Genomic DNA, 112,517 nt, shown 5'->3' with positions numbered 1-112,517 from the left:
TACCCGCGAGCCCCCCTTGTGCCGGCCGCCATTGCAGAAAATGGCTCGGCACGATCGGGGCAACACGACAATCGAGGACCAAGAGCTCGATTTCGCCGATGCTGAATCTCCAAGCGCGCGCATCAATGGCTAGAAGGTCCTGGTCCGCAGCATCAGCGGAGAAGAACTGTTCTCGATCCGGCTGGATGGAGAGCTTGCAGATGCAGGCTTCGGAGTACCACATGATTTGCGGTTCAACCTCCCTTCGCAAGGCAATCGCTTTATTGGCGAAGTCCGACCTTAGCCTTTTCCGCAGGATGATCGCGCTTTCCCCCGGGGTCAGGTACCGGGTAAAGCTTTGGCGATTGTGTCTTTTACAAACCCACGGCTAAGGCGCTGTAAAACAGCGATTTGTCAAGCGCTTACGAGGTAGAAGAATAACCGCATGACCAGCCAGCAGAAAGTCACGGCCCACGCGAAAAGCAGGATGCCAGCTTCGAGTTCTGTTGCTGATGGGTGACGCATGGTGTGGTTTAACCGGATTGGTGAGGGGTGGGAGGCCGCCTTAGGACTTGACGCAGGAATCCGACTCTGATTCAAGAGACAAAGGCCGCCGAGGTTTCCCCCGACGGCCCCCATTCAAGGCTCGAAGGTTAGAACCTTAGTTCTTCGGACCCTTCTTGCCCGTCTTGTAGGCCTCAACGACCGTCGTGGACGGACGGCGCTGAGCCTCGCGAACGGTGATGATGCGACCAGTACGCGCATCACGACCCCGTTCATGGGTGTTCTTGCTCATGGGATTTCTCCTGGTGAGCGCGAACGGTTGGTCCGTTCTCCCGAAGGCACCGTGTGCGCCTCCCGCCGTCAAAGGCTCGACAGCGCCTAGGGTTCTCTTTCCAACAAACCTATGATTCCCGCCTAACCGCTTGAAGGCGAGTCTCTTTGTGGCGTTATCCACGATTAGCCGTATGCAGATTTGGCGGGGAACGAGGTTAGAAAAGCAAAAGGCCCCGCGTTTTGCGGGGCCTTAATGTAACTTCTGATTGGGTTATGCGTATTGACGGCGGCCGCGGGGCTTCTTTTCCCTGCTGGCGGTGACGACGGTGTAGCCATCGTCGGTGGGCTTCACGAATATCTCACGGTCACGCACAAGGCGCTGCAAACCAAGCACAGCCTTGCCGGAGACATGCGTGTAGATGCGTTTATCTGTCATCGCTGCTCTCCTTTCACTAGTTCCTCATATGCCCTTCTGCGGGTGTCTGCCAAGGACTTTTCGTACAAGAAGGCCTCTGCATCCTGATCGGCTCCGAGTTGAGCGTCTATCCAAGCGCGCAAATTCGCAAACTTCTCAAACGTGTCGCCAGCATACTCAAGCAAGCTTTCTACAACCTTAGCGTCATCCTCGTCGGGCGTACCTGGCTCTTCGGTCACAGCACCCTCTTTCAGGGTGCTGAGAGGCACCCCGCCCGTGACCTTAAGAAAGCCCGGCAACTCGATATCGTCGTTGCGGAAGCGCTCTGCTAGGTTCTGAGCTGCTGTAGAAATTGGGGCGCGAAGCATATAGACGATAGTCAGCGCCGCCGTAGGCCACGCCCATGCGGCGATGATAGTTGCCCAATGTTCCGTAGGGCCGGGGATGGCCCTTAGAAAAGCGCCGAACGCTTCAGCAGTCTTCAGCAATCTTTTTGCTCTTGGCTTGCCGCTGGGTCCTTTTTCACCAACTTACCAAGCCGATCTTTGAAGCGCTGCTCGTCGTCGTCGCACTCAAGTTCGCGTGCGGCTTGCTTGAACTTTTCAAGTTGCTGTTTATCAGCATCCATATGGATAGATTCCTTTTTTCCGATGAAGCTGGCGACTTTACGTTCAATCGCAACAACAACGTGAGCAGATATTTCATTATCTGCACCGTGACGACAGATACACTAGATTTGGCCGAAGCGCTAACGCGCCTCCGCCATGATCTTTTAAGGGAACGCGCTCCGCTGGGCGACTGCTTTCACGCCACTACCGACGCGCAGAATGTGCGCGATAGGGTGTTCGCAACCATGATGCAGCACGACTTCCGCTTTCAGTTTACGGCCTGCGAAAAATCCAAGGCTGAACCCCAAGTCACCGCAAGCAAAGAGCGCTTCTATAAGATCCCTTGGTTTTACCATTTTCGCCACGGCATCGCGCCCCATCTCCAGCCCGGAGACAGGCTAATAGTCACGGCGGCGTCGATTGGGTCGAAGAAAGAACGGGCGAGTTATACATCGGCGCTGCGTGACGTAGTGAACCAATCAGCACCTACAGTGGACTGGGCAATCGATTTCCGCCCCGCTCTTGCTGACCCAATCTTGCAGGCCGCTGATTACTGCGCTTGGGCTGTCCAAAGAGCTTGGGAAAGGCGCGACACTCGATCAATTGATCTAATTCACAGCCGCCTCACGTACAGCTACGATCTCTGGCAACGAGGCAAGAAGCACTACTATTGAAAAATGTGCAGCCCGCCATATCGGCGATCTTGGCTATCTCATGAAAGGCCCAGGGGCCTTTATCACCAAGCAAGGGCTGCGAAGCATAACTTAAAGTTATTCTCTGATTTGTCAATAGAATCAGGACATTAAATTTCTTAATGTATCGAGTCACTTAGCGCCAGCGGCTACGTTTGCGCGGTTCAAAGCCGGGCAACCAAAGCTGTAAAGGTTTCTTAGGCGTTCGAACGAGGCCCTTCATAGGTGAGGCGCTTGCCAACGATGCCCTGCACAGCGTTCACGGCGCGCTGGCGGTCGTCAACGCCGTTTGCGATGCGGTTGTTGTAGCGGAACTCAAACTCCGCAAGGTAGCGGTGCAGGTGATGCTCGGCGCAATGCTGGTACACGCCGCGCATACCGCGCTTGAAGATCGAGAACGCACCTTCAACGGTGTTGGTGTGAATGGTGCGGTCGTTCAGATCGACGTAGTTGAAAGCGGCGTGAACCGTGGTGCCATGCTCGGCAAACTCACGGCCAATCTTACGGTACATCTTGGCTTCGTCAGTCATGAGGCGGGCTTCGCGGGCAATGTTGGTGCGGACAATCGGGTGAATGTCCTTGGCGCGGGCATTGTCGATATGGAACCAACGGCTTTGGCCGCTGTCGCGGTCAACCAGTGCGAGTACGGCCATCTTGTGACCAGTGCCCTTCTGTACGCCGCGACCCTTGCGGAAGCCGATGTAGGTTTCGTCGACTTCAACCGCGCCGCCGGTTGAGCCGAACGGGGTCGCCAGATCGCCCGAACGCATGGCTTCGCGGATACGGTGCGCAAGGAACCAAGCGCTCTTGTACTGCACTTCGAGAACGCGGCTAAGCTGGTGGGCACTGATGCCCTTCTTGCTGGAAACGATCAGGTGAACGGCCTGCAGCATTTTGGTGAGGGGAAGGCGCGCATGTTCAAACACGGTGCCAACCTTGGCCGTGAACTGCTTTCGGCACTCGCCACACTTCTTGAGGCCGTGACGTACCTTGCCCTCGGGGTTCTTCTTGCTGGCCTTCGAGCGAACGCCTGACAGGTCGTACACGCGACCGCCAACCACGCCGCAATGCGGGCAGACAACTCCGTCCACCCACACGATGCTTTCAAGGTACTCGAAAGCCTTGGCTTCGTCGTGGAAGTGGGGGGAAGAAAGTACCGACATGGTTCAACGCTCCTTACCCCATTCTTCTAGGGCAAGCCGTTGGGTTTGTAAAGTACATAATCGCCAAAGCTTTCCCCTCTGCCTGACTGTCTGGTCTAACCTGGATCCGGCGACCGCGATATTGACTGCTTGCACGCGGAAGAAGCGGATGCATGTCCTGTGATGCAGATCCGAAGTTTCTCTGGAGCGTTGTTCGCAGTTTGCGGACTTCGCTGTGCTCCCGGCTGCAGCGCAGCAGCGCGCGCTGCTTGATCACTGGGCGGGCTAAAAAGCACCGTCCGCAACCTCGCATCTCAGGACCCATCCCATGCGAACGGGAGCGCATGGGCGCCAAGGCCTTCATCCGAACGATATCGTTCGGGGTGCAGACCCATCATTTACATTCCTGTACACCTGAATTCTAGAACGAGTAAAAGTTTATCGCTTCTGATGTGAATAAACTGTGACGCACAAGACATCAGTGAAATGTCCTCTGCAATCTCAGTAGAAACCTTGTTGCATCCGGATCCGCTTCACTCATGATCGTCACATCGCAGTTCGTGTGAGCTTCAGGGGGCCCAGCGGAAACTATCAAGATCGATTCACCAAAACTATATCCGGGCACCAACACCAACCCCTCAAATTTGAAGCTGTGATCTGACGCACGCGGTGCGTCGGACGAAGAGTTTTGGCGAAAGTAGAGGAAGAAACGAATGAGAAAAATATCCAGACTTAAGTTCGGTGCCGCCAGTATGGCGCTGGGCATCGCGATGGCGGCTTCGCCTGCTATGGGTCAAGATCAGGCCGCCGGTGAGACCGTCGAACAAGAAGCCTCCGCTCGCGGCATCGTCGTGACCGGCTCGCGCCTCGCTTCGAAAGAAGTCACTTCGCCTGCGCCGCTCCAAATCGTCGACGAACAGCTGATCGAAGACGCCGGCGTCATCAACATCCAGGAACTGCTGCTCGAAAATCCGGTTTTCGGCACGCCCGCCCTCAGCCGTACCAACGCCGCCTTCCTTACTTCGGGAACCGGCATTGCTACCATCGATCTTCGCGATCTTGAATCGGATCGTACGCTGGTCCTCATCAACGGTCGCCGAGTCGTCTCCAGCCTCGCCGGCTCTTCGACGGTCGACCTTAACGTCATCCCGACCCAATTCTTGCAGCAGGTCGACATCCTGACCGGCGGCGCTTCGTCGCTCTACGGCTCGGACGCTGTCGCCGGCGTGGTGAACTTCGTCTACAAGACCGATTTTGAAGGTGTCGACGCAAACGCGCAGTATAACATTACCGAGCGGGGTGACGATGCGCGTTACCAGGCCAACGTGACCGTCGGCACGAACATCGACGACGGCCGTGGCAATATCATGGTCCATTTCGGCTACTCGAACGAAGAAGGCTTGCTATCGCGTCAGCGTGCCAACACCCGTGTGGACGATCTCGACTCCGTCTACTTCGACGGCGAATTCGGCGTCCCGACCGAGCCGTTCTTTTCCTCGTTTACTCCGCAGGGCAGCTTCACTACCGCTAACGGGCAGTTCACTTATGATCCCGCCGGCAACCTGCAGAACTGCGTGACTGTCAATGGTCCGACCTGTACCGCAACCATCGGTTCAGGCACCGGCCCGAACGGCTTCAACCGTCAGAACTTCCGCACCCTCGCGGTGCCAGTCGAACGTTACATCTTCGCTGCGCGCGGTACGTACGAAATCGCGAACGATGTAAACTTTTTCTTCGAAGGTACGTTTAACAACACCTCCTCGTCGCGCATTATCGAGCCGTTTCCACTCGAGTCCGGCGGTGCTAATGGGATATTCCCGACCGATGGCGGTTTCAACGTCGAAAACTATCTGCCAGGCACCGATACCATTGTGGCTAACCCGTTCGTTCCGCAGGAGATTTTGAATGCCGCGGAAGACAGCAATGGTGACGGCCTGCGGGATATCGGCTTCGTCCGCCGCCTTTCGGAGTTCGGCAACCGGACCGGTTCGACCGAGCGTAACTTCTACCGCTTCGTCGTCGGCTTCGACGGTTCGCTGTTCGATGATCGCTTCCGCTGGGACTTCAGCTATAACTACGGCCGCGTGAACGAAAACCAGGTCTCCTCGGGTCAGGTCAACGTCGTGAACTTCCGTGATGCGCTCGCGGTCCGTGCCGAAGTCGGTGACGAGAACGGAAACGGTATCGCCGGTGAAGCGATCTGTATCGATGCAGAAGCTCGCGCTAACGGCTGTGCTCCCGCCAACATCTTTGGTGCAGGCTCACTTTCGCAGGCTGCCGTGAACTATATCGCCGCGCAAGGCACGTTCCAGACCGGGATTACCCAGCAGGTCCTGCAGGGCAACATCGGCGGCGACCTGTTCGACCTCCCCGGCGGAGCCGTCGGCATCGCCGCAGGCTTCGAATATCGTAAGGAATCCTCCTTCGCGGATAACGACGCGCTGACCAACGCCGGCCTCAACGCCGGGAACGTACTGCCCGATACCCGAGGTTCGTTCGACGTGAAGGAAGCTTACGCCGAATTGCGCGTACCGTTGCTGGCAGACAGGCCGTTCTTCAAGCTGCTCGAAATCGGCGGTGCGGTGCGTATCTCTGACTACTCGACGGTCGGTTCGGTGATCAGCTGGAACGGCACCGCTACCTGGCAGCCGATCGAAGACGTTCGTCTGCGTGGTACCATCGCCGAAGCGGTGCGTGCGCCGAACGTGGGTGAACTGTTCTCGGGTCTGTCGCAGACCTTCCCGAGCGGTCTGGTCGATCCCTGCGCAGGGATCGGTGCAACCGGTGGCGGTGCCCTTGGCGACAACTGCCGCGCCGCTCCGGGTGTGGCAGCCAACATCGCCGCCAACGGCGTGTTCACCTTGAGCCAGCCTGACATTCAGGGCATTTCCGGCTTCAACGGCGGCAATCCGAACTTGGGTGAGGAAACCGCCCGGTCGTATACGGCCGGTATCGTGATTAACCCGCGCTCGTTCGACGCGCTTCGCAACCTCACGATCACGGGCGACTACTACAACTACGAAATCGAAGACGTGATCTCCGGCTTCCCCCGGCAGTTCACCCTAGATCAGTGCTATGCTGAGGGCAACCAGACCTTCTGTGACCTGGTCACCCGTCGTCCGGCGGCCACTGCGAACAACAGCGCGGGTTCGATCGATCTGATCAACGCCCTGTCGGTGAACGCAGCTGTCCTCAAGACGTCGGGCTTCGACATCACGGCCCAGTGGTTCACCGAACTTGGCCTCATGGAGAACGACCGTCTGACACTGCGGGGTGCCTATACCCACGTGCTCGAATACGACTTCTTCTCGCTGCCGGACGAGGATCCCGATCGCTTTGACGGCGAAATCGGCACGGCGAAGGATCGGTTCACGGCCAACGCTGCTTACCAAACCGATGATTTTCGGGTGACGTTCAACGGAACCTTCATTGGGTCTTCGTTTGTCGACGACCAGTTCGACGGGCCGCGCGTGTATGAGATCCCTGCCGAGTTCTACCTCGATGCGCAGGCGACCTTCTTCGCGGGCGACGAGTTCGAAGTGTACCTCGGTGTGGACAACCTGCTCGACAACGATGCTCCGAATATCCTTAACGGTATTCCTGGCAACGTGACTGGTTCGGACACCGCCGCAGACGTCTACGACGTGTTCGGTCGCCGCTACTACGCGGGCGTTCGCATCCGCCTCTGATCAAGGGGCAGATATGAACTCGAGAACGGCGGGGCGTTTGCCCCGCCGTTTTTGCGCGGCTGGGTCGACTTTACCAGACCCTTAAGACATTAGCGACGCACAAGACTGACCGCAACGATGCCCGCGGGCTGGCGCAACTGGCGAGGTCTGGCTTCTGTAAGTCCGTGCACGTAAAGTCGCTTCCGGCACATGCGGTGCGAGCGCTGATCATCGCTCGTAAAAAGTTGGCCGGTCAGCAGGTCACGCTCGAGAACCAGATCCGCGGGCTGGCAGTGGTGCTCGGGGTCCGGCTACCGCGTGGGTTAAGTTCCGCGTTTGTAGACCAAGTGATCGCCATGAGCGACGGGATCGCCGGCCTGTCTGGCGCCGTGCGCGGGCTCGTTGCCGCCCGAGACGCAGTGCTCGGGGCGATTGCGGCGATCGACGCAGATATGAAGAAGCTCGTCCGTGCCTCCGATGCCTGCCGCCGGAAAGGGCGAATTGAAGCTGAAGGACTGGGCGTTCGCAATCGCCACGCGCTCGACCATGCGCAAGGCGCAGATCGCGCTCGCCCGCCGCCTCGCGATCATCATGCACGCCATGCTGCACGATGGCACCGAGTTCCAGCCGGCCTGACTTTCGGCCAATACAAGACAGGAGGCCGCACCGAGCTTCCGAGCGGAAGCGAACGCCCGAGGGAGGGAACAGATGATGGCGCCGATGCTGTAGCATGCGGCCGACCCGTCGACCGACTGCGGTTTCAACCAAGCCACGCTCGCAACCAGCTGACCCCATCAAGTGCCGAAAATGAGCACGCAGAGACCACAGGCACCCAAAGGTATCATCCGCTCAGGACCGAGCAGCCAGATCTTGACCCATTAGAGGACATAATCGGGCGGATAGTGGGCGAAGAAGTGGGATCGTTTCACTCAAAAAATTCCACGCATATGCGTGGAGAGAACAGGAACATCAGGGGCACTAGAGGGGGCATATATTGAATAATCGCGTATAAAGCATGTTATTTTTAAGCCTTTTAGAATTCTGCTGTGGATCCCTCCGTCTCCGCCACCTGCCTCGGATAAGATTGCATAATCCCCCCCACGGGGTGCCAGTTGCCGTAAGCGTTTCCCGGCGAGCAGTTTGCCGGGCCAACCGAGACCGTCGACTAAGGCACCGCCGCGGATTGTCGGCAGCCCTGCGTTAGGCGCATATTTACCTCTGCCTGTCATGACGTAAACGTCTGGCAGCAGGGGTGAAATCATGTTTTGGAACCGGATCGCCAAGAAGCCGGCGAGCCCCGAGATTGACGAGGCCGAACAGCAGCGGGCGGCGCAGGCCTCGCAGCGGCTCGGGCGGCTGGTGTCGCGTCAGCGCGACGAAAGCGCGCAGAGCGAGGCTGCGCAAACGCCCGATGCAGCTGCGCTTGCGGCGACCTTCGCCGACTGCGGCTTCCTGATCCTTGGCGTGCCTATTGCGGCGAGCGCCGCGGATATCCGCCGCGCCTTTGACGATCTGTCGTTCGATGAGGATGCCGATGGCGATGCCCTCTCCCAGGCGCAGGCGGCGCTGCTTTCGCCGCGCGACCGGCTGGGCCATGAACTTGCCTGGCTGCCGGGTTGCGACGCTGCCACCCAGAGCCGCGCCTGCGGAGCGATCCGGCAGGGGGACTGCGATGCGATCGATGCGCTGCGCTTTGCCGCCAGCGGCCTCGCCCGGCTGAACCTCGCCTGCGCGCTGCTCGCCGCCCGGCCACGTGATCCTGCGGTGCTGGTCGGCATGCTGACGGACATGGGACGCTGGGATACGGAGGCCACGGTCGAGGCGATCGCCGCAAGCCGCGCTGCCGCAGGCATGCGCGCCGCCGAGGCCGACCATATCGATGTTGCCATTCACGAACGGCGGGCTGCCATCGCGACGCGCATCGCCGAAGCGGCGGCAGCCACCCGCGAGGGGCGGCAGGCGCTCACCCGAACCATCGAAACGAGCGGTGCATCCGGCCTTGCGCTGGAGGCGGTGGTGGCTGCCTATGCCCGGACCATCGATCCGCAGGTGCAGGGTCTGCAGGCGCGGATGAACGATGGCGTGGCCAGCCTCAGGACCAATCCGCGCCAGCCAGCGGTGCTGACCAGCATCGTAACCACGCTCGATCTGTGGTCGCAGCTTCGCCTGCCCTTGCAGAAGCTCGAGGCGGCGCGGGGCCTCGACGATCCGGCCTCGGCAACCTTGTTCGAGGGGCTGCGCGATCTCGGGATCGAACTGGCCAACCAGCATGGCATCCAGACCGAAACGCTGCGGCTGATGCGCGCGCTCAAGCAGGCCTTTATCCATGTCCCGGGCGTGCAACCGATGATCGCGAAGGACCTGCCGACGGTTATCGGCAACGTGTGTTCGGCGCAGATGGAAAAGCTGGTCGAGGAAACGGTCGCCAACCTTGCCAAATTTGCCGCAGAGCTGCGCGATCACGGCTTCGGCGGCGGGCCGCGCATCATTCGGCTGATCGACTGCTTTGTCGATTTTCATGAGGCCCAGCCGACCTACGAAGCGCCCTTCCTGATGATCCGGCACCTCGCGATCGAGCTCAACAACAAGTGTTCGGCCCCGGCCTTGGGGCTGCTGGTGATCGAATGGCTGCTCGATCATCGCGTGCCCGAACCCGCCAATTCGCGGCTGGTACAAGACATGTGTCAGCTCCAGCGCAACATCAATCAAAGCCGCTGATCGGCAGCTTCATTGCAGGACCACCAACACGATGTATCTCGGTATCGATCTCGGCACGTCCAATTCGGTGATCGTCAGCAACCGTGCCGGGCGGCTCGAACTGTTCAAGACCATCACCGGCGAAGACGTGCTGCCTTCCGTGGTGATGCGCGACCGCAGCGGCAACATCAACGTCGGACGGCGCGCCTACGAGCAGATGCGCATGGCGCCCGAAGGGATCGCCGCACGCTTCAAGCGGCTGCTCGGCACCAGCACGGCCCTGCCGTTTGGTCCGGACGGCGGCAGCATCACGCCGGTTGAGGCGAGCGCGGCGGTAATCGGCGAGTTGCTGCGACAGGCGTCCGCACGGATCGGGGATGAGGCCGTCCACGGTGCGATCGTCACCGTGCCTGCCGCCTTCAACCAGATGCAGAACGAAGCCACAATCGCGGCGGCGCGCGCCGCGGGGCTGGAGCAGGTCGGACTATTGCAGGAACCGGTCGCAGCGGCGATGGCCTGCATGGAAGATCCGGGCTCACGCGACGGACTGTTCCTGGTCTACGATCTTGGCGGGGGGACCTTCGATGCGGCGCTGGTGCGTGCGCTTGGCGGAAACGTCACGGTTGAGGCGCATGAGGGCATCAACATGCTCGGCGGCACGGATTTCGACCGCATGATCCTCGAAACGATCGTTGAACCTTGGCTGCGGAAGAATTTTGTCCTGCCCACCAACATCGCCGCATCGCCTCAGGCGCAGCGGCTGCTGGCGCTGGTCAAGGCGCATATCGAACGGGCCAAGGTGGAGCTGTCGTCCGTCACCGAAACCATGATCGCCATCAGCGAGCACGAAACCGGGATGCGCGATCTCGATGGTCAGCCGATCTGGTGCGAAGTGACGCTGCACCGCGCGGATGTGGAACGGATCGTCGCCGAACGCATCGACCGCTCAATTGAATTGTGCCGCAAGATCCTTGCCGACAATGGCTATCAGGCGTCTGACGTCGACAAGGTGGTGCTGATCGGCGGACCTTCGCGTATGCCGGTTGTGCGCGACCGGGTGCCGTGCGAGCTGGGCATTGCCTTCGATCATGATATCGACCCGATGACCGCGGTTGCGCGCGGCGCGGCGATCTACGCCGAAGGGCGCGAATGGCAGCCGGTTGCGGCAAAGCCCGGCGAAAAGATCGCGAGCGGCAGCAAGCAGGCGCGCCGCCGCGAGGAATCCGCCGACATCACCTATGATTACGAAGCCCGCATCACCGGTGATCGCGCGCGCATCCGCGTGGTGGCGACCGGCGCTGCGGAGGGCTGGCAGGTCTGCGCGAGCGGGCCGGCAGGCGAGGACTACGGCAGCCGTGCGGTCAGTGAAAAGCCGGTCTTCGCGATTGCCCTTGCGCCCGGCGAAACGGTCGTATCGATGCTGGTCACCGACGCCGAAGGTCAGCCGGTCGAAGCGGCTTGCCGCAATCTCGTGCTGACCCGCGTTACCGCCATCGCCTCGGGCGCGCCCTGCACCGCAACGATTGCGGTCAAGGTCGAAGAAAGCGACGGCGAGCGCGGGATCAACGTGCTCGAACCGCTGATCGCCAAAGGCGAGGTGCTGCCCAAATCGGGCCAGCGAACCTTCCGCGCCGCGCGCAAGGTCATGCCCGGCACGGACGATTGCATCGACGTCGAACTTTACGAGGCCGCCGAGGGCGTGCCGGAGCCCGAGGCCAATCTGCTGATCGGCGCATTCCGCCTGACCGGACGCGACATGCCGGTGCACGCCCGCCCGCTGATGCCGGGCGACGAGGTGGTGCTGCACTGGTCGGTCGACGACAACCAGCTGATCCGCGCATCGGTGGAGCTGCCGGGCTGCGGGCTGCACCTATCCGATCACAGCTTCTATGCCGATGACCTTGCGCATATCGATTTCGGCACCGATGGCCGCCGGTTCGCTACCGAGGCGCTGCTCGCGGCGGAGCTCGATCTCTACGCGTTGCGCGGGACGGCGATGGCGGTGCTCTCCCGCGAGATCGGGCTGCTGCAGGAGCGCATCGACGACCAGCAGGAACGGCTCAATCAGGCCTGGGAGGCCGACACCTTCCGCTCGATCACCGAAGAACTGCGGTTGCTGCGTCAGGAAATCTCGCGTCTGCGCCATAAGCCGAAGGCGCGCGAATTCGAGCTGCAAAGCCAGGTCGACGAACTGGAACAGCGCGCAAGGCGCAATTCCGCCAATCTGACCGAAGCCGGCCTGACCGAGCTCGGCGGCCATATCACCACCGCGCGCAACGCGCTCGCTCAGCAGCAGTTCGGCATATGCGAGCGGGCGCTCGAAGCGGGTGAACGGGTGATCACGCGCGCCGTCGTGGAAAGCCCCGGCTTCATCACAGCAGCCTACATGCATGCCCGCACCCAACGCCATGCGGCGGTGGACAAGGCGAAATTCGATCAACTCGTATCGCTCGGCGATACGGCCGCAGCGGCGGACGACGAAAACCGGCTGCGCAAGATCTTGACCGACATGCACGCGATACTTGTCACCGCAGGAGGCCAGACCGCCGATGCGACCGCGCAGGCAGGGTTACGACGCTGACCGGCGCCGCTTCTATTTCTCCCGCCCCGCCTCGCTCAGCGCCTCATCCGCAGTGGCGAGCGCCAGGTCGAGCTCGATCAGCAACTCGCCCTTCTTGATGAACTGGCCGTTCTTCACGTGGATCACGCGCACCGCGCCGACCTCGATCGGCTGCACGATCTTGACGTTCTCGCCCGGCACGGTCTTGCCCACGGCGGTCGCAACCACTTGCAGGTCGCGAGCGACCCAAGCAAACTATCCGATCGGCTAAACCGCAACGCGATAGGCAGCCAGCCGCTCGTAGTACGGAAGCGCCGCATCCGCAATGCGCTGCAAATGGCCGGGCAAGGACGGTAACTCGGAACCGGCTTGCACAGCAAAGCCGGTGCTTTGCTCGACCGATCCGTACCAGGCCGGAGCCCAGACCCCGTCGCTTGCGCGTCGGCCCCTGGGCCAGCTGAGCATGGCGCGGTCGAATGGAATGGAAAGCGCAGCGCATAACTTGCGCAAGATACATTCCGGGTCGCGCAGCACATCGTCGCTATCGACGACGGGAGGGGCTGCGCCGGTATCATCCGCGAACCTGTCGAACAGCTCCACCTGACGCACGAGGCCAATGTCCGACAGCGCCACATCCTCGCGCTTTGCCGCGTATGAGGCGAGCACTCGCTGCGGTGCGCGGATCAGGAAGGCGTGACGAAAACCGCTCATCCAGTCGAGACCGAATGCCGGCAGCATGTGATGCGTCATGTGTTTCTGATACCAGATGGCCGCACCCCCGTTATCGGCGGTTTGCGGCAACGGTCCGGCGAGGCTTGCCGCAACGTCCTGCCATTCCGTCGGCTGCGACAGGAGAACATCGTCCCGCATCGGGTGGTCCAGCCCGGTCGCGGCGAGATAGGCGGCATAAAACGGCTCGTCGCTGACAACGCAATCGCTGCGGTTTTCAAACGCCCGCATCATTGCGGTCGACAGGTTGCGCGGGCCTGACCACATGGCGATCCGGATTGTCATTGCTCTGCGTACTCCTTGGCATAGGCATCCTTCAGCCGTTCATAGTGCTGCGCGATGGCGATGGTGACCGGCCCCGGCGCTGAACCCAGGTCGCGGCTATTGACGCTTCCGACAGCGGTGACACCGCCCATGGTCCCGGTGACGAACACCTCATCGGCGGCCAGCAGATCATCCGGCAGCCAATCGCCTTGCTGCAAGGGTGCCGCCCCGTCGCGGCACAGCGCAATCACGTTGCCCCGTGTGATCCCGTTGAAGCAGAAATCATCGCGCGATGTGAAGACCGTGCCACCCTTAACCCAGAAGAGATTGGTCGCGTTGCAGCTCGCCACAAAGCCCCGATGGTCGAGCATGATCGCCTCGTCGGCACCGCTGTCCATCACATCGAGCAGCGCGCGAATGTAATTGAGCCGGCTGTGGGTGTTCAAATGCATGTCGAAAATGTCGGGCGGCGAGGTCCGGATCGTGGACATTGCCAGCGCCAGCGGCCGCGCTTCGGCGGAGCGCAGCTTGAATTCGGCAGTTGCGGCGATGGTGGGCGCGCCGAGCGTGAAGCGCGGGTCCTGGTTGATCGTCGACTTGCGGCCGCGCGTCACCATCAGCCGCACATGCGCCCCGTCTTCCATCCCGTTGGCGCGCAGAAGATCCCCGAGGCTGGCGGTCAATGCCTCGCGGGTCATGCCGATCTCGATACGAAGCGCCGCTGCGCCGTGATAAAGACGATCGAGATGCGCTTCCACAAACAGCAGCGCGCCCTTGTGCAGGCGCAGCCCTTCCCAGACGCCATCACCCAGCGCGAAACCGGCATCGAACAGCGATACCTGCGCCTCATGCGCCGGAACCAGCGATCCATTGAGCAGGACCATCAACGCATTGTTGCGGGTATCGGGGGTAAAGTCCTGGCTGCCGGGCATATGCTGTTCTCTTTTGCAGACGTGTGAGTGTTGACCTCTCCAGCCCATCGCTGCCGGGTTCAAGGCTCTCCATCATGTGCGGAATACCTCAAATGCGCCGGATTGCCATGTCACTCAAAGCGCAAAAGGCCGCTGTTCCGGTCAGACCAGCGGCATGATCGCAATACGATCCATCCCCCACAAGTGATCGCGTACCGACAACACGGTGTAGTGGGTCTTGTAGAGGATTTGCAGGCTGGTTTCCGAACGCGTCGGCCCGCAGGATGTGAGCGTGGTCTTGTCCTCGGCGAACACCAGGTCGATGCGCCGCACCGCGCCCAATTCGTCCGGCCCCGAGATGGTGCCGGTGATCATCTTGCGCGGTCCCTCGATCCCTTCGCCGGTGAGCGATGTCTGCAAGTCCTTCAGCGCCGCCGCCACGGCCGGAGCGCTGCCCACCGCCAGGGCATCATCGGGCAGCCAGCCGGGCGCGAAGGTGACGAGAGTCGCATCCTCGTGCAGCAGATCTTCGAGCAGCGCTTCGTCGCCATCGCGCAGGAAGGCGACCAGCCGTTCTCCCAGCGTATCCTTTGCGGGCGGGCGGCGGACGCATGCCGCAGCCCCGGACGATGCCGCCAGTGCCGCCCCGGCGGCCAATCCCTTGAACAGATCACGTCGTTGCATCGCGTTCTCGCTCCTTGTTTTAGCCTAGCGTCAGGGGTCTTGGCGGGACACGCGGCCAGCTCGCGACCGACCAGAGCGCGTCCCCCCTCCTAATCGTGAAAATCGAACCTTGTCGGTGGCCCGGGGCGCACCGCGATCTGGGCGACGTCGCGCGGGCCACCCGGGCATTGCGCCTTGTCGGCGTGTTCGATGGGCGTCCCCGTGCCGCCGTTGAAGCACAGCTGCCCGCCGCCATAGCCGTAGCTTGCCACATCGGAGCGCGCCGTCAGGAAGATGTCGCCGGTCTTGGCCTTGCCGGTCATCGCATCGACGAGCTTCGTCGTGTGGCATTCGCCGCGCTTCACTGCCCACCATCCCTGCGACACGATCCCGCCGTTTTGCGGGCCGCGGTCGCTCGCGATCGCGAATTCAATGATCGGGCGGCTGGTCTTGTTGCAGACTTCCAAAGCCGTTTCCTTCGTCACCCGCGTGCCGGGTTCGAAGGTGAAGGTGTTCTCCTTACCCGCGCTAATCGCGAACCGATGCGAATTGAGCAGGTAGTCGTTTTCGTCGCAGGCGGAATTGTTCGCGTCCGTGATGGTGAATTCGGCCGCCCCGCTCACACAGAACGCCCCATCGCGCAGGTCCCATTCGGTCTGCTCGGCGATGCCCATCATGTAGACCGGACTGGCATAGGGTTGGCCGTCGTCGTCATCGGGGAGGATGAAATTGCGGCACCCTCCGTCGGCGATCTGGAGCCACCCCTCCGACGTCCAGCTGTGGATGCTCCGGCCCCCGCGCGGATCAGAGTAACCGATCGCTGCATACATCACCGGCTCGCCCGACCGGTTGCACACGAGCAGTTCGGTCGGGTAATGCACCGGGGCAGGGGGCGTGTATCCGATCGCGGTGCCCCTATCGGGGATGAAATCGCGGTCGCCGGGCGGTGTACCGGGGCCGGGTTCATAAGGGGCGGGTCTGTGAGGATCCTGTTGGTTCGGGGCGGGGGCATCCGGCCTTTGGGGACGGATATTGGTCGGCCGAAGCTTCAGGGTGTTGCGGACATAGGCCGCCTCACCCCCTGCCCCCGCCGTGATGCTGACACTGAAGCCGGTGAAGTTCCGGTCGTAGTCGTACCAGATCCCGCCGCCCGATCCGCCGAAGGCCTGGATGCCACCCGCGATGCCCTGTCCCGTGCCGCCGATGGCGTCATTCGCCGGCATGTGCATTCCGATCGTGAGCCCGACGCTTCCGCCGTAGCTGTTGATCTTCAGGGCCTGGCTTTCATAGGCGGTGGCATTGCGCACCCCCTCGACATCGAAGGCGAGCCCGGTTTCCAACTCGGCGCCGATGCCGGCCGCGCCGCCGCCGGCAATCCCGATGGTAACGGTCTTGAAGCCATGCCTGCGCGCGGCATCGAGCGTTTCCCCGTAGCAGGGGGTGCCCATGATGGCATCGTAGAAACCTTGGCCGCTGCCCCGGTTTATGCCCTTGAAACCGACAGCGCAGCGCGCCCACCTGCTGCTGAGGTCGAGGCTGAGCGGCGCAAGCCGTGCGGCATCCCTGCCCGACATGGCGATAACCGCGGGGACTTGCGTCACCATATCGGCCGGAACGGCGACAACCGCGTTGGCGGCGTCGCGCACCTGGTCGATCAGGTTGCCAGGTTTCTTCGGATCGTATTTCTTGCAACGCCCGGCATTGGGATCGAGCGGATTGCTGCTTCGCTCCACCAGCCCTTTGTTACAAGGCCTGCCCGGCCGCTGCCAGATCTTGCAGGCCTTCTGATTGAGCCCGCCGCACTTGCCTGCCGCCAGCGCCACCGATTTGAGAGGGCCTTCCGTAACCGGAACCGACAGGAACAGAGCCGCCAAAGCAGCGACAAAGACCAGATAGAGCTTTCTCAGGTACATCGAACCATTCCCCCCGGAATTGGCGACAGGTCTGGAATTTCGTTGATTCGTTGTGAAGCTAAAATGAACGCGAATATTGATATAGTTGTGCGGACTTCGACTAATGATCGTCATGCCCGCGCGCACGCATGATACTGTGCCAGAGGTGACATCCGTCATGCCGCCGCGCTGACGCCGGGCACTGCTGCGCCATCCGGCAGCGGGCTAGATCAAGCTCCGCAATCAGGAGAACGATCATGCCGCCCACTGCTTCATCGATCATCGCCGCGCTCGAAGGCGCGACCAAGGCCTATGGCGCCCACCGCGTGCTGGATGGTTTCGACTTCGCGCTGGAGGCAGGATCGGTCACTGCACTGCTTGGCCCCAACGGCGCGGGCAAATCCACTGTCGCGGGTCTGCTGACCGGGCGGCTGAGGGCCGATAGTGGCCGGGTGAGCCTGTTCGGACTCGAACCGTCCGACCGGCTGGCGCGGGCGCGGATGGGGATCATGCTGCAGTCGGGCGGCCTGCCCGAAACCCTGACCGTGGCCGAGGCAATTGATCTTCACGCCGGCTATTTCGCCCGCCGCCTGCCCACCGCCGCGGTGCTCGAACAGGCGGGCCTCACCGCGCTTGCAACCCGCCGCTGCGACCGGCTTTCGGGCGGCGAGGCGCGCAAGGTGCAGTTCGCACTCGCCATTTGCGGGGCGCCTGATCTGCTGGTGCTGGATGAACCGACCACCGGCTTCGACCCCGAAGCCCGCCGCACGATGTGGGATGTGGTCCGCGCCAAGGCCGATACGGGCGCGGCCGTGCTGCTCGCGACCCACCACATGGACGAGGCCGAGGCGCTGGCGGACCGGATCGTGGTGATCGCCGATGGCCGCATCCTTGCCGACGGCCCGCCCGCCGCGATCAAGGCGCAGGTCGCCGCCACCGCGATCAGGCTGCGCACGCGGCTTCCCGCCGACCACTTCCGCGCGCTGCCCGGCGTGGTCAAGGTGGAGAGCGTCGGAGCCGATCTGTCGCTGCTGACCACCGCGCCGCGCGCCAGCCTGGAGGCCGCTTTCGCGATCGACCCGGCGCTCCAGCACTTTGAAGTCACCGGGGCGAGCCTCGAAGATGCGCTCGCCAATCTTGTCCACGCCAATCGCACCACCCTGAAGGAGGCCGCATGATGTCCGCTCTGATCGCACCCGCACCCTCCGTCTATGCCCGCGAAAGCTGGGCCGAGATCATCAAATCGGCGCGCATGCCGCAGTTCATCATCCCCACTATCGCGCTGCCGCCTGCCTTCTACGCGCTGTTCGCGCTCGCCATGGGGCAGGGCAGCGCCGAGGTGGCGACCCGCACGCTCGCAACCTTCGGGGTTTTTGCGGTGATGGGCCCGGCGCTGTTCGGCTTCGGCGCCAATATCGCGGTCGAGCGCGAGAACGGCCAGCTGGAACTCAAGCGCCTCTCGCCCATGCCCGCAGGCGCGCAGATCGTGGCCAAACTTGCTGCGACGACGGTGTTCAGCATGGTGTCCTTTGCGATGCTCTATGCGCTCGGGCAGGCAGGCGGCGTCGCGCTTGGCGCGGGGCAGTGGGCGATGCTGGTGACCGTCCACACGCTGGCGATCCTTCCCTTCGCGCTGATCGGGCTTGGCATCGGCTACCGGCTTGGCCAGAAAGGCGCGGTTGCGGTTGCCAATATCGTGTTTCTGGCAATGGCTGTGCTGGGGGGACTGTGGATGCCGATTGCGGTCTTGCCCGAGGTCATGCAGGCCTTTGCGTGGGCGCTGCCGTCCTATCATCTTGGCGAGATCGCGCTGATGGCTGTGGGGCAACGCGAGGCGGCAAATCTGTGGCTCCATGCCGGCCCGCTGGCTCTTATCACGCTTGCTGCCGCCCTGTTCGCCTGGACGGGCGAGCGGCAGCAGGCGCGGTAGTATGACTGAGCTCGATCGCAGCGTGGCCAAGGGCCGGATGCTCCGATGGGAAGCCATCGATCATCCGGCCATCTGGCTGGCCTATCTCCCGCTGTTCTTCATTCCGTGGCTCATCAAGCTGCCTAGCCCCGCGCAGATGATCGGCGCCGGGGCGGGGCTGGCGGTGTTCCTCGCTGTCTATTTCGTCTCGCTGAGGGCGGCGGGCGCGCGGTTGGTGGTGCTGGCGGTCGCAGCCTTGCTGCTTGCTTTCGCGCTGGCCTTCACGGGCAGCAACTGGACAGTGATCGCGGTCTATGCCGCAGCAATGATCGCCGAACTGCGCCCGGCCCGGCGCGCCAGCCTCGGCGTGGGCGCCTTTGCCGCTGCCAGCGCCGCGCTGGCACTGCTCACCGGGCAACCCGCCATCTACTGGGTGCTTGGCGTGTTCCTGATGGTGATGGTCGGCATCGGCAACATCTCGCGCGCGGCCCTGCAGGACAAGAACCGCGAATTGGCCGCCGCGCAGGGCGAGGTGCGCCAGTTTGCCGCCGCTGCCGAGCGCGAACGGATCGGGCGCGATCTGCATGATCTGCTGGGCCGCACGCTCACCCTGATTGCGCTCAAGGCCGACCTCGCCGCGCGCCTTGCCGATAGCGCCCCGGACAAGGCCACCGCCGAAATGCGCGACATTGCCGCCGCCGCGCGCGAAGGGCTGGCGGAGGTGCGCGCGGCGGTCAGCGGCATGACCGGCGCCAGCCTCGCCCGCGAAATCGCCGGGTCCAAGGCCGCGCTCGCCGCCGCCGGGATCGCGTGCGAGGTTGAAGGCGATGCAGAGGCGATCGACCCCGGCACCAGCGCTGTGCTGGCCATGGCGCTGCGCGAGGCGGTGACCAATGTGATCCGCCATTCGGGCGCGCGCACGTGCCGCATCGCGCTGATCCAGCAGCCGGGCGGGCTGGAATTGAAGGTCAGCGATGATGGCGACGGGCAGGCCGTGCGCGCTGGCGGCGGGCTGGCGGGACTGACCTTGCGTCTCAATGCAGCAGGCGGAGAACTGGCGGTCGCGGGCGACCGGCGCGGCACCCGCCTGACAGCGCGCCTGCCGCAAGGGGCGGCGGCATGATCCGCCTTGTGATCGCCGAGGATCAGGCGCTGGTGCTGGGCGCGCTGGCGAGTTTGCTCTCGCTTGAAACCGACATCGACATTGTCGCGCGCGTCGGGGATGGTGCTGCTGCGTTGGCAGCGGTGCGCGAACTCGCGCCCGATATTCTCCTCTCCGATATCGAGATGCCGCAGATGACCGGCCTCGATGTCGCCGAAGCCATTGCCCGCGAAGGGCTGTCGGCGCGGGTGCTGATCGTCACCACATTCGGCCGCGCAGGTTATCTCAGACGCGCGATGGATGCAGGCGTGCGCGGCTACCTGCTCAAGGACACCCCCGCCGATGCGCTCGCCGCTGCGATCCGCAAGGTTGCCGAAGGCCGCCGCGCGATTGCGCCGGAACTTGCCGAACTCGCCTGGGATGCGCCCGCCAATCCCTTGACCGAACGCGAGCGCGATGTGCTGCGCCTTGCCGAGGAAGGCCGTTCGAACAAGGAGATCGCGCGCCAGCTCGACCTCTCCCCCGGCACGGTGCGCAATTACCTCTCCGAAGCCTCGGCCAAGCTGTTCGCGGCGAGCCGGATCGAAGCCGGACGCATCGCGCGCGAACGCGGGTGGCTGTGAACGCCATGACGCTTGTCACCCCCGCTGCCTGACAGCCTGCACTGCATCGCCAGCCCATTTTGCGGCACCCCTGCCTGCAACATGGGAGCGCAGCGATGACGGCGAGGAACGTGATTTTGGCGGCAGCGGGGATGCTCGCCTTGCTGGGCGCCGCCGCCCTTTTCAGGGGCCTTGCGCCGGACCGCTACGGCCTGCCGGAAATCGAAGTGCGGGATCCCGGCCCCACAGGTGAGCGGATCGATGAAGGCGGGCTGTTCGGCAATTTTTTCGCGCCGCTTGCTTCCGGCCCGCATCCGGCGGTGCTGCTGCTGGGCGGGTCGGAAGGCGGGTTGGGCGGCGGCACGCACCACATGGCGCTGGCCCTGCAGAAAGATGGCTTTGCCGTCCTCCACCTCGCCTATTTCGGCGCGCCGGGGCAGACAGGCACGCTGGAGGCGATCCCGCTGGAACTGTTCGACCAAGGGCTGGATTGGCTCAAGGCGCGGCCCGGGGTCGATCCCGATCGGGTCGCGGTGATGGGTGCATCCAAGGGCGCGGAGGCCGCCTTGCTGGTCGCCTCGCGCCGCCCCGATCTCGCCGCAGTAGTCGCCGGAATGCCGACCAGTGTCGTCTGGAACGGCAACAACTGGGCCAGCGGCGGACAGAGCGAGCGCGCCTCATGGACAGTTGGCGGCAAGGAGGTGCCGACCATGCCGTTTGGCGACTGGAATCAGGCCGATGGTGTCATCAGCGTCTACCGCACCATCGAGGACCCTGCCCGAAAGCCCGCAGCGGACCGCGCTGCCATCCCTGTCGAACGCGCCCGGGCCGGGGTGCTGCTGGTGTGCGGGGAGGCGGAAACGATGTGGCCTGCGTGCCCGATGTCGCGCCAGATCGCTGCGCGCAGCAAGGCGCGTTCCGGCCCAGCGGTAACAGTGCTCGCTTACAGAGATGCCGGCCATTTCGTGTTCGGCCCACCGATAGCCCGCGATCATCCCTTTTACTCGCGGCTCGGCGAATATGGCGGCAGCACCGATGGCAACGCCGCCGCGCGCGCCGACAGCTGGCCACGGGTGATTGCCTTTCTCGGGCGTGCGGTAGATGGCTCCTGACGGCGTGCTATCCTGCTCATACCGCAGGATCAGGTGGACCGGCCCGCATCAGTCGAAGACGATGTAGAATTCGGATTGCTCCGGCCCGGCATTCACGATCTCGATCTGGTGGCGCTGGGTGTAGAGCGGCACCCAGCGACATTCGATCGGATCGTCACTGGCAAGGCAGACCTGCCGTTCGGACTGGTCGCGCACCACCAGCCGGGGCACCGGGCCGCGCGAGACGCGCAGCACGATCTGCGCGCTGCGTCCGCCGAGAAAGGTCTGGTGGAGCTGCGTCGAAGCGCCCGGCCGCAGCGTAGCGGAGCGATAGGCCGGCCCCAGCGCACGCCCCCGCATCGGCGGGGAGCCATTAGGAAGGCTGGCGCGCCAGCGCTCCATAGCGGCGGCATCGTCATCGGTCTGCGGCGCCGCGCCCAAATGATCGAGCCGCAGCGTCGCCTGTGCCAACGCGGCGGTGTCCTGCGCCCGCTCGGCCATCGCCGCCATCATCAGCGCTTGGGCAACCTGCTCGGCCTTGCCGCGAACGCTGGCCGGTACGGCAGCGTCGGGCACGGAGGCGCTGGTTTTCACAGCCTGATCCGGGCCTGTGCACCCGCTGGCCAGCAACAGTACCGCCGCCGCGACTCCCATGCAAAGATGCCGCATCGCGATCATGCAGCCGCCGCGATGCGAAACACCGCGCCCCCCAGACCGCCTGCAGCAGGTTCCTCCAGCGTCAGCGCCAGTCCGTGCCGCTCGGCAATCGCGTGGGCCAGCGCCAGACCCAGCCCGCTGCCGGAGACTTCCTCGCCCTTGTTGCGCCCGCGATAGAACCGTTCGAAAATCCGCTCACGATCGCGCGGGTCGATGCCCGGCCCGTCATCGGCCACCACGAACACCGGGCCGGGTTCGAGCGTGACGGTGATGCTCCCACCGGACGGGACGTATTTGAGAGCATTGTCGAGCATGTTCGTCACCAATCTGCGCAATTGCCGTTCGTCGCCATCGATTGTCACATCGGGCGCGACGTTCCAGCGCAGTTCCAGCCCGCTTTCCTCCGCGCTGCCCGAATACAGGTCGCAAATCCCCGTCACCAGCGCGCTCAGATCGACCGGCGCAAGGCCGCTGCGGTCGCCGCGATGGGCCTTGCTCGCCGCGATATCGAGCAGCGATTCCAGCGTCTGGACGATCCGCCGGATTTCCGCCCGCGCCTCGGCCAGGCGCTCGGCAATCTGGGCATCGGGCTTTTCGGCCAGCGCTTTCACCAGCCGGTTATCGAGATGCGACAGCGGCGTGCGGATTTCATGCGCCAGCTGTTCGGAGGTGTCCTTGTAGGCTGCCAGCAGATCATTCATCCGCGCCAGTGCCGCGGCGCTATGCGCTGTCAGCTCGTCGATCTCGTCGCCCGCGCTGCTGCGCCGCGTGGCCACGAGGCCCGAACCGTCCTGCGGCTCGCGGAAGGCAAGATTGATCCGCTCGATCCGGCGCTGCAGCCCGAGCGCGGCGAGCCGTCCGAGCAGCGCCACCAATGCGACAAACACCGCTCCGCCCAACGCGAACGCCATGGTGAGGCTGGACAGCACCGGTGCGCGGATGGCCATGCTGCGCGCGACCACCAGCTTGAGATCGGGGCCGAGCTGCACCGCGCGGGCAAAGCCCTGCGAATTCTTGCCGATCGCAATCACCCCGCTTTCCGAAACCATCGGATCGAGCGCGGGCCAGCGCGGAAGATCGCCCGCGATCACCGTGCCGCGACTATCCGCCAGCAGGTAATGCGATGCGCTGCCTTCGACCGGGGTCAGCGCGACCCGGTCGGCAATGCGCGCTTCCAGTTCGGCCTGCCCGCCGGTTGCATAAATATCGGCAAGCCCGGCGAGATCGACGTCGACCTCTGTCTGCGCCGCCTCCTGCAGGCTCGTGCTGACTGTCTGGTGGGTCAGCCACCAGAGGCCAGCCAACAGCACCAGCGACAGCAATATCGCGCCCGCCACCAGCCGCGAGAATATCGAACGCCGCGCTTCGTTCACGGCATGCCGTCGAGCAGGCGATAGCCCGATCCCAGGATGGTTTCGAGCGCGGGGCGCGCGAACCCGTCCTCGAGCTTGCGCCGCAGCCGCCCGATATTGACGTCGACGACATTGGTCTGCGGGTCGAAATCCATCTTCCACACCTGCCGCAGCAGCATTTCGCGGGTCACCACCTCGCCCGCGTTTTCCATGAAATAGCGGAACAGCTCGAATTCCTTGGGGCTGAGCGCAAGGTGACGATTGTCGCGGAACGCGGTGCGCGCCTTCACGTGGCATTCGAACGCGCCGTACAGGATCACGGCGCTGTGTTCGCGCCCGGTGGCGCGGCGGTGCAGGGCTTTCAGGCGGGCGACCAGTTCGGCAGGCTCGAACGGCTTGGCAAGGTAATCGTCGGCGCCGGTATCCAGCCCGTCGGCGCGGTCGCTGCTGCGGCCCAGCGCGGACAGGATCAGGATCGGAGTGCCAATGCCGCCTTCGCGCAGCCGCCGGGTGATGGTCAGCCCGTCGATATCGCCGAGCATCCGGTCGAGGATGATGACATCGAAATTCTCCAGCCCCGCCCGCAGCAGCGCGGCGCTGCCATTATCCTCCCACACCAGCACATCGCCGGACTGCGCGAGGATATCGCCCACGGCCGCCGCCGAACGCGGATCGTCCTCGACATAGAGGATTCTCATGGGCGTTGTTTCCATTCTTCGCGTGTTCACGAAACCCCGGCGCCTCCCCTGCACGGGCTTGCTGCCACCGCTCACGCATCCGCGCAAGCGATGGCTGCCAGCCGGGCGGTGCCGGTCAGTTCAGGCTTTCGATCGAAACCCAGCCGACGGTGCCGAAATTGTCCTTCGCCTCGACGAACAGACCTTCGCGCTTGCCGGTCGGGGTCAGAGTGGTGCCGGCCCTGAGATCGCGGAGCACCTTGGCCTTGGCCGAGGGCGTTTCGAGCATCGCGGTGGCCGCAGCCACGGTCGCCAGACCGGATGCGGTTGCAGCGCCGCCGCCCCGCGGGACCGATGCGATGGTAGCCTTCTGGGCGACCAGTTCGTTGAAGGCGAGCACGAAGGCTTCGACCAGCATCTTACCGTCCTTGCTGGAACCGTAGCCTGCCGCCGCAGCGCCCGCAGTCCACGCACCAGCACCGCCGAAGCTCAGGGTGCTTTTTTTGACTACGCCCTGCCCGGTTGCGATCGCCTGGCCGCTGGCCGGGCTGAGCAGCTTGATCCCGGCGGCCAGCCGCTTTTTCTTTCCGCCGAAACCGCCGAACATGCCGAGCACCGCGCCGGCTCCGGGAACGCTGCTGAGAAGCGATCCCGCCGCGCCGGAACTCACCAGCCCCTGCATCGCCGCCGACTTGGCCACTTCGATCGACTGGTCGACTTCCTCGCTGTCGCCCGCGACCACGTTCATCAGGAAATCGGCCGCTTCGCCGCTGGCCGGGCTGTGCGGCGTGAAGCAGCCGGATTCGACCGCCAACGAATTTACCAGTTCGCGCGGGCTGCCGAGCCCGTACTCGGACCAGCCCTGCGTGTCGCCTTCGACCACCGCGATCGAGCCGAGGCTTTCGCTGCAGGTGGTCAGCTTGACCTCGGCATCCTTCGCCTGCACCGGCACCGCGATCACCGCCGCCGAGGCCAGCATCGCAGCGGCAAAGCTGCGGGCCGGCGCGCGGAAAAACATCTTCGTCATTGTCATACTCCCCATTGCATCCAATGCCGTCACCTTGCCGCACGCTGCAGGGGCCAGCCACACACATGGCCTGTCATGCACATGACAACTGCTGTTAGGTGGCCTCAGCGCTGGTCGGTGCGGGCGCCGTGGAAGGTGATCAGACCGCCCATCAGCTGTTCGGCCTGGCGGATCGCCTCGTGCCGGACCGGCCCATCCCCGCGCCCCGCACCTTCGCCCGATTGCATGGCCAGAGGCACCAGAGCCTGTGCCAGAGCCTGTGCCAGCCCGCCGCCCGGCACCGGGCTGCCCTGCGGCGAGGCGCTGCCCGTTCCGCCCCAGCGGTTCATGTCGATGCCGGCGATCGTGACCGGTACGGGCGCAACGCCGGGCGCGGGGGCGGCGGCCATGTTGCCGTTACCGGCAGTGAACGCTGCCGTGCCGATTACGGCGATGTCTGCGGCAAAGCGGATATCATACTGCACCCCAAGCTCGGTGCCGCCGATCCCGGCCAGAAAGCCCGTCCATTCGACCGAACACGCCCCGGCGCAGGCACCGCCGGTCACACTGCCATTGGCCGAGCGACCGGTGAACCCGCCATTCACCAGCGATAATTCGCTGGTTGCAATGTTCGTAACGCCGCCGGTTGTCTGCGCCACATAGCTGTTCGAATTGTAATCGAAGCCGAGCGCTATGCCGACCTTGGGGCTTGCCCCGAACTGCACCGCTGCCGCGCCCGATGTGAGCATGCCCGGAGCCACGCTGCCATCCACGGCCGTGGGCCTTGTGCCCCCGACGAGCGTGTAGTCGATCCGTCCGCTGGTCGGAAGGTTGGTAGACGGCGTGCCGATAATCATATGATAGCCGCCGTTGGCACTCACGCCGAAGGGTGGGGGCGGGCCGAAACGGCTGGGGACGACCCCGCCATTGCTCCAGCGCGACCAGCGCACCGCGCCCGATGCCGTGCGACCGATATCGGTGTTGCTTGCAGCGACAAAGTTCGTCCCAACCGGAGCGATCCGGTCGAACCAGCCATTTCTGCCGCCAATCTCTATTACCCGGCCCTCGGCATCCGTCTTGTAGCCAAAGCTGCCGGGGGTATTCTGCACTGTGTCGAGCGAATTGGTCCGGCCCGGATTGGCCGTGCTGAAATCGAGCGACACAAGGTTGCCCTGACTGACGAACAGGTCGGTCGTGACGGTCGCGCTGAACTGGTTACCGGTCACCGCGCTGACTGGCGGACCGGTCAGCGTACCATTGCCGAAGATCGCCACGCCGTTGATGTTCTTGGGATTGCTCAACCCCGTGGCGTTGTAGGTCAGGCCGAGTTGGTTGATATCGGCTCCGGCGAAATAGCCTGCAAACTGGATCGTGCAATTGGCGTTGCAGCTATTGTCGCTGGTGGTGATCCCGCTGCCCAATATCTCGAAGTTGATATTGCGCCCCTGCGTTACGCGGAACTCCGATGTGCTTTGTTCGGCATTGGCGACGCCGCCCTGAGTGGAAAAACCGTAGACGAAATCACCGCCTGCCTTGGGCATGATGATGCTGCCCTCCATCGCCACGCGGTTGGTCGCGCCGAACAGCACCGCCATATCGGCCTGGAACTGTCCGGGAGCCAATGATCCGTCGGCAATCGTCGGCGCAGTGGCCGCGATCAGATCGTAGTCGATCCGGCCTGATGTCGGGATGACAAAGCCGGTCGTGGTCGGCCCGGCGAACAGATAATGCAGGCCCTGCGTGGCAGACAATGCGGTGTTTTCGGCCTGATCTTCCGAAACATAGATGCCGTTGGTCCAGCGGCCGATGGCAAACCGGGCGTTGGTCGAGACATCGACGGCGCTGGCTGTGCCGATGCTGCGCGGGCGGAAGCTTTCGAGGATCGCAGTGATCCCGCCATTGCTATCGGAAACCACTCCATCGGCGCTGAAACCGTTCAGACCGGTGGTCGGAGCGCGCAGATTGTATTTAACGCCGGTGGTGGCCGTGAACGGCGATTGGTTGGCAAGGATCAGCGGCGTGCCGCTGGTATCGCCGACGCCCGCATCGGGCCGCGTGCCCAGCCCTTCAATGGCATTGCCGCTGGCGGCAAAGATCGCCACGCCCTGCACCGACGCACCAAAGCCGCGATCGAACACGTTATAGGTGAAACCCGCGCTCGTCGCCCCGTCGCCGAACAGGCCGCCGAACACCTGCGCCTGACAGAAATTGATGCAGGTCGCATCGAGCAGCGGCGTGATCGGCAGGTTCTGGTTCTCGAACCGGCCATTGCCGTCAACGCCCATCCCGCCGCTCAGCGGATTGGCCGCGCCGCCCAGAGTGCTGACACGGTATCCGGCGGTCCGGGTCAGCACTTCGAAATCGACCCCGACAAGCGGAACAGTCCCGAAGGCGATGCCCAGATTGCCGGTGAAGTACGCCTCGGTCCCTGCCACATCGTTGCGATCGGTCGGCGCGGTCCCGCCGACCAGCGCATATTGCACCGTGCCGGTGGCAGGAATGTTGGTGGCGGGCGTGCCGACCAGCAAATGTTCGCTCACATTGCTCTGGCTGTTGGCCGCCCCGACGAAATAGCGCGTCCAGGCGACATCATTGCCGATGCGGCCGAACTCGCGCAAATCCGCGTCCCGCCCCGAGTAATCGGTCGTCACCCCATTGGGATTGAACACGGTCATGCTGGTGATGCGGCCGTCGTCATCAATCTGGGCATCGGTCCGCGCAACCCGCAGGCCGTCGCGCGCGAATTGCCAGCCGTTGACACCGTTCAGTACGTTGCGCGGACGGTTCACATTCACCGGCAATTCGGCAAAATCATCCGGATCGCCGCCGCCGGTAATGAAGGCGAAGAAATCGATGAAGAAATCATCCAGCGCGGCAAAGCCCGCCAGACCGCCCTGCACATTGGCGAGCGCTTCGAGATAGGCGTTGAGCGTTGCCTGATCGAGCACCGTGTATTCGCTCGGCAGCCCGCCATCGGCAAGGAACGAGAGATAGGCGTTCAACGCCGCGACGTAATCGCCATAGACCGGCAGCCCGGCAAAATTGGCCGGGTCGCCGCCCGCGCTCACGAAGGCGAAGTAGCCGGAGAAGAAGGCGTCAAGATCGCCGAACCCGGCCAGACCGCCCTGCGCAGCGGCGAGCGCATCGAGATAGGCGTTGAGCGTCACCTGATCGAGCGCGGTGTAATCGCCCGGCAGGCCGCCCCCTGAAAGGAAGGCGTAATAGGCGTTCAACGCCGCGACGTAATCGCCATAGACCGGCAGACCGACAAACCCGTTGGGATCGCCGCCGCAAGCCAGAAAGGCGAAATAGCGCGTCAGCAGATCCGCGTTGTCGCCCAGCAGCGCCGCAAGCTGCCCCGATCCCGCCACCGCATCGAGGAAGCTCTGCAACTGCGCGAGATCTTCCGCCGTGTAGTCCGACGGCAGCCCGCCGCCCTGCAGGAACAGCGCATAGGCATTGAGCGCGGCGGCAAAGGTCGGGAAATCGGGCGGAACCGGCAGGCCCGCGAACAGATCGGGGTTACCCCCGCCTGCAAGAAAGATCGCATAGTCGCGGTAGAACCCGGCGATGTCGCCAAGGAAGCTCGATGTCGCGCCCGCCGCTTCGAGCGCAGCGATATACGCGCTGATCGTTTCGGGTGTCAGCGCGGTGTAATCGGACGGCACTCCGCCTGCCAGCAGGAAGTCGAAAAACGCCCGCAGATCGACTGCATAATTCGTGAAGACATTGGCAGGCAGGCCGGCAAAAGCATCGAAACTGCCGCCTTCCGCGACAAAATTCGCAAACGCCGCGAAGAATGCCGCACGCGCACCGAGGAAGCGTTCGAGCGCGCCTGCCGCCTGCAGTTCGAGCAAATAGGCCTGCAAGACGGCAGCATCTGCACCGCTGAATTCGGTCGGTCGCCGCCCGCTCGACAGGAAGGCGAAATAGGCATCGAGCTGCACCGCATACGCGGCGAAAACATTCGCAGGCAGCCCCGCAAACCCGTCAATGCTGCCGCCGCCCGCGACGAATGCGGCGAAGTCCGCAAAGAACGCCGAGCGCGCGCCGAGGAAGCGTTCGAGCGCGCCCGCCGCCTGCAGTTCGAGCAGATAGGACTGCAAGATTGCAGCATCGGTGCCGCTGAATTCGGTGGGTCGCCGCCCGGTCGACAGGAAGGCGAAATAGGCATCGAGCTGCGAGGCATAGCCTGCGAAGACATTCGCAGGCAGCCCTGCGAACGCATCAATGCTGCCGCCGCCGCGCAGGAAAGCGAGGTAATCGGCATAGAAACCGGCACGATCGCCAAGGACGCTGGCCAGCAGTCCGGTATCGGCCAGCGTTTCGAGATAGGCGCGCAAGGTCGCCTGATCGAGCGCGGTGTATTCGCTGGGGCGACGCCCGCTGGCGAGGAACGCGAAGTAATCGCCCAGCGCGGTTTCGTACTGCGCGGCAAAGGCAAGCCCGCCATTGGCAAGGAAGGCATCGACCAGCGCGCGGTCGGCCGCGCTCAATTGCGCCGCCAATCCGCTATCGCGCAGGAAGGCGATGGTCTGCGCCAGTGCCGCCTGACTGGCTCCGGTGAACGCCGCCGGATCGCCGCCGCCGCGCACAAAGGCGAAATAGGCGCCGGTGAGATCGGTGAAGGACACCGCGAACGCATCACGGTTGCCGCCGCTGGCATGAAACGCGAGGTAAGCCTCGGCCAGCACCCGGTCGCGGTCGGCGAGGCCGGTGAGCGCTCCGGTCCGGCGGATATAGGCGAGATAGGCATCGACATCGGCAGGGCTCGTCCCGGCAAACCCGCTCGGCAATCCGCCTGCGCGGATCAGATCGAGATAGCTCACCACGAACCCGCTATAGGCGGTGAGGAATTCGCTGCGCGCCCCGCCGCCCGCCAGGAACCGCAGATAGGCGCGGATAATGTCGGCCTGCGCCTGCGGGAATGGCGTGCCGCCATAGCTGCCTTCGAGCCGGGCAGCGGCCGCCACCAGCAGCGCGAAATCGCCGCTCGGAAAATTGTCGAGCGATGGATTGCCGACCACCGCTTCGATGCGCCGCGCAGCGCCGATGATATCGCCCGATGCGCCGGCAGCCGCGAGCTGATCGCCGAAACCGAGGGGCATACCGTTGAGCGCGGCGGCCACCGGGCCAGCCTCGCCGCCGATGGCAACGACGCTGCCGGGCTGTGCGGGCATCGCAACCGCCGGTTCGGCCCCTGCGCCGCCCACAGCATCGGGCTGCACCTGGGCATCATTGGCGATCACGCGCCGCACGCCGCCCTGCCCCCGTGCACGCCACATGGCGCCTGCATCGAACCGCTCGAAGCTGCCCGCCCGCCCGATCCGCACCGCACCGGTGAGCGCATGGCCGCTCGCCTCGCCATTCTTGCGGGCGGAGAAATTGGCCGCCGAACCCGTGCCTGCCACCCGGCCTTCGAGACCTTCGGGCATCCGCACCACAACCTCGCGTGCCTCGCTGCCAGCGACAGTGATCGAACCTTCGTAAAGGTCGACCGAACCATCCGGGTTGAGGCGATATTCCGCCGCATCGACGATCGAAACCGTGCCCCCGCCGGTCAGGGCAACCTGCGTCAACCCGCCGCGCTGGTCGATCCGCTCACCGGTCGCGGGCTGGGCTTCGCTGGTGGTGAACAGCAATTGATTGGCCGCCAGCGGCGCGCTCAGGGCAAGGCCCGAAGCGCCGACCAGCAGCAGCCGGGCCGAGCGGACGAAAATCATCGAGGACGTGGTGTTCAGGATAGCAGTCATGTCAGGGCCTCCCCGGCTGAGGATCAGAATTCGAAGCGTGCGCCGACCGCGACGGTCCAGCGCTCGAAGTCGAACAGAGCAATGTTGCTCCAGTTGCGCGAATAGGTGGCAGTGGGCTGGAAAAAGAGGCGATCGGTGACCGCCACCTTCAGCCCCGCCGACAGGTCGAGCCGCTCGTCCTTGCGCTTGGTCAGGAACAGCGGATCGGGGGCATCGTGGCGGCGCAGGTCGAAGGCGATGCCGCCGACGATCGCGGCGCGTTTTGCCACCGGCAGTTCGGCGCCGATATTGGCCGCTGCGAAATTGAACGACAGGTGATCGCCCGCCGCCTGCCGCGTCTCCTCGGTGCCGCCGTTGATGTTCGCGGCAAACACCTTTCCGACGAAGCCGACGCCCGCCGAAAAGCGATCGGCATCGCGCAGCGGATCGCCGTTGAAGTCGAGCCGGTTCCATTGCGCCGACACCGTCACCGCTTTGCCCCCGGACAACGGCTTGGTATATTGGGTCGTCACACCATAGGAGCTGCGGAACCCGGCATCGTCGAGCCAGAATTCCTGCACCTGGCCCGAGATCGAGATCACGTCCTGATTGGCGAAGCTGTGGGCATAGCCCGCGGTCGCCGTCAGCGCGGCCTGATCGAACATTGACGTATTCAGGTTGTCGCGCCAGTTGCCGAGCAGCGAGGCGAACAGCCGGTCCTGCCGCCCGATCGCGGTGACACCGGAAACGCCGGCGGTGATGTCGTAGAACTCGTCAGACTGGGCCACCGCCGCACCGCCGAGCTGGCCGGGGCCGAGGAAGCTGAACAGCGGGATGACAATGCTGTTCAGTTCGGTCGCGGTATTGATGTTGCTGTCATGGCCCACCCGCGCATCGACAAAGCCGCTGACGTCCGATCCGCCGCCAGAAATCTGCTTGTCGAACTGGCGTACGAAGCCGGTGAAGCGCTGGCGCACCGGATCGGGCAGGCTGGGATCGTCGACCACGGTGGCGAATTGTTCGCGCGCAGTATCAATGTCGCCCGCCAGCGCATAGGCGCGGGCCAGTTCCGCGCGGGCGGCGGCGTTTTCGGGCTGGACTGCCAGAACGCGCTGCAAGGCGATGATCGCTTCGCCGAAGCGCCCGGAATCGAGCGCCGCGATGCCGAGCGCATAATCGAAGGCGGGATCGCCCGCACGGCTTGCGACATCGGCGGACAGCGCGCGGTAATCGGCCTCGGCCTTTTCGCTTGCCGCCTGTGCGGCGGCTTCGGTGGCCGCATCGCCCAGCTGGTCGGCACGCTGGGCCAGCGCAGGCACAGAGGCTAGCGCGGATGCAAGGACCGCGGATACCCCGAACGCTACCGCGCGCAGGCCATATGCTGATGTCCGTTTCACTGTAAGCCAGCCCCCCAAGATCGTCATGAACGTCGGGGTTCAATGGAGCGGGGGGTCAGCTACGCCCACTGACAAGCAGTGTCAGGCCTGTGACAATTGCTGTTATGCGCGGTTAGCCGCGCCGCTTGAGGATCAGGTAGAGCGCGCCCTCGCCGCCGTGGCGGATATGCGCCTTGCGCACCGCACCGATCGTTCCGGCGTGGCGGCTTGCGGCGAGCCAATCGAGCAGCTTGGCACGGATCGCCCCGCGGCGCTCCATCCGGTCGGCCGGATCGACCGGGCGTTCGCGCCCCGCGATCACCAGCACCACCCGTGCATCCATCGCGCGCGCCTGATCCAGCCCGGCCATGATCCGGTCATAGGCGGTGTCGAGCGTGTGGCCATGCAGGTCGAGCGTGAGGTCGGGCACGATCCGCCCGCCCTTCATCCGCCGGTCCCAGTGCGAATCGAGATCATTGGCGAGCGGCGGGCGCGGAGGAGGAGGAGGCGGCGGTGCAGGCCTGCGCGGGGGCGGGGCAGGTGGAGCAGTGCGGGCAGGCATTGACGCAGCTTTCGGTGCAGCTTTCGGTGCAGCCTTGGGAGCTACGGGCGCCTTGCGCCCCGGCAGCGGCGTGACACTGCCAGCAAGCTGGGCCCAGGCCGTCTGCTCGCCCGCAGTCAGCCCGCGCGGCGGTTTCATGGCGTGTCTGCGCCGAGCCGTGCGGCGGCGGCACGGGGGATCAGCACCAAGGCTCGCCCGCGCGCGCTCATGCCGCCTGCGATCCGGCGCGCGTCTTCGCCCGCGCCCCAGAAGGTGTCGAACCGGTTGGCGCCCTTGATCGCGCCGCCAGTGTCCTGCGCGATCCACAATCCGCCCGCCTCGGGCCGGTCCATGTCCAGCCATACCGGCGCACCGAGCGGCACGAAGGCCGGGTCGGCCGCGACCGAGCTTTCGCGCCGCACCGGGATGCCGAGCGCGCCCAGCGGCCCGTCACCGCGCAGTTCCGAAAAGAAGATCCAGCTTTTGTTGAGCCGCATCAGATCGCGGCCCTCAGCCGGGTTTTCGCGGATATAGGCCATGATGCCCTGCATCGATCCGGCATATTTGCCCGGCTCTTCGCCCAGCAGCCCGCGTTCCCGCATCACCCCGCCGATGCCGACATATTCGCGCCCGTTCTGACCGGCATAGCCGATGCGGATCACCTCGCCTTCCGGCGTGATCAGGCGGCCCGAGCCTTGAATTTGCAAGAAAAAGAATTCGACCGGATCGGCGGCCCAGGCGATCACCTGCGCCTTGCCATCGAGCGCGCCGTCCTCGATCGCCGCACGGTCGTGATAGAGCACGAAGCGGCCCTGTTCATCATACCGCCCGAGCGGCGGGCGGCCAGTGCGCTCTGCCAGCGGAACCTCGTCCGGCCAGGCGCGCACCAGATCGGTCGGCATGGCGTAGACCGGCACTTCAAAGCCGGGTCGGCGGGTGCGGCTTCCGGCAATCTGCGGTTCGAAATAGCCGGTGGCGAAGGCCCGCCCGTCGCCCACCTGCACCGCGGCGAATTCCTGCGTGAAGAACGTGCGCGCCCGCGCCTGCGGCCAAGCCCGCGCCGCATCGCACGCCCCGCGCCAATCGCCTGCGCGGGTGAGGCCGCTGGCATCTTCGCGGGTGAGCAATCTGGGGCAGGATTCGATGAAGCTCGCCAATGCGCCAGCCGCATCGCGATCATCCACCGGCAGAGCGGAAAACGCCGGGCCTGCCACGAGTCCGGCCAGCAGCGCATTGGCGGCTACCGGCGCAATCGGGCCAGCACCTGCGGGCGGAACCGTGGTTGCGGGCGGTACGGCGACTGTCGGCGGGGGCATGGTGCCTTCGGGGATCAGCCGACCACAGGCGGACAATAAAAGCAGCAGAAAGAGCGCAAGGCTCGCGCGCATCGATCGCTCCCTATGGCCGCGCCGCTCGCCTCCCATGCGACCATGGCGGCGGAGGCGAGCGCGAAATCAGCCCTCGTCGGTTTCGTCGAGCACCCAGTTCGGATCGCGCGCTGCGGTGTTGCGCGAGAAGGTCCAAACATCGCGGCTCTCGATCGCATCGTCGAGCGATCCGGCGATGACGGTGCCATCCTTGTCGCGAGTCACAGAGGCGAGATCCGCAATGAACAGCACCGAGATGCGCGCCATGCGACCATCGAGCGAGGCCGAATGGATGCGGGTTTCCTCGATCCGGATGAGCGCGTTTTCAAGCGTTTCGCCGGCTGCTTCGCGGGCGTCGATTGCCGAAACGAAACCTTCGTAGACATCATCGTCGCACAATTCGCGCAGGGTTTCGCGGTCGGCATTCCAGAACGCTTCGAGCACCATGCGGTAAGCGCTGCGCGCGCCGTCGAGAAACTGGGCGAGGTTGAAGCCGCTATCCGCCGCAGCGATCTCGCGGATTCCGCGTTCGACCGCCGGCATCACGCCTTCCAGTTCGACCGGGCGGGCGGGCACGGCGGGCGAGGCCGTTGCCGGACGAACCATGCCGACAGGCTTGTCGTCCGAGTCGAAGCGCTGGGGTACCGATTCCTCCTCCTGCTCAGCCCGGCGACCGAGCACCGAATAGAGCCGCAGGCCCAGAAAGGCGGCGACCATGGCGAGGAGAACAATTTCAAGCACTACACATATCCGATCTGCGAGCGGGTGGCTGCAGGCCGCGGGGCCTAGCGAACACCCAAGAGAGGTTACCCTGCCTTAAATAGGCACTGATTACAATTCGCCAACGACCGATAGGTTGCAGCACGAGCCGAATCTTTGTCCTGCGGGCGCAGTTGCGGGGTCGCGCTGTGCCTGCTAGGCGCGCGCCGTAGCGTTGGAACAGCCGCTTCGATGCATCCAGCGCAATTCGTGTTACCCAGATTGAAAGACCGAAACCCATGGCGGATGAAGAAGGCGTGCTGACCGATCTCGACAACTCTGGTGCCGGTGCTGGCGACGGCAAGCCCAATGGCGCCGACACGCAGCCGGCGATCGGCCTGATCACCCAGTATGTGAAGGATCTGTCGGTCGAAAACCCGAACGCGCCCGACGTGTACCAGTGGACCGATGCGCCGCAGATCGACGTGCAGTTCAATATTGCTGCGGAAAGCATGAGCAGCGACGTGCACGAAGTCATCCTGAAGATGACCCTCACCGCCAGCTCGCAGAACGGCAAGGCCTACATCGTCGATCTGGCCTATGGCGGCCTGGTGGGCATGCGCAACGTGCCAGAGGAACAGGCCCACGCCTTCCTTTATGCCGAAGCGCCTCGCCTGCTGTTCCCCTTCGCCCGCCGTGTGGTAGCCGATGCGGTGCGCGATGCCGGGTTCCCGCCGCTGATGCTCGATCCGATCGACTTCAACGGGCTTTACGTCCAGCGGCTTCAGGCGCGCCGCGCCGAGGAAGCCGAAGGCGGCGATCCGATCGCGCCGGTCACGGGCAACTCCTGATCGACGCAGGCGGCGGGCGCAGCCAGTCATGAGCCTGCTCCGGAACGTCGGAACCATCGGCGGGCTGACGCTGGTCAGCCGCATCGCCGGGATGGCGCGCGAGATGATCTTCTCGCGCGTCCTCGGTGCCAATGCGGTGACCGATGCCTGGTTTCAGGCTTTCATCATCCCCAACGTGTTCCGCCGCCTGTTCGCCGAGGGCGCATTTTCGGCCGCGTTCGTGCCGATGTTTTCCAAGCGGCTGCACGGCAGCGACGACCCTGAAACAGGGCTGGAGGAAGCGCGCAGTTTCAGCGCCGACGTGCTGAGCGTGTTCCTGCCGGTGCTGATCGCTCTGGTCGCCGTGTTCGAAATCGCGATGCCCGGCGTGATCTGGCTCTTGTCGGAAAAGCCGGTCGACCCCGCTGTCTTTCCGACCAGCGTCGCGTTTGCGCGCATCATGTTCCCCTACATCATCCTCGTCAGCCTGGTGACCTTGTTCACCGGCATGCTCAATTCCGTGTCGCGCTTTGCGCCGGGCGCAAGCTTTCCGATCATCCTCAACCTTGTGCTGATCGCAGCATTGCTGGCGGGGCAATGGGCCAAGGAGACTTCGGGCGCGAGCATCGAGCAGGTCGCCTACGGGATCGCCTGGGCGGTGACAGGCGCGGGTGTGATGCAACTGGCGTGGCTGTATTACTGGGTGAGGGTCGAAGGCTTCCGCCCCAAACTGCTGTGGCCGCGCATCACGCCCGAGGTGAAGCGATTGTCGATCATCGCGCTGCCCGCAGCCATCGGCGGCGGCGCGTACCAGATCAACACGCTGGTGCAGCTCTATTTTCTCAACCAGCTGAACGACGGTTCGGTCAGCTACATGAATTACGCCGACCGGCTCAATCAACTGCCGCTGGGCATCATCGGGATCGCGCTGTCGACCGCGATCCTGCCGACGCTGTCAAAGTTCGTTGGCGGCGCGAACAAGGAAGGCGCGGACCGCATTCAATCCGACGCGATCGAGCTCGCTATGCTGCTGACCATCCCGGCCGCGGTCGCGCTGGCAATCTGCGCCGAAGCCTTCGTGACGATGATGTTTGCAGGCGGGCGCTTCGATCTCGCCGATGCGGCGGTGACGGGCGATGTGCTGGCGGCGCTGGTGCTGGGCCTGCCCGCCTATGTGCTGGTGAAGGTGCTGGTGCCCAACTTCTACGCCCGCGCCGATACGAAGACCCCGGTGATCGCCGCGTTCATTTCGCTGGCCGTGTTCATCGCGTCCAACTTCGTCTTTCTCGACCGCTACGGCGTGGTCGGGGTCGCGCTTGCCAGCGTCGTGGGGGCGTGGATCAATGTCGGTTTCCTGCTGATCGTGCTCGCCTTGCGCGGCCACTACACCATCCCCGGCGGCCTGCTGTTCCGCATCGCCCGGCAGGCGTTCGCCGCTGCGGCGATGGGGGCTGCCTTGTTCTATGCGCAGGGCATGCTAACCGGATGGTTCGCCGCCGGGCTGGTCGCGCGGCTGGCTGCCTTGCTGGTGCTGGTCGGAGCGGCGGCCATCGTCTATTTCGGCATTGCCTTTGCGGTCGGCGCAATCGACCGGCAGCGCATCGCCGCCCTTACAAAGAAAGCACAATAGAACCATGCGTGTCGTTTCCGGAATCCAGCCCACCGGCGATCTTCACCTCGGCAATTATCTCGGCGCGATCCGAAACTGGGTGCGGATGCAGGATGCGCTGGAGCCGGGTTCCGAAACGCTGTTCTTCCTCGCCGATCTCCACGCGCTGTCGCAGCCGCATGATCCGGCCGCCTTGCGCGCGGCGACGCTGGAAATGGCCGCCGCGCTGGTTGCCTGCGGGATCGATCCCGATCGCTCGGTGCTGTTCAATCAGGCGCAGGTGCCGCTGCATGCAGAGCTGCAATGGCTGCTCAACGGCACCGCCCGCATGGGCTGGCTGAACCGCATGACGCAGTGGAAGGACAAGGCCGGCAAGAACCGCGAAGGGCAATCCGTCGCACTGTTCACCTATCCGGTGCTGCAGGCCGCCGACGTGCTGCTGTATCAGGCGACCCATGTGCCGGTCGGCGAGGACCAGAAGCAGCATCTCGAACTCGCCCGCGACATCGCGCAGAAGTTCAACAACGACTTCGCGCCCAAGAACGAGGATGGCTCAGACGCGCCCGTTTTCACTCTGCCCGAACCGATCATTCCGGGCGAGGCGGCGCGGATCATGTCGCTGCGTGACGGCACTGCCAAGATGAGCAAATCCGATCCCAGCGAGATGAGCCGCATCAACCTCGTCGACGATGCCGACACGGTGATGCAGAAGATCAAGAAGGCCAAGACCGATCCCGAACCACTGCCGAGCGAGGTCGCGGGGCTGGCCGGGCGGCCCGAAGCGGCCAATCTGGTCGGTATCTACGCCGCGCTGACCGGGGCCGAGCCTGCCGCGGTGCTCGCCGATTTCGGCGGCAAGGGCTTCGGCGCGTTCAAGCCTGCACTGGGCGAACTGCTGATCGAAACGCTCGGCCCGATCCGCGACCGGTTCGTGACGCTGAAGCAGGACGGCGAGGCGCTCGACGCGATCCTTGCGCGCGGTGCCTCCAAGGCGCGCGAACGCGGCACGCCGACGCTGAGTGCGGCCTATCAGGCGCTGGGGCTGGTGCGACACTGAACCTGTCCGCCTGTGCGGTGGACCGAGGCCCTTCCGCGGCGAACATTCAATTGCGGTTCATGCCTGCACGCTATGATATCGTGCACAAGCCCCGGTGCCCGGTTTGCACTGGTGGCAGACCAAGGGTTGTGTCATGACGAAGTCGATGTTCCAGTTTAAATCTCTTGCCCGGATCGGGCTGCCCGTCCTGCTCGTTGCAAGCCTCGGCGCTTGTGCGACTCCGTTCAAGGCGGATGTCTCGCGCTTCGCCGTGCCGTTGCCGGCACCGCAGGGACAGACATTTGCGGTGGTGGCCGAAGATCCCAAGCTCGCCGGCGGGCTTGAATTCGCCACCTATGCCAACGTGGTCGCAGCGGAAATGCAGGAGCTCGGCTATGCCCGGGCAGCCTCGCCGGAAACCGCCGATTTGCTGGTGCGTTTCGACTACGACGTGGATAATGGCCGCGAGCGGGTGCGCACCGATCTCAATGGTGGCGGGTTTGGTCCCGGTTTCGGCCCCTGGGGGCCGTGGGGTGGCTGGGCCGGCGGCTTTGGCGGCTGGGGGGTCGGTTTCAACGACCCGTTCTTCGGCGGTCCCAACGTGCGCAGCTACACCATCTACACCAGCGGCATCGATCTGAAGATCGACCGCGCGGCCGATGGCCAGCGCCTGTTCGAAGGCAAGGCAGAGGCGGTGTCGCGCTCCAACCGCCTGCCGCGTCTGGTGCCCAATCTGGTGGACGCGCTTTTCACCGATTTCCCGGGCAATTCGGGCGAGACTCTGCGGATTACCATCCGCGACGACGAAAAGACCGTGCGCGACGTCGATTGATGGTGTAGGCGGACTGCAACAGACCCTTGGACGGGAAAAAGAAGGCGGCGCCAGGGGATCGGCGCCGCCTTTTTTGTTGTCCGGCACAAATCTAAAGCTGCGCGTGTCCGCCGGTCGAGCCGAAACCGCCCTCGCCCCGCTCGGTCGCGTCCAGTTCCGCGACTTCATCCCACGCCGCCTGCACCACCGGGGCGAGCACCAGCTGCGCCACCCGGTCGCCGCGCGCAATCGCGAAAGGCTCGCTGCCGAGGTTGATCAGGATCACCTTCAATTCGCCGCGATAATCGCTGTCGATCGTGCCGGGCGTGTTAGGCACAGTGATGCCGTGCTTGAGCGCCAGACCAGAGCGCGGGCGCACCTGAATTTCATAGCCTGCGGGGATCGCCACTGCGAGGCCGGTCGCGACCGCGTGACGCTCGCCCGGCGCGATCGTCACCTCCTCGGCGCTGACCACGTCCATTCCTGCCGCGCCCGATGTGGCATAGGCAGGCAGCGGCAGAGCTGCGCCATGCGGCAGGCGCTTGATTTCAACCTTCACAGCCGAACTCACTCCGCTGCCTCGACGTTGAGCGTCGCCGCGATCCGTTCGGCCAAAGCCATGGCCACCGCGCTCTTGGGCATTTCGTCGAGCGTTTCGATCCCGTCGGCGCTGCAGATGTGAACCCGGTTCATGTCGCCGCCCATCACGTCGCCCGAAACGTCGTTCGCCACGATCCAGTCGCAGCCCTTCCGCTTGCGTTTTTGTTTGGCGTTGTCGATCACGTTGTCGGTCTCGGCGGCAAAGCCGATCACCAGTTCGGGCCGCTTGCTGCCAGCCGAGATATTCGCGAGGATATCCGGGTTTTCCGTGAGCATCAGCGCAGGCGGAGCCGAGCCGCGCTTCTTGATCTTCTCGCCGCGATATTCCTTGGGCCGCCAATCGGCCACCGCAGCGACCATCACCGCGACATGGGCGGGCAGCGCGTGCTTGACGGCCTTCGCCATATCGTCGGCGCTTTCGACATCGATGCGCGTCACGCCCGCAGGCGTGCGCAGCGCAACCGGCCCCGACACCAGCGTGACCTTGGCCCCCAGCGCGGCGGCTGCGGCGGCGATGGCAAAGCCCTGCTTCCCGCTGGAGCGGTTGGCGATGTAGCGCACCGGATCGATCGCTTCCCACGTCGGCCCGGCGGTGACGAGCACGTGGCGACCGGACAGCGGACGATGCCCGGCGGACAGGCCGAAATCGGCGCCTTCGGGCACATCGCCAAGGATGGTCTCGACTTCGTCCGGCACTTCGGGCGCCAGCACTTCGGGCGCGCTCTTGCGCGGGTCGACCTTGTGGTTGATCGCTTCGGCATCGATCGGGGGCGCGGCATTGGCAGCGCCCTTCTTGGCCAGCAATGGCCCGCCAAGATCCGGGGCGAATTCGGGCGCGGGTTCCTCGGGCGGTGGCAGATCGCCGTCTTCGGGCTCAGGCAAGTCCTGATATTCGGCCTCGATATCCGCGTGGGTGCGCTTGGCGGTGGAACGCGGGATGATCCGCGACAGCAGGCCGCCAAGCCCGCCGCCGCTGGCAGGGGCGCTGCCGCTTGCGCTGTCGTCCTCGGGCTCGTCCTCGGGCTCGAGCGCTTCGACCTCGATGTCCTGCCGGTCATTGGCTGGGATCCGCGTGGATTCGGGCTCGGGCACGTCCAGCCCGAACTGCGCCGCAATCGCCTGCCAGATCGCCTCGGGCTCGGGCAGCCGGCCATAGCCGAATTCGCCGCAGGCCATCGGGCCTTCATCCGGATGCAGCACAGTGACGCCCGCAGACAGCAGCATGTCGATGTTGCGCTGGGTCGCTTCGTGTTCCCACATCCGCACGTTCATGGCAGGCACGGCCATCACCGGCTTGTCGGTGGCGAGGATCAGCGTGGTGGCCAGATCATCGGCAATCCCGTTCGCCATCTTGGCGATGAGATCGGCGGTCGCCGGGCAGACCACCACCAGATCCGCCTCACGCGACAGCTGGATGTGCCCCATCTCGGCCTCGTTCTTGAGGTCGAACAGGTTGGTATAGACCTGGTTCTCGCTCAACGCGGCCAGCGCCATCGGGGTGACGAATTGCTGCCCGCCCTTGGTGACGACGCAGGTCACATCGCCGCCACCCTTGCGGATCAGGCGCACCAGTTCGCACGCTTTGTAGGCCGCGATGCCGCCGCCCACGACCAGAAGGATGCGCGGGAACCTGCCCGTCATCGCCTGCCTCCGCCGTGCATGCCGATCAGTGTCATCTGTTCGAACAACTCCCATGCCGGGGATCGAAAATACCGCCGGCAATCCATCCTAGACGCGCTCCGTCCCTGCGCCAAGCAGCGCGGGTGTAGTCCTGGCGCGCAGATTGGGCGCGCCGTGGTTAAGATTGCGCTTACATCGGCGCAACCGCTTTTGCCTTATCCGATCCATCCTGTGGCCATCGCACCCAGAACCGCGCCCGCGCCCGCAAGTCCTGCAACCAGATAGCCAAGCCAGCCGCCTCCCTCGCGCCTGTCGGTGATCAGCGCAATCGGGGCCAGCGGCGGAGCTTCAGGGGCGCCGCCCTTGGGCGGGAATTTCTCTTCAAGCCGCCGGATCAGGCCGGGCAGACGAAACAGCGTTTCGGTATCCTGCTTGATGCGTTCTGCCAGCGCCGCTTCGGGGCCGAGTTCGTCGCGAATCCAGCTGCGCACGTACGGCGCGGCGGTATCCCACATGTTGATATCGGGATTGAGCTGGGTGGCGATGCCTTCGACCATCACCATCGTCTTTTGCAGAAGCAGCAGATGCGGCTGGGTCTGCATGTCGAAATCGCGGGTTATCGCGAACAGCCCGTCGAGCATCTGGCCAACGCTGAGTTCCTTCACCGGCTTGCCGCGCATCGGCTCGCCCACGGCGCGCAATGCGGTCGCGAATTCGCCGACCGAGTGGTAGCTGGGCACATATTGCGCCTCGAAATGAATCTCGGCCACGCGCTGGTAATTGCCGGTCGTCAGCCCGTAGAGAATCTCCGCCAGCCATTGCCGCGCGCGCCGGTCGATCCGGCCCATGATCCCGAAATCGATCGCGACGATGGTGCCGTCATCCTCCACGAACAGGTTGCCCTGGTGCATATCGGCATGGAAGAAACCGGCGCTGATCGCCTGCGTCAGGAAGCTGATGACCAGCTTTTCGGACAGCGCAGCCAGATCATGCCCGCGTGCCTGCAGCTCATCGATCCGGCTGATCTTGATCCCGTCGATCCACTCGATCGTCAGCACCCGGCCATTGGTGCGATCCCAGTCGATGCCGGGGATGCGGTAACCGGGCACGCCCGCCATCTGCTCGGCCAGCTCGCTGGCGGAAGCCGCTTCGCGCCGCAGATCGAGTTCGGAATTGGTCCAGCGCTTGAAATTGGCGATGGTCAGGCGCGGGCGCAGACGGCTTGCCTCGCCGCCCATCGCCTCGACATGCGCGGCGGCCCACTCATAGGTCTGGATATCGCGCGCGAACTTCTCGCGGATGCCGGGACGCAGCACCTTGATCGCGACCTTGCGGCCATCGATGGTGACACCCTTGTGGACTTGCGCAATCGATGCCGCGCCGACCGGATCGGGATCGATTTCGGCGAACAGCTTTTCGATCGGCTGGCCGAAGCTGCCCTCGATCGCTTTTTTGATCTCGGCGAAGGGCACCGGCGGCAGGCTGTCCTGCAGGCTGAGGAGGTTGTTCGCCGCCTCGTCGCCCACCAGATCGGGCCGCGTGGCGAGGCTCTGCCCCAGCTTGATCGCGGCCGGGCCGATTGCGCGGAAGGCCGCTGCATATTCGCGCGGGCCGTTCTTGCCTGTCAGCGTCGCCAGCCGCGCCAGCCGCACCAGACGGCGCAACGCTGCAGGGGCGTTGGGATCATTCTCGATCCCCACCAGCGCACGCCTGCGGGCAAGCGTAACCCCCCAGCGCGAAAGACGGATCAGGTGGACAACAGACGATGTCACAGGGTCAGATCTTCCACCCCGAATGGATCGCCACCAGCCCGCCCATGATCGGTTCGAACCTGGTGTTGGCGAAGCCTGCCTCGCGGATCATCGCCTCGAACGCGGGCATGGGCGGAAACTTGCGGATCGATTCGGCCAGATAACGGTACGAATCCGCGTCGCCTGCGATCATTTGCCCCATGCGCGGCAGCAGGTGTTCGGAATAGATATCATAGGCCTCTTTCAGGCCCGCCCATTCGACGGTCGAGAATTCGAGGCAGAAGAACCGGCCGCCGGGCTTGAGCACGCGGTGCGCCTCGGCCAGCGCGCGGTCGATATGGGTGACGTTGCGGATGCCGAAAGCGATGGTGTAGGCATCGAAGGTGCTCGCCGGAAAGCTGACGGTTTCGGCGTTCTGGCAGGTGAACACCAAGCTGCCGTCTTCCTCGCCAAGCCCGCGGTCCAACGCGCGTTCGGCGCCCACGTCCAGCATGTCCTGATTGATGTCGGCCACAGTGATGTGTGCGCCGCGTTCCGCCATGCGAAAGGCAATGTCGCCGGTGCCGCCCGCCATATCGAGGATCTGTTCGCCCGCCTGCGGCTTCACCCGCTTGACGAAGCGGTCCTTCCACAAACGGTGCATCCCGCCCGACATCGCATCGTTCATGATGTCGTACTTGCGCGCCACGCTGGTGAAGACCTCGCCAACCTTGCGGGTCTTTTCCTCGGGGCTCACCTGCGTGTAGCCGAAGGATACGGTGTCATCAGTGCTGCTGGTCATGCCCGGCTCCCTAGAGGCAATTGAGCCCTGCGCAAAGGGTGTTAGAGGATACCCTATGTGCGAACTTTGCAATGCCTGAACTTCCCGAAGTCGAAACAACGGTGCGGGGCCTCGCCCGGTTCCTTGAAGGCGAGCGAATCACGCGCGTCCATCTCAATCGCGCCAACCTGCGCCGCCCCTTCCCGGCCGATCTGGTGCAGGTGATGACCGGCGCGACCGTGACCGGTCTGACGCGGCGGGCCAAATACGGCCTGATTCATCTGGACCGCGATGCGACGATGATCTTCCACCTGGGCATGAGCGGGCGCTGGCGGATCGATCCCGAAACCCCCGACACGCATGATCACCTGCTGCTGGAGACCGAGGCGCACCGCTTTGCGCTGTGCGATCCGCGCCGGTTCGGTTCGGTCGATCTGGTGGACACAGGCGCGCTCGACAACTGGCCGCAATTCGCCGCGCTCGGCCCCGAACCGCTCGGCCCCGGCCTCACGCCCGCGCATCTGAAATCCGCGCTCAAGGGCAAGGTGCAATCGATCAAGCTGTGCCTGCTCGACCAGCGGATCGTGGCCGGCCTCGGCAATATTTATGTGTGCGAAGCGCTGTGGCGCGCGGGCATCCGTCCGACCAAGACTGCGGGCAAGGTGACTGGGCCGCAGTTGGCGCGGCTGGTGCCCGCAATCGTCGCGGTGCTCGAAGCATCGATCCGCGACGGCGGCTCGACCTTGCGCGACTATGCCCGGCCCGACGGCGAGCTCGGCTATTTCGCCAGCAGCTTCGACGTCTATGGGCGGACAGACGAGGCCTGCCGCCGCGACGACGGCGGCATGATCCAGCGGATCGCGCAAGGCGGGCGCAGCACGTGGTTCTGTCCGATATGCCAGCGTTGATTTCGCACCAGCCTTCCGCTGGCGCGTCCTCGGCGCTGCTCCTTCGCTGCGCTACGGGCGCCTGCGGGCGGGCAGTCGCCCTCGCGGCGTTTTCAAAGCCGTGTGGGAGAATCGTTGACCTTCGGGGCAGTTCTGACTATGCGCGCTGCTTTCCGGCGGTAGGGCCATACGTCCGCTCGCCCACTTTCGAGCAAACCGTCACCAATTCCACGGCTGCCTCAAGCAGCCCGAACCAAACGCGAGACAGACACGAATTATGGCCAACACGCCGCAAGCCAAGAAGCGCATCCGTCGCAACACCGCCCGTGCCGAGATCAACGGCGCGCGCATCAGCCGCATCCGCAGCTTCGTGAAGAAGGTCGAATCGGCCTGCGAAGCGGGCGACAAGGAAGCGGCTGCCGCTGCTCTCAAGGCCGCGCAGCCCGAAATGGCCCGCGGCGTTGCGCGCGGCGTGATGCACAAGAACACCGTGGCCCGTAAGCTGTCGCGTCTGACGCGCCGAGTCGCCACGCTCTGATTCGTTTTTCGCACGATCCGTGACCTCGGATTAGGGGTGCATGCGGGTTGTCAGCGGTCGGAATTCGGCAAGAGGCCGCGCTGGTTCAGCGCGGCCTTTTTCGTTTGTGACAATTGCGGCAGACGCAATGCTGACAAATGTCAGGATTTTCCACGATTCGCGCGTCCGAAACTGTGTTTTCTTATACAAAACAACAACATGAACGCACGTCTGCGGGGTAGCGCCGAGTCAACAGGAATATTTCACTTTTTTTAAAACTGCGCGCTTGCGCAAATGTGCAGAGCGCCCTTAACTCAGGCCTCACCCGGGGCGGGACAGCCCAGGTTCAAACAGACTGGTCGAATAGGGGCTCTTCGAAACACGCGTTTCGAAGGACGCGTCGTTGTGACTTGTGGGGCAATAAGAATGCGGCTGCGGACTACGGTTACGCAGCGCCAAAGCGGATTGGGGAATAGCTTGTGCACAGGATCGACAAGGCGCGGAACACGCGCCGCCCTGCGGATGATGATCTGATGGAAGACTCCGAAGCGGTGAATCTGGCCGCAGACTGGTCCGACATCAGTCAGGGGCTGCGCAAGGATCTGGGCCATCAGTTGCACAGCCAGTGGATCAAGCCGATCCAGCTTGGCAGCCTCAACCGCGATACCGGCTCGCTCGACCTTTACCTCCCTACCGAATTTTCGGCGAACTGGGTGCGCGACCGGTTCCATGACCGGCTGCAGCTGGCATGGAAGATCGCCCGCAACGAAGTGCGGATGGTCAACATCATGGTCCATCCGGGCCGCCGCCAATTGCCCGACCTGCGCCTCGACGACGGACGCCGCCCCGCCAATGACGGGGCGAGCACCCTTGCGGTCGCAGCCGGGACGATGTCGGATTCGGGCTTTACCTCATCGGTCGGGCTCGATCCCTCGCTGACCTTCGCCGCGTTCGTCACGGGCGAGGCGAATATTCTCGCCTGCAACGCCGCGCAGCGCATGGCCGCATTGGAACAGCCGCAATTCTCGCCGCTCTACCTTAAGGCGGCGACCGGACAGGGCAAGACCCACCTGATGCACGCGATCGGCCATGCCTATCTGCAGGCCCACCCGCGTGCACGCATCTTCTACTGTTCGGCCGAACGCTTCATGGTCGAATTCGTGCAGGCGCTGAAATCGAGCCAGACGATCGAATTCAAGGCGCGGCTGCGCAGCTTCGATCTGCTGCTGGTGGATGATATCCAGTTCATCATCGGCAAGGCGAGCGCGCAGGAAGAACTGCTCTACACCATCGATGCGCTGCTGGCCGAGGGCAAGCGGCTGGTGTTCGCCGCCGACCGCGCCCCGCAGGCGCTCGACGGGGTCGAACCGCGCCTGCTCTCGCGCCTCTCGATGGGTCTGGTGGCCGATATCCAGCCCGCCGACATCGAACTGCGCAAGAAGATCCTGGTGTCCAAGCTGGTGCGCTTTGCCCCGCTGGACGTGCCGGCCGATGTGGTCGAATTCCTCGCCCGCACCATCACCCGCAATATCCGCGAGCTGGTCGGCGGGCTGAACAAGCTGATCGCCTATGCGCAGCTGACGGGCCAGGAAGTGTCGCTGCAACTCGCAGAGGAACAGCTGACCGATATTCTGTCGGCCAACCGCCGCCGGATCACGATCGACGAGATCCAGCGCACGGTCTGCCATTTCTACCGCATCGATCGCGCCGAAATGAGCAGCAAGCGCCGCGCCCGCGCTGTGGTGCGGCCGCGTCAGGTGGCGATGTATCTGTCCAAGGTGCTGACCCCGCGCAGCTACCCCGAAATCGGGCGCAAGTTCGGCGGGCGCGATCATTCCACCGTGATCCACGCGGTGCGCCTGATCGAAGACCTGCGCACCCGCGATGCCGACATGGACGGCGACGTGCGCAGCCTGCTGCGCCAGCTGGAGAGCTGAGGGCGCAAGCGGCCGTTTCGCTCCTGTTCGAGACAAGCCATGCCCCGCACTTTCGACAGGCTGATCCACAGCCCTGTCGACAGGCGGCGCACAGGTTGTAAACAGCCTGTCCATGCCGTCTCAACCGCTTTCTCCCGACCAGATCGACCTGCCCGCCGGGTGGCTTCCCGCGCTGGTGCGCGGCGCGAAGGGGCAGTGCCCGCGCTGCGGCGCGGCGGCGCTGTTCCGCGCCTGGCTCAAGCCGGTCGATGCCTGCCCGCATTGCCGGCAGGACTGGTCGGTGCAGCAGGCCGATGATTTCCCCGCCTATATCGGCATCTTCGTGGTCGGCCACCTGCTCGCACCCGTCGTGATCGCGATGATCGGCACCTTCGCAATGTCCGCCTGGGCCACGCTGGCGATCATCCTGCCGCTGGCGGTGGTGATGCTGCTGGTCACGCTGCAACCGACCAAGGGCGCGGTGATCGGGTTCCTGTGGTGGCACGGCATCGGGGCATTCCGGCAGGAACGGCGGGTGGCAGAGCCGAGGGACGAACCATGAGCGTGCCCCCGCCTTTGTCACCGGCCCGGCTCGACCGGTTCGCCCGCCATATCGTGCTGCCCGAAGTCGGCGGCGCGGGTCAGGTCAAGCTGGCGGCGAGCCATGTCGCGATCATCGGACTGGGCGGGATCGGCAGCCCGGCGCTGCAATACCTTGCGGCGAGCGGGATCGGAAAGCTCACGCTGGTCGATGACGATGTGGTCGATACATCGAACCTCCAGCGCCAGACGATCTTCACCACCCGCGATGTGGGCTACGGCAAGGCGGTGTCGGCGCGGCGCTGGCTCGCCAATTTCGACGATACGCTGAGCGTGGATGTATCCGATACGCGGATCACCCCCGGCAACGCGGCGGGCCTGATCGCAGGCGCGGATCTGGTGCTCGACGGCACCGACAATTTCGCCACCCGCCTCGCCGTATCGGATGCCTGCGTGGCGGCGGGGATCCCGCTGCTCTCGGCCGCGGTGGGCCGGTTTCAGGGGCAGGTCGCGGCCTTTGCGGGGCATGTGCGGGGGCAGCCATGCTATCGCTGCTTCGTCGGCGACGCCTTCGATGCCGAGGATTGCGATACCTGCGCCGACGACGGGATGCTGGGCGCGATGGCCGGGTGGGCGGGCAGCCTCGCCGCCCTGCAAGCGATCAAGGTGCTGCTGTCGGGGGTGAGCGGATTGGGCGATCCGGGATGGGGGCGGCTGCACATCCTCGACGGGCTGGCGCCGGGAATGCGCACCATCCGCATTGTCGAGGATTCGACCTGCAAGACCTGCGCATAACGGCTCGTCCCGTCGCGGAGCCGCCACGGCGCGGCACGTAATCCGTTGCCCGGCGGAACATTCCCGAGCCTGCCGGGCTGATTGAGCACCTAGCAAAAGGAGGCTTGATCGATGAATTTCAATTTCGAATGGGATATCGTCATGACCCTCGCGCTGTTCACGATCGGGACTGTGCTGGTCTACGCCGTGGTTTCGTTGCTGCGCACCAAGAAGGCGCAGGATCACCACGATGACGCGGCGGTGGCAAAGCGCGAACGCCAGCAACTCGCGGAGGGAAAAAGCGACGTTCGCCCGACCACGCCGCACGAGGAGATGAAGGACGATTCCGGACGCAGCTGGAGCAAGGAGCGCGGCGCGAACCCGCCGACGCCGACGAAGCTCCCGCCCGATTAAGGTGCCAGTTCAGTCCTTTTCGAACCATCGCTGACGCTTGCGCGCAGCGTTGATCCTGTCGAGCTCAGAAGGCCGATCCGCTTCAGGATCGGGGCGGCAGGTGGTGGCGCTTCCTTCGGTTTCGCAAATCCTGCCCAAGCTGTCTCGTCCCTCCTTGGGCGTGTAAAGCATCAGATAGAACAGCGCCGCGCAGGTCGGCAATGCGCCGATCAACATCACAAGGCCCAGCCAGAATCGCAGTCCGCCGCGCGCCCGGTCCATTATCGCACCGGGGGCGAGCGTACCGGATGCCGCTGGCTGACGCATGCGCCGCAGGCCGCCCATCATTGCGCCCCCGCCGATCATCGCGACGACAAAAGGGGCCGCGACCAGCGCGACAAAGCTGTAGAACAGCATGTGGCCATCGAAGCGGCAGCCGCCGATCAGGCATCCGCCCCAGTACAGGGCAAGATAGCCATAGGGCAGCCCCAGCACGGCAAGCAGGATCATCATCCAGCGGGACATCGCCTGACAATAGCCCGGCATGGTTAAAGTCAGGTGTTCAACACCGCATCCACCCATTCGGGCACCAGCACGCTGGCCGGGCCGAGGCGGGTTTCGTCGAACAGCCGCGATCCCTCGCTCGGTTCAAGATTGAGTTCCAGCGTGCGCGCCCCGCTGCTGCGCGCCTCGGCCACAAACCCCGCCGCCGGATAGACCGCGCCCGAAGTGCCGATGCTGACGAACAGATCGCAGGCCTCGAGCGCCTGATATATCCGGCCCATCTGATACGGCATCTCGCCGAACCACACGATATCGGGGCGCAGCGTCGGCGCGCGGCACACCGGGCACGGGGGGCGCTCCTGCATCGCTGCATCCCAGCGCGAACGGGTCTCGCACGATGTGCACAGCGCGCTCCTGAGTTCGCCGTGCATATGCAGCACCCGCGCGGCGCCGCCGCGTTCGTGCAGATCGTCGACATTCTGTGTCACCAGCAGCAACTCGCCCGCAAACTCGCGCTCCAGCCGCGCCAATGCGATGTGCGCCGGGTTCGGCTCCGCCCGCGCCAGCGCAGCGCGCCGCATGTCGTAGAACCCCAGCACCAGATCGGGGTTGCGGGCGAAGCCTTCGGGCGTGGCGACGTCCTCGATCCGGTGCTGTTCCCACAGGCCTCCGGCTGCACGAAAGGTGTCGATCCCGCTCTCTGCGGAAATGCCTGCGCCTGTCAGGATGACGATGCGTTTAATCTCTGCCATGACGCCTTCAAGCACGGGGCATAAAGGCAAGGCAATGGCACGGATCAAATTCGGGGTGATCGGACACAAGGGCCGGATGGGGCAGGCGCTGGAGGCTGCGATTGCGGACGCAGGGCACGAATTGTGCATCGGCGTGGATGCGGGCGGGAACATCGGTCCGCACGCCGCGCAGTGCGATGTGCTGGTCGATTTCTCCGCGCCCGAAGCTCTGGCCGCCAATCTCGGCGCGGCGCGGGTGGCGGGCATTCCGATCGTGGTCGGCACCACCGGCCTTGGCGAGGCGGAGTTCGTGCTGCTGGCCGATGCGGCCAAGGCCGTGCCGGTGCTGCAATCGGGCAATTTCTCGCTCGGCGTCACGCTGATGGCGCATCTGGTGCGCGAAGCGGCGGCACGGCTCGGGCCGGACTGGGATATCGAGGTGCTGGAGATGCATCACCGGCTGAAAGTCGATGCGCCGTCGGGCACTGCCAAGCTGCTGGGCGAAGCGGCGGCAGAGGCGCGCGGGATCGCGCTGAGCGACAACATGGAGAGCGGGCGTCACGGCATGACCGGCGCGCGGCGCGAGGGCGCCATCGGCTTCGCCACACTGCGCGGCGGCACAGTGGCGGGCGAGCACAGCGTGATCTTCGCCGGGCCGGAGGAACGCCTGACGATCTCGCACTCGGCCGAAAACCGCATGATTTTCGCGCGCGGAGCGGTGAAGGCGGCGACATGGCTGACGGGCAAGCCTGCTGGACGCTACACCATGAACGATATGCTGGGGCTGTGACGCAAGGCGGATGACCCCAAGACTATGACCAAAGACCAGATCTTCGAATTCTTCCGCCGTCTGGCCGAGGATAACCCCTCCCCCCAGACCGAGCTGGAATATGGCAATGCCTACCAGTTGCTGGTGGCCGTGACGCTATCGGCGCAAGCGACCGATGTGGGGGTGAACAAGGCGACCCGCGCACTGTTCGCCAAGGTCGCCACGCCGCAACAGATGGTCGATCTTGGCGAGGAAGGCCTGAAGGCGCACATCAAGACCATCGGCCTGTTCAATTCCAAGGCCAGGAACGTGATCGCATTGAGCCGTATTCTGGTGGACGAACATGGCGGCGAGGTTCCTGACACCCGCGACGCGCTTACCCGCCTGCCCGGCGTCGGGCGCAAGACCGCGAACGTGGTGCTCAATTGCTGGTTCGGGCAGGAAACCTTCGCGGTCGATACCCACATCTTCCGCGTCGGCAACCGCACCGGCATGGCCAAGGGCAAGACCCCCGAAGCGGTCGAAGCCAAGCTGGAGAAACGCGTGCCCCAGCCGTTCCGCCGCGATTCGCACCACTGGATGATCCTGCACGGCCGCTATGTCTGCAAGGCGCGCACCCCTGAGTGCTGGCGCTGCACGGTCGTTGATCTATGCAGCTATCGCAAGAAGGTGTTACACGATCCGCGTGGGGGCAAACACAGCGACTGACGCTGGCCGGTGAGCGCAGCGTTTCGCCGACGGAAGGATGCCCGAACCCATGCGAACACCATTGTCCCTGATCGCCCTGACCCTGCTGGCCGCAGGATGCGCACCGGTCGAGCGTGACCCTGATGCCGATCCGGCAGCCGGAGCGCCGACGGTCAGAGTAGTGGGCGAGGCGAAGTCCTGCATCAACCGCAACCAGATCCGCCAGACCCGCGTGCAAACCGATCAGGTCATCGATTTCGAGATGCGCGGCGGCGATACCTATCGCAGCATCCTGCCCAATCGCTGCCCCGGCCTCGCGATCGAACGGTCCTTCACCTACAACACCAGCATCGACCAGTTGTGCAGCGCGGAGATCATCTACGTGCTGCAAAACATCGGCGGCGTGCCGCAGCGTGGGGCAGGATGCGGATTGGGCCGGTTCGAGCCGGTCGAATATGTGGAGGATGGCGGGAGCTGAGCCGCACCAGACCTCGCCTGGTTCATTGCGCATTAAGCGAATTTCTGTTTACCTTCATGCCGTTGCGTGATCGGGCCCGTTCCCGAGAGTGCGCGGGCAAGGAGGGTCGCATGGGACGCGGATCGTGGCTGTTCGGAGCAGGTGCGTTGCTGGCTGTGGGGGGAAGTGTCGTCGCGGCCAACGCCGCTGCCGGAAAGTGGGCGGATTCGCCGACCCCTCTCACAACCCTGCTGATGCAGCATGACGCGCCCGTCGATTTTATGGTCTCCGGCGAGCCGAAAGCTTGCATCGGTACCAGCAACGCGTCCTATCTCGTCATCAACGACCGGCAGGTCCTGTTCGAGCGTCAGGGCAAGGTCTTCGTCAACGATCTTGCCAAGCGATGCCCCGGTCTGCGCCGCGAGCGTGAAGACGGTGTTCCCGGCATCAGTGCCGTCAACACGACGATCTGCGCTGGTCAAGCGATCAGGCTGAACTACGATCGCGGTTCGGGACCAGCTCTTTGCCTGCTCGGCGAATTTGTCCCTGTCCAGGTCGCGGCCACCGGCAGCGCGGACGCTGCGCCGCAAACCGAGTAGATCTCAAACTTGCCTAGACGTCGTCCGCACTGACCAGTTCCGCCCGGTCGAGTTCGCCCGTCAGGCTGGCCACGGTCACCGCCACGGCGGCATCCCCGGTGATATTGGTGGTGGTGCGCATCATGTCCATGATCCGGTCGACGCCCGCGACGAAGGCGATGGTTTCCAGCGGCACGTTCACCGCGCTGAACACCAGCGCCATCATGATCAGTCCCGCGCCCGGAATGCCCGCCGCGCCGACTGCGCCGAGCGTGCCAAGCAGCGCGATCATGCCGTAATCGCCCCAGCTCAGGTCCACCCCGAAAATCTGCGCGCCGAACAAGGTCGCGAGGCCGAGATACATCGCGGTGCCGTTCATGTTCACCGTCGCGCCAAGGCTGATTACGAAGCTGGCGACAGATTTCGACACGCCGAGGTTGCGCTCGGCACAGCGCAAGGTGACCGGCAGCGTCGCGTTGGAGCTGGCGGTGGAATAGCTGACGGCAATCGCATCGATCATGCCGCGGAAGAACCCGATCAGCGGCACCTTGGCGATAAATTTGATCATCGCGCCGTAAATCAGCGCAATGATCAGGAAACAGCCGAGATAGTTGAGGAACACCAACTTGCCCAGCGCTGCGAGCGCATCGAAGCCGAGCGTGCCTGCCACCCAGGCCATCAGCGCGAAGACACCGAACGGGGTAAGCTCCATCACGATCATGGTGACTTTCTGCATTACCACGCTGCCGCTTTCGAAGATCTTGAGCGCGGGCTCGCCATCGTCCTTGGCCATCAGGATGCCGATCCCGATCAGCAGCGAGAACACGATCAGCGGCAGCACGTTGACGTCTGCCATCACCTGCACCGGACTTTGCGGGATCATGCCCAGCACCATCTCGCGCCAGCTGGTTTCGGCCGGAGCGGGCGGCGCGCCGATGGTCAGCGCGGAGGTATCCACGCCGAGGCCGGGCGCGATCAGCGTACCTAGCATCAGGCCGAGCCACACCGACATCTGCCCGGTCACCACGAACAATAGCATCGCCCGCCAGCCGACGGAGCCGAGCTTGCGCAGATCGCCGATGCTGGCAACGCCAGCGACCAGGCTGAAGAAGATCAGCGGCACCACCAGCATCTTGATGAAGGCGACGAACACATCGCCGATGATCTTGATGCTTTCCGCCCCCGGCCCCCACAACCGCCCGACAATGATGCCGAGGATCAGCGCCGCGATGACGCGTTGCCACAGGGGGATGCGCAGCCAGGTGCTCAAATCAATGTCCTTGCGTTGGCGCCCAAGGGGCGCGGGCCTTCTTCAAGCGCCAGAGCGGCGCGCGCGATGCGGGTATAGATGCGGGCCAGCACGGCAAGATCGGGGATCGCCACCGCCTCGTCGCGCTTGTGCATGGTCGCGTTGCACAGCCCGAATTCGATCACCGGGCACAGGTCGCGCAGAAACCGCGCGTCCGACGTGCCGCCGCTGGTGGAGAGTTCGGGGGTTATGCCGGTCTCGGCCTCGACCGCAGCCGAAACCATCGCGGAGAACGCGCCCGGCTCGGTCAGGAACGGCTCGCCCGAAATCACCGGCCGCGCGTGCCCGCCATGCTGTTCGGCAATTGCCATGACGCGTTCGGACAGGCTCGTCCCGGTGTGCAGATCGTTGAAGCGGATCGAGATGCGCGCCTGCCCCTGCGCCGGGATCACGTTATGCGCACGGTTGGGGGCAGTGATTTCGGTGATTTCGAGATTGGACGGCTGGAACCACGCCGTGCCGGTATCGAGCGTGAGCGCGTCCAACTCATTGAGGATCGCCACCAGTTTGGGCAGCGGATTATCGGCGAGGTGCGGATAGGCGACGTGGCCCTGCGTGCCGTCCGCCGTGATGAAGATGTTGACCGAGCCGCGCCGCCCGATCTTGACCATGTCGCCAAGGCGGTTGACCGAAGTGGGCTCGCCGACAAGGCACAGATCGGGCGCGTGCCCTTCGGCAGCCATGTAATCGATCAGCGCGCGGGTGCCGTGCAGCGCCGGGCCTTCCTCGTCACCGGTGATGATGAAGCTGATTGTGCCCGCTTCGGCAGGCACCTCGGCAACGGCGGCGACCATCGCGGCAATCGCGCCCTTCATGTCCACCGCACCGCGCCCGTGCAGCAGTTCCCCGCGCACTTGCGGCACAAAGGGATCGCTGCCCCAGCCCTCGCCCGGAGGGACGACATCGAGGTGTCCGGCAAACGCGAAGTGCCTCGATCCGGGCGGTCCGGCGCGCAGGGCGAACAGGTTTTCGACCGGAGCCTCATCCGAACCCACCGGCCCCTCGCCGCGAATGAAGCGGTGCACCGCGAACCCGAGCGGCGCGAGCATCGCTTCCAATTCATCGAACACCGCGCCGGTCGCGGGCGTCACGGAAGGCGCGGCAATCAGGCGCTTGGCAAGGTCGAGCGGATCGAGCATTCCTGCGGGCCTAGCAGGAGTTGCCGCCAATGCCCAAGCTCGATCTTGATGCCATTCCCCAGACCAATGCGACCGGGTATCCTGCGCCTTTCGATGCGGCAGTTGCAGGGCGGTGGTGGCGAAGGCTTGCTCCGCCAGCGGGGCTGACACTGATGGGCGCAAGCCACATGGTGCTGGAGCCGGGCGCTTTTTCCTCGCAACGTCACTGGCACCGGGGGCAGGATGAATTGGTGGTGATGCTGTCAGGCGAAGCAGTGCTGATCGATGATGGCGGCGAAACCCCGGTGCGCGCGGGCGATGTGCTGGGCTTCCCCGCAGGGGTGCCGGATGGCCATCATTTGCACAATCGTTCAGATACGCCCTGCACCTTCGTTGCGATCAGCGCGGGCGGCCGCGAGGCCGATAGCGGGGAATATTCCGACATCGACATGGTGTTCGGCCCAGATGGCTATGCACGGAAGGACGGAACGGCCTACGCCAGCAAGCGGCTGCCCTGAGGCGGGACCGGTGTAGCGGGGAACTGGCGACATGATGGATATTGCCGGATTTGCCCTTGCCGTCTTGCTGATCGAGCTGACACCGGGGCCGAATATGGGTTGGCTGGTGGCGCTCACCCTCGCTGACGGCAAGCGCGCAGGGCTTGCGGCGATCAGCGGGATTGCACTGGGGCTTGCGGGCAATGCCGCGCTCAGCGTGGTGGCCGCCAGCTTCATCCTTGCGCAGGATGCGGCGCTGGCGCAGGTCATGTCGGTGCTGGCAGCCGCGATGATGGGGTGGCTCGCGTGGCAGGCGTGGCGCATGTCGGGCAATGCTTCGGCTATGGCGATACCGCGCGCCGTGACCCGGCCCAACTTCTTCGCCGGGCTGGTCATCAACCTGCTCAACCCCAAGTCCGCGCTGTTCTTCATCACGGTGATGCCGCAGTTTGTCGCTGGTGGTCAGCCCAGCCTGCCGCAAGGGCTGACGATGGCCGCGATCAGCGTCAGCATAGCTACCGCAGTCCATCTGGCGCTGGTGCTAGGCGCAGGACGGATGCGTCCGTTCCTGCTGGCCCGAAATCGAGCCACTCTCGTGCGGCGGGTGCTGGCAGTGGGGATGGTGGGCGTGGCGCTGTGGTTCCTCGCCAAGGCGTCTGGTTGACGATGGCAGTGCCTAGCGCTGCCGTTCCTCCACCACCAGTGGCCCCGGCGCGAAGGCGCTTTCGAGCAGATCGGCGATGCGGATGCCTGCTTGCTGCACCCGCCGCTTGGCGATCGGCACCCCGGCGACGATGTCTTCCTGGCTGAGCGCGGTTTCCCCGGGCAGCGGCGCGGCGCACACGTCTTCGCTGTCGAAGGCGGTGGGGTAGACGAAGCCGCGTGCGATCTCCCAGCTTTCGCGGCCCCAGTCATCGGGCGCGCCGCCGCCAAGGTCGGCGCGTTCGGCAGGCGTATAGCGCCGCACCACCGGATCGGCGGGGTCGCTGATCGCGCGTTCGGCCAGCGCGCCGTCCCAGATGGAATGCAGGTTCAGCCCCGGCTTGATCCCGTAGGCCGCCGTTCTGTCGTTCCCGCCGCGATCCTCGTTGTCGCCCGAATGCAGCGGCATGTGCACGTCGCCTGCAAAATGCACCATGAAGGCCAGCGCCTCCAGCCGGATCGCGGCGGGCAGGCTTTCATCGGCAAGAATGCGGTGCGCCCGCGTGATCTGTGCGGTGACGCAGTTGCCGCCGGAGCAATTCGCCCGCGGGTTGAATGCCTGACAGATCGGCGCGGTGCGGTAATGCCATGCGGCGGTATAGCCCCAGCGCCAGCCTTCGCGGCGCACGCAATCGGGCCACACGCTCGCATCCTCGATGCTTTTCAGCGGGCATTCCGGCGTGCCCAGCGCCTTTTCCGACCGCAGCAGCCGCGCGATCTTGGCGCGGGCTTCAGGCGAGATATTGGCCTCGGCGATTTCGGCGGTCTTGCGGTGGGCGTAGAAGCCCCACGCCTGCGCGGGCGCGGGCAGCATCACGATCAGCGCCAGCAGCGCGGCGATGGCGGCTCTCATGCGATTTGCTCGTATTGTTCGATCACCCATTGTTCGTCCTCGGCCGCGCCGGTCCATTCGCGCATCCAGTCATGTTCCGTAATCGCCTGCATGTAGGCCTGCGCAAAGCCCGGAACGGCGATGCCGTAGGTGGCGAAGCGGGTCACCACCGGAGCATAGAATATGTCGGCCGCGCCGAAGGTTCCGAACAGATAGGGGCCGGCATTGCCATAGCGCGCGCGAGCTTCGGCCCACAGGGTCAGAATGCGTACGATATCGTGGCGGGTCTGGTCGGACACGCCCGGCAGATCGACCCGGCGGCGGATGTTCATCGGCATTTCCTTGCGCAAGGCAACGTAGCCCGAGTGCATCTCCGCCACCATCGCGCGCGCCATCGCGCGGGCTGCCTCGTCACGCGGCCAGAACCGTTCGCGCCCGACCTTGTCGGCGAGGTATTCCAGAATCGCCAGGCTATCCCAGACCACCGCGTCGCCATCCCACAGGATCGGCACCTTGCCGCTGGAAGGCTGCACCTCGCCCATGTCGTGTTTGAGCCGGTCCCATTCCTCGCCCATGATCGGCACGGTCAGCTCGTCGAAATGCAGGCCCGATTGCTTGGCCGCGAGCCAGCCGCGCAAGCTCCAGCTCGAATAGTTCTTGTTGCCGATAATCAGCTTCATGGTCTGCGCTCCACCTTGCCAGACGGTTTGATGGGCTGCCGTAGATATTCACTCTGGCACTGTCGAGGCTGAACGGGCTATCGCAGGCGGGTAATCAGGAGTCTGCCGCATGAACCTGCCCCCGTTCCACCTCGCCTTCCCGGTCGATGATCTTGCCGCCGCGCGCGCGTTCTATGGCGAGGCGATGGGCTGCGCCGAGGGGCGCTCTTCGGCCGAGTGGATCGATTTCGACTTTCACGGCCACCAGATCGTCGCCCACCTCGCCCCGGGGCAGGCGGGCGACCGGGCCAACACCCATGTCGACGGCCACGGCGTGCCGGTGCCGCATTTCGGGCTGGTGCTGTCGATGGACAAGTGGGAGGCGCTGGCCGAACGCCTGCGCGCCGCCGGCACTGCCTTCGTGATCGAGCCGACCATCCGTTTCAAGGGCCAGCCGGGCGAACAGGCGACGATGTTCCTGCGCGACCCATCAGGCAACGCGCTGGAGTTCAAGGCCTTCGCCGATATGGGGCAATTGTTCGCAAGCTGAAACGCTGCCGTGCGTGCGGTGGTTCGGGGAATGCGGCGAAGTCGGGCTGATGAGCGCATGTCGGTCTTCGGGGTACGCGGGACAAAAGCCGCCGTTCGGCTATCGACCCCAACGTTCCCGTTCCCAAGTTCGTCGCCCCGTGCTTGACACGGGGCTTGGCTATTTTTGCTCCGGCGGCGGTGCGAACCATTGTTCCCAAAGATCGCCCCACTCCGGATTGTCTGCCTCGATCAGCGCAAATTTCCATTCACGTCGCCATTTCTTGACCAGCTTCTCCCGGGCAATTGCCTGTTCGATCTCTTCGTGGCGCTCGACATAGACCAGCCGGGTCTTCGCAAAATCAGCGACATGGCGCGAGCCCATCCCCTCGCGGTGCTGATACACGCGGGCCAAAGCATCCGAGGTGACGCCGACATACATCCCGCCGCGGTAGCGGTTCGCCACGATGTAGACCCAGCCGCCCTTCGCCATGATCCGGGTATCGCGGCAACGGCGACAAAAGAAAAGCCAAGCCCCGTGTCAAGCACGGGGCGACGGATCTTAAAGTGGCAACTTCCCACCCACTTCCCGCCATTCACCAGCGCCAGCCCTCTCCCCGAAAGCCGACGTTCTGCCGTACGCCAATCCGATACGCAAACGGCGCGGGAGTTGCCTCCCGCGCCGTCTGTTATCGGTAGTCGGCCCGGTTCAACCTGCGGTTGCGAAGCACAACCGCAGGTTGAACCGGTAGGCCGACGAAGACCCTTTCCTCAGAACACTTCGAACAGGCCTGCTGCGCCCATGCCGCCGCCGACGCACATGGTGACGACGACGTATTTCGCGCCGCGGCGCTTGCCTTCGATCAGAGCGTGGCCGGTGCAGCGCGCGCCGGTCATGCCGTAGGGGTGGCCGATCGAGATCGAGCCGCCGTTGACGTTGAGGATGTCGTTATCGATGCCCAGCTTGTCGCGGCAGTAGAGCACCTGCACCGCGAAGGCTTCGTTCAGCTCCCACAGCCCGATGTCGTCCATCTTGAGGCCGGTCTGCTTGAGCAGCTTGGGGATCGCGAAGACCGGGCCGATGCCCATTTCGTCAGGCTCGGTCCCGGCGACCGCCATGCCGACATAGCGGCCGAGCGGCTGCAGGCCCTTCTGTTCGGCCAGTTTGGCTTCCATCAGCACGCTGGCCGACGAACCATCCGACAGCTGCGAGGCGTTGCCCGCGGTGATGGTCATGCCCGGACCCATGACCGGCTGAAGGCTTTGCAGACCCTCCAGCGTGGTCGAGGGGCGGTTGCCTTCGTCCTTGGTGAGGGTGAATTCGTGCTGCGAGACTTCCTTCGTCTCCTTGTCCATCACGTTCATGGTGGTGGTGACGGACACGATTTCGTCGTCGAACTTGCCCGCTTCCTGTGCGGCTGCGGTGCGCATCTGCGATTGCAGGGCGTATTCATCCATTGCCTCGCGGCCGATATTATACCGCTTGGCCACCGTCTCGGCGGTGCCGAGCATCGGCATGTACACATCCTTGTGCATCGCGATCAGCGAACGATCGGGCGCGACGCGCATTTCGGGGGTCTGCACCATCGAGATGGAGTCCTGACCCCCGCCGACGACGATATCCATGTTGTCGACGATGATCTGCTTGGCTGCGGTGGCGATCGCCATCAGGCCGGACGAGCACTGGCGGTCGATGGTCTGGGCGGCGACGCCAACAGGGCAGCCGGCGCGCAAGGCGACCTGACGGGCGATATTGCCCGCCTGCGTGCCCTGGGTCAGCACCGTGCCCCATACGACATCGTCGATGGAGCCGGCTTCGATGCCCGCCCGCTCGATCGCGGGGGCAAGGCTGTAGGCGCCGAGCGTGGCGCCCGGCGTGGCGTTGAAGGCGCCCTTGTAAGCGCGCCCGATCGGCGTGCGGGCGGTGGAAACGATTACGGCGTCACGTGCCATGATGGGGGTATCCTTTATTCGATTGTGTGCGGGGGGAGTGCGCTGGCTTCAAACGAAGAACAGCGTCATCCATTCGCAAATCAGGGCGGGCTTGTCCTCGCCTTCGATCTCGATCGTGATTTCGACCGTCTGCTGCCACTGGCCGGGGCGCTTTTCGGCCATTTCGAGCAGTTTCCAGTGGCCGCGAATACGCTTGCCCGAACGGACGGGGGCGATGAAGCGGGTCTTGTTGCCGCCGTAGTTGACCGCCATCTTGATCCCGTCGACGCGCGGCATGTCGCTGTTGGCGGAGAGATAGGGGATCATCGACAGCGTCAGGAAACCATGCGCGATGGTGCCGCCGAACGGGGTCATCTTCGCCATGTCTTCGTTGACGTGGATGAACTGGTGATCACCGGTCGCCTCGGCGAACTGGTTGATGCGTTCCTGGTTCATTTCGGCCCATTCGCTGGTGCCGATATTCTCGCCGACCTTGGCGGCCAGTTCCTGCGGGGTCATAGGGCTCCTCCTTTTATGTCAAACGGCGGAAAATCCCGTGCCCGCCGCGCCTCTGTTGCGGGGGCTTCATGGCGCATCGACAGGGGGAGCGCAACGGCCCAGACTCGCAGCGCGCTATGCCGCTACGGCACCGCGTATCTTGCCGACAATCGCATCGCGCCGCCGGATGCTGCGATCATGCAGAAACCGCGCCGAATCGATCCGCGCGCAGTAGGAATTGAGCCCGATCTGCAGGCCGACCAGCATCAGCATCACCGGCTGATAGGCGATCCCCTGGAACAGAGCGCCGACGATGTAGATCAGCGCGCTCATCTGCAGCGCGGCGGCAAACGGGGCGATCCACGCTTCCTCCTCGGCCTCGGCCCCCTTCCAGCGGCGGTAGATCCGCTCCATCTGCCACAGCCCCAGCGCATGCAGCGTCAGCCAGATCAGCAGGCCCGGCCAACCCTGTTCGCCCAGCACCTCGAAAATCGCGGAATGGAACGCGCGGCCTTCGTCGACCACCTGGCTGTAGGTCACGCTGGTGGTGTTTCCGGACACTTCCTTGACCGGCATGACATAGGAAAAACGGTTGCCGCGATAGGAATCGAACCCGCCGCCGGTGGGGTTTTCGGCAACGTAATCCAGCGTCCATTGCCACACCGCCACACGCGTCGATGCGCTTTCGTCGCCGCCCGGTGCGGCCAGAGTCGCCATGCGGTTGTAATAGGATTGCGGCAGGAACGGCAGCGCGGCGAGGCCCAGCAATCCTGCTCCGGCGATAAACAGCAACCGCCGCTTCGTGTAACGCAGCAGCAGCACGCCCAGCGCGGCGATACACAGCAGCCCGGTGCGCGCCTCGGTGCCGATCGGCACCAGCAGGCAGGCGAAAGTCAGCGCGACTGCGAACCCCGTCAGCATCCAGTGCGGGCGGAACACAGTGCCGTAGCGGGTGAACCACCAGATCATCGGGATCAGCCCGATCGCGACCGTCGCCAGCGTCGAGCTTTCGTAGATGCCGCTATTGTCGTTGACGAAGAACTTGAGGTTTTCATACCCGCCGCCGCCCAGCACGGTCTTCATGCCGGTGCCGATCACGATGGTCGCCACCGCCAGCACCAGCATCAGCGCCAGCGCCTCGATCCGGGCGCGGGTGGTGAGAGTGAAGGGCAGAAAGATCGCGAACAGCAGCGCCTTCCACACCCAGTCCCACTTGGTCGCGGCCGGCTCGGGGAAATCGGCGTTGCCGGTGGTCCACCAGCAATAGGCCAGCAGCGTCAGCATCAGGCCTTGCCTGACCGAAAAGCGCGCGCCTTCCTTGCGGTCCAGCACCAGCCACCCGCCGAACGCCGCGCCGAACGCGATCAGCGACACCGGCAGGCTGGTGATCAGCGAGTAACCGATCCGCTGGGGGGCGAGGATATCGATATAGACATACAGCAGCACCCACAGGAACGGGCGCTTCAACCCCAGCAGCAGGAGGTAGAAAATAAAGGCGAGGAAGACGATATCGATCATTCGGGCTGCGCTTGGCCTTTGCCCGATTTCGCGCTGCGCGCCGCGCTCCGCCCTGCGGCGCTCGCGGCCTTGCGGTTCGCTGCCATGTCCGCATTCAACCGGTCCAGCAGCGGATCGACGTCCATATCCGGCCGCAGCACCAGCCGCAGCACCGCCATCGCCATGAGACCATGGCCAAGAGCAAGCGCGAAATAATCGATCATAGGGGCAAGGCTCCGAACCGCGGGCGGCAAGACTGCTTTACCGCCAGCCAGTTGACGCCGCGTTAAGCACAGTTGCGTTAAGTCACCGCCGCATGACCCGCATCCTCCACGTCCTCGATCATTCGCTGCCGCTGCACAGCGGATACACCTTCCGCACCCGCGCGATTCTGAAGGCGCAGCAGGGGCTGGGGCTGGAGGTGCGCGGGATCACCGGACAGCGCCACAATCTCGAAGCGCCGCAAATCCCCTCCCCCGAGGAAGCCGACGGGCTGATCTTCCACCGCACGCCGGGCTTGCCCTCAGGCCCGCCGCCGCTGCGCGAATTGGGCGAGGTGTCCGCGCTGGACAGCGCGATCCTTGCGGTTGCGCGAGAATGGCGGCCCGACATCATCCATGCCCATTCGCCCGCATTGTGCGGAGCCGCCGCCCAGCGCGCGGCCCGCGCACTCGGCATTCCGTTCGTCTACGAAATCCGCGCCTTCTGGGAAGATGCGGCGGTCGGCAACCTGTCGGGGACGGAGGGCAATCTGAAATACCGCCTGACCCGCGCGCTGGAAACGCGGGTGGTGCGGCAGGCGGATGCGGTGTTCACCATCTGCCACGGTCTGCGCGATGATCTGATTGCGCGCGGTATTGCGCCCGAACGGATCGGGATCATGCCCAACGGGGTCGATCTGTCGCTGTTCGGCGATCCGCGGCTGCGTGACGACGCGCTGGCATTGCAGCTCGGCATTGCGCCGGGCGCTCCGGTGATCGGCTATATCGGCAGCTTCTACGCTTACGAAGGAGTCGATGATCTGATCGCCGCGATGCCGCTGCTGCGCGCCGTGCACCCCGATGCGCGGCTGGTGCTGGTCGGCGCGGGGCCGATGGACGGCGCGTGGCGCGCTGCTGCCGCCGCCTTGCCCGAACCCGAAGCGGTGATCTTCACTGGCCGGGTGCCGCACGCCGAGGTGGAGCGTTATTACTCGCTGGTCGATATCCTCGCCTATCCGCGCAAGGCCCAGCGCCTGACCGATCTGGTTACCCCGCTGAAGCCGTTGGAGGCGATGGCGCAGCGCCGGCTGGTTGCAGCGTCGAGCGTGGGCGGCCACCGCGAACTGATCACCGACGGGGAAACCGGGTGCCTGTTCGCGCCCGATGATCCCGCTGCCTGCGCCGCCGCACTCACGCAGCTGATCGGTGCGCGCGAAACGTGGGACGCGACCAAGCAGCGCGCCGCCGCCCATGTGCGGGACCATCACGACTGGTCCGCCAATGCGCGAAATTATCTGTCTGTTTACCATCTCTTGCTAGCCAGAGAACAGCCCGGCCCGTTCGATTTCGATCGCGGCGCGGCGGGGCTTTATCGGAAAGCAGGGTAACAGGCGCATGGCAGGCTGGCGGCAGAGGAATGCGGGCAAGACCGATCGCAGCAGGGCCACGCGCCAGATGCTGCGAAACCATCGCCTGTTTGCCCCGATCCTAGGCGTGTGGGGCGCGGCGGCGGGCGGCCTTTGCACGCTGGTGCTGCCGCAATCGATGATCTTTACCGCAGCCTTCGCGCTTGGACTGGGCGTTCTGGGCGGGTTTGCGCCCTTTGCGCTTGCGGGCCTTGCAGCGTTGGTCATGGGCGCGGCGATGCTGCTGCTGGCGCGGCTGATGTCGCGCAAGGCCGCGCAGCCGGTCGATGCCCCTTCGCTCGCGACGTTGGCGATGCGGTACGTGCGCACCATCGACCCGGTGAAGGAACTGGGCAGTGGCAGTCTCGATGAACCGGTGACGACTCAACCTTTCGCCTCGCTCAGGCCGCAAGCCGAGCCTGAGCCCGCAGCAGCGCCGCAAGACCTTCCCCCGCCCCGCGCGCTCGACCTCGGCGAATTCGCCGCGCTGGCGGGACGCAATGCGGTGTGGGTGGATGAACCTGCACCCGTTGACCTCGAAACAAAGCAAGCGGACCCCGTTGTCGGCCCCGATTTCCGCCCCGAAACTGCTCCCGCGCCCGCCCAGGTAGCAGAACCCGCGGCGCTGCGCACCGTCAGCCCGAGCGCGATCGAACGCCTGCGCGCCGTGCCGCCGAGCGATCTCAGCCTGATCCAGATGGTCGAACGATTCGCCGCTGCGATGCACCAACATCAGGCCGCAGCGCCCCAGAAGGGCGACCGTGCCGACCTTGCCGGACGCGATGCGGCACTGGCCGAAGCGTTGAAGGCGCTGGCCGCCCTCAGTCAGGGTGCACGCGCGGACACGCACAGCGAGCCGCTGCGCGCCGCAATCGGCCGGTTGCAGGAACTGCGCGGCGCCGCCTAGGCCCCGCTTAAATGGCGCAAATGGTGCAAGTCACCCCGCCGCGTGATGCGGGGCGCGCAATCTAACGATAGTCTGGCTAGCGCGGCGAGAAATATTGCTTCGCGCAAACCCATTGCCAAATCCGCTTCCTGTCGGCATGAGGGGGCCGAAACCGGGCATCAGCGGCCGCCCGCGGCCATGCCTGCCCTAATGACCTGCCGGTGAGCGCGCGTCGACTTGCGAGCATCAAAGCGCGCAAAGCGCGTTTGTCGGCATCTGACAGATCGGACCTTTGCCATGGGATACCCCGTCTCCCAGGGTCTCTATGACCCCCGTAACGAACACGATGCCTGCGGTGTGGGCATGGTGGCGCATATCAAGGGCGAAAAAAGCCACGCGATCATCGCGCAGGCGCTGGAGATTCTGGAAAAGCTCGATCACCGCGGCGCGGTCGGTTCCGATCCGCTGCTGGGCGACGGGGCCGGGATTCTCGTCCAGATTCCCGATCCGCTGATCCGCCGCTGGGCCGGCGAGCACGGCCATGATCTGCCCGCCCCCGGCGATTACGCGGTGGCGATGTATTTCCTGCCGCAGGATAATGCCGCGCGCGATTTCCTGAAGGCGCGGATGGAAACCTTCACCGCCAAGGAAGGCCAGCGCTTCATCGGCTGGCGCGATGTGCCGACGACGATGGACGGCCTCGGCGCGGCGGTAGTCGCCTCGATGCCGGTGATCCAGATGGCGGTGATCGCGCGCGGGACCAACTGCGCCGATCAGGACGCGTTCGAACGCAAGCTGCTGACCATCCGCAAGCAGGTGCAGAACCCGCTGGCGAGCCTGGCTGAAAAGCATGGCCTGCCGGACATCACCGAAAGCTATATTCCCAGCTTCTCGACCCGCACCATCGTGTACAAGGGGCTGCTGCTGGCAACGCAGGTGGGCAGCTTCTACGACGATCTGCGCGATCCCGAATGCGTCTCTGCATTGGGCCTCGTCCACCAGCGCTTTTCCACCAACACCTTCCCCAGCTGGCGGCTGGCGCACCCGTTCCGGTTGATCGCGCATAATGGTGAGATCAACACCGTGCGCGGCAACGTCAACTGGATGAACGCGCGCCGCCGCACGATGGAAAGCGAGCTGCTCGGCCCCGATCTCGACAAGATGTGGCCGATCATTCCGCACGGGCAATCGGACACGGCCTGCCTCGACAACGCCTTGGAACTGCTGATCGCGGGCGGATACAGCCTTGCCCACGCGATGATGATCCTGATTCCCGAAGCATGGGCAGGCAATCCGCTGATGGACCCGGACCGGCGCGCGTTTTACGAATATCACGCCGCGTTGATGGAGCCATGGGACGGCCCGGCGGCGGTGTGCTTTACCGATGGCCGCCAGATCGGCGCGACGCTGGACCGCAACGGCCTGCGCCCGGCGCGCTTCTGCGTGACCAAGGACGATATCGTCTGCCTCGCTTCGGAAAGCGGCGTGCTGCCGTTTGCCGAAGAAGACATCGTGCGCAAGTGGCGGCTGCAGCCGGGCAAGATGCTGCTGATCGATCTGGAACAGGGCCGCATCATCGAGGATGACGAGCTGAAGGCGGATCTTTCCGGCGCCGAGCCCTATGCCAAGTGGCTCGACCAGGCGCAGTACAAGCTGGAAGACATCACCGACATCATCCCCGAACTCAGCGCCATCCCTGCGGAGGACACCACCCTGCTGCAACGCCAGCAGGCGTTCGGGTATACGCAGGAAGATGTCGCCCGCTTCCTTGAACCGATGGCGACCGACGGTGACGATCCGATCGGGTCGATGGGCACCGACACGCCGATTGCCGTGCTGTCGACCCGCGCGCGGCTGCTGTACGATTATTTCAAGCAGAACTTCGCGCAGGTTACCAACCCGCCGATCGACCCGATCCGTGAGGAACTGGTGATGAGCCTCACCAGTATGATCGGGCCGCGCCCCAACCTGCTTGGCCGCGATGCCGGCACGCACAAGCGGCTGGAAGTGCATCAGCCGATCCTGACCAATGACGATCTGGCCAAGATCCGTTCGGTCGAGGAAGCGCTGGACGGCGCATTCCGCTGCGCCACCATCGACATCACCTGGGATGCCGCAACCGGGGCCGATGGCCTCGAAATGGCGATCAAGGAAATGTGCTGGGCTGCGACCGAGGCGGTGCTGCAGGATCACAACATCCTGATCCTATCCGACCGCGCGCAAAGCGAAGGCCGCGTGCCGATGCCCGCGCTGCTCGCCACCGCCGCCGTGCATCACCATCTGGTGCGGCAGGGCTTGCGGATGCAGACCGGCCTTGTGGTCGAAACCGGCGAAGCGCGCGAAGTGCACCATTTCTGCGTGCTGGCAGGCTACGGGGCGGAAGCGATCAACCCCTATCTCGCGTTCGAAACGCTCGAAGCGCTGCGGGTCAAGCGGCACGCCGACCTGTCGCCTGAAAAGGTGCAGCAGAATTACATCAAGGGCGTCGGCAAGGGCATCCGCAAGGTCATGTCGAAGATGGGCATTTCGACCTATCAGTCATATTGCGGCGCGCAGATTTTCGACGCGGTGGGCCTGTCGACCGCCTTCGTGGAGAAGTTCTTCACCGGCACCGCCACCACCATCGAAGGCATCGGCCTGACCGAAGTCGCCGAGGAAGCGCTGCGACGTCACGATCAGGCTTACGGCGACAACCCGATCTATGACGGGATGCTCGATGTCGGCGGGATCTACCAGTACCGCCTGCGCGGCGAGGAACACGCCTGGACTCCGGAAAACGTCGCGCAGTTGCAGCACGCGGTGCGCGGCAACAACCCGAAGAACTACGCCGAATTCGCCGCCAGCATCAACGAACAGTCCGAACGGCTGCTGACGATCCGCGGGTTGCTCGAATTCCGCAAGGCCGACCAGCCGATCCCGCTGGACGAGGTCGAACCGGCGGTGGCAATCGTGAAGCGGTTCTCGACCGGCGCGATGAGCCTCGGCTCGATCAGCCACGAAGCGCATTCGACCATGGCGATCGCGATGAACCGCATCGGCGGGCGTTCGAACACCGGCGAAGGCGGGGAGGAGCCGTTCCGCTTCACCCCGATGGCCAATGGCGATTCGATGCGCAGCCGGATCAAGCAGGTCGCGTCCGGGCGGTTCGGCGTGACGACCGAATATCTCGTCAATTCGGACGATATCCAGATCAAGATGGCACAGGGCGCGAAGCCCGGTGAAGGCGGCCAGCTGCCCGGCCACAAGGTCGACAAGCGTATCGGCGCGGTGCGGCATTCGACACCCGGCGTGGGCCTGATCTCGCCGCCGCCGCACCACGATATCTATTCTATCGAAGACCTCGCCCAGCTGATCCACGACCTGAAAAACGTGAACCCGGTGGCGCGGATTTCCGTGAAGCTGGTGTCCGAAGTGGGCGTCGGCACGGTCGCGGCGGGCGTTTCCAAAGCGCGCGCTGATCATGTCACCATCGCAGGCTATGACGGCGGGACGGGCGCTTCGCCGCTCACTTCGCTGACGCATGCCGGTTCGCCGTGGGAAATCGGTCTGGCCGAAACCCAGCAGACTTTGCTGCTCAATGACCTTCGTGAACGGATTGCGGTGCAGGTCGACGGGGGCCTGCGCACCGGGCGCGATGTCGCCATCGGCGCGCTGCTGGGTGCGGACGAATTCGGCTTTGCCACCGCACCGCTGATCGCGGCAGGCTGCATCATGATGCGCAAGTGCCACCTCAACACCTGCCCCGTCGGCGTCGCCACGCAGGACCCGGTGCTGCGCGCGCGCTTCACCGGTCAGCCCGAACACGTGGTCAATTACATGTTCTTCGTCGCCGAGGAACTGCGGCAGATCATGGCCGACATGGGCTTCCGCACGGTCGAGGAAATGGTCGGCCGGGTCGACCGGCTCGACACCCGCCGGATGGAACGGCACTGGAAGGCGCGCGGCATCGATCTTGGCCGCATCCTCCACCGGGTCGAAATGAAGGACGGCGCGTCGCTGCGTAATATCGCGGTGCAGGATCACGGGCTGGAAGGCGCGATGGACAATGCGCTGATCGCCGATTGCCGCACCGCCATCGACAGCGGCGCACCGGTGCAGATCACCCGCGAGGTTCGCAATGTCCACCGCACGGTAGGCGCGATGCTCTCGGGTGAAATCGCCAAGGCGCACGGGCATGAAGGCCTGCCGACCGATACCATCCGCATCAACCTGACAGGCGTGGCCGGGCAAAGCTTCGGCGCATGGCTTGCGCACGGGGTGACGCTCGATCTGGTCGGCGATGCCAACGACTATGTCGGCAAGGGGCTTTCCGGCGGCCGCATCATCGTGCGCCAACCCGACGCCGCACCGCGCGCGTCCCACGAAAACATCATCGTCGGCAACACCGTGCTGTATGGCGCGATTGCGGGCGAGGCGTATTTCAACGGCGTTGCGGGTGAACGCTTCGCGGTGCGCAATTCGGGCGCGATTGCCGTGGTCGAAGGCACCGGGGATCACGGCTGCGAATACATGACCGGCGGCGTGGTGGTGGTGCTCGGCAAAACCGGGCGCAATTTCGCCGCCGGCATGAGCGGCGGGGTCGCCTATGTCTACGATCCCGAAGGCGCCTTCGCCAATCTGGTCAATCACGCGCAGGTCGATCTCTTGCCGGTATCGGCAGGTGTGGACGCCGAGGAAGGGACGGGCCGCCCGGCCCAGCGTCCGCGCAGTGTCAATGACTTCGGCATGGGCGACATGCTGCGCCACGATGCCGAGCGGCTGCGCATTCTGGTCGAACGCCACCAGCTCCACACCGGCAGCAAGCTGGCGGGCGCGCTGCTGGCCGATTGGGCCACGGCGCTCGGCCTGTTCGTCAAGGTCATGCCGCGCGATTATGCCGCCGCGCTGAAACGGCTCGAGGCCGAACGCCACGAAGCCGCCAGCGTCGCTGCCGAATAGATTTCAGGAACGAGACAGGACTATGGGCAAGGAAACCGGATTTCTCGAGCTGGATCGCCGCGAGCGCGACTATCTCGATCCGCAGGAACGGCTGAAGAACTACCGCGAATTCGTCGTCCAGCCGGACGAAGGCACGCTGGCGGGTCAGGCCTCGCGCTGCATGAATTGCGGCATTCCCTATTGTCACAACGGGTGTCCGGTGAACAACCTGATCCCGGACTGGAACCACCTCGTCTACGAGGCGGACTGGAAGCGTGCGCTCGCCATGCTCCACACCACCAACAACTTCCCCGAATTCACCGGTCGTATCTGCCCCGCCCCGTGCGAAGCGGCGTGCACATTGAACATCATCGATCAGCCGGTGACGATCAAGTCGATCGAATGCGCGATCATCGACCGCGGGTGGAAAGAAGGCTGGGTCACCCCGCAGGTGCCTGCAAAGAAGACCGGCAAATCGGTCGCGGTGGTCGGCTCCGGCCCGGCAGGTCTCGCAGCCGCACAGCAACTCGCGCGCGCCGGGCACAGCGTCACCGTGTTCGAGAAAAGCGACCGCATCGGCGGGCTGCTGCGCTACGGCATCCCCGACTTCAAGATGGAAAAGCACCTCATCAACCGGCGGGCCCAGCAGATGGAAGCCGAAGGGGTGACGTTCAAAACCTCCAAGGAAGTCGGCGTCGACATCTCGTTCAAGTCCCTGCAGGAAAACTTCGATGCAGTGGTGCTGGCAGGCGGCGCGGAGGATGCCCGCCCGCTGGCGATCCCCGGCGCGGAAATGACCGGCGTGCGCATGGCGATGGAATTCCTGACGCAGCAGAACAAGCGCGTTGCGGGCGACGACGAATTGCGTGCCGCTCCGCGGGGGTCCCTGCTCGCCACCGGCAAGCACGTGGTGGTGCTGGGCGGCGGCGATACCGGCAGCGACTGTGTCGGCACATCGAACCGGCAGGGCGCGAAAAGCGTAACCCAGCTCGAAATCATGCCCAAGCCGCCGGAAAAGGAAGACAAGGCGCTGACCTGGCCCGATTGGCCGATGAAGCTGCGCACCTCCTCCAGCCATCAGGAAGGCGTGGAGCGCGATTGGGCCGTGCTGGCCAAGCGCGTGCTGGGTGACGGCGAAAAGGTCACCGGCCTCGAATGCGTGCGAGTCGAATGGGTCGGCGGCCAGATGCAGGAAATGGCGGGGAGCGAGTTCACCATCCCCGCCGATCTGATCCTGCTGGCGATGGGCTTTGTCGGGCCGAAAAAGGCCGGCCTGCTCGAACAGGCGGGCGTGGACTTGTCCGAGCGCGGCAATGTCGCCGCCGATACCGATCGCTACGCCACCAGCGTGCCGGGCGTATTCGCCTGCGGCGACATGCGGCGCGGGCAGAGCCTCGTTGTCTGGGCAATCCGCGAAGGCCGCCAGGCGGCACGCGCGGTGGATGAAGCGCTGATGGGAACAAGCGAACTGCCGCGCTGAGGCGGAAGGTCTGCTTTTGCCGACAACCCGCACGAAGCTGCCGTTCGGCTTGCGACCCCGTTGCCGCCGCTCATGCAGGTGATATTCTGACGAGATGCCAGCTTCCAAAGGACCTATCCCACCACGCACGCCTTCGCCGCTTCCGGTGGAACTCGCGAGTTTCATTCGGGAAGTTACCAAAAGCGTGTTTGGCGAGGACGCAGTCGTCAGGAGCTACGGAGAAGACGCGGCAAAGTTGGCACTCCATGTGGAATGCTCCTGCGCCCCGACATTCGGTCGCGCGGAAATGATCGGCCAATTGCTCACCAGAGTAGATTGCATCCCAACCGTTGACGTGACCCGCCGAGGCTTGAAGGTTCGCGGCAATGCCAAGATTGCTTATCGCCAAGGATATATACTCTAGGTCCGATTCCCACCCCCAAAGAGCCGTTCGCGAGCGCCTCGGCAAATCCCGAAAGCCGACAGGCTGCTATCGCGGCATTGGGACGAAAGCTGACAGGCAGGAAACGCCCCATTTCCGACATTCGGGATCGAGCGCGCAATTGCGAGATTGCTACCGGGTTGATCAGTCGCAAGGGATTTGGAACAGATAGGTAGCAAGCGTCGTTAAAACCCCGCCGCCAAAGCAGCTTCCGTGGAGAACGACGTGCACTTTCGCTCTGAAGGCCAAGGCAAGCCGCTTCTGCTGGTGCACGGCATTGGTAGCAGCAGCCGCGTGTGGCTGCCCTTTCTGCCGCCGCTGGCAAGCGACCGCACTATCATTGCCGTCGACCTTCCGGGCCACGGCCAATCGCCAGCACGGCAAGAGGACGCAACGTTTTCCGGTCTGGTTACAAGCCTTGAAGCCTTTCTTGAAGCACAAGGTTTGAATGGCGTGGATATGGTTGGCTTCTCGCTTGGAGGCCGGCTGGTGCTTGAGCTGGCCCGCCGCGGTCGTGCGGGTTCAGTTGTGGCTCTCAGCCCCGGGGGATTCTGGGCCGGGTGGGAACGCACTTATCTCAAGTGGACACTCCTTTCATCTGTCTCCGCGTTGCGGCTGCTTAGAGGTTTCGTACCGCGACTTGCCCTCAATGCCGTCACCCGCTCGGCGGTTCTGGCGCAATTGTCGGCGCGGCCCTGGACACTGAACGGGGACGAAGTGGAAGCGGAGTTGCTTAGCTTTGCCTCCCCATCACACGTTCCAGCCCTCGTCAGGGATCTCGCTGCGGCTCCGATGCAGGAAGGGCCTGCTGCACCCGCGACGCCGAAGGTCACGATTGCCTGGGGGCGACATGATCGCCTCTGCTTTCCCGTGCAGGCACAGCGCGCGAAAGCAGCGTTCCCGGGCGCGACCTTTCATTGGTTCGATGACAGCGGCCATTACTTGATCTGGGACGAGCCGGAGCATGCTTTGAATGTCATTCGGCAGGGAATAAAGGCGGTCGGCATTCGCTGACGCAACAAATCTCCTTGCGTTCGCCCGCCATTGCTCCACCGCATCCGCCTCGTTACCGATCAGCAGGCGCAGACGAGAAGATGAATGGAGGCTTGGCCGACCCAAGTGTGTAGAAGGCCGCCTTCCACTCAACTTCGGTCATTCGGCCGTGACCGTGCGCGCCCCAGAAGCGGACCTTGCGCTTTCCTACCCGTGCAAAAAACGGCAGCACTGCGCGCATGTCCTGCGATTTCCCCCGCCGCCACCGTCCGACAAGGCCGCACGGTGCGGCAGGTTTTCGGTTCCTGGACAGTGTCTCATGTGTCTCCTACACGCGCCGCGCACAGGCAGCAGACCTGCCCCGCCCCGGCGATGCGGGGTCAGTCGTCCACCCGCTCGATATCCGCGCCAACCAGCTGGAGCTTCTCCTCCAGCCGCTCGTACCCGCGGTCGAGGTGGTACAGCCGCCGCACGGTCGTCTCGCCTTCGGCGGCGAGCGCGGCGATGACGAGGCTCATCGAGGCGCGCAGGTCAGTCGCCATCACTTCGGCGCCGGTCAGCCCTTCGACCCCGCGCACGATCGCGGTGCGGCCTTCGGTGGTGATGTCCGCCCCCATGCGCGCCAGTTCGGGCACGTGCATGAAGCGGTTTTCGAAGATCGTCTCTTTCAGCACGCTGGTGCCTTCGGCCTTGGCCAGCAGTGCCATCAATTGCGCCTGCATGTCGGTGGCAAGGCCGGGATAGGGCGCGGTGGTGAGGTTGGTCGCCTTCAGCGCGCCATTGGCATGCACGTCGATACCCTTGGCATCCCACGTCACTTCGACGCCGATGGCCTGCAGCGCATGAATGGTCGCCATCATCTCGTGCGCGCGCGCGCCTTCGAGCCGCACTTCGCCGCCGGTGATCGCTGCGGCGCAGGCATAGGAACCCGCTTCGATCCGGTCGGGCATCACGCGGTAGGTTGCGCCGTGCAGCCGCTTCACGCCGTGGATGGTGAGATCGGATGTGCCGATGCCTTCGATCTCCGCCCCCATCGCGGCGAGCATATTGCACAGGTCGACAATCTCCGGCTCGCGCGCGGCGTTGAACAGGCGGCTGGTGCCGTTCGCCAGCACCGCGGCCATCAGCGCGTTCTCGGTCGCGCCGACGCTGACCACCGGGAAATCGAAGTCCCCGCCGGGCATTCCGCCATCGGGCTGGTAGGCTTTCACATAGCCTTGCGCCAATTCGATATGCGCGCCGAACGCTTCCAATGCTTTCAGGTGCAGGTCGATCGGGCGGTTGCCGATCGCGCAGCCGCCGGGCATCGAAACCGTCGCTTCGCCGCTGCGCGCCAGCATCGGGCCGAGCACGAGGATCGAGGCGCGCATCTTGCGCACCAGATCATACGGCGCGACGTTGGAGGTGATCCGCGTCGCCTCCATGCTCATCACCCGGCCGAAATCCTCGGGTCGTGTGCCCTGAATCGAGGTGGTGACGCCGAACTGGTTCATCAGGTGCTGGAACCCGTCGATGTCCGCAAGCCGCGGCAGGTTGCGCAGCGTCAGCGGCTCTTCGGTCAGCAGCGCGCAAGGGATCAGCGTGAGCGCGGCGTTCTTGGCGCCGGAAATCGGGATCGAGCCGGAAAGGCGATTGCCGCCGCGAATGAGAAGTTTGTCCATGCCCGCAGCCTTAGCGAAAAGTGCTTCGCGTGCAACTCGCTGGCGCGTGCCCGATGCTGCCTGCGCCGATCAGCGATTGACCTAGGTTATAGCGCAAGGCACGGGGACAGCGGACGCGAGGTACCGACAAGAACCAAACGAGGGCGCTGAATGTCTCCCAAGCCAATCCGTAAAGCCGTGTTCCCCGTCGCCGGTCTCGGCACCCGTTTCCTGCCAGCCACCAAGGTGGTGCCCAAGGAACTGCTGCCGGTGGTCGACCGCCCGCTGATCCAGTACGCGGTGGACGAGGCGCGCGAGGCCGGGATCGAACAGATGATCTTCGTCACCGGGCGCGGCAAGACCGGGATCGTCGAGCATTTCGACATCGCCTTCGAACTCGAACAGACGATGGGTGAGCGCGGCAAGGATCTGAGCGTGCTTGACTGCACGCGGGCGACCCCCGGCGATGTGATCGCGGTGCGCCAGCAGGTGCCGCTGGGCCTTGGCCATGCGATCTGGTGCGCGAGGGCGATTGTGGGGGATGAACCGTTCGCGATCTTCCTGCCCGATGAATTGATGGTCGCGCGCCAAGGCGGCAGCGGCTGCATGAAGCAGATGGTCGAAGCCTATAACGAGGTCGGCGGCAATCTGATCTCGGTGCTCGAAGTGCCGAAGGATCAGGTATCGAGCTACGGCGTGATCGATCCGGGTGCAGCGTCGGGCGCGTTGACCGAAGTGCGCGGGCTGGTGGAGAAACCGGCAGCTACCGACGCGCCGTCGAACAAGATCGTTTCGGGCCGCTACATCCTCCAGCCCGAAGTGATGCGGGTGCTGGAAACCCAGGGCAAGGGTGCGGGCGGCGAGATCCAGTTGACAGACGCAATGGCGAAGATGATCGGCACCCAGCCGTTCCACGCGGTGACATTCGACGGCGCGCGGTACGACTGCGGCAGCAAGATCGGGTTCGTCGAGGCGACTCTGGCGCTGGCGCTGGCGCGCGAGGATATGGGTGCGCAGGTGCGGGCGATTGCGCTGGATCTGCTGAAGTAGCACACGGGGGCAGCGTTGCCGCCCCCGTCACCTTGAATTACTCCGCCGCTTCGCCCGCGGGCACCTCGTCCGCATCATTGTCGCGGGCGATCGACTTCTGTGATGCGGGTTTGGCGGGAGCAGTTGGAGCCGGAGTGGCAGGCGGAGCCGGTTCCGCCACTGCCTCGGCCGCGCCCTTGACCAGACCGGACAGTGACGATCCGTCCAGCCCAAGCTCCTTCATCAGCCCGTCCAGCACCGGAGCCTGCGCGCGGTAGGCGAGCGCCGCCGCCACCGCATCGCTGGCAAGGTTGCCGGATCCGCCGCCAGCACCGCCGCCGGAGCCGCCGCCATCATTGGCCGCGCGTCCGCCATTGGTGAGGCCATCGACCTGCACGATCTTGATCGAGTCGATCGCTTCCATCGGCTTGGCGCTTTCGCGGATGACCTCGGGCAGCACCTTGAGGAGCGCCAGCTTGGTCTGCAGGCTGATCTGGTCGTTCGAGAGGATGTTGGCCGCCTCGTTGATCGCGCGCTGGCCGGCGGCTTCGACTTCGAAGCGTACCCGCGACGCTTCGGCGCGGAGCTTCTCGGCTTCGGCATCGCCTTCTGCGCTGCGCCGCACGGCTTCGGCGCGGTTGAGCGCAGCATCGCGTTCGGCCTCGGCATCGACGCGGATCTTGATCGCGTCACGCTCGGCCTGCTTCGCGGCTTCGATCAGCTCGATCTTCTTCTGCCGTTCGGCGATTTCGCTTTCGCGCGCGGTGGCGACGCGTTCCTCGGCCTCGACCGCCTTGGCGCGCGCGTCATCCGCCTCGGCCTTGGCCTGGCTTTCCTCGCGGGACTTGTTCTGCACCGCGATCTGCTGTTCCTGCCGCGCGATTTCGAGCGCGCGCTGCTGATCGATGCGGGCTTCCTCGACCAAGCGATCCGCCTCGATCTGCTGGGCGTCGACCTGCTTCTTGGCCTCGATCCGCGCGGCATCGGCCTCACGGTTGCGCTCGGCCTGCTCCCGGGCGATTTCGGCGGTCTGGCCGGCGCGCCGCACTTCGACTTCGCGCTCCTGCTCCAATCGCGCATATTCCTGATCGCGCGCGATTTCGAAGCTCTTCTGGCTGGCTTCGAGATTCTTGGTCTCGATCTGCACGCGGGTGTCCTGCTCGATATCGTTGCGCAGCTTCTTGCGCGCTTCGATCTGCTCGGTCAGCTTGGTCAGACCTTCGGCGTCGAAGGCGTTGTTGGCGTTGAAGTGTTCGATGCTGGTCTGGTCGAGCCCGGTCAGCGACACCGATTCCAGTTCCAGCCCGTTCATCGCCAGATCGTTGGAGCTGACCTGCTGCACCTTCTGGACGAAGTCGGCGCGCTGTTCGTGCAGTTCGTTCATGGTCATGCCCGCCGCGACCGAACGCAGCGCGTCGACGAACTTGCCCTCGACCAGATCCTTCAGCATTTCCGGCTGCATCGTGCGCTGGCCCAGCGTCTGCGCGGCCATCGCGATTGCCACCGCATCGGGACGCACACGGACGTAGAACTCGGCCTTCACGTCGATCCGCAGCCGGTCGAGCGTGATCAGCGCCTCGCTGTCGCGCCGCACCACCGGCAGCACCAGCGTGTTCATGTTGACCGGCATGGTTTCGTGGAACACCGGGAAGACCAGAGCGCCGCCGTTCATCACCACGCGCTCTCCGCCCAGACCGGTGCGCACAAATGCGGTTTCCTTCGACGCGCGGCGGTACAGCCGGGCGAGGAACGCCACGATGATGACGAAGACGATCAATCCGGCGCCAGCCATCACCCCGTAGGTGATCAGATCGCCCCCGGACGAGGCCAGATCCCCCGCTGTCGCCAAATCTCCGGTTGTGGTCAAAGCCATGTGCGTTCCCCTTTAAGTGCCAAGCCCGAGCAACGGGCTTTCGTAATGCACGCCGTAGAAGGTCTGCCCTTCGCGGCGCACCAGCAGGACGGTGTCGCCTGCGTTCAACTCCAGCGTCTGGTCATGCGGTTCGACCATGACGAAATGGGCCTGCCCGTGCCGGTCGATCACCTTGGCGCGCGCGGGCGATCCGGCGCGGGCGGTGCCGATCTGGATTTCGGCATCGCGCCGGATCAAATCGTCGATATCGATGGCGGTGGTCTCATCCCGGGGCAGGATCGCAGCGAGCGGGCGCATCGCGAGGCTGTTGAGCGGCAGCGCGGCCCCGCCTGCAAGCAGCGCGGCCCATCCGGCGGAAAGCGGCGCGCCCAGCACGCCTGCCAGCACCATCTGCCCGGTCACGCCGATCGTGGCGAACACGAACAGCAGCGCCGCCAGCCAGATCAGCAGCGGTACGCGGCCCAGCCCCAGCAAAGTGGTCAGCGCCTCGCCGAACCCGCCGACTTCCAGCCCGTCGGGCGCGTCGAACTCGCCCGCGCCCTCGACCACTTCGGACACGCCGGCGAGTTGCAGCAACGCAATCACCGCCAGCGCCCCGAACGCGATCAGGAACGGCAGGTTGTGCGGCTCAAGCAAGGTCATGCCGCCGACCCGGATTGTTCAAGGCGAATGAGAATCCCCATGCCCTGAAAACTAGGACAAACTGCGACGGGACAACAGGAAAATCGGACAGCGCGTGTTCGATTTTCAGGCGGGCGTCACCCGCAGCGGCAGCGTTTTCAACCCGCCGACGAAGGTGCTGCTCGCCCGCTTGGCCTCGCCCGCCGGTTCAACGCTCGCCACCCGGTCGAGCAGGGCTTCGAACAGGATCCGCATCTCCAGCCGCGCCAGATGCAGGCCGAGGCACTGGTGCGCCCCCGCCCCGAACGCAAGGTGGCGGTTGGGGGAACGGGCGGCGTCGAACCGGCGCGGATCGGGAAATTGCGCCGGGTCGTGATTGGCAGCGACATAGTTGATCATCAGCCAGTCGCCCGCCTTCACCTGGCTCCCGCCCAGCTCCACATCCTCGGCGGCGGTGCGCATGAAGTGCTGCACCGGGGTGGTCCAGCGGATCGCCTCTTCGACGATGCCGGGCAGCAGCGACCGGTCGGCCTTGACCCGCGCCCATTGCTCCGGATCATTGGCGAGCGCCTGCATCGCGCCTGCCGTGCTGGCGCTGGTGGTGTCATGCCCGGCGGTAGCGACGATGATGTAATATCCCGCCATGTCGCGCGGGGGGAGCGGCTGCCCGTCCACCAGTGCATTGGCGATCACGCTGGCGACATCGTCTGTGGGATGGGCGCGGCGTTCATCGGCAATCTGCGCGAAGTAGTCCTCGAAGGTTCGCACCGCGCCCGCGACGATCTGCACCACCTGTTCGGGCGTCATCTTGTCCAGCCCGCTGCCCGACAGATCCTTGTCCTGCCCGCCGAACAATTGCTGGGTGAGCATCTGCATCCGCGGCTCGTCTTCAGGCGGGACGCCGAGAATCTGCATGACGACGCGCAAGGGATAGGGGCCGGAGACTTCCCTGACGAAATCGATGTCCGGGCCGCTTTCGAGCATCCGGTCGACCGTCCGCGCCGCCAGTGCGCGCAACTCGCCCTCCAACTTCGCAAGGTTCCTCGGTATGAACCATTCCTGCGTCAGCTTGCGATATTTGGGATGGATCGGCGCATCGAAGACCACCAGCGAATCGACCAGCATGTTCGATCCGGTCGCCGCGCGGCTGAATTCGATCGCCTCGTTGAAGCTGAACACCACCGGACGCGGGTTGTTGAGGAAGGTCGCGTTGTCCTTCGAAATCCGCATCACATCATCATAGCGGGTGACCAGCCAGAACGGATCGAACAGGCCGGGCGTGTCGGGCTGCACGCGTGCCACCGGCATGGTCGCGCGGATGTGGTCGAAGGTGTCGAGCAGCCCGTCCCATGCGGCATAGGCATGCGGATCGATCACCCGGCGCGCCAGATCGCCGGGCAGCACCACCTCGCCGCTCACGCGGCTCACGCGGCTTCAGCCCCTTCGCGGGTTTTGGCGGCATATTCGTCGCGCAGCTCGCGCTTGTAGAGCTTGCCATTGGCTTCGCGCGGCAGTTCGGGGCGGAAATCGAACAGTTTGGGCATCTTGATCTTGGACAGGCTGGGCTCAAGGAAGTCGCGCAGTTCCGCTTCCAAGGCAGGCCCGGCATCGGCCATATCGCGCGGTTGCACCACCGCGACCACCTTCTCGCCAAGATCGGGGCACGGCGCGCCGATCACGGCGGCGTCCATCACCTTTTCGTGGGTCACCAGCAGGTTCTCGATCTCCTGCGGGTAGATGTTTACGCCGCCCGAAATGATCATGTGGCTCTTGCGGTCGGTCAGGAACAGGAAGCCGTCGCTGTCCAGATGGCCGATATCGCCCAGCGTCATCCAGCCGCTGGGATGCATCGCCTCGGCCGTCTTGGCCGGGTCATTGTGATAGGTCGGCAGCAGGGTGTTTTCGAAATAGACCAGGCCATCCGCGCCGGGCGGCAGTTCCTCGCCCTCCGGCCCGCAGATATGCAGCGTGCCATAGATCGCCTTGCCGACGGTGCCGGGGTGGGTGAGCCAGTCCTCGGATTTCACCATGGTCATGCCGATGCTTTCGCTGCCGGCGTAATACTCGTTCACGATCGGCCCCCACCATTCGATCATTTCGCGCTTGATCGGCACCGGACACGGCGCAGCGGCGTGGAGCGCGCGTTGGTGGCTCGACAGGTCGTAGCGCGTGCGCACGGCAGGATCGAGTTTCAGGAACCGCACGAAATGGGTCGGCACCCACTGGCTGTCGGTCACCTTGTACCGCTCGATGGCTTTCAGCGCTTCTTCGGGATCGAACTTCTCCATCATCACGATCGTCCCGCCGAGCCGGTGGACGACCGAGCACCAACCGATCGGTGCGGCATGATACAGCGGGGCGGGCGAGAGGTAGATCATCGATCCGTCGGTCGGCATGCCTGCGCCCATGATCGCAAGGCCCACAAGCGGCACCATCGCCTGCGGATCGGGGTCTTCGGGCGGCGCGGGGCGGATGCCCTTGGGCCGCCCGGTGGTGCCCGATGAATAGAGCATCACCATGCCCGCGCTCTGATCGGCGATCGGATCGGCAGGCTGCGCGGCGAGCGCGGCGGCGAAGTCTTCCGCGTCGCCTGCATCCATCACCAGCACCGTCAGGCCGGGGCAGGCTGCGCGGATATCGCCCAGCACGCCTTCGAAATACCGCGAGGTGATCAGCAGCTTCACCTGCGCATCGCGGATGATATAGGCCGCCTCCGGCGCGGTCAGGCGCGACGAGATCGGCACCAGCATCGTGCCCGCGCGCTGCGAACCCCAGATGAGCGTGAAATATTCGATCCGGTTTTCCAGCAGCACCGCAAACGCATCGCCCGCACCGATGCCGTGGGCGCGCAGCAGGTGGGCGAAGCGGTTCGATTCCGCGTCCATTTCACCATAGGTGATCTGCTTGCCCGATCCGGTCATGATGACAGCGGGATGATCGGGGCGCCGCGCAGCATGCGCAGTCGGGTGCATCGACATAGTCTCTCTCCCATGCGGCGGCGCTTTCAAAAACGTCCTGCCGTTTCTCTCTCGATCAGGGAAACTAGCGGGAGAGAGGCGGCTCGCAAGCAAAAACAGTATGGGAATTGCTACTGATTGCGGGGGAGGTCATGCGCGCGGCACAAAAAAAAGGCGGCGGGTAAACCCGCCGCCATGTTCGGACACCCTCTCCAATGTCCGGCTCGCTTGAAGCGAGCAATCTCTTGGGCTTGCGCCTTCGCCTTATTCGCCGCCTTGGCCAGTAAGCCGGGCATCGCGGGCGTAAGCAAGCTGTGCTTCGCTTTCTACCATATACGGAATCGGACTGACTGCAAGCCCGTCAATGCGGACTTCGTAATGGAGATGCGGGCCGGTCGAACGGCCGGTCGATCCGACGTAACCGATCAGGTCGCCCTTCTTCACATTGTCGCCCGCAGCCACTGCAAGCCGCGACAGGTGAGCATAACGGGTTTCCATATCAGCGCCGTGATCGATGCTGATGTAGAGGCCGTAGCTGGAAAACCAGTCGGCGCGGCCGATGATCCCGTCAGCCGTGGCATAGACCGGAGTGCCGGTCGGCGCGGCGAGATCGATGCCGTTGTGGCGGCGGCGGCCGCCGAGCACCGGATGGGTGCGCATCCCGTAACCGCTGGTCAGCTGCGCGCCTTCGAGCGGCATGCGCGACGGCACCGAAACGGTCGGAGCGATGAAGGGCGCGGAATAGGCGGTTTCGGCCATGCCGCCAGCCGTGGGGCTGGTGCGTTCGATCGCGGTCCAGTTCGCGAACAGCGACTTGAACCGCTGATCGCCGTTGGCCAGCGCATCGGCCTGGGTTTCACGCACCGGCTCGACAATGTCGGCGCTCGCGGTGGCGGAATTGGCAGTGTTCGCAAAAGCAGGAACAGAACCGGCGGCGGAGAGCAATAGAGCTGCGCAGCACTGGGCTGCGAGCTTCGAAAAATGGCGCGCGGCGAATTTCATAGTGACCCGGGTCCCGATTTTCGGCTTTTTTCGCCGCTGGAATTCGAAGCACGTCTTGTGCGCGCCTTTGCTGGATCGTGGTTATGCGGGTGAGTCGTTAATGCGCAATCTCCGCATAGAATCCGCGCGACAAACCGGCTGCAAGACGCGCCGAGTCGTTGAACGGCGGCTTAATCGACCCGTGAAAGTGCTGTTTTACGAGGGTCTGCCACAGGGATTCGGGGCGCGCCTGCATCGTTTCGGCACAGCGCAGAAAGTATTTGGTGCCCAAACCGACATGGCGGATTTCGTCGTCAAGAATGCGCGTCAGGATTTTTGCGCCGCCCGCATCGCCGCTCGCCCGCACCCGTTCGAGCGTGGCCGGGGTCACATCGAGCCCGCGCGCCTCCAGCACCATCGGCACCACCGCGAGCCGGGCGGCGACATCGCCGCTGGTGTCCTGCGCCGCCTCCCACAGCCCGGCATGCGCGGGCAGCGCGCCGTAATGGCTGCCAAGGCTTTCGAGCTTGCGGGCGAGCAGCGCGAAATGCATTGCCTCGTCAGCCGCCACCCCCAGAAAGTCGCCGACGAATTCCTCCCCCATCGCCGCGCCGAATCGCCCCGCCATATCGAGCGCGAGGTCGATCGCGACGAATTCGATATGCGCCAGAGCGTGCCACAGGGCGATTCGCCCGCTTTCCGAGCCGCCCTTGCGGCGCTTGGGCATCTGGCCGGGCGGGAGCAATTCGGGCGTGGCGGGCCATGCGGGCTGATCGGGCATGGCGACATCGAACCGCCACGCCAGCGCGCCCTTGCGCCAATCGCGCGCGACCTGCCGCGCGGCAAAACACTTCGCGCGCTGGTCTGCGGTCAGCAGCGCGGCGCGGATAGCCGATGCGACGCTGTTCATGCGTGACGTCAGAGCGCTTTGGCGGCGGCAAGCACGTCCTCGGCGTGGCCCTTGACCTTCACCTTGTCCCAGACCTGCGCGATCCGGCCCTCGCCATCCACCAGATAGGTGGTGCGGACCATGCCCATATAGGTCTTGCCGTACATCTGCTTTTCCGCCCACACGCCGAGCGCATCGGACAATCCGCCTTCTTCCGCGTCGCTGGCGAGTGGGGCTGTGAGGCCGTGCTTGGCGATGAACTTGGCGTGCTTCTTCGCCGGGTCCTTGCTCACGCCGAGCAGTTTGGTGCCCGCCGCCGCGAACTGATCCTGCAAGGCCGAGAAATCCTTGTTCTCGGTGGTGCAGCCTGGGGTGTCATCCTTGGGATAGAAGAAGATCACCAGCTTGTGCCCGCGAAAATCGGACGGTTTCACGCTGCCGCCGTCCGGCGTCTCCATCGCAATATCGGGGATCGGGTCGCCCGCTTCTGGAAAGTCGCTCATCAGATAGCCTCCTGTTCGCTGTCGAGAATGTCCGTCCCGAGGATTTGTTTCCATGCCTGCGCGATCCTGTGCCGCGCCGCGCCGAAGGCCTGCAGCAGGTCTTCGTAGGTTTCGCACCGGCACGCCCGCGCCAGCGCCCGCGCGCCGCCGGCGGGCGGTTCGCGGCCATCGGGAGCAAGCAGCCGTCCGGCCACCAGCATCCGGCTCATCAGGTCATAGGGCGCAGCAATATCGTCCGGCAGCAGCCCGGCGGTAACCAGCCCCTTGATCGCTACCGCCAGATCGGGGTCGAGCGCATCCGGCACATTCTGGCCGAGCGGGATGCCATCGGCGGTCACGCCTTTCAATTGCAGGTAGTGCACCAGAAATTCGCAATCGACCAGGCCGCCGCGCAGCAGCTTGGCATCCACCGGTCCGCCGGGGTGTTTGTGCCGCGCCATCTCGGCGCGCATCGCCAGCACCGCCTCGCGCAGCACCGCCTTGTCGCGCGGGGCGTGGAGCACCTGCGCCAGCACCTCGTCCAGCTCGCGCCGCGCCGCATCCGAACCGAACAGCACCCGCGCACGGGCGAGCGCCATATGCTCCCACGTCCAAGCCGCCTCGCGCTGATACTTGCCGAACGCCTCGTAACTGACCGCCAGCGGCCCCTGGTTGCCCTGCGGCCGCAGCCGCGTATCGATCTCGTAGAGCGCCCCTTGCGCGGTCGGCACCGACAGTGCGGCGCTGACCCGGCTGGCGAGGCGGTTATAGTAGACCGTGGCCCCCAAAGGCCGCGGCCCATCCGATTGCGCGGCGAAATCGCCGGTGAACAAATAGACGATGTCGAGATCGGACGCATGGGTCAGCGCGCCGCCGCCGAGCCGCCCGAGGCCGAGCACCACCAGCTCGCTACCGGGCACTTGCCCGTGCTTGGCGACGAATTCGGTGATGGTCGCCTGCGTCGCCAGCCGCAGCGCCGCCTCGGCCGTGCGTGACAGGGCGCTGGCGATGTCGAGCGGATCGGCCAGCCCTTCGATCAGCTGGATGCCCAGCGCGAAGCGGATCTCGCCGGTCACCACCCGGATCGCGTCCAGCAGCGCCTCGTAATCGTCGCGCATTGCCGCGCCCTGCATTCTGTCGGCGATTTCCGGAATTGCGCCCGGCAGATCGCGCGCGCCGCGATCCAGCAGGGTGTCGAGCAGTTCGGGCTTGCGCGCCAATTCGTCCGACAGCACCGGGGCGAGCGTGAGCGCAGCCACCAGCCGGTCGATCAGATGGGGCCGGGCAACCAGCAGGCGAAAGGTGGTGATCGCGGACGGCACGCTTTCGAGGATACGTTCCCAGCGGGTGATCGCGCGGCTCGGATCGTCGCTCGCCGCAATCGCTTTCAGCAGTGCGGGACGCAGGCGATGCCACGCTGCCACCGCCTGCGGCGACCGGATCGAAGGCTGGCGGCCGTCGCTCCAGGTGTCGATCCGTTCGGCGAGCGCATCCGGTTCATCGAAACCCAGCGCGGCGAGCTGCTGTGCAAGATCGCTGGCCGGGGCCGCACGCACAGGCGCGGCTTCGGGTGTGCCGATCAGTTCTTCATAAATACGGGCGGTGCGCGCCGTCAGCTCGGTCAGTTCTGCCACCAGCGCCGCGCCGTCGGCCAGCCCGTCAAGCTGCGCGACAATGTCCAGCGCCTCGCCATCGGGCAGCGAATGCGTCTGGCGGTCGTTCACCATCTGCAGCCGGTGTTCGAGTTCGCGCAGCCGGTCATACGAATCGCCCAGCACACCGGCGTTCTGCGCGCTGATGCAGCCGGCAGCCGCCAGCGCATCGAGCGCCCCGCGCGTTCCCCGCACCCGCAGCGACAGGTCGCGCCCGCCGTGAATCAGCTGGTGGGTCTGGGCGTAGAATTCGATCTCGCGGATGCCGCCGCGCCCGCGTTTCAGATCGAACCCGGGGCCGGGCGCGGGCGGGCCTTCGTGGCTGTCGCGGATGCGCTGGGTCAGCGCGCGGATTTCCTCGATCGCGCCGAAATCGAGCTGGCTGCGCCACACGAAGGGGCGGATCGCCGCAAGAAAATCCTCGCCCGCCGCAATGTCCCCGGCGGCGGCGCGGGCGCGGGTGAAGGCCGCTCGCTCCCACGCCAGCGCGTGCCCCTGATAATGCGTCAATGCCGTGCCGACCGGGACGCAGAGCGGGCTGATCTCGCTCGCGGGTCGTAGCCTGAGGTCGACCCGCAGCGCATAGCCATCATCGGTAGTGGCCGAGAGCAGGTTCACGATCTTTCGCGCATAACGCTGCGCCGCCTCGCCCGGATCGTCGCTGGCGCGGCGCGGCAGGCGTTCGCGGTCGTAGAGCAGGATCGGGTCGATATCGGACGAGTAATTAAGCTCGCCCGCGCCCTGCTTGCCCAATGCCAGCGCAATGAAGCCGTCGGCACTGTCGGCATCGCAGCGCTGCGCGATTGCGGCGTGGATCGCACGGTCGAGCGCGCGATCGGCAAAACCGGTGAGTTCCGCCACCACCCGGCTCAGCGGAAATGCGCCCGCCAGATCGCCCACCGCCACCGCCGCCGCCAGCGCCAGCCGTTCCCGCCGCAGCGCGATTTCGACATCCGTATGTTGGCCTTGCGTGCGCGCCCATGCCAGCGCCACCTCGCCCTCCCCCGCAGCCAGCAATTCGGTGAGTTCCGGCTGGCGGTCGAGCGCGCGGGCAAGGAACGGCGCATAGGCGCGGGCGCGGTGCAGCGCGTTGTCCCAATCGGGGTTGCCACAATCCTGGCTGGTCGTCTTGCCCATCGCCCGCCTCTCTGGCCGTGCCGACGCCTCCTCGCAAGGGCGCAAACTTGCGCCCCGCCCCGCGCTCTGCAATTGAAGCACGCGATTTGGCTGAGGATACGGACAAGGGATGGTCGGAATGACGAAACGGTTTGCGGCGTTTGGCGCGGTTGTGGCGGGCGCCTTGGCGCTGGCGGCTTGCGAGGCGGTTCCCGGCATGGGCGGGGGCGAGGCCGCGCTCGACATCCCCGACATCGAGCCGGTCACCATCTCCGAAGACACCATGAAGGATGTCACCCGCATCCTCTCCAGCGACGAATTCGAAGGCCGGATGCCCGGCACCATCGGCGAGGAAAAGACCATCGCGCTGCTGACCGAGCGGTTCGAAGCCGCAGGGTTGAAGCCCGGCAACGGCGATTCGTGGCTGCAGGAAGTGCCGCTGATCGAAATCACCGGCAAGAACTACGCCCCGCTCACCATCACCAATGGCGACACCGATCTGGTCTATGATTTCGGCGATGAATGGGTCGGCGTGACCTATCGCGAGGAAGCCAAGACCACGCTGGCGAACAGCGATCTGGTGTTCGTCGGCTACGGCATCAACGCGCCGGAGAAGGGCTGGAACGACTACGAAGGCGTCGACGTGAAGGGCAAGACGGTGGTGATCCTCGTCAATGATCCCGACTGGCAGACCGAAGCGCTGGAAGGCCCGTTCGGCGGCAAGGCGATGACCTATTACGGCCGCTGGAGCTACAAGTATGAAGAGGCCGCAAGGCAGGGCGCTGCGGGCGCGCTGATCGTGCATGACACCGCGCCTGCCAGCTATGGCTGGAACGTGGTCGAAAGTTCGTGGTCGGGCGCGCAGGCCTATGCCCAGCGCGGCGACAATGCGCCGCCGCTGACGCAGATGAACGGCTGGATCCAGAAAGAGGCCGCGCGCGAAGTGCTGAAGGCGGCGGGGCAGGATCTCGACGCACTCAGCGAAGCGGCCAAGCAGAAGGGTTTCGAGGCGGTGCCACTGGGCATGAGCGCATCGACCAGCTTCGAAAGCGATTTCCGCAGCTTCAAGTCGCACAATATCATCGGCATCCTGCCCGGCACCGAAGCGCCGGACGAATATGTGCTGCACACCGCGCACTGGGATCACCTCGGGCGCTGCAAGCCCGCGCCCGATGGCGACGACATCTGCAACGGCGCGGTCGACAATGCCACCGGCACTGCCGCGCTGGTCGCGCTGGCCGAAGCCCATGCCAAGGCGGGCGCGCCGCGCCGCAGCCTGGTGTTTCTCGCGGTAACGGCGGAGGAATCCGGGCTGCTGGGCGCCTATTACTACGCCGCGAACCCGGTCTATTCGCTGGCGCAGACCGTGGGCGGGATCAACATGGATGCGTTCCAGGTGGCGGGCCCTGCCAAGGATGTGACCGTGGTCGGCCCGGGCAAATCGCAGCTCGACGCCTTCCTCGACGCAGCGCTCAAGGCAGACGGGCGTGTGGCGACCGCCAATCCCAAGCCGGAAGCCGGATACTACTACCGTTCCGACCACTTCGCCTTCGCCAAGGAAGGCGTGCCGATGCTGTATATCGACGGCGGCGAGGATCTGCTTGAAGGCGGGCGCGAAGCCGGAGCTGCGGTCGCGGCCGCCTATACGGAGAACCGCTACCACGGCCCCAAGGACGAATATGATCCGAACTGGGACTGGTCGGGCGTGATGGCCGATCTGCAGCTGTTCTACCGCATCGGTCGCAGCATGGCGATGAGCACCAGCTGGCCGAACTGGAACGAAGGCGACGAGTTCCGGGGCGTGCGCGACGAGGCTTGCGCCGCGTCCGATACCGGCTGCTGAGCGCCAGGGGATCCGGCGATGACGGCGTTGATGCCGCCCGAATGGGCGCCGCAGGACTGGCTGTGGATCGGTTTCCCGCATCTGGCCGAGGAATGGCCGGGCTGGCTGGAACCGGCGCAGGAGCAGATGGCGGCGTTTGCCAATGCGGTGGCCGAAAGCGGGCAGGCCGTGCGGCTGCTGGTGCGCGACGAAGCCAACGAAGCGCGCGCCCGCCAGCTTGTCAGCGGCAAGGTCACGCTCGAACGGCGGGTCTATGGCGACGTCTGGCTGCGTGATACCGGGCCGCTGGTGGTGTTCGCAAACGACGAGCGGGCTGCGCGGCGGTTCGGCTTCAACGGCTGGGGCGGCAAGTATCTGATGCCGGGCGATCAGGAGATTGGCGCGGAACTGGCGCGCGATGCAGGGCTGGCGACTTCAACCTCGCCCATGATCCTCGAAGGCGGGGCGGTTGACGGCGACGGCACCGGGCTGGGCGCCACGACAGAACAATGCCTGCTCAACCCCAACCGCAATCCGCAGATGAACCGAGCCGGGATCGAGACGCAGCTTGCCGCGCAGCTCGGTTTCACCCGCGTGCTGTGGCTGGGCGATGGCCTCATCAATGATCACACCGATGGCCATGTCGACAATCTTGCGCGCTTCGTCGCGCCGAACAGGCTGGTGGTGCCCGAGGCGACCGGCAAAAACGATCCGAATGCCGCGATTTACGCCGATGCGACAGCCCGCGCCGAGGCGTTCGGGGTCGAAGTGGTGCGCATCCCCTCGCCCGGACGGATCGAGCGCGACGGGATCATCGAACCGGCCAGCTATGTGAACTTCGCGATCACGTCGCATCTGGTGGTGGTGCCGACCTTCGGCAGCCCCCACGATGCCGACGGCGTTGCCGCGATCGCCGCGCTATTCCCCGACCGGGACACGATCGGCCTGCCGGGCGAGGCAGTGCTGGCGGGCGGCGGCGGGTTTCACTGCGCCAGCCAGCAAATGCCCGCCGCGCCGCGCACCGCTTAATCTTTCGTTAGCATTCCGGAGCGATGGTGCGGATCATGAACCGCGCGATCGCCTTTGCCGTCCCCGTCGTCCGCTCTGCCGCTGCCTCCGGCCGCGCCGACCTGCTCGACCGGGCGCGTGGCATGATCGTGATCGGCTGCGCGGCGGCTCTGATCCTTGCGCGCCAGCCGCTGCCGTTCTGACCTAAAGCAGCCGCAGTAGCGCACCCAGCGCCGCGCCGCCCAGCACCAGCCCGATTGCCGCGCGCCACACCGGATCGCTGATCCGGCCCGACACCGCCAGCCCCAGCCGGTTGCCGATCAGGATCACCGGCAGCAACAGCAACGCGAACAGCGCAAGGTCCAGCCGCAGGATTTCGAGCCAGGTGGCGCTCGCCAGCCCTGCTGCGGCCGCGATTGTGAAGATCAGCAGCATCGAAGCCTTGATCGTGATGCGCGGCAGCGCGCGGCCCGCGTAATAGGGGACCACCGGCGGTCCGGGCATCCCGGCATAGCCGGTCATCAAACCGCTCAGCACCCCGACGCTGCCCGTCACCAGCCGCCCCGGCATACCCGACCCGCGCCGGGGTAGCAGGATCGCAAGGAAGGCGCTGAAGGCGATCAACGCAATCACCAGCCGTGCGACATCGGCGGTGGTGGAAAACAGCGCCCACAGGCCCAGCGGCGTGGTCAGCACGACAATACCGCCGATCACCCATGCGCTGCGCTCGGCCTCGCGCACCAGCATCCGCACTTCGGTGAGCCCGATCAGCAGCGACAGGCAATTGCCCAGCACCACTGCCTCGACCGGCGGCAACGCCAGCGCGAGGATCGGCACCAGCAGGATCGCCATGCCGAACCCGGTCAGCCCGCGCACGAAAGACGCGCCCAGCGCCGCGCCCAGCGCGACCGCAATCTGCAGCGCGGTGAACCCGCCGATCAGTTCCATTTGCGGTGCGTTCAGCCGCGCAGATCGGGCGGGGTCGCCTCGCTGCGCAGCATCGCGATGGCATCGGTCAGGCTCATCACCTTCTGATGCTCCGCGCCCAGCGTGCGCACCGCGACGGTGCCTTCCTCGGCCTCGCGCTTGCCGACCACCAGCAGGTGCGGAACCTTAGCGAGGCTGTGTTCGCGCACCTTGTAGTTGATCTTCTCGTTGCGCAGATCGGATTCGACCCGGATGCCCGCCGCCTTCAACTGCGCCTCGACATCGCGGGCGTAATCATCGGCTTCCGAAACGATGGTCGCCACCACTGCCTGCACCGGGGCGAGCCACGCGGGCATCCGCCCGGCGAAATGTTCGATCAGGATGCCGATGAAGCGTTCGTAGCTGCCGAAGATCGCGCGGTGCAGCATCACCGGGCGGTGCTTGTCGCCATCCTCGCCGATGTAATGCGCATCGAGCCGTTCGGGCAGCACGCGGTCGGACTGGATCGTGCCGACCTGCCAGGTGCGCCCGATCGCGTCGGTCAGGTGCCATTCGAGCTTTGGCGCATAGAACGCGCCTTCGCCGGGGAGTTCTTCCCACTCCAGCCCGTTCGCCGTCAGCGCATCGCGCAGTTCCTGTTCGGCCTTGTCCCAATCGGCGTCCGATCCGAACCGCTGATCGGGGCGCAGCGCCAGCTTGATGTCATAGGTGAAGCCGAAATCCTTGTAGACGCTATCGGCGAGCGCGAGGAAGTCCTGCACTTCGGCCACCACCTGCGCTTCGGTGCAGAAGATATGCGCATCGTCCTGCGTAAACTGGCGCACCCGCATCAGCCCGTGCAGCGCGCCGTGGGGCTCGTTACGGTGGCAGCAGCCCATCTCGCCCAGCCGGATCGGCAGGTCGCGGTAGGAGGTGATGCCCTGCTTGAAGACGAGCACGTGCGCCGGGCAGTTCATCGGCTTCAGCGCCATCCACTGCGCCTCGCCGCTGATCACCGGGCCTTCATCATCAACGTTCGGCACCTCGTCGGGGATCACGAACATGTTTTCGCGATACTTGCCCCAGTGGCCCGATTGCTCCCATTGGCGCGCGTCCATCACCTGCGGGGTCTTGATCTCGCGGTAGCCCGCGCCGTCCATCTTGCGGCGCATATAGGATTCCAGTTCGCGCCAGATGCGATAGCCCTTGGGGTGCCAGAACACGCTCCCGTGGGCTTCTTCCTGCAAGTGGAACAGGTCCATCTCGCGGCCCAGCTTGCGGTGGTCGCGCTTGGCGGCTTCCTCCAGCCGCGTGAGGTGAGCGTTCAACTGCTTCTTGTTGAGCCAGCCGGTGCCGTAGATGCGCGTCAGCTGCGCATTGTTCTGATCGCCGCGCCAGTATGCGCCTGCGACGCGCATCAGCTTGAAGGCATCGGGATCGAGTTTCCCGGTCGAAGGCAGGTGCGGGCCGCGGCACATGTCGAGCCAGTCTTCGCCCGACCAGTAGACGGTGAGTTCCTCGCCTTCGGGCAGTTCCTTGGCCCATTCCGCCTTGAAGGTCTCACCCTCGGCGGCCCACTTTGCGATCAGCGCCTCGCGGCTCCACACTTCGCGGCGCAGCGGCTTGTCGGCGCGGATGATGGCGCGCATCGCGTCTTCGATCGCGGGCAGATCATCCATGCTGAACGGCTCGCGGTCTTCGGGCGCCTTCACGTCGTAATAGAACCCGTCGTCGGTCGACGGGCCAAAGGTGATCTGCGTGCCGGGGAACAGCGCCTGCACCGCTTCGGCCAGCACGTGGGCATAATCGTGACGCGCCAGTTCGAGCGCATCGGCTTCGTCCCGCGACGTCACCAGCGCGAGGTTCGCATCGCCTTCGAAGGGCCGGGTCAGGTCGCGCAGCTCCCCGTCAACGCGCGCGGCGAGCGCCGCCTTGGCAAGGCCGGGGCCAATCGCAGCGGCGATATCCGCCGGGGTCGAACCGGGAGGCACTTCGCGCACCGATCCATCGGGCAGGCTGATCTTGAGCAGTTCGGTCATTGTTCGCAATTCCGTCTGGTTTGGCGCGCCTTAGGACAAGCAGAGGCGCACCGGAAGAGCGGTGTTGAACGAAGAACCGATTCGGGAAGAACACCGCGCCGCCCCGAACCGGGCGGCGGGTGGATGCTTAACGCACGCGCCGCCGCCCCCGGATAGTCCGGGTGGTAGTGGCAGTGGTGGTCAGCAGCTTGGCCATACGGGCGAAATAATCGCGCTGCAGGGCTTTGTCACGCGCAAGTTGATGGAAAGCACCCTTGACAAGGTGGCAGCAGAGTGACAAGCATACTTTCCATAAGTGAAAGGAGGCTTGTCTAATGACCAACATCGCCAAAGCCCTCCTGTGGGCCGCCGCCATCCTGATCGCCGCGCTGTTGCAATCGCGCGGGCTGATTGCCGAGGATACCGCAAAGCTGTTCATCTTCGTGCTGCCGATTCTGGCCGTGCTCTCGCTCCGGAGTGCAGGAACGTGCGTCCGGAGGTCGGCATCGTGACCGGCAGCACGGCAAACGCGGGGGTGCTCGGTCGCGGGCCGCTGTTCTGGAGCGGATTGTTTCTGGCGAGTTCCATTGCGCTCGGCTTGCTGGCTGCGACGGGCGCGATCGAAGGGCGGGAAACCGTTCTCGTGCTGGCGCTGGTCCCGCTTGCCCTGCTCGCAGCGGTGATCCGTGCAGCCCAGCTTTCGGTCCGGGCGAAACAGGGGACCAAAACGGAACGCGGGCTGGCGCAGGCGCGCTATATCAAGCGGGTTGCTGTGTTCACCTCGCTCTATCTGATCGCGGTCGCTTTGTTATCCTTCTTCGATGATCCCGCATCCGGGCCGCAACTGGTCCGTTTCCTCGTCGCCCTGCTGCCGGGGCTTGCGGTGATCGGCGTTTTCTGGGCCATCGGGCGCCTGATAGTCGAGGAGAAGGACGAGTTCCTGCGCATGCTGACCGTCCGCCAGTCCCTCATCGCCACCGCCGTCGCTCTGAGCGCCGCTTCAGTGTGGGGTTTCCTTGAAAGCGCCGATCTGGTGCCGCATGTCGATTCCTATTGGGTCGCGGCGGCCTGGTTTTTCGGTTTGATCGTGGGGGCAGTCGTAAACCGGATCCAGCACGGCACCTGGGGGAGCGCATGAACAACCGCCTGAAGGTGCTGCGGGCTGAGCGGGACTGGTCGCAGCAGGATCTGGCCGATCGCCTCGGCGTCAGCCGTCAGAGCGTCAACGCCATCGAAAAGGGCCGCTACGACCCCTCGCTCCCGCTGGCCTTCACCATCGCCGAACTGTTCGAACTACCGATCGAGGCGATCTTCAGCCGCGACTAGACCTCCAGCGCACCCGATCCCTTCGTGGTCGCGATCCGCTTCGTGCCCGCCAGCTTGGTCGAGCGTTGCTTGATAGTGCTGGTGAAGCGGTATTCGGTCACCGCCCGCGTCGGGGTCAGCTCCACCACCATGTAACCGCGCTGCGCCGTGTCAGCCCATTTCAGGTTCGCGTTGGTGCTGACCAGCGCGCTGGCGAGATCCTGCGGCGGCAGGAACGAAAGGTAGCTTTCGAAACCCGGCGAGCTGACCGAACACACGCCCAGCTCCACGCCCACCTTCGCGCCGTCCTGCGCCAGCTCGAACGCCCAGCCATTATGGGTATCGCCCGCCAGCACCAGCAGATTGGCATCGGCGGCCAGCGCCGCCTTGAACACACGCTCGCGCGCGGCGGGGTAACCGTCCCAAGCATCCATGTTGGCGGGCAGGCCGGTCCGGCTCGCCATCGCGGCCGCCGTCAGACGCTGGCGGATATAATCGGGCAGGGCATCGCCCAGCTGATCGACCAGACTGACCGGGGTGCGCAGGTTACCGATCAGCACCTGCTGCACCAGCACCTGCCACGCGGTTCCGCTGGCGGTGGAGGCGAACAGCCCGTTGGCCAGCCATTCTTCCTGCACCTGACCCAGCAGCTGGCGCTCAGGATCGGCCCATGCGCCGTCCTTGAACTTCGCCAAGGCCTCCATCGCGCCTTGCGGATTGGTCTGGCCTTCCAGAACCTTGCCCAGATCGAACTGCTGGTCGCGCCCTTCCAGCCGCGTGTCGAGCCGGAACAGGGTGGCGAGATCGCCAACCTGATAGGCGGCATAGGGCTCGTCCGACACCGGCATCCATTCGCGGTACACCCGCTTGGCGATGTCCTTGCGGACCTGCCATTCGCCTTCGGTATCGCTCTGGTGGTTCTGCGCGCCGTCCTTCCAGCTGTCGTTCGCGCTTTCGTGATCGTCCCACACCGCGATCATCGGCAGCACCTGATGCAGGCGCTGGAGATCGGGGTCGGCGCGGTAGGTGGCATAACGCAGGCGGTAATCGGTGAGCGTCACGATCTCGCTGGCCGGGGCCAGCATCCGCTCGCCATTGGCCTGCGTCGGATCGGGATAGGTGCCCGCGCCATATTCGTAGATGTAATCGCCCAGATGCACGGCAAGATCGGCGTCGTTCGCTTCGGCGGCATGGCCATAGGCGTTGAACCAGCCGAACCCGTAATTGGAGCAGGAAAACACCGCCAGCTTGAACGACGGGGTGCCCGCTTCGGGCAGGGTGCGGGTGCGGCCGGTGGCGGATGCGGTGCCATTCGGCGCGACGAAGCGATAGAAATACCAGCGCCCCGGCTGGAGTCCGGAGGCGATCCCCTTGGCACACCAGTCGCGGCTGTCGCTGGCGCGAACGCTGCCTTCGGCTACCGGCGCCGAGAAATCCTCGCTCTCGCTGACCTGCCATGCGAGGTCGACCGCCTGATCGGCGACATAGCGTGTCCACAACAGCACGCTGTTCGCGCCCGGCTCACCGCTGGCGACTCCGTGGGTAAACCCGCTGCCGAAGCTGCGCGCGGCCAGCGGGGTCGCCGCCATTGCCGCCGAAGCGCCTGCCAGAGTGAACAATCCGCGGCGGGTGAGCGCGGAAGGCGAAGCAGCCGGAAGACCGGCGAGCTGATCGGTTTTCATCATGGCTGCGCGCTTATCCCTGAACCGTTGCGGTGCTGTGACAGTGCTTGCACAGGCCCGCTTTCGCAAGGCATGGTGGTGCGATGAGTGAAGTTATGCATCACACGCTGTACGACGGCCGCCGGATTGCCTTCCGCTACACCCATGGGACCGGCCCGGCGCTGGTGTTCCTGCCCGGCTATATGTCCGACATGCAAGGCGGCAAGGCGACCGCGCTGTTCGCCGAGGCCGAGGCCAAGGGCCGCGCCTGCCTGCTGATGGACTATTCGGGCTGCGGGCAAAGCGCCGGGGAATTCGCCGACGGCACACTATCGCGCTGGCGTGACGAGGTGCTGGCGCTGATCGCCAGCTACGCGTCCGGGCCGGTGCTGCTGGTGGGGTCGTCGATGGGCGGCTGGCTGATGCTGCTGGTGGCGCAGCGACTGGGTGGGCGACTGGATGAGCGGCTGGCAGGCATGATCGGCATCGCGCCCGCGCCCGATTTCACCCGCTGGGGCTACACCGAAGCCCAGCGCGCGCAGCTGGCGGCGGGCGAGACCATTTACGAACCGAACCCCTACGGCCCCGAACCGACGCCAACCTATGCGAAGTTTTTTGCCGATGCCGAGTGCCATGTTCGGCTGGAGGGTGAAATCGACCTCGCCTGCCCGGTGCACCTGCTGCACGGGAAGTGCGATGCCGATGTGCCGTGGGAGATCAGCCTCCGCCTCAAACAGGCGCTGCGTTCGGACGACGTACAGGTGAGCCTGATAGATGACGGCGATCACCGCCTGTCGCGCCCCGGCGACGTCGAACTGCTCAAGGCCGTTGTGGCCGGATTTTACGGATAGATCGCAATATGTCCCTGCTCCTCGCCATGCTGCTACAGGTCGGCCCCGATCCCATGGGCGGGGGAATGCAGGGCGATGATCTGGTGCGCGATCGTCCGCCGCGCCCCGCCGCCGAACAGCCAGCCGAACCCGAAATGCTCAACCCCACCAGCGCGTGGTTGGTATCGTGTCTCGACCAGTTGGCGGAGGATCCTGCCCGCGCGCACACCACCGCGCAAATCCGCCGCAGCGAGACGACCGGGCCTGATCGGGTGCTGGCCAACCACTGCCTCGGCACGGCAGCGACCGAGCTGGGCCTGTGGGACGATGCCCGCGCCGCCTTCCTCGACGCGCGCGCGGAAACGCCCGCAGACGAAGCGCGCACCCGCGCCCGGTTCGCCTTGATGGCCGGCAATGCAGCCTTGGCGAGCGGGGATGCGCAAGGTGCGCTCGATCTGCTGGGGCAGGCGGCGGATGATGCGCGCGCTGCGCAATCCGCGCCGATGCAGGCACTGGCCGCGATCGACCGTGCGCGCGTGCTGGTGACGATGGGCCGCGGTGACGATGCGCTGGCCGCGCTCGACATGGCGACCACGCTGGCACCCGAACGCAGCGAAGGCTGGCTGCTCAAGGCGACCTTGCTGCGGCGGCTGGAGCGGCTGGACAAGGCGCAGGGCGCGATCGAACACGCGGCAGGACTCGCGCCAACCAACCCGGAAATCGGGCTGGAAGCCGGGGTGATTGCGGTGCTGGCCGGACGCGAGGATGCCGCGCGGCAAAGCTGGCAATCGGTGATCGACCTTGCGCCGGAAAGCCCGGTCGCGGCAACCGCGCGCGATTATCTCGCACAACTTGCCCCTCAGGACACTGCGCCGGAACCTGTCCCCGCGCCTGCGCCAGAACCCGAACCCGAAATCTTACCCCAACCGGAGCCGCGCTGATGACCGATTTTGCCGTGCTCGACCTTGTGCCCGTGCGTGAAGGCGGGACACTGACCGAGGCCTTCGCCGCCGCCACCGACCTCGCCCGCGCCGCCGAAGCTGCGGGAGCCAAGCGGTTCTGGGTGGCCGAACATCACGCGATGGACGGTATCGCAGGCGGAGCGACGTCGGTCGTGCTCGCGCATATCGGCAATGCCACCAGCCGCATCCGGATCGGTTCGGGCGGGATCATGCTGCCCAATCACACCCCGTTCCAGATTGCCGAACAATTCGGCACGCTGGACGCGCTGTTTCCGGGCCGCGTCGATCTGGGGCTGGGCCGCGCACCGGGCGCCGGGCCGGAATTGCAGCGCGCGCTGCGCAAGAATCTCAATCAGGCCGCCGAATACTTCCCGCAGGACGTGGTCGAACTGCGTGCACTGCTGACCGGCGACATCGACCTGCCGATCCACGCCACGCCGGGCCTCGGCGCGCATGTCGAATTGTGGATGCTCGGATCGAGCCTGTTCGGCGCGCAATTGGCCGCCAAGCTGGGCCTGCCCTACGCTTTTGCCGCGCATTTCGCGCCCGATCACCTCGATGCCGCGCTGGCGGTTTACCGCCGCGATTTCCAGCCGTCCGACGCGCTCGAAAAGCCGCATGTGATGGTGGCGATGAACGTCTTCGCCGCCGATACCGAGGCCGACGCCCGCTTGCTCGCATCGAGCCAGCAGCAAAGCTTCGTGCGGCTGCGCAGCGGCAATCCCGGCAAGCTGCCGCCTCCGATTGCCGATTATGCCGATACCCTGCCCGCCCCGGCGCAGGCGATGCTCGCCCATCTGGGGCAGGCGGCGGCAGTCGGCACGCCTGCGCAGGTGCGCCAGGCCATCGCCGCCTTCGTCCAGCGCACCGGTGCCGACGAGATCATGCTGTGCGGCGCGACCTATGACCCGGCGGCGCGCGTCCGCTCACTCGAACTCACGCTGGATGCCTGCGAAAACGCGTTGGCGGGATAATATCGGGTTATCATCGCGCTTGCGCGGGATGGGGGGAAGGGCGTATCGCTCCGAACACGATAACAACAATCCGGCATAATATAATTACTCGATAGTAATGCCGAAAAAGCAGGATGGCGGGAGCCGCTGATGGGACCGAAGACCGCTGGCAAAGCGCCGGAAAACAAGTTGCAGACTGCGCTTCAGGCGCATCTCCAAGCATCGCTGCTGCCCGGCGATGGCCCCTTCGAAAAGGCGGCGGTGAGCGAGGCGGCGGATTATCTGCTTGCTGCCGCGAACTCCCGCCCGACCAGCGCGCCGGTGGTGCAGATCGCATCGACCAGCGGCGAACGGCGCCACCTGCGCATCGCGGTCATCAATGACGACATGCCGTTTCTGGTCGATTCGGTCGCGTCCACCATCGCCGCGCAGGGGCTGGCGATCGACCGGCTGCTGCACCCGGTGGTGGCGGTCACGCGCGACGCGGACGGCGCGATTGTCGCGATCGGCAAGCCCGGTGGCAAGGCGACTGGCGGCACTGCAGCACCCGGATCGAACGAATCGCTGATCTATGTCGAAACCCCGCGGGTCGACGCCCGCCAGCGCCGCGAATTGCGCGAGGCGTTGCAGGCAACCCTGACCGATGTGCATGCCGCCGTCGCCGATTGGCCGCTGATGCAGGCCGCCATGACCACCGACGCAGCGCTTGCCGCCGCGCATGATCAGGAGGCGGCCGCGCTGCTCGGCTGGCTCAATGGCGGGATGCTGACGCAGCTCGGCCATCTCACCCGCCACCGCGACGGGCGCGAGGAGGCGGTACTCGGCATCTGCCGCGCTTCGGCGCGCGAATTGCTGGCCGAAGCCTCGCTTGCGCGGGCGTTCGAATGGTTCGACGGCGAAGATACCGCCGGAAACCCGCGCACGCTGCTGGTCATAAAGTCCAACGTGCAGTCCCGCGTTCACCGCGTCAGCCCGCTCGACCTGTTTATCGTGCCGCTGCGCGACGATCGGGGGAAGGTCACCGCGCTTTCGATCCATGCTGGGCTATGGACCAGCGCCGCGTTGAGCGCCCGCCCCAGCGAAGTACCGGTGCTGCGCCAGACGCTGGCCGAACTGACCGGCAAGCTCGGCTTCGACCGGGCGGGGCATAATGGAAAGGCGCTGGTGCATGCCTTCACCAGCCTGCCCAACGATCTGCTGATCGCCTTCGGGCGGACGCGGGTGACGGAACTCGCCACCACCAAGATGGCGCTGATCGACCGTCCGCGCCCGCGCGTGGTGATGGTGCAATCGACGCTGGAGCGGCACGTCTTCGCCTTCGTCTGGCTGCCGCGTGACCAGCTGTCCACCGATGTCCGGATGCAGATTCAGGCGATGTTGCTCGACGCGCCGGGTGCGGGCCTGCTCGACTGGAGCCTCGAGGTCGAAGGCAGCACGCTGGCGCTGCTGCGGTTCCTGATCGATGTGCGCGGCTGCGACAGCCTTGCCGATCCGGCAAAGATCGAAGCGCAACTGGTCGATCTGCTGCGCGGCTGGAACGAGGCGGTGGCAACCCATCTGGCAAAAGACGAGGATGCGGGCCGCGCCGCCGCAATCGCGGCGCGCTATGCCCCCGCTTTCCCGACCGGTTACCGCCTTGCCTACGGCGCGGCCGAGGCGGCGCGCGATATCGGGCGGCTGCGCACACTGGCCCTGACCGAGAGCGATGATCCCGCCGCCCCCGCCCGGCCCGACCGCGCGACCCGGCTTTACCGCCTCGACAGCGATGCCGCCGATAGCCTGCGGCTGAAGATCTATTGCGCGCGCGGCGGGCTGGCCTTGTCCGATGCCGTCCCCGCGCTGGAAAATTTCGGCTTTCGGGTCGATGCCGAACTGCCGACCTTGCTGACCGATCCGGCTTTGGGGTCGATCCATGATTTCATCCTGACCGTGCCTGCGAGGATGGATGCGGCAACGCTGCTCGACCGGGCTGCGCTGATCGAGCAGGCGATGGCCGATGTGCTCAACGCCGCAGCCGAGGACGATCCGTTCAATCGGCTGATCGCTGCCACCGGGCTCGCCCCGCGATCTGCGAACTGGCTGCGCGCGATCTATCGCTATCTGCGCCAGACCGGGGTCAGCTACACCATCTACACCGTGGTCGATGCACTGGTGGCGGCCCCGCAGGCGACGCGCGCGATGATCGATCTGTTCGCCGCGCGCCACGATCCGGCCTTCATCGGCGACCGCGAAGAAGCGATCGCCGCCGCGCAGGGCGCCTATGCGCGCGGCCTTTCCAAAGTCACCGCGATCAATGATGACCGGCTGCTGCGGCGCTATCGTGCGGTGATCGACGCGATCCTGCGCACCAACGCCTTTGCGCCCGCCGCTGCCGAAGCGCTGGCCTTCAAGATCGACAGTCACTGTGTCCCCGGCCTGCCCAAACCGCTGCCGTGGCGCGAAATCTTCGTCTATTCGCGCCGGGTCGAAGGCATTCACTTGCGTTCGGGCGCGGTGGCGCGCGGCGGGCTGCGCTGGTCCGACCGGCGCGACGATTTCCGCACCGAAGTGCTCGGCCTGATGAAGGCGCAGCGGGTCAAGAACGCGGTGATCGTGCCGACCGGGGCGAAGGGCGGGTTCTATCCCAAGCAGCTGCCGTCGCCGGCGATCGACCGCGAAGGCTGGGCCGCCGAAGGGCGCGCCAGTTACGAGGTGTTCATCCGCACCCTGCTGTCGATCACCGACAATATCGTCGATGGCCGGGTGGTGCATCCCGCCGCAGTCGAAGTGCTCGACGGCGAAGACCCCTATTTCGTGGTCGCCGCCGACAAGGGCACGGCAACATTCTCCGACATCGCGAACGGCATCGCGCAAAGCCGCGATTTCTGGCTCGACGATGCCTTCGCCAGCGGCGGTTCCAACGGATATGACCACAAGGCGATGGGCATCACCGCGCGCGGTGCGTGGGTCAGCGTCCAGCGGCATTTCCGCGAGATGGGGATCGATGTGCAATCGGATTCCATCACCGTCGCGGGCTGCGGCGATATGTCGGGCGATGTGTTCGGCAACGGGATGCTGCTGTCCCGGGCGCTGAAGCTGGTCGCGGCCTTCGATCACCGCCACATCTTCATCGACCCCGCGCCCGATCCGATGACGAGCTGGAAGGAACGCAAGCGGCTGTTCGAACTCCCCCGGTCGAGCTGGGAGGATTACGACGCGGCGTTGATTTCAAAGGGTGGCGGGGTGTTCTCGCGCGCGTCCAAACGCATCAAGCTGCCCAAGCAGGCGCGCGAACTGCTGGGCATTACGGAAAAGGAAATCGAACCCGATGCGCTGATTTCCGCGATTCTGCGCGCGCCTGTCGACCTGATGTGGTTCGGCGGGATCGGCAGCTATGTGAAGGCGCCGCAGGAAAACCACATCCAGGTCGGCGATCCGGCCAATGATGCCCTGCGCGTAGATGCCGACGAGGTGCGCGCGCGGGTGATCGGCGAGGGCGCGAACTTGGGCGTGACGCAGGCGGGGCGGATCGCGTTCTCGCTCAATGGAGGACGCATCAACACCGACTTCATCGACAATTCCGCCGGGGTCGATTGTTCGGACAACGAGGTCAACATCAAGATCGCGCTGGCCGCTGCGATGCGCGACGGCAAGCTGACCGAGAAGAAGCGCAACACGCTGCTCGCCGCGATGACCGACGAGGTCGCCGCCATCGTGCTGGAGGACAACCGCCTGCAGGCGCTGGCGCTGTCGATTGCCGAAGCGGGCGGCGACGGGGCGACGCCGGCCTATGTCCGGCTGATCGAACGGCTGGAGGAAATCAGCGATTTCGACCGCCGCACCGAAGGGCTGGCCGATGGCGAGGCTTTGCTGCGCCGCGCGGCTGACGGGCAAGGGCTGACCCGCCCCGAACTCGCGGTGCTGCTGTCGTCGGCCAAGCTGGCCTTGCAGGACGCGATCGAGGCGAGCGGGCTGGTCGATGATCCCGTGCTCGAACCGGTGCTGCTGGCGCGCTTCCCTTCGGCGATGCGCAAGAACTACGCCGCGCAGATCCGGGGCCACCGGCTGCGGCGCGAGATGATCGCGACCAGCCTGTCCAACCGCATCGTCAACCGGATGGGCATGGTGCATCCGTTCGAACTGGCCGAGGAAGAAGGCGTGGGCCTTGCCGATGTCGCCGCGGCATTCGTCGTGACCGAGCGATTGTTCGGGCTCGATGCGCTGTGGCGCGAACTGGATGCAGCCGACATCCCCGAAGCCGCGCGTCTTGCGCTGTTCGACCGGCTGGCCGCAGCGGTGGGCAACCTCATGTCCGACGTGCTGCGCACGGCCGCGGGCAAGGTGGCTACCGGAGCGATGGTGGCCGAACTGGGATCGGGCGTCGCTCTGCTGGCCGATGCCCGCGAAGAACTGCTCGCTGCCGAGCCGCGCGCGCGGTCACGCGAATTGCGCAGCAGCTTTGTCGCGGCCGGATCGCCCGATGCGCTCGCCGCAAGGGTCGCCAACCTGTTCGATTTCGATGGCGCGGTGGGGCTGGCGAAGCTGGCGCTGGAAACCGGGATCGATGCCAAGCTGCTGACCCATGCCTTCACCAGTATCGGCGGAAAGCTGGGTCTGGACTGGGCGCAGGGGATCGCTGCGCACATGTCGCCTTCGGATGTGTGGGACAGGTTGCTGGTGTCGGGCCTCGCCCGCGATTTCCAGCAGATGCGGCTCGAATTCCTGCGGCGGCTGATGCGGCGCAAGACCGGCAAGGACGATCCGCCGGGCGCGGTTGAGGAATGGTCGGCCCGCAACAGCCAGGCCGTGGCGCAATTCCGCGCAATGATCGCCCGGGCGCAGTCGCGTCCGCCCGTCAGACCAGCAATGCTCGCGCAGATCGCCAGCCAGGCGCGCAATCTGCTCGAACGGTAGCGGCTGATGGTGCAGTCAGGTTGACCCGGCGGGCGTTTGCGGCAAGTCAATGGCCGCATGACGCGGAACGGACATAGCGAGGCCATGGCAACATCATCTTCCTCACAATCGCCGCTGCACGCCGACGTGGTGATCGTCGGCACCGGCCACGGCGGGGCGCAGGCGGCGATCGCCCTGCGCCAGCAGGGGCACGAAGGTTCGATCCTGATGATCGGGCGCGACGCTGCGCCGCCTTACGAACGCCCGCCGCTGTCGAAGGAATATCTCGCCGGGGACAAGGGGTTCGAACGGATCATGATCCGGCCCGAAAGGTTCTGGGCCGACAAGAGCATCGATCTCAGGCTGGGGGCCGCGGTGACGGGCATCGATCCGGCGGCGCACCGGCTGACCCTGTCGGACGGCGGCAGCGTTACCTATCGCAAGCTGATCTGGTCGGGCGGCGGCGATCCGCGCCGCCTGCCGGTACCGGGCGCGGTGCTGCCCGGCGTGTTCTATGTCCGCGACAAGGCTGATGCCGATGCGATGATGGCCGCGCTGGCGAGCGGGGCGAAGCGCGCCGTGGTGATCGGCGGCGGCTATATCGGTCTGGAGGCGGCAGCGGTGCTGCGCAAGCTCGGCTGCGAGGTCACGCTGGTCGAGATGCTGCCGCGCCTGCTCGCACGGGTCGCGGGTGAGGAAATGTCGGATTTCTTCGCCTCCGAACACCGCAGGCAAGGCGTCGACGTGCGGCTTGAAACCGGCGTGCGCGCTGTGCTGGGCGAGGATGCGGGCCATGTCACCGGCGTTGCATTGGAAAGCGGCGAGGAGATCGCCTGCGACATGGTGGTGGCGGGCATCGGCATCGTCCCTGCAGTCGCGCCGCTGATCGCCGCCGGGGCTGCCGGGTCCAACGGGGTCGATGTCGATTTCTGCTGCCGCACCACGCTGGATGATATCTATGCCATCGGTGACTGCGCTGCCCACGTGAACCCTTACGCCGATAACGCGGTGATCCGGCTCGAATCGGTCCAGAACGCGCACGACATGGCGTGCACCGTGGCGAAGGCGATCATGGGCGATAAGGAACCCTACAAGGCGCTGCCGTGGTTCTGGTCGAACCAGTATGATCTCAAATTGCAGACCGCAGGCCTCAGCCTCGGTTTCGACGCGACCGTGCTGCGCGGCGATCCGGACACACGCAAGTTCACCGTGGTGTATCTCAGGGACGGCAAGCCGATCGCGTTCGATTGCGTGAACAGCATGAAGGATTATGTGCAGGCCCGCAAAATGCTCGAAGGCGGGGCGCGCCGGATCGATCCGGCGGTGCTGGCCGATCCCGAAGTGCCGATCAAGGACATGAGCTGAGCCGCGCCAAGGCCCACTCGGCTGCATCGGCAACCACCGGATCGGGATCGCCGGTCAGCGCCGCGACCTGCCCAGCCAGCGCCGAATCCCCGCTATTGCCCGCTGCATAAAGACAGTTGCGCACGAAGCGATCACGCCCGATCCGCTTGATCGGTGAGCCGGAAAACAGCGACCGGAACCCCGCATCGTCGAGTGCCAGCAACTCCGCCAGCCGCGGCGCGACCAGTTCGGCGCGGGGGAGAAACTCACGCATCGCCTGCGCTTCGGATGCGAACTTGTTCCACGGACACACCGCCAGACAATCGTCGCAGCCATAGATGCGATTGCCCAGCGCGGCGCGGAATTCCTCCGCAACCGGCCCCTTGTGCTCGATGGTGAGATAGGAAATGCAGCGCCGCGCATCGAGCCGATAGGGCGCGGGGAAGGCATTGGTCGGGCAGGCATCCAGACAGGCCCGGCAGCTCCCGCACTGGTCGCGGTGGACCTCAGCCGGCGACAGTTCCAGCGTCGTGTAGATCGCCCCCAGAAACAGCCAGCTGCCGTGATCGGGGCTGACGAGGTTGGTGTGCTTGCCCTGCCACCCGATCCCCGCCGCCTCGCCCAGCGGTTTTTCCATCACCGGCGCGGTGTCGACGAACACCTTCACTTGCGCGCCGGGCACTTCGGCCACCAGCCAGCGGGCCAGCGCCTTCAGCCGCTTTTTCACGACATCATGATAATCCTTGCCCTGCGCATAGACCGAAATACGCGCGCGGTCCGGCGCCGCCTCCAGCGCCAGCGGATCATGCGCCGGGGCGTAGCTCATCCCCAGCGCGATTACGCTGCGCGCCTGCGGCCACAGGTCTTGCGGAGAGCGGCGCTGATCGGCGCGCGCCTCCATCCACTCCATGCTGCCGTGGTGGCCTTCGCCCAGCCATGTCTCCAGCCGCGCAGCGCGCACAGGGTCTTCGGCTGCGCTGGCGAACCCGCAGGCGGCAAAGCCCAGCGCGCGCGCCTGCCCGGCAATCCGCGCGCCGAGATCATCGGCAGAGGCAGGCGGCAGATCAGACCTTGCCGGGGCGTTTACCATATTTGGAGAGGCTCCCGTTTAATCCTGCGCACTAACCGCCTTAGCCATGGACATGGCGGTAAGCGATCACTCAATATCGGGCAATCACGAGGATGGCTTCAGCGCCGTTCCCGCCGATACCCGCCCCCTCGCAATCGAAGCCCGCGGGCTGGTCAAGAGTTTTGACGGAACGCGCGCGGTCGACGGGGTGGATATATCGATACCCGAGGGCGCGATCTACGGCATTCTCGGCCCCAATGGCGCGGGCAAGACGACGACGCTGCGGATGCTGTTGGGCATTATCGACCCCGACGAAGGCGTGCGCCGCGTGTTCGGGCATGACCGGCCGCATGATATCGGCCGCTTGATCGGCTATCTGCCCGAAGAACGCGGGCTGTACCCTTCGATGAAATGCATCGAAGCGATTGCCTTCATGGGCGCGCTGCGCGGACTGCCGCTGAAAGTCGGGCGCGAGCGGGCGGTCGAACTGCTCGAAAGGCACGGGTTGGGCCATGCAGCGGGCCGCCAGATCCGCCAGCTTTCCAAAGGCATGGCACAAACCGTCCAGCTGCTCGGCACGCTGGTGCATCGCCCCAAGCTGGTGGTGCTGGATGAACCGTTCTCCGGGCTCGACGCGATCAATCAGGGCAAGCTGGAAGGGATGATCCGCGCGCTGGCCGACGACGGCGTGACGGTAATCTTCTCCACCCACGTGATCCACCATGCCGAACGCCTGTGCGAAGGCGTGGCGATCATCGCCGGGGGCAAAGTGCCCTATGCCGGCAGTGTCGAGGCCGCGCGTGACCGGATTCCGGCGCAGGTACGGCTGGAAACGCGGGCGCGCGAAGGCGCATGGCTCGCCGCGCTGCCTGCCGAGACCCGCCGCAACGGCGATTTCCTGCAATTTCCGCTGCCCGAAAGCGGCGTCGAACCGCTGCTGCGCCAGCTGATCGAAGGCGAGGCCGGCATCCTGTCGCTGTCCATCGAGCGCGCCGGGCTGCACGATGCGTTTGTCGCCATCGCCGGTGAGGCGGCCGCCCGCCAGCTTGAAGCCGATGCCGAGGAGGCCCGCGCATGAACGCCGCCGACACGATCCGCCCGCGCCTCTCCACGCTCGAAGCCGCATGGGTGATCGCCCGCCGCGACTTCCTCGCCGTGCTGCTGAGCCGCGCTTTCCTGTTTTTCCTGCTCGGCCCGTTGTTTCCGGTGATCGTCGGCGGGCTGGCCGGGATGATCGGCGGCGAAGTGCAGCGCGATGCGGTGAGCGTCGAGGTCGGGCTTGCCATGAACGCGCAGGATAATGCTGCGATGCTGGCCGCAGCCGGGCGGCTTGCCCCGCAGCTGGGCGGCGCTCTGCCCGCCTTGCGCGCAGTGCCCGAAGCCGCGACCGAGCCTGCGTTCGACGCGCGCGCTTTCCTTGAGGCGCGGCGCGGCAATTATGCCGCGATCGTCACCGGCACCCCCGCCCAGCCCGAACTGATCGGCACCGAAGGCCAATTGGCCCGCTGGCAAGGCCCGGTCGGGCTGATCGCCGAACAGGCGCTGAAGACCGAACCGAGCGTGTTCCCGCAGGTCGTCAGCGAAGTCGTGACCACCAGCGCCGCCGCCGAACGCTCCAGCCGGATCCAGACCGCGCAGATCGCGCAGATGGTGCTGTTCCTGCTGACGATGCTGCTCGCGGGGATGGTACTGTCCAACCTCGTCGAGGAGAAAGCCAACAAGATCATCGAGATCCTGGCCGCCGCAATCCCGATGGATGCGGTATTCATGGGCAAGCTGTTCGCGATGCTCGGCGTGTCCTTCGTCGGTATCGCGGTCTGGGGGCTGGCGGGCTTCGGGCTGTGGAGCATCGGCAGCACTGCGATCACCGGCAGCACCGGCTTCGATATCGCGAGCCTGCCTGCACCCGCAGTCGGCTGGCCGCTGTTCCTGGTGCTGGGCGTGGTCTATTTCGCGATGGCGTACCTGCTGCTCGGCGCGCTGTTCCTGACGATCGGGGCGATGGCCAACACCGTGCGCGAGGTGCAGACCCTGTCGATGCCGGTCACCATGATGCAGTTGATGGTGTTCTTCCTTGCCGCCTACACGATCAAGCAGCCGGGTTCGGGGCTGGAACTGGCGGCGGTGGTGTTCCCGCTGTCGTCGCCCTTCGCCATGCTGGCGCGCGCGGCGATGGAGGAAAGCCTGTGGGTGCACGCCGCCGCGCTGGCGTGGCAGGCGCTGGCGGTGCTGGTGCTGATCAAGGGCGGATCGCGCCTGTTCCGCAAGCGGGTGATGAAATCGGGCAATGCCGGACGCGCGCCGCGTGCCCGCCGGTGGGGGATACGGATGACGGCGCGCGAACCGGCGGAATAGGTTCCAAATCGCAACCCACTATTGACATCGCTGTCAGCTAAGGCAGGATGCGACTCGGACAGGAGCGGCCCCACCAAGAGGCTGCCCGACGGGAGAGAGACATGGCCACCATCGCCGCCCCGCAACGCCCGCAAGTGCGCCGCGAACCGACCGCCTATGATGCGCTGAAGGCCCATTTCGCGGCCCATCCGGAAGAACGCGTCAAGCACAGCCACCCCTGGGACGTCAGCCGCTCCGACATCTATTTCGAGGACACCTGGCAGCCGGTCTTTGCCGAAATGCGCGCCGCCGGGCCGCTGCACTGGATCCCCGAAAGCCCGTTCGGACCCTATTGGGCGGTGGTCGGCCACAAGGCGATCCAGCATATCGAGGCGCTGCCCGAAACCTTCTCGTCGAGCTGGGAATATGGCGGCATCACGATCCTCAACCGGCTGACCGAGGAAGAGGCCGAAGCCGCCGGGGTCGACACCCGCGAACTGCCGATGTTCATTGCGATGGATCGCCCGCAACACACCGGCCAGCGCCGCACTGTCGCGCCCAAATTCACGCCCAGCGCGGTGGTCGACATGGAGGCCGAAATCCGCACCCGCACCGGCGAAGTGCTCGATCGCCTGCCGCGCGGCCAGACCTTTGACTGGGTGGAGAATGTCTCGATCGAACTGACCACCGGAATGCTGGCGATTTTGTTCGGATTTCCGTGGGAAGACCGCCGCCTCCTGACCCTGTGGTCCGATTGGGCGGGCGATACCGAACTCGCCACCGTGCGTTCGCTCGATGAAACCCGCTGGGGCTTCCTTCAGGAAATGGGGGCCTATTTCCAGTCGCTGTGGGTCGAGCGGACGATGGACAAGGAGCCGGGCAATGATCTCATCTCGATGATGCTCCATTCGCCCGCGATGAACCAGATGCGCCCGGAAGAATTCATGGGCAATCTGGTGCTGCTGATCGTCGGCGGGAACGACACCACCCGCAACACCATGAGCGGCATCATCCACGGGCTCGACAAGTTCCCCGACCAGCGCAAATTGTTCGAGGAACGGCCCGACCTCATCCCCAACGCGGTGCAGGAATGCCTGCGTATGCAGACCCCGCTCGCGCATATGCGCCGCACCTGCACCGAGGATACCGAGGTATTCGGGCAGACCATCAAAAAAGGTGACAAGGTGGTGCTGTGGTATCTCAGCGCCAACCGCGACGAGGACGTGTTCGACAACGCCGACAAGCTCGACATCACGCGCGACAATGCGCGGCGGCATCTCGCCTTCGGCTACGGCATCCACCGCTGTGTCGGTGCGCGGCTGGCCGAATTGCAGCTGAAGGTGCTGCTGGAGGAAATGCACAAGCGCCGGATGCGGGTGCATGTCGCGGGCGATGTCGAACGGGTGCGGGCCAACTTCGTCCACGGCTTCCGCAAGCTCGAGGTCGAGATCACCGAGTTCTGATCGCAGCGATTACGCGGGCGTGAAACTTCCGGGCCGTTACGGACGTATTCAGGGGAGCCAGTCTACACCCTGATGATGGAACAACGCCCGATGCTCACCCGCCCGCTTCATCGCCGCACCATTCTTACCGCCGCCGGGATCGGCGTGGCCATGCCGCTGGTCGCGTCCTGCGGCGCGTCCGAAGCCCAGGCGAAATCCTATCCTGTCAGCAAGACCGAGGCCGAATGGCGCAAGGTGCTGACCAAGGACCAGTTCCATATCCTGCGGGAAGCGGGGACCGAGCGCGCCTACACCTCGCCGCTCGACAAGGAAAAGCGCAGCGGCACCTTCGTGTGCGCAGGCTGCGGCAACCGGCTCTATGGCTCGGCGCACAAATATGACAGCGGCACCGGCTGGCCCAGTTTCTGGCGGGCGATCGACAAGGGGGCCGTGGGCACCAGCACCGATTACAAGATCGGCTTCCCCCGCACCGAAGTGCATTGCGCCGATTGCGGCGGGCATCTGGGCCATATCTTCGGGGACGGGCCGAAGCCCACCGGAAAGCGTCACTGCATCAATGGTCTGGCGCTGAAATTCGTGCCGGCCTGAACGCAGCGGCGTTAGCGTTAGAGCAACGCTGGCGCCTGAAGCCGCGCTGCCAGCCGCGCAAATTCGCCAAGGCCGAACGTGTCGTCGAACACCACCCCGTAATGCCGTTCGCGGCGCCAGCGCACCTTGGCGCGCACTTCGCGCATCGCGCCCGAACCATCGGGCGCTTCGATCCGCACCGTCTGGTCGATCGCCAGCAGCGCATCACATTCGAACCGTGCGCCCTGCTGCGACAGGTTTTCAACCACCGCATCGCAGGTCAGCGTCAGTGTTCTGACTTTGACCGGAAAACACAGGCCCAGCCGCAATCCCCGCTTGGGATATTCGGCGGATTCGTTGATCAGTTTGGCGATGTCGACCGTTTCCGCGAAGGCAAAGCCCGCTTCGTTATCGCGGTTCCAGACCCGGTCGACCAGATAGACCGAGCCGCCGGGCATGTGCAGTTCGAATTGCTGGCAGCTCGGCAGTGCATGGAACAGGCGGACGCTGACACCGGTTTCGGACACGTCGCGAATGACGCAGACGAATTCGCCCTGCGCGGACGCCAGCTTGGCAGCCCGGATCAGCAGCGTGAAGCGCGGCGCGGCGCGCAGTTCGTCGACCCCCTGTTCGGGCGGATTTTCCAGCTGTGCTGTTGTCGCAGCCTTGTCCATATCCGTTTTGCACCCGTTGGGCTGTCCCCTGCTTCAAGAGCAGAAAGGCTCGCACCCCATATTGCACCAAGCCATAATCGGCAGCGGGTTAAGCACCTGATAACGGCCCATCCGGCGTTTTACCGGAAGGATAGAGGATGCAGGCGAAACCCGCTTTCCTACTTTACCGGGCGGCGGCAGGATCGCGGGCATGACCGGCCGGCTCTGCATCTCCGCTGAACATCGGCCCGCTGGAACAGCGCTGTGTGGAGGGCGGGTTTTTCGCTTCTGGACAGTGTCTCATATGTCTCCAACAGGGGCGAAGATGAACGGCTCTGCGGGGCCGTGCCCGCCCGCTCGACCCGGTGGGCAAGATGGCGTATGGATGGGGCCGGTCGTGCAATACTAGGGATGGTTACGAGCATTCTGACAGGGAACGTCCGATGAAACAGCGCCTCATCAACCTGCTGCCGCCCGCAACCCTTGCGGCGGTGCTCGCGTTCTGGGCCTTTGCGCCGGAAAGCTGGGCCGAAGCGCCGTGGACGATCATCGTCGTCGGGCTTGGCGTGCTCGCTTTCGTGCAATTGCTCGAACTGCTGTTCGAACGCCACGCGGGCTGGCGCATCACCGGCAAGGAATTGGCTACCGACGTGTTCTATGTAGCCTTCGGTTACGGCGTGATCGGCACGCTGAGCGAACTGCTGGTGAACGCGCCGATGATGCAGCTGAAGCAATCGCTCGGCATCGCGACCCCGTGGCTGGCGGAATTGCCGTTCCTGGTGCAGGTCGCAATCGTGATGCTGGTGTTCGAATTCGGCCAGTACTGGATGCACCGCTTGATGCATAACTGGCATCCGCTGTGGCTAACCCATGCGCCGCATCATCACATCACGCAGCTGAACGCGATGAAGGGCTTCATCGGCAATCCGATCGAACTGTTCCTGATCGGGCTGAGTGTGATCGCGCTGCTCGATGTCGATCTTAATGCGCTGTTCGCCGCGTTCAGCAGCCTCGGCGTGATCGCCACCTATGCCCACGCCAATGTCCGCGCCAATCCGCCGCTCTGGTTCGGGTTCTTCTTCACCACCATCCGCAACCACAGCCTGCACCACACCGCACTGAGTTACGAAGATACGCGCTGCAATTACGGCAACAGCGTGATCCTGTGGGACAGGGTGTTCGGCACCTATCGCGAAGGCGAATCCGAGGTGGTCGGACAGGACGATCGCAAGCGGCTGTCGATCAAGGAGCAGTTCCTGTTCCCGTTCCGCCCGCCGGTCACCCAGCCCGCCGAAGAAGCGGCGCAATCGTAACGCGCTGCCTCAGAAGCCGTAACGCAGGCCAAGCCACACGGTGCGCGGCACGCCGAGGTCGATCGATCCGCCCTGATTGCGGGTAACGATCGCCTCATCGGTCAGGTTCTCGCCCCGCAGCACGACTGACAGCTTGCCGACCAGCGGCGCGGCAAGGAAGGCATCAACTGTGGTCGCGGCGGGCAGCACGTCGCTTTCCAGATCGTCCTCGAACTGGGCGGAGACATGGCGCAGCGTGCCCGCGACCTGCCAGCCGGGCGCAGGTTTCCAGCCGAGGGTGAGCGTGGCCGCGAACTCGGGGGTCTGGGTGGGGCGGTTGCCGTCAAGGTCGAGCGAAGCTCCCTCGCCGCGCACTTCGGCGTCGGTCCACGCGAGCGCGCCATCGAGGCTGACCGCGCCGACCTTTGCCGCGACGCTCGCCTCGATCCCGCGCGCCTCGATCGCGGGCAGGTTCTGCCGCTGGCGCAGGTTGGGGGCGATGGTGACGTTGGCAATGGCATTCTCGACCGCGTTGTCGAACGCGGTGAGCGAGAGCACCACTTCGTTGACCGGCTGCCAGTCGAAGCCGATCTCGATGCCTTCGAGCCGCTCGTTCTCCAGCGCGGCATTGGCCTGGGTCACCACCGGGAACACCACGAAGGGGCGGTACAACTCGTTGAGGGTCGGCAGGCGCAGCCCGGTATAGGCCGCGACGCGCAGGTCGAGCCGCCGGGTGGCATAGAACAGCGCGCCTGCCCGCCAGCTGAGCGTCCAGTCGGCGCGGTCGGGGGCGATGATCTCGCTGACCACCGCGCCCGCCGGATCGACCGCGCGGTAGAAGCCATCGGTGATGCTGGTGCGGTCGGCGCGCAGGCCGCCGTTGATGATCAGCGGGCCGATCTGCCAGTCGTCCTCGACGAACAGGCCGAGGTTCCCGGTCGCCCCGCCCGCACGGCGGCGTTCGGTGATGGTGCCGGTAAACGCGCTGATCGCGTCCTCCTGCAGCTCCCCGTCGGCGCGGCGGTAGTCGGCCCCGATGCGGATATCGTGCCCTTCGAGCAGCGGCGGGCGCAGTTCGAACTTGCCGCCGATCCCGGTCGAGGGGGTGCGGCGCTGGTCGAGCACCGGGGTGAAGCGGGTGGAGGAGATCACCACATTGCCGAAGTCGCGCGCCTGGATATAGGCGAGCGCATCGAACTGCCATTCGCCGCGCCCGACGATGCGCACACTCGCCTCCTGCCCTTCGCTGAGCGAATCCGCGTCTTTGAAGCGCAGCGTGCGGGTATCGCGGAAGGCGGCGACACGCGCCTGCAACTCCACATCATCGGTCAGCGGAGCAACCCCGCGCAACGCAGCGTTCCAGCTGTCGAACCCGGCGCGGGCAGTGGCGGGGACGCGTTGATCCTCGGGCGTGGTGAAGAAGCCCTGCCCGCGGTCCCAGCGCCCGCTGGCAACCGCAAAGCCG

General features: G+C 65.1%; 99 protein-coding genes and 1 pseudogene (1 of these 100 only partly in view). 50 read left to right on the top strand and 50 right to left on the bottom strand.

Translation table 11 applies throughout. The features are described 5' to 3' along the window. The 5 genes from Q0L48_RS08600 to Q0L48_RS08580 all read right to left on the bottom strand — a co-directional run. Window positions 1-223: hypothetical protein (locus tag Q0L48_RS08600; protein WP_296719667.1), on the bottom strand; the 223-nt coding region annotated here is incomplete at its 3' end. A gap of 417 nt (window positions 224-640) precedes the next feature. Then, entirely contained in the window at window positions 641-775 is a 135-nt protein-coding gene (locus tag Q0L48_RS08595; protein WP_296719664.1) for a hypothetical protein, read from the bottom strand. A gap of 252 nt (window positions 776-1,027) precedes the next feature. Beyond that, entirely contained in the window at window positions 1,028-1,192 is a 165-nt protein-coding gene (locus tag Q0L48_RS08590; RefSeq protein ID WP_296719662.1) for a hypothetical protein, read from the bottom strand. Further along, window positions 1,189-1,659: a hypothetical protein gene (locus tag Q0L48_RS08585; protein ID WP_296719660.1), complete on the bottom strand. Its 471-nt coding sequence runs from the start codon at window positions 1,657-1,659 to the stop codon at window positions 1,189-1,191. The genes Q0L48_RS08590 and Q0L48_RS08585 overlap by 4 nt, the downstream gene beginning before the upstream one ends. After that, a complete protein-coding gene (locus tag Q0L48_RS08580) occupies window positions 1,653-1,799 on the bottom strand; it encodes a hypothetical protein (protein WP_296719659.1) in 147 nt (48 codons plus the stop codon). Before Q0L48_RS08580 ends, Q0L48_RS08585 begins: the two co-directional genes overlap by 7 nt. On the opposite strand from Q0L48_RS08580, the gene Q0L48_RS08575 reads away from it, so the two are divergent. Next, window positions 1,800-2,453, top strand: a complete 654-nt coding sequence (locus Q0L48_RS08575) for a DUF3800 domain-containing protein (protein WP_296719656.1) — start codon at window positions 1,800-1,802, stop codon at window positions 2,451-2,453. 215 nt (window positions 2,454-2,668) lie between these two features. Here Q0L48_RS08575 and Q0L48_RS08570 read toward each other — a convergent pair whose 3' ends face one another. Next, the gene (locus Q0L48_RS08570; RefSeq protein WP_296719653.1) at window positions 2,669-3,634 is read right to left on the bottom strand and encodes an IS1595 family transposase; all 966 of its coding nucleotides are present in this window, start codon (window positions 3,632-3,634) and stop codon (window positions 2,669-2,671) included. 692 nt (window positions 3,635-4,326) lie between these two features. Between Q0L48_RS08570 and Q0L48_RS08565 the strand changes: the two genes are divergently transcribed. From Q0L48_RS08565 to Q0L48_RS08550, 4 genes and pseudogenes are all read left to right on the top strand, one after another. Further along, entirely contained in the window at window positions 4,327-7,302 is a 2,976-nt protein-coding gene (locus Q0L48_RS08565) for a TonB-dependent receptor (RefSeq protein ID WP_296719652.1), read from the top strand. A gap of 71 nt (window positions 7,303-7,373) precedes the next feature. Beyond that, a pseudogene (locus tag Q0L48_RS08560) lies at window positions 7,374-7,917 on the top strand (IS110 family transposase); the annotation flags it as partial. 624 nt (window positions 7,918-8,541) lie between these two features. Next, window positions 8,542-9,999: a hypothetical protein gene (locus tag Q0L48_RS08555; protein WP_296719648.1), complete on the top strand. Its 1,458-nt coding sequence runs from the start codon at window positions 8,542-8,544 to the stop codon at window positions 9,997-9,999. A gap of 31 nt (window positions 10,000-10,030) precedes the next feature. Beyond that, window positions 10,031-12,559, top strand: a complete 2,529-nt coding sequence (locus Q0L48_RS08550) for an Hsp70 family protein (RefSeq protein ID WP_296719645.1) — start codon at window positions 10,031-10,033, stop codon at window positions 12,557-12,559. A gap of 12 nt (window positions 12,560-12,571) precedes the next feature. Here the strand turns inward: Q0L48_RS08550 and Q0L48_RS08545 are convergent, their stop codons facing one another. The 5 genes from Q0L48_RS08545 to Q0L48_RS08525 all read right to left on the bottom strand — a co-directional run bounded on the left by Q0L48_RS08545 (window position 12,572) and on the right by Q0L48_RS08525 (window position 17,132). Continuing rightward, on the bottom strand, window positions 12,572-12,766 hold the full coding sequence (locus Q0L48_RS08545) for a biotin/lipoyl-binding protein (protein ID WP_296719643.1): 195 nt from the start codon (window positions 12,764-12,766) through the stop codon (window positions 12,572-12,574). 39 nt (window positions 12,767-12,805) lie between these two features. Continuing rightward, window positions 12,806-13,552 (bottom strand): HAD family hydrolase, encoded by a 747-nt coding sequence (locus tag Q0L48_RS08540; RefSeq protein ID WP_296719640.1) that lies wholly within the window; start codon window positions 13,550-13,552, stop codon window positions 12,806-12,808. After that, window positions 13,549-14,463: an aminotransferase class IV gene (locus Q0L48_RS08535; RefSeq protein ID WP_296719638.1), complete on the bottom strand. Its 915-nt coding sequence runs from the start codon at window positions 14,461-14,463 to the stop codon at window positions 13,549-13,551. Before Q0L48_RS08535 ends, Q0L48_RS08540 begins: the two co-directional genes overlap by 4 nt. A 141-nt stretch (window positions 14,464-14,604) precedes the next feature. Beyond that, complete coding sequence (locus Q0L48_RS08530) at window positions 14,605-15,126, bottom strand: hypothetical protein (protein ID WP_296719636.1); 522 nt, start codon at window positions 15,124-15,126, stop codon at window positions 14,605-14,607. 89 nt (window positions 15,127-15,215) lie between these two features. Next, on the bottom strand, window positions 15,216-17,132 hold the full coding sequence (locus Q0L48_RS08525; RefSeq protein ID WP_296719635.1) for a DUF1036 domain-containing protein: 1,917 nt from the start codon (window positions 17,130-17,132) through the stop codon (window positions 15,216-15,218). Between the two features lie 122 nt (window positions 17,133-17,254). Here Q0L48_RS08525 and Q0L48_RS08520 point away from each other — a divergent pair, with 122 nt between their 5' ends. From Q0L48_RS08520 to Q0L48_RS08500, 5 genes are all read left to right on the top strand, one after another. Then, entirely contained in the window at window positions 17,255-18,175 is a 921-nt protein-coding gene (locus Q0L48_RS08520) for an ABC transporter ATP-binding protein (RefSeq protein ID WP_296719632.1), read from the top strand. Then, on the top strand, window positions 18,172-18,927 hold the full coding sequence (locus Q0L48_RS08515; protein ID WP_296719631.1) for an ABC transporter permease: 756 nt from the start codon (window positions 18,172-18,174) through the stop codon (window positions 18,925-18,927). Before Q0L48_RS08520 ends, Q0L48_RS08515 begins: the two co-directional genes overlap by 4 nt. A 1-nt stretch (window position 18,928) precedes the next feature. Next, the gene (locus Q0L48_RS08510; RefSeq protein WP_296719628.1) at window positions 18,929-20,029 is read left to right on the top strand and encodes a sensor histidine kinase; all 1,101 of its coding nucleotides are present in this window, start codon (window positions 18,929-18,931) and stop codon (window positions 20,027-20,029) included. Next, a complete protein-coding gene (locus Q0L48_RS08505; RefSeq protein ID WP_296719627.1) occupies window positions 20,026-20,631 on the top strand; it encodes a DNA-binding response regulator in 606 nt (201 codons plus the stop codon). Before Q0L48_RS08510 ends, Q0L48_RS08505 begins: the two co-directional genes overlap by 4 nt. A 95-nt stretch (window positions 20,632-20,726) precedes the next feature. Next, window positions 20,727-21,722 carry an acyl-CoA thioester hydrolase/BAAT C-terminal domain-containing protein gene (locus tag Q0L48_RS08500; protein ID WP_296719624.1) on the top strand — a complete coding sequence of 332 codons (996 nt, stop codon included), beginning with the start codon at window positions 20,727-20,729 and terminating at the stop codon, window positions 21,720-21,722. A gap of 48 nt (window positions 21,723-21,770) precedes the next feature. On the opposite strand, the gene Q0L48_RS08495 is transcribed toward Q0L48_RS08500, so the two are convergent. The 9 genes from Q0L48_RS08495 to Q0L48_RS08455 form a co-directional block, all read right to left on the bottom strand. Next, window positions 21,771-22,295, bottom strand: coding sequence for a hypothetical protein (locus Q0L48_RS08495; RefSeq protein ID WP_296719622.1), 525 nt, complete (start codon window positions 22,293-22,295; stop codon window positions 21,771-21,773). 80 nt (window positions 22,296-22,375) lie between these two features. Continuing rightward, window positions 22,376-23,731, bottom strand: a complete 1,356-nt coding sequence (locus Q0L48_RS08490) for a HAMP domain-containing sensor histidine kinase (RefSeq protein WP_296719619.1) — start codon at window positions 23,729-23,731, stop codon at window positions 22,376-22,378. Next, window positions 23,728-24,408: a response regulator transcription factor gene (locus Q0L48_RS08485; protein WP_296719615.1), complete on the bottom strand. Its 681-nt coding sequence runs from the start codon at window positions 24,406-24,408 to the stop codon at window positions 23,728-23,730. Before Q0L48_RS08485 ends, Q0L48_RS08490 begins: the two co-directional genes overlap by 4 nt. A 115-nt stretch (window positions 24,409-24,523) precedes the next feature. Further along, window positions 24,524-25,414, bottom strand: coding sequence for an SH3 domain-containing protein (locus Q0L48_RS08480; RefSeq protein ID WP_296719612.1), 891 nt, complete (start codon window positions 25,412-25,414; stop codon window positions 24,524-24,526). 104 nt (window positions 25,415-25,518) lie between these two features. Next, entirely contained in the window at window positions 25,519-31,146 is a 5,628-nt protein-coding gene (locus Q0L48_RS08475) for a hypothetical protein (protein WP_296719610.1), read from the bottom strand. A gap of 23 nt (window positions 31,147-31,169) precedes the next feature. Continuing rightward, window positions 31,170-32,522: a tetratricopeptide repeat protein gene (locus Q0L48_RS08470; RefSeq protein WP_296719607.1), complete on the bottom strand. Its 1,353-nt coding sequence runs from the start codon at window positions 32,520-32,522 to the stop codon at window positions 31,170-31,172. 112 nt (window positions 32,523-32,634) lie between these two features. Continuing rightward, the gene (locus tag Q0L48_RS08465) at window positions 32,635-33,063 is read right to left on the bottom strand and encodes a Smr/MutS family protein (RefSeq protein WP_367274032.1); all 429 of its coding nucleotides are present in this window, start codon (window positions 33,061-33,063) and stop codon (window positions 32,635-32,637) included. A gap of 134 nt (window positions 33,064-33,197) precedes the next feature. Further along, complete coding sequence (locus Q0L48_RS08460) at window positions 33,198-34,430, bottom strand: murein transglycosylase A (RefSeq protein ID WP_296719602.1); 1,233 nt, start codon at window positions 34,428-34,430, stop codon at window positions 33,198-33,200. Between the two features lie 66 nt (window positions 34,431-34,496). Next, window positions 34,497-35,159, bottom strand: coding sequence for a Tim44/TimA family putative adaptor protein (locus Q0L48_RS08455; protein ID WP_296719717.1), 663 nt, complete (start codon window positions 35,157-35,159; stop codon window positions 34,497-34,499). A gap of 248 nt (window positions 35,160-35,407) precedes the next feature. Here Q0L48_RS08455 and secB point away from each other — a divergent pair, with 248 nt between their 5' ends. The 4 genes from secB (at window position 35,408) to Q0L48_RS08435 (ending at window position 39,415) form a co-directional block, all read left to right on the top strand. Further along, the gene (gene secB, locus Q0L48_RS08450; RefSeq protein WP_296719600.1) at window positions 35,408-35,959 is read left to right on the top strand and encodes a protein-export chaperone SecB; all 552 of its coding nucleotides are present in this window, start codon (window positions 35,408-35,410) and stop codon (window positions 35,957-35,959) included. Window positions 35,960-35,987: 28 nt separating this feature from the next. Further along, a complete protein-coding gene (gene murJ, locus Q0L48_RS08445) occupies window positions 35,988-37,568 on the top strand; it encodes a murein biosynthesis integral membrane protein MurJ (RefSeq protein ID WP_296719597.1) in 1,581 nt (526 codons plus the stop codon). A 4-nt stretch (window positions 37,569-37,572) separates the two neighbouring features. Beyond that, entirely contained in the window at window positions 37,573-38,604 is a 1,032-nt protein-coding gene (gene trpS / locus Q0L48_RS08440) for a tryptophan--tRNA ligase (RefSeq protein WP_296719593.1), read from the top strand. A gap of 133 nt (window positions 38,605-38,737) precedes the next feature. Continuing rightward, window positions 38,738-39,415: a DUF4136 domain-containing protein gene (locus Q0L48_RS08435; protein WP_296719590.1), complete on the top strand. Its 678-nt coding sequence runs from the start codon at window positions 38,738-38,740 to the stop codon at window positions 39,413-39,415. Between the two features lie 91 nt (window positions 39,416-39,506). Here Q0L48_RS08435 and dut read toward each other — a convergent pair whose 3' ends face one another. The 4 genes from dut to Q0L48_RS08415 all read right to left on the bottom strand — a co-directional run bounded on the left by dut (window position 39,507) and on the right by Q0L48_RS08415 (window position 44,146). After that, a complete protein-coding gene (gene dut / locus Q0L48_RS08430) occupies window positions 39,507-39,965 on the bottom strand; it encodes a dUTP diphosphatase (protein ID WP_296719588.1) in 459 nt (152 codons plus the stop codon). After that, the gene (locus Q0L48_RS08425; RefSeq protein WP_296719586.1) at window positions 39,962-41,635 is read right to left on the bottom strand and encodes a phosphopantothenate--cysteine ligase family flavoprotein; all 1,674 of its coding nucleotides are present in this window, start codon (window positions 41,633-41,635) and stop codon (window positions 39,962-39,964) included. The genes dut and Q0L48_RS08425 overlap by 4 nt, the downstream gene beginning before the upstream one ends. A 194-nt stretch (window positions 41,636-41,829) precedes the next feature. Next, window positions 41,830-43,386: a 2-polyprenylphenol 6-hydroxylase gene (gene ubiB / locus Q0L48_RS08420; protein WP_296719585.1), complete on the bottom strand. Its 1,557-nt coding sequence runs from the start codon at window positions 43,384-43,386 to the stop codon at window positions 41,830-41,832. A gap of 4 nt (window positions 43,387-43,390) precedes the next feature. Further along, window positions 43,391-44,146 carry a class I SAM-dependent methyltransferase gene (locus tag Q0L48_RS08415; protein ID WP_296719583.1) on the bottom strand — a complete coding sequence of 252 codons (756 nt, stop codon included), beginning with the start codon at window positions 44,144-44,146 and terminating at the stop codon, window positions 43,391-43,393. 71 nt (window positions 44,147-44,217) lie between these two features. Here Q0L48_RS08415 and mutM point away from each other — a divergent pair, with 71 nt between their 5' ends. The 6 genes from mutM (at window position 44,218) to Q0L48_RS08385 (ending at window position 49,173) form a co-directional block, all read left to right on the top strand. Beyond that, entirely contained in the window at window positions 44,218-45,033 is an 816-nt protein-coding gene (mutM, locus tag Q0L48_RS08410) for a bifunctional DNA-formamidopyrimidine glycosylase/DNA-(apurinic or apyrimidinic site) lyase (protein WP_296719581.1), read from the top strand. A 256-nt stretch (window positions 45,034-45,289) separates the two neighbouring features. Further along, complete coding sequence (gene rpsT, locus Q0L48_RS08405) at window positions 45,290-45,550, top strand: 30S ribosomal protein S20 (RefSeq protein WP_054119570.1); 261 nt, start codon at window positions 45,290-45,292, stop codon at window positions 45,548-45,550. 512 nt (window positions 45,551-46,062) lie between these two features. After that, window positions 46,063-47,466, top strand: coding sequence for a chromosomal replication initiator protein DnaA (dnaA, locus tag Q0L48_RS08400; protein ID WP_296719715.1), 1,404 nt, complete (start codon window positions 46,063-46,065; stop codon window positions 47,464-47,466). Window positions 47,467-47,578: 112 nt separating this feature from the next. Further along, complete coding sequence (locus Q0L48_RS08395) at window positions 47,579-48,007, top strand: DUF983 domain-containing protein (RefSeq protein WP_296719575.1); 429 nt, start codon at window positions 47,579-47,581, stop codon at window positions 48,005-48,007. Beyond that, window positions 48,004-48,780: a HesA/MoeB/ThiF family protein gene (locus Q0L48_RS08390; RefSeq protein ID WP_296719573.1), complete on the top strand. Its 777-nt coding sequence runs from the start codon at window positions 48,004-48,006 to the stop codon at window positions 48,778-48,780. The genes Q0L48_RS08395 and Q0L48_RS08390 overlap by 4 nt, the downstream gene beginning before the upstream one ends. A gap of 111 nt (window positions 48,781-48,891) precedes the next feature. Next, the gene (locus Q0L48_RS08385) at window positions 48,892-49,173 is read left to right on the top strand and encodes a hypothetical protein (protein ID WP_296719570.1); all 282 of its coding nucleotides are present in this window, start codon (window positions 48,892-48,894) and stop codon (window positions 49,171-49,173) included. Window positions 49,174-49,182: 9 nt separating this feature from the next. On the opposite strand, the gene Q0L48_RS08380 is transcribed toward Q0L48_RS08385, so the two are convergent. Further along, window positions 49,183-49,665, bottom strand: a complete 483-nt coding sequence (locus Q0L48_RS08380) for a hypothetical protein (RefSeq protein ID WP_296719567.1) — start codon at window positions 49,663-49,665, stop codon at window positions 49,183-49,185. 41 nt (window positions 49,666-49,706) lie between these two features. Next, window positions 49,707-50,408 carry an NAD-dependent deacylase gene (locus Q0L48_RS08375; RefSeq protein ID WP_296719564.1) on the bottom strand — a complete coding sequence of 234 codons (702 nt, stop codon included), beginning with the start codon at window positions 50,406-50,408 and terminating at the stop codon, window positions 49,707-49,709. Window positions 50,409-50,442: 34 nt separating this feature from the next. Here Q0L48_RS08375 and dapB point away from each other — a divergent pair, with 34 nt between their 5' ends. The 4 genes from dapB (at window position 50,443) to Q0L48_RS08355 (ending at window position 52,899) form a co-directional block, all read left to right on the top strand. Next, a complete protein-coding gene (gene dapB / locus Q0L48_RS08370; protein ID WP_296719561.1) occupies window positions 50,443-51,177 on the top strand; it encodes a 4-hydroxy-tetrahydrodipicolinate reductase in 735 nt (244 codons plus the stop codon). Window positions 51,178-51,201: 24 nt separating this feature from the next. Next, on the top strand, window positions 51,202-51,864 hold the full coding sequence (nth, locus tag Q0L48_RS08365) for an endonuclease III (protein WP_296719560.1): 663 nt from the start codon (window positions 51,202-51,204) through the stop codon (window positions 51,862-51,864). Between the two features lie 49 nt (window positions 51,865-51,913). Continuing rightward, window positions 51,914-52,321, top strand: coding sequence for a hypothetical protein (locus tag Q0L48_RS08360; RefSeq protein WP_296719558.1), 408 nt, complete (start codon window positions 51,914-51,916; stop codon window positions 52,319-52,321). Between the two features lie 110 nt (window positions 52,322-52,431). Then, window positions 52,432-52,899, top strand: a complete 468-nt coding sequence (locus tag Q0L48_RS08355; protein WP_296719554.1) for a hypothetical protein — start codon at window positions 52,432-52,434, stop codon at window positions 52,897-52,899. A gap of 13 nt (window positions 52,900-52,912) precedes the next feature. Here Q0L48_RS08355 and Q0L48_RS08350 read toward each other — a convergent pair whose 3' ends face one another. Both Q0L48_RS08350 and dapE read right to left on the bottom strand, forming a co-directional pair. After that, complete coding sequence (locus tag Q0L48_RS08350; protein WP_296719551.1) at window positions 52,913-54,148, bottom strand: dicarboxylate/amino acid:cation symporter; 1,236 nt, start codon at window positions 54,146-54,148, stop codon at window positions 52,913-52,915. Continuing rightward, window positions 54,145-55,326, bottom strand: coding sequence for a succinyl-diaminopimelate desuccinylase (gene dapE / locus Q0L48_RS08345; protein ID WP_296719549.1), 1,182 nt, complete (start codon window positions 55,324-55,326; stop codon window positions 54,145-54,147). Before dapE ends, Q0L48_RS08350 begins: the two co-directional genes overlap by 4 nt. Before the next feature lie 29 nt (window positions 55,327-55,355). Here dapE and Q0L48_RS08340 point away from each other — a divergent pair, with 29 nt between their 5' ends. Then, the gene (locus Q0L48_RS08340; RefSeq protein ID WP_296719546.1) at window positions 55,356-55,823 is read left to right on the top strand and encodes a cupin domain-containing protein; all 468 of its coding nucleotides are present in this window, start codon (window positions 55,356-55,358) and stop codon (window positions 55,821-55,823) included. A gap of 31 nt (window positions 55,824-55,854) precedes the next feature. Further along, window positions 55,855-56,466: a LysE family translocator gene (locus Q0L48_RS08335; protein ID WP_296719544.1), complete on the top strand. Its 612-nt coding sequence runs from the start codon at window positions 55,855-55,857 to the stop codon at window positions 56,464-56,466. A 12-nt stretch (window positions 56,467-56,478) separates the two neighbouring features. On the opposite strand, the gene Q0L48_RS08330 is transcribed toward Q0L48_RS08335, so the two are convergent. Next, window positions 56,479-57,357 (bottom strand): S1/P1 nuclease, encoded by an 879-nt coding sequence (locus Q0L48_RS08330; RefSeq protein ID WP_296719541.1) that lies wholly within the window; start codon window positions 57,355-57,357, stop codon window positions 56,479-56,481. Next, window positions 57,354-58,016, bottom strand: a complete 663-nt coding sequence (locus Q0L48_RS08325; protein ID WP_296719539.1) for a glutathione S-transferase family protein — start codon at window positions 58,014-58,016, stop codon at window positions 57,354-57,356. Before Q0L48_RS08325 ends, Q0L48_RS08330 begins: the two co-directional genes overlap by 4 nt. A 109-nt stretch (window positions 58,017-58,125) precedes the next feature. Between Q0L48_RS08325 and Q0L48_RS08320 the strand changes: the two genes are divergently transcribed. Then, window positions 58,126-58,545: a VOC family protein gene (locus Q0L48_RS08320; RefSeq protein ID WP_296719533.1), complete on the top strand. Its 420-nt coding sequence runs from the start codon at window positions 58,126-58,128 to the stop codon at window positions 58,543-58,545. Between the two features lie 159 nt (window positions 58,546-58,704). Here Q0L48_RS08320 and Q0L48_RS08315 read toward each other — a convergent pair whose 3' ends face one another. From Q0L48_RS08315 to Q0L48_RS08295, 5 genes are all read right to left on the bottom strand, one after another. Continuing rightward, window positions 58,705-59,016 (bottom strand): GIY-YIG nuclease family protein, encoded by a 312-nt coding sequence (locus tag Q0L48_RS08315; RefSeq protein WP_296718639.1) that lies wholly within the window; start codon window positions 59,014-59,016, stop codon window positions 58,705-58,707. Window positions 59,017-59,294: 278 nt separating this feature from the next. Further along, the gene (locus Q0L48_RS08310; protein ID WP_296719531.1) at window positions 59,295-60,476 is read right to left on the bottom strand and encodes an acetyl-CoA C-acyltransferase; all 1,182 of its coding nucleotides are present in this window, start codon (window positions 60,474-60,476) and stop codon (window positions 59,295-59,297) included. A 48-nt stretch (window positions 60,477-60,524) separates the two neighbouring features. Beyond that, on the bottom strand, window positions 60,525-60,974 hold the full coding sequence (locus Q0L48_RS08305) for a MaoC family dehydratase (protein ID WP_296719528.1): 450 nt from the start codon (window positions 60,972-60,974) through the stop codon (window positions 60,525-60,527). Between the two features lie 114 nt (window positions 60,975-61,088). Further along, a complete protein-coding gene (locus Q0L48_RS08300) occupies window positions 61,089-62,471 on the bottom strand; it encodes a DUF5935 domain-containing protein (RefSeq protein WP_296719526.1) in 1,383 nt (460 codons plus the stop codon). After that, a complete protein-coding gene (locus Q0L48_RS08295) occupies window positions 62,468-62,674 on the bottom strand; it encodes a hypothetical protein (RefSeq protein WP_296719523.1) in 207 nt (68 codons plus the stop codon). Before Q0L48_RS08295 ends, Q0L48_RS08300 begins: the two co-directional genes overlap by 4 nt. Window positions 62,675-62,766: 92 nt before the next feature. Between Q0L48_RS08295 and Q0L48_RS08290 the strand changes: the two genes are divergently transcribed. The 5 genes from Q0L48_RS08290 to Q0L48_RS08270 all read left to right on the top strand — a co-directional run bounded on the left by Q0L48_RS08290 (window position 62,767) and on the right by Q0L48_RS08270 (window position 72,774). Next, on the top strand, window positions 62,767-64,038 hold the full coding sequence (locus Q0L48_RS08290; protein WP_296719521.1) for a TIGR04063 family PEP-CTERM/XrtA system glycosyltransferase: 1,272 nt from the start codon (window positions 62,767-62,769) through the stop codon (window positions 64,036-64,038). 7 nt (window positions 64,039-64,045) lie between these two features. Next, a complete protein-coding gene (locus Q0L48_RS08285; protein ID WP_296719519.1) occupies window positions 64,046-64,963 on the top strand; it encodes a hypothetical protein in 918 nt (305 codons plus the stop codon). Window positions 64,964-65,239: 276 nt separating this feature from the next. After that, window positions 65,240-69,880, top strand: coding sequence for a glutamate synthase large subunit (gene gltB, locus Q0L48_RS08280; RefSeq protein WP_296719516.1), 4,641 nt, complete (start codon window positions 65,240-65,242; stop codon window positions 69,878-69,880). A 22-nt stretch (window positions 69,881-69,902) separates the two neighbouring features. After that, window positions 69,903-71,339 (top strand): glutamate synthase subunit beta, encoded by a 1,437-nt coding sequence (locus Q0L48_RS08275; RefSeq protein WP_296719515.1) that lies wholly within the window; start codon window positions 69,903-69,905, stop codon window positions 71,337-71,339. Window positions 71,340-71,973: 634 nt separating this feature from the next. Beyond that, entirely contained in the window at window positions 71,974-72,774 is an 801-nt protein-coding gene (locus Q0L48_RS08270; protein ID WP_296719513.1) for an alpha/beta fold hydrolase, read from the top strand. 359 nt (window positions 72,775-73,133) lie between these two features. Here Q0L48_RS08270 and murA read toward each other — a convergent pair whose 3' ends face one another. Next, entirely contained in the window at window positions 73,134-74,414 is a 1,281-nt protein-coding gene (gene murA, locus Q0L48_RS08265; protein ID WP_296719512.1) for a UDP-N-acetylglucosamine 1-carboxyvinyltransferase, read from the bottom strand. Between the two features lie 150 nt (window positions 74,415-74,564). On the opposite strand from murA, the gene Q0L48_RS08260 reads away from it, so the two are divergent. Continuing rightward, window positions 74,565-75,443 carry a UTP--glucose-1-phosphate uridylyltransferase gene (locus Q0L48_RS08260; RefSeq protein WP_296719509.1) on the top strand — a complete coding sequence of 293 codons (879 nt, stop codon included), beginning with the start codon at window positions 74,565-74,567 and terminating at the stop codon, window positions 75,441-75,443. A gap of 37 nt (window positions 75,444-75,480) precedes the next feature. Here Q0L48_RS08260 and Q0L48_RS08255 read toward each other — a convergent pair whose 3' ends face one another. The 8 genes from Q0L48_RS08255 to glnE form a co-directional block, all read right to left on the bottom strand. Then, the gene (locus Q0L48_RS08255) at window positions 75,481-77,214 is read right to left on the bottom strand and encodes a flotillin domain-containing protein (protein ID WP_296719713.1); all 1,734 of its coding nucleotides are present in this window, start codon (window positions 77,212-77,214) and stop codon (window positions 75,481-75,483) included. A 93-nt stretch (window positions 77,215-77,307) separates the two neighbouring features. Beyond that, complete coding sequence (locus Q0L48_RS08250; protein WP_296719507.1) at window positions 77,308-77,937, bottom strand: OB-fold-containig protein; 630 nt, start codon at window positions 77,935-77,937, stop codon at window positions 77,308-77,310. 105 nt (window positions 77,938-78,042) lie between these two features. After that, window positions 78,043-79,335 carry a cytochrome P450 gene (locus Q0L48_RS08245; RefSeq protein WP_296719712.1) on the bottom strand — a complete coding sequence of 431 codons (1,293 nt, stop codon included), beginning with the start codon at window positions 79,333-79,335 and terminating at the stop codon, window positions 78,043-78,045. A 5-nt stretch (window positions 79,336-79,340) separates the two neighbouring features. Further along, the gene (locus Q0L48_RS08240; protein WP_296719710.1) at window positions 79,341-80,888 is read right to left on the bottom strand and encodes an acyl-CoA synthetase; all 1,548 of its coding nucleotides are present in this window, start codon (window positions 80,886-80,888) and stop codon (window positions 79,341-79,343) included. 249 nt (window positions 80,889-81,137) lie between these two features. Continuing rightward, on the bottom strand, window positions 81,138-81,875 hold the full coding sequence (locus Q0L48_RS08235) for a M23 family metallopeptidase (protein WP_296719504.1): 738 nt from the start codon (window positions 81,873-81,875) through the stop codon (window positions 81,138-81,140). A gap of 97 nt (window positions 81,876-81,972) precedes the next feature. Then, entirely contained in the window at window positions 81,973-82,764 is a 792-nt protein-coding gene (locus Q0L48_RS08230; RefSeq protein WP_296719501.1) for a ferritin-like domain-containing protein, read from the bottom strand. An 8-nt stretch (window positions 82,765-82,772) separates the two neighbouring features. Next, window positions 82,773-83,246, bottom strand: a complete 474-nt coding sequence (locus Q0L48_RS08225) for a peroxiredoxin (protein ID WP_296719499.1) — start codon at window positions 83,244-83,246, stop codon at window positions 82,773-82,775. Further along, window positions 83,246-86,014 (bottom strand): bifunctional [glutamate--ammonia ligase]-adenylyl-L-tyrosine phosphorylase/[glutamate--ammonia-ligase] adenylyltransferase, encoded by a 2,769-nt coding sequence (glnE, locus tag Q0L48_RS08220; RefSeq protein WP_296719498.1) that lies wholly within the window; start codon window positions 86,012-86,014, stop codon window positions 83,246-83,248. The genes Q0L48_RS08225 and glnE overlap by 1 nt, the downstream gene beginning before the upstream one ends. Window positions 86,015-86,210: 196 nt before the next feature. Here glnE and Q0L48_RS08215 point away from each other — a divergent pair, with 196 nt between their 5' ends. From Q0L48_RS08215 to Q0L48_RS08205, 3 genes are read left to right on the top strand one after another with little or no spacing between them, the layout of a single operon-like run. Then, the gene (locus Q0L48_RS08215; RefSeq protein WP_296719708.1) at window positions 86,211-87,836 is read left to right on the top strand and encodes a M28 family metallopeptidase; all 1,626 of its coding nucleotides are present in this window, start codon (window positions 86,211-86,213) and stop codon (window positions 87,834-87,836) included. 18 nt (window positions 87,837-87,854) lie between these two features. Next, window positions 87,855-88,844: an agmatine deiminase family protein gene (locus Q0L48_RS08210; RefSeq protein ID WP_296719495.1), complete on the top strand. Its 990-nt coding sequence runs from the start codon at window positions 87,855-87,857 to the stop codon at window positions 88,842-88,844. 35 nt (window positions 88,845-88,879) lie between these two features. Further along, entirely contained in the window at window positions 88,880-89,026 is a 147-nt protein-coding gene (locus Q0L48_RS08205) for a hypothetical protein (protein ID WP_296719494.1), read from the top strand. 1 nt (window position 89,027) lies between these two features. Here the strand turns inward: Q0L48_RS08205 and Q0L48_RS08200 are convergent, their stop codons facing one another. Beyond that, window positions 89,028-89,771 carry a sulfite exporter TauE/SafE family protein gene (locus Q0L48_RS08200; RefSeq protein WP_296719492.1) on the bottom strand — a complete coding sequence of 248 codons (744 nt, stop codon included), beginning with the start codon at window positions 89,769-89,771 and terminating at the stop codon, window positions 89,028-89,030. An 11-nt stretch (window positions 89,772-89,782) separates the two neighbouring features. Then, complete coding sequence (thrS, locus tag Q0L48_RS08195; protein WP_296719490.1) at window positions 89,783-91,768, bottom strand: threonine--tRNA ligase; 1,986 nt, start codon at window positions 91,766-91,768, stop codon at window positions 89,783-89,785. A gap of 64 nt (window positions 91,769-91,832) precedes the next feature. On the opposite strand from thrS, the gene Q0L48_RS08190 reads away from it, so the two are divergent. The 4 genes from Q0L48_RS08190 to Q0L48_RS08175 are packed head-to-tail and all read left to right on the top strand — an operon-like array spanning window position 91,833 to window position 93,073. Beyond that, window positions 91,833-92,045, top strand: coding sequence for a hypothetical protein (locus Q0L48_RS08190; protein ID WP_296719488.1), 213 nt, complete (start codon window positions 91,833-91,835; stop codon window positions 92,043-92,045). 37 nt (window positions 92,046-92,082) lie between these two features. Continuing rightward, on the top strand, window positions 92,083-92,259 hold the full coding sequence (locus Q0L48_RS08185; RefSeq protein ID WP_296719485.1) for a hypothetical protein: 177 nt from the start codon (window positions 92,083-92,085) through the stop codon (window positions 92,257-92,259). Then, window positions 92,235-92,885, top strand: coding sequence for a hypothetical protein (locus Q0L48_RS08180; RefSeq protein WP_296719483.1), 651 nt, complete (start codon window positions 92,235-92,237; stop codon window positions 92,883-92,885). Before Q0L48_RS08185 ends, Q0L48_RS08180 begins: the two co-directional genes overlap by 25 nt. Continuing rightward, entirely contained in the window at window positions 92,882-93,073 is a 192-nt protein-coding gene (locus tag Q0L48_RS08175) for a helix-turn-helix transcriptional regulator (RefSeq protein WP_296719481.1), read from the top strand. Before Q0L48_RS08180 ends, Q0L48_RS08175 begins: the two co-directional genes overlap by 4 nt. Here Q0L48_RS08175 and Q0L48_RS08170 read toward each other — a convergent pair. Continuing rightward, the gene (locus Q0L48_RS08170; RefSeq protein WP_296719478.1) at window positions 93,070-94,737 is read right to left on the bottom strand and encodes an alkaline phosphatase; all 1,668 of its coding nucleotides are present in this window, start codon (window positions 94,735-94,737) and stop codon (window positions 93,070-93,072) included. The genes Q0L48_RS08175 and Q0L48_RS08170 overlap by 4 nt on opposite strands. Before the next feature lie 80 nt (window positions 94,738-94,817). On the opposite strand from Q0L48_RS08170, the gene Q0L48_RS08165 reads away from it, so the two are divergent. The 5 genes from Q0L48_RS08165 to Q0L48_RS08145 all read left to right on the top strand — a co-directional run bounded on the left by Q0L48_RS08165 (window position 94,818) and on the right by Q0L48_RS08145 (window position 103,695). Beyond that, window positions 94,818-95,564, top strand: a complete 747-nt coding sequence (locus Q0L48_RS08165; RefSeq protein WP_296719476.1) for an alpha/beta hydrolase — start codon at window positions 94,818-94,820, stop codon at window positions 95,562-95,564. 8 nt (window positions 95,565-95,572) lie between these two features. Then, window positions 95,573-96,484: a tetratricopeptide repeat protein gene (locus Q0L48_RS08160; RefSeq protein WP_296719473.1), complete on the top strand. Its 912-nt coding sequence runs from the start codon at window positions 95,573-95,575 to the stop codon at window positions 96,482-96,484. Next, window positions 96,484-97,479: an LLM class flavin-dependent oxidoreductase gene (locus tag Q0L48_RS08155; protein ID WP_296719472.1), complete on the top strand. Its 996-nt coding sequence runs from the start codon at window positions 96,484-96,486 to the stop codon at window positions 97,477-97,479. Before Q0L48_RS08160 ends, Q0L48_RS08155 begins: the two co-directional genes overlap by 1 nt. Window positions 97,480-97,608: 129 nt before the next feature. Beyond that, window positions 97,609-102,351, top strand: coding sequence for an NAD-glutamate dehydrogenase domain-containing protein (locus Q0L48_RS08150; RefSeq protein WP_296719470.1), 4,743 nt, complete (start codon window positions 97,609-97,611; stop codon window positions 102,349-102,351). An 84-nt stretch (window positions 102,352-102,435) separates the two neighbouring features. Continuing rightward, window positions 102,436-103,695, top strand: a complete 1,260-nt coding sequence (locus Q0L48_RS08145; RefSeq protein WP_296719467.1) for an FAD-dependent oxidoreductase — start codon at window positions 102,436-102,438, stop codon at window positions 103,693-103,695. Here Q0L48_RS08145 and queG read toward each other — a convergent pair. After that, window positions 103,679-104,764, bottom strand: coding sequence for a tRNA epoxyqueuosine(34) reductase QueG (gene queG, locus Q0L48_RS08140; RefSeq protein ID WP_296719464.1), 1,086 nt, complete (start codon window positions 104,762-104,764; stop codon window positions 103,679-103,681). The genes Q0L48_RS08145 and queG overlap by 17 nt on opposite strands. A gap of 46 nt (window positions 104,765-104,810) precedes the next feature. Between queG and Q0L48_RS08135 the strand changes: the two genes are divergently transcribed. From Q0L48_RS08135 to msrB, 4 genes are all read left to right on the top strand, one after another. Beyond that, the gene (locus tag Q0L48_RS08135) at window positions 104,811-105,821 is read left to right on the top strand and encodes an ABC transporter ATP-binding protein (protein ID WP_296719462.1); all 1,011 of its coding nucleotides are present in this window, start codon (window positions 104,811-104,813) and stop codon (window positions 105,819-105,821) included. Then, window positions 105,818-107,098: an ABC transporter permease gene (locus Q0L48_RS08130; protein ID WP_296719459.1), complete on the top strand. Its 1,281-nt coding sequence runs from the start codon at window positions 105,818-105,820 to the stop codon at window positions 107,096-107,098. Before Q0L48_RS08135 ends, Q0L48_RS08130 begins: the two co-directional genes overlap by 4 nt. A 101-nt stretch (window positions 107,099-107,199) precedes the next feature. Then, a complete protein-coding gene (locus tag Q0L48_RS08125; protein WP_296719458.1) occupies window positions 107,200-108,540 on the top strand; it encodes a cytochrome P450 in 1,341 nt (446 codons plus the stop codon). A gap of 75 nt (window positions 108,541-108,615) precedes the next feature. Continuing rightward, on the top strand, window positions 108,616-109,128 hold the full coding sequence (gene msrB / locus Q0L48_RS08120) for a peptide-methionine (R)-S-oxide reductase MsrB (protein WP_296719705.1): 513 nt from the start codon (window positions 108,616-108,618) through the stop codon (window positions 109,126-109,128). 17 nt (window positions 109,129-109,145) lie between these two features. Here msrB and Q0L48_RS08115 read toward each other — a convergent pair whose 3' ends face one another. After that, the gene (locus Q0L48_RS08115; RefSeq protein ID WP_296719456.1) at window positions 109,146-109,781 is read right to left on the bottom strand and encodes a PilZ domain-containing protein; all 636 of its coding nucleotides are present in this window, start codon (window positions 109,779-109,781) and stop codon (window positions 109,146-109,148) included. A 422-nt stretch (window positions 109,782-110,203) separates the two neighbouring features. Between Q0L48_RS08115 and Q0L48_RS08110 the strand changes: the two genes are divergently transcribed. After that, on the top strand, window positions 110,204-111,073 hold the full coding sequence (locus Q0L48_RS08110; RefSeq protein ID WP_296719453.1) for a sterol desaturase family protein: 870 nt from the start codon (window positions 110,204-110,206) through the stop codon (window positions 111,071-111,073). A 9-nt stretch (window positions 111,074-111,082) separates the two neighbouring features. On the opposite strand, the gene Q0L48_RS08105 is transcribed toward Q0L48_RS08110, so the two are convergent. Beyond that, window positions 111,083-112,517: the 3' portion of a TonB-dependent receptor gene (locus Q0L48_RS08105; RefSeq protein WP_296719450.1), read on the bottom strand. The gene runs 611 nt beyond the window's last position; 1,435 of the gene's 2,046 nt are visible here — the last part of the coding sequence; its start codon lies off the right edge, out of view; the stop codon is at window positions 111,083-111,085.

It is taken from the genome of Erythrobacter sp. (assembly GCF_024305245.1).
In the GTDB taxonomy this organism is placed as follows: Bacteria; Pseudomonadota; Alphaproteobacteria; order Sphingomonadales; family Sphingomonadaceae; genus Erythrobacter.
This window is presented reverse-complemented; position numbering and strand designations above follow the sequence as displayed.

Excerpts from the sequence above, each read along its gene's own strand:
- secB (WP_296719600.1), top strand. The coding sequence starts at position 35,408 with ATGGCGGATGAAGAAGGCGTGCTGACCGATCTCGACAACTCTGGTGCC.
- Q0L48_RS08415 (WP_296719583.1), bottom strand. The coding sequence starts at position 44,146 with ATGACCAGCAGCACTGATGACACCGTATCCTTCGGCTACACGCAGGTG.
- Q0L48_RS08305 (WP_296719528.1), bottom strand. The coding sequence starts at position 60,974 with ATGACCCCGCAGGAACTGGCCGCCAAGGTCGGCGAGAATATCGGCACC.
- Q0L48_RS08295 (WP_296719523.1), bottom strand. The coding sequence starts at position 62,674 with ATGATCGATTATTTCGCGCTTGCTCTTGGCCATGGTCTCATGGCGATG.
- Q0L48_RS08110 (WP_296719453.1), top strand. The coding sequence starts at position 110,204 with ATGAAACAGCGCCTCATCAACCTGCTGCCGCCCGCAACCCTTGCGGCG.
- Q0L48_RS08525 (WP_296719635.1), bottom strand. The coding sequence starts at position 17,132 with ATGACGATCATTAGTCGAAGTCCGCACAACTATATCAATATTCGCGTT.
- mutM (WP_296719581.1), top strand. The coding sequence starts at position 44,218 with ATGCCTGAACTTCCCGAAGTCGAAACAACGGTGCGGGGCCTCGCCCGG.
- Q0L48_RS08200 (WP_296719492.1), bottom strand. The coding sequence starts at position 89,771 with ATGGAACTGATCGGCGGGTTCACCGCGCTGCAGATTGCGGTCGCGCTG.
- Q0L48_RS08250 (WP_296719507.1), bottom strand. The coding sequence starts at position 77,937 with ATGACCTTGCTTGAGCCGCACAACCTGCCGTTCCTGATCGCGTTCGGG.
- Q0L48_RS08275 (WP_296719515.1), top strand. The coding sequence starts at position 69,903 with ATGGGCAAGGAAACCGGATTTCTCGAGCTGGATCGCCGCGAGCGCGAC.
- Q0L48_RS08255 (WP_296719713.1), bottom strand. The coding sequence starts at position 77,214 with ATGGCTGGCGCCGGATTGATCGTCTTCGTCATCATCGTGGCGTTCCTC.
- dnaA (WP_296719715.1), top strand. The coding sequence starts at position 46,063 with ATGGAAGACTCCGAAGCGGTGAATCTGGCCGCAGACTGGTCCGACATC.
- Q0L48_RS08485 (WP_296719615.1), bottom strand. The coding sequence starts at position 24,408 with ATGAGAATCCTCTATGTCGAGGACGATCCGCGTTCGGCGGCGGCCGTG.
- thrS (WP_296719490.1), bottom strand. The coding sequence starts at position 91,768 with ATGACCGAACTGCTCAAGATCAGCCTGCCCGATGGATCGGTGCGCGAA.
- murA (WP_296719512.1), bottom strand. The coding sequence starts at position 74,414 with ATGGACAAACTTCTCATTCGCGGCGGCAATCGCCTTTCCGGCTCGATC.
- Q0L48_RS08460 (WP_296719602.1), bottom strand. The coding sequence starts at position 34,430 with ATGCGCGCGAGCCTTGCGCTCTTTCTGCTGCTTTTATTGTCCGCCTGT.
- Q0L48_RS08215 (WP_296719708.1), top strand. The coding sequence starts at position 86,211 with ATGGGCGGGGGCGAGGCCGCGCTCGACATCCCCGACATCGAGCCGGTC.
- Q0L48_RS08340 (WP_296719546.1), top strand. The coding sequence starts at position 55,356 with ATGCCCAAGCTCGATCTTGATGCCATTCCCCAGACCAATGCGACCGGG.
- Q0L48_RS08330 (WP_296719541.1), bottom strand. The coding sequence starts at position 57,357 with ATGAGAGCCGCCATCGCCGCGCTGCTGGCGCTGATCGTGATGCTGCCC.
- Q0L48_RS08515 (WP_296719631.1), top strand. The coding sequence starts at position 18,172 with ATGATGTCCGCTCTGATCGCACCCGCACCCTCCGTCTATGCCCGCGAA.
- Q0L48_RS08590 (WP_296719662.1), bottom strand. The coding sequence starts at position 1,192 with ATGACAGATAAACGCATCTACACGCATGTCTCCGGCAAGGCTGTGCTT.
- nth (WP_296719560.1), top strand. The coding sequence starts at position 51,202 with ATGACCAAAGACCAGATCTTCGAATTCTTCCGCCGTCTGGCCGAGGAT.
- Q0L48_RS08540 (WP_296719640.1), bottom strand. The coding sequence starts at position 13,552 with ATGACAATCCGGATCGCCATGTGGTCAGGCCCGCGCAACCTGTCGACC.
- Q0L48_RS08505 (WP_296719627.1), top strand. The coding sequence starts at position 20,026 with ATGATCCGCCTTGTGATCGCCGAGGATCAGGCGCTGGTGCTGGGCGCG.
- Q0L48_RS08385 (WP_296719570.1), top strand. The coding sequence starts at position 48,892 with ATGAATTTCAATTTCGAATGGGATATCGTCATGACCCTCGCGCTGTTC.
- Q0L48_RS08565 (WP_296719652.1), top strand. The coding sequence starts at position 4,327 with ATGAGAAAAATATCCAGACTTAAGTTCGGTGCCGCCAGTATGGCGCTG.
- Q0L48_RS08285 (WP_296719519.1), top strand. The coding sequence starts at position 64,046 with ATGGCAGGCTGGCGGCAGAGGAATGCGGGCAAGACCGATCGCAGCAGG.
- Q0L48_RS08575 (WP_296719656.1), top strand. The coding sequence starts at position 1,800 with ATGGATAGATTCCTTTTTTCCGATGAAGCTGGCGACTTTACGTTCAAT.
- gltB (WP_296719516.1), top strand. The coding sequence starts at position 65,240 with ATGGGATACCCCGTCTCCCAGGGTCTCTATGACCCCCGTAACGAACAC.
- Q0L48_RS08240 (WP_296719710.1), bottom strand. The coding sequence starts at position 80,888 with ATGCACCCGACTGCGCATGCTGCGCGGCGCCCCGATCATCCCGCTGTC.
- Q0L48_RS08465 (WP_367274032.1), bottom strand. The coding sequence starts at position 33,063 with ATGCCTGCCCGCACTGCTCCACCTGCCCCGCCCCCGCGCAGGCCTGCA.
- Q0L48_RS08175 (WP_296719481.1), top strand. The coding sequence starts at position 92,882 with ATGAACAACCGCCTGAAGGTGCTGCGGGCTGAGCGGGACTGGTCGCAG.
- Q0L48_RS08510 (WP_296719628.1), top strand. The coding sequence starts at position 18,929 with ATGACTGAGCTCGATCGCAGCGTGGCCAAGGGCCGGATGCTCCGATGG.
- Q0L48_RS08555 (WP_296719648.1), top strand. The coding sequence starts at position 8,542 with ATGTTTTGGAACCGGATCGCCAAGAAGCCGGCGAGCCCCGAGATTGAC.
- msrB (WP_296719705.1), top strand. The coding sequence starts at position 108,616 with ATGGAACAACGCCCGATGCTCACCCGCCCGCTTCATCGCCGCACCATT.
- Q0L48_RS08210 (WP_296719495.1), top strand. The coding sequence starts at position 87,855 with ATGACGGCGTTGATGCCGCCCGAATGGGCGCCGCAGGACTGGCTGTGG.
- Q0L48_RS08360 (WP_296719558.1), top strand. The coding sequence starts at position 51,914 with ATGCGAACACCATTGTCCCTGATCGCCCTGACCCTGCTGGCCGCAGGA.
- queG (WP_296719464.1), bottom strand. The coding sequence starts at position 104,764 with ATGGTAAACGCCCCGGCAAGGTCTGATCTGCCGCCTGCCTCTGCCGAT.
- Q0L48_RS08530 (WP_296719636.1), bottom strand. The coding sequence starts at position 15,126 with ATGCAACGACGTGATCTGTTCAAGGGATTGGCCGCCGGGGCGGCACTG.
- Q0L48_RS08480 (WP_296719612.1), bottom strand. The coding sequence starts at position 25,414 with ATGACGAAGATGTTTTTCCGCGCGCCGGCCCGCAGCTTTGCCGCTGCG.
- dapE (WP_296719549.1), bottom strand. The coding sequence starts at position 55,326 with ATGCTCGATCCGCTCGACCTTGCCAAGCGCCTGATTGCCGCGCCTTCC.
- Q0L48_RS08300 (WP_296719526.1), bottom strand. The coding sequence starts at position 62,471 with ATGATCGATATCGTCTTCCTCGCCTTTATTTTCTACCTCCTGCTGCTG.
- Q0L48_RS08335 (WP_296719544.1), top strand. The coding sequence starts at position 55,855 with ATGATGGATATTGCCGGATTTGCCCTTGCCGTCTTGCTGATCGAGCTG.
- Q0L48_RS08320 (WP_296719533.1), top strand. The coding sequence starts at position 58,126 with ATGAACCTGCCCCCGTTCCACCTCGCCTTCCCGGTCGATGATCTTGCC.
- Q0L48_RS08325 (WP_296719539.1), bottom strand. The coding sequence starts at position 58,016 with ATGAAGCTGATTATCGGCAACAAGAACTATTCGAGCTGGAGCTTGCGC.
- Q0L48_RS08580 (WP_296719659.1), bottom strand. The coding sequence starts at position 1,799 with ATGGATGCTGATAAACAGCAACTTGAAAAGTTCAAGCAAGCCGCACGC.
- Q0L48_RS08225 (WP_296719499.1), bottom strand. The coding sequence starts at position 83,246 with ATGAGCGACTTTCCAGAAGCGGGCGACCCGATCCCCGATATTGCGATG.
- Q0L48_RS08310 (WP_296719531.1), bottom strand. The coding sequence starts at position 60,476 with ATGGCACGTGACGCCGTAATCGTTTCCACCGCCCGCACGCCGATCGGG.
- Q0L48_RS08135 (WP_296719462.1), top strand. The coding sequence starts at position 104,811 with ATGGACATGGCGGTAAGCGATCACTCAATATCGGGCAATCACGAGGAT.
- Q0L48_RS08375 (WP_296719564.1), bottom strand. The coding sequence starts at position 50,408 with ATGGCAGAGATTAAACGCATCGTCATCCTGACAGGCGCAGGCATTTCC.
- trpS (WP_296719593.1), top strand. The coding sequence starts at position 37,573 with ATGCGTGTCGTTTCCGGAATCCAGCCCACCGGCGATCTTCACCTCGGC.
- Q0L48_RS08520 (WP_296719632.1), top strand. The coding sequence starts at position 17,255 with ATGCCGCCCACTGCTTCATCGATCATCGCCGCGCTCGAAGGCGCGACC.
- murJ (WP_296719597.1), top strand. The coding sequence starts at position 35,988 with ATGAGCCTGCTCCGGAACGTCGGAACCATCGGCGGGCTGACGCTGGTC.
- Q0L48_RS08150 (WP_296719470.1), top strand. The coding sequence starts at position 97,609 with ATGGGACCGAAGACCGCTGGCAAAGCGCCGGAAAACAAGTTGCAGACT.
- Q0L48_RS08390 (WP_296719573.1), top strand. The coding sequence starts at position 48,004 with ATGAGCGTGCCCCCGCCTTTGTCACCGGCCCGGCTCGACCGGTTCGCC.
- Q0L48_RS08260 (WP_296719509.1), top strand. The coding sequence starts at position 74,565 with ATGTCTCCCAAGCCAATCCGTAAAGCCGTGTTCCCCGTCGCCGGTCTC.
- Q0L48_RS08165 (WP_296719476.1), top strand. The coding sequence starts at position 94,818 with ATGAGTGAAGTTATGCATCACACGCTGTACGACGGCCGCCGGATTGCC.
- Q0L48_RS08160 (WP_296719473.1), top strand. The coding sequence starts at position 95,573 with ATGTCCCTGCTCCTCGCCATGCTGCTACAGGTCGGCCCCGATCCCATG.
- Q0L48_RS08500 (WP_296719624.1), top strand. The coding sequence starts at position 20,727 with ATGACGGCGAGGAACGTGATTTTGGCGGCAGCGGGGATGCTCGCCTTG.
- glnE (WP_296719498.1), bottom strand. The coding sequence starts at position 86,014 with ATGGGCAAGACGACCAGCCAGGATTGTGGCAACCCCGATTGGGACAAC.
- Q0L48_RS08475 (WP_296719610.1), bottom strand. The coding sequence starts at position 31,146 with ATGACTGCTATCCTGAACACCACGTCCTCGATGATTTTCGTCCGCTCG.
- Q0L48_RS08145 (WP_296719467.1), top strand. The coding sequence starts at position 102,436 with ATGGCAACATCATCTTCCTCACAATCGCCGCTGCACGCCGACGTGGTG.
- Q0L48_RS08595 (WP_296719664.1), bottom strand. The coding sequence starts at position 775 with ATGAGCAAGAACACCCATGAACGGGGTCGTGATGCGCGTACTGGTCGC.
- Q0L48_RS08355 (WP_296719554.1), top strand. The coding sequence starts at position 52,432 with ATGGGACGCGGATCGTGGCTGTTCGGAGCAGGTGCGTTGCTGGCTGTG.
- Q0L48_RS08535 (WP_296719638.1), bottom strand. The coding sequence starts at position 14,463 with ATGCCCGGCAGCCAGGACTTTACCCCCGATACCCGCAACAATGCGTTG.
- Q0L48_RS08395 (WP_296719575.1), top strand. The coding sequence starts at position 47,579 with ATGCCGTCTCAACCGCTTTCTCCCGACCAGATCGACCTGCCCGCCGGG.
- Q0L48_RS08235 (WP_296719504.1), bottom strand. The coding sequence starts at position 81,875 with ATGAAATTCGCCGCGCGCCATTTTTCGAAGCTCGCAGCCCAGTGCTGC.
- dapB (WP_296719561.1), top strand. The coding sequence starts at position 50,443 with ATGGCACGGATCAAATTCGGGGTGATCGGACACAAGGGCCGGATGGGG.
- Q0L48_RS08380 (WP_296719567.1), bottom strand. The coding sequence starts at position 49,665 with ATGATGATCCTGCTTGCCGTGCTGGGGCTGCCCTATGGCTATCTTGCC.
- Q0L48_RS08125 (WP_296719458.1), top strand. The coding sequence starts at position 107,200 with ATGGCCACCATCGCCGCCCCGCAACGCCCGCAAGTGCGCCGCGAACCG.
- Q0L48_RS08435 (WP_296719590.1), top strand. The coding sequence starts at position 38,738 with ATGACGAAGTCGATGTTCCAGTTTAAATCTCTTGCCCGGATCGGGCTG.
- Q0L48_RS08130 (WP_296719459.1), top strand. The coding sequence starts at position 105,818 with ATGAACGCCGCCGACACGATCCGCCCGCGCCTCTCCACGCTCGAAGCC.
- Q0L48_RS08185 (WP_296719485.1), top strand. The coding sequence starts at position 92,083 with ATGACCAACATCGCCAAAGCCCTCCTGTGGGCCGCCGCCATCCTGATC.
- Q0L48_RS08570 (WP_296719653.1), bottom strand. The coding sequence starts at position 3,634 with ATGTCGGTACTTTCTTCCCCCCACTTCCACGACGAAGCCAAGGCTTTC.
- Q0L48_RS08425 (WP_296719586.1), bottom strand. The coding sequence starts at position 41,635 with ATGACGGGCAGGTTCCCGCGCATCCTTCTGGTCGTGGGCGGCGGCATC.
- Q0L48_RS08315 (WP_296718639.1), bottom strand. The coding sequence starts at position 59,016 with ATGGCGAAGGGCGGCTGGGTCTACATCGTGGCGAACCGCTACCGCGGC.
- Q0L48_RS08205 (WP_296719494.1), top strand. The coding sequence starts at position 88,880 with ATGAACCGCGCGATCGCCTTTGCCGTCCCCGTCGTCCGCTCTGCCGCT.
- Q0L48_RS08155 (WP_296719472.1), top strand. The coding sequence starts at position 96,484 with ATGACCGATTTTGCCGTGCTCGACCTTGTGCCCGTGCGTGAAGGCGGG.
- rpsT (WP_054119570.1), top strand. The coding sequence starts at position 45,290 with ATGGCCAACACGCCGCAAGCCAAGAAGCGCATCCGTCGCAACACCGCC.
- Q0L48_RS08550 (WP_296719645.1), top strand. The coding sequence starts at position 10,031 with ATGTATCTCGGTATCGATCTCGGCACGTCCAATTCGGTGATCGTCAGC.
- Q0L48_RS08170 (WP_296719478.1), bottom strand. The coding sequence starts at position 94,737 with ATGATGAAAACCGATCAGCTCGCCGGTCTTCCGGCTGCTTCGCCTTCC.
- Q0L48_RS08115 (WP_296719456.1), bottom strand. The coding sequence starts at position 109,781 with ATGGACAAGGCTGCGACAACAGCACAGCTGGAAAATCCGCCCGAACAG.
- Q0L48_RS08230 (WP_296719501.1), bottom strand. The coding sequence starts at position 82,764 with ATGAACAGCGTCGCATCGGCTATCCGCGCCGCGCTGCTGACCGCAGAC.
- Q0L48_RS08290 (WP_296719521.1), top strand. The coding sequence starts at position 62,767 with ATGACCCGCATCCTCCACGTCCTCGATCATTCGCTGCCGCTGCACAGC.